Genomic DNA, 102714 nt, shown 5'->3' with positions numbered 1-102714 from the left:
GCCATGATCAAACTCTTCAATTAAAAGTTTTTTGAAGCTTTCGCTTCGGCTCAATGAATACTGACTTTAAATTACCTTAGTAATTCAAAGCTATTATCGTTCCAACAGAACGATAATGAATTGACTGTGCCAAGACTTTCGTCTCGTTTGGTCACTCAGTTCATTGATTAATCTTTTTGAGATTATCATCAACGAGTGCCCACACAGATTGATTGGTTTATATTGTTAAAGAGCGTTTTGCTTCGGCTTTCTTACCGAAGAGGCTGTGCATTCTAGCGAGATAATTGTCAGTGTCAAACACTTTTTTCATCTTTTTGCATCGAAGCGTTTTGCCTAGCTGACTGGCCCTGAGGCCTTGCGGCGTCTGCCGTGTCAGTGAGGGCGCATTATAGGGATGATTTTGTTTCTGGCAAGACCCTAAATGCACTTTTTTCTAAAAAATCATTCATTCGCCTACAAAACCAGCAAAACTATTATTTATTGAACTTTTCCTTTAGTTTTGTCGCTTTTCTGCTGCGCAAATCTTAATAAAACGACCGCTTCGTTATTCCGAACGATCAACCACGTCAGAAAGAAGAAGCAAGGTATTGCTCAAGCGGATCACGTGAATTACTGGCTAAAGGAACAAGCTGTTTGCATAAAGACCATCGCTGGAGAGTTTGACTATCAGAGGGAAAGATTTTACGTCGATGAAAAAGCAAAAAGCCGACTCAATTGAGTCGGCTTCTTTAAATTATGGTACCGATGGACGGACTTGAACCGTCACTCCCGAAGGAAACGGATTTTGAATCCGTCGTGTCTACCAATTTCACCACATCGGCATCTGGGCTGTTGCCCTTTGATGGAACGCATTATACGTAAGAAGCGCGGTCACGCAATAGTAAAATATTGAAAACCGTGTTGTTTGCTGATTATTTCACCATCGAACCATAAGCGGTGTGCTAGTGCTCTTTATTTAGCCTTCACCTCTGGATATTCTGTTACCTTTAATGGCCAGCACTGAGCAACATGAATTACACCACCCTCCCTAGCGCAGGTTTATTACGCCGTCTAGCAGCCTGGAGCTACGATACTCTGATCGTGATAGCGATGTTAATCATTGCCGGCGGGATCGTGGTCGCAGTACTTGAAGCTTTAGTTGCCGCGCAGCTGGTGAATTACGCCCCCTATCAAGATGCCAGTGATCTGCTCAGCACACATCCGCTATGGAGTGTGGTTTATCGTGCTTATCTGGCTCTCACTTGGATCGGTTTTTTTGTCTATTTCTGGACGCGCGCGGGGCAAACTTTAGGTATGCGTGCTTGGAAGCTGTATTTGTGTAGCGAACAAGGGCAAACCATTTCAGTCACTCAAGCTTTGATTCGTTTAGCTACGTCGGGCTTTGGGCTGGCCAACTTAACTGTGGTGTGTGATCCCAAACAGCGAGGGTTTCATGATATCTGGGCCAAAACGCGCGTCGTGGTATTACCTTAAAAACCACGCAACTTATCGATTTGTCCGCCGCATAATAAAAGAGCGCAAGGAAAACCTCGCGCTCTTTTATTACTCTTTATTACCCTGGTCGCTCATCACCGCTTGCTTGGGGTTAGAGTTTTCGACCTAATAAGCCTAAAGCAATCGCGAGGAAAACCAAGCCTGGAGCAAGTGCGCCTAATAAAGGTGGCAGCCCATACACCAAACTTAGCGGCCCAAAAAACTCACTGGAGATATAGAAGGTGAATCCTGCGATCACGCCAGATAAAATTCGCGCGCCCATTGTCACACTACGTAATGGGCCAAAAATAAACGAGAGTGCCATCAGCATCATCACCGCAATCGAGATCGGCTGCGTGACTTTGCGCCAAAAAGCCAGTTGATAGCGGGAAGCATCTTGCTCTGAAGCTTGCAAATACTGCACATAATCATTCAAGCCACTTAGTGATAACTCTTCTGGCTTGACGGTCACAACCGCGAGCTTATCGGGTGCTAATGACGTGCGCCAACGGTATTCAGGTAAGGATTGTTTACTGATCTCAATCTCATCGTTCAAACGGGTCAACTGAACATCTTTCATCAGCCACTCATTGCTGCCGACATACTCCGCCAACTCAGCAAAAATGACCTCACTGAGTTTTTTATTCTGATCGAAACGCCATAAATTGAGCCCATAAAGCTGCTCGTTATCCACTTTGGCAATGAAAATAAAATCGTTGGCATCTCGCGCCCAAACGCCGGTGCGCACCGACATGATCGCGCCACCCGAAGTAGCAAAGGCTCGCATATCACGCGCCAGTTTTTGTGCTTGCGGAGCGCCCCATTCGCCGAGCAAGGTGATAATAATCATCAGTGGAATGGCCGTTTTAAGCACCGACAATCCAATATCGAGCTTAGAAAACCCGGCTGCCTGCATCACCACCAATTCGGAACTGGAGGCTAATGCCCCTAAGCCAATCAAAGCCCCTAATAGAGCCGCCATCGGGAAAAACATTTCAATGTCGCGTGGCATACTGAGTACCACAAACCATAACGCCTGCAGTAAATCGTAGCTGCCATCACCGACTTTACGCAGTTGTTCAACATATTTGATGATGCCAGATAGACCAACAAAGGTCACCAGCACTAAAGCTGTCGTGGCAACAATCGTACGACCGATATACCAATCTAGGATTTTAAACACGATTTAAGCCCTCGCTCTCTGTTTCCATCGGTCTCTAAAGCGGCGCATCGGTATGCTATCCGTGGTATTGACAATCAAAGCCGCGATTAACAATGCCGCATTGATCGGCCACAAACCGATGATCACGGGCAATGAGCCATCTTCGATGGCAGACTTGGTCGCACTAAGCGCTAAGAAATAGGTCAAATAGATCAAGATCGCTGGCCCCATTTTGGCAAAGCGTCCTTGGCGAGGGTTAACCGCCGATAGCGGCACCACCAACATGGTCAGTAATGGAATACACACCACTAAGGAAATTCGCCACTGCAATTCTGCTTGAGCTTGACGATTAGAATCGTGCAACAAACTGAAAGTCGACAAAGCTTCCCAATCACGATCCGACGACTTCACTTCACGCTGACCAATCAAGCCATCATAAGCATCAAAATTGGTGATCATATAATCAACCCGGGTAGGAATACCTTCATAGCGCGTCCCATTATATAGCGTGATGATTTGGCGACCGTCGCTCAACTCTTTCACATCACCAGAATTGGAAAACATCACACTTGGCAGCACCGATTCACGGGGCATCAGTTGGGCGACAAACACGTTATGCAGCTTTTTATTTTCGATATTATCGATAAACACCACCGATGAACCATCGGGAGAGCGTTGGAAATGGCCTTTTTGCAACAGTTCAACGCTGTTTTCGGCGGCAAACTGCTCCATTAATTGTGCTTCTTTATCTTGGCTCCAAGGGGCAAGCCACAACGCATTGAAAGCCGCCACTGAAGCGGTGATCAAAGCGAGGTATAACGCTGCGCGAATTAAAAATTTATTGCCAATCCCAGTGGCATTCATCACGGTAATTTCACTTTCCGCATATAAACGGCCAAAAGTGAGCAAAATTCCGATGTATAGACTTAATGGCAGCATTAATAGGCCCATTGCCGGCATATTGAGTCCGACAATCGATAAAATCATGCTGGTAGGAATATCACCGTCAGAGGCCTCGGCTAACACGCGGATAAATTTCTGGCTGAGAAACACTAAAAACAGCACGAAAAAGATCGCAAACTGACTTTTTATTGTTTCTCGGATCAAATATCTAACAATAATCACGCTGAAATTACCTATGCAAAACTTGTTTTTTTGATTGAATCACTATAATTTCCGGATGAACCTTTTATTTTTTGAAAATTTCGCTAACGGCTAGGTTGTGCATACAAAAGGTCGATCTTTGATAGGATCCAGCAAGTAAGAGATGCATTATCTACCATTTAGTTCTATTTGTCTTCAGGATGTAGGAGTACGCATGGAGTTCAGTGTTAAGAGTGGCAGCCCTGAGAAACAGCGCAGCGCATGTATCGTTGTCGGGGTGTTTGAGCCGCGTCGCCTTTCTCCAGTCGCAGAACAGCTCGATAAAATCAGCGATGGCTATATTAGCTCACTGCTGCGTCGTGGTGATCTCGAGGGTAAACCAGGGCAGATGCTACTGCTGCATCAAGTCCCAAATGTGTTATCTGAACGAGTTCTGCTGGTCGGTTGTGGTAAAGAACGCGAGCTGGGTGAGCGGCAGTACAAAGAGATCATTCAGAAAACCATCAATACCTTAAACGAAACCGGCTCAATGGAAGCGGTGTGCTTTTTAACTGAGCTGCACGTCAAAGGTCGTGATACCTATTGGAAAGTGCGTCAAGCGGTAGAAGCGACCAAAGATAGCCTGTACACCTTTGATCAATTCAAAAGTGTTAAGCCAGAAACTCGCCGTCCACTGCGCAAATTAGTCTTCAACGTGCCGACTCGCCGTGAATTAAATCTTGGTGAACGCGCGATTGCCCACGGCCTTGCGATCTCATCTGGGGTTAAAGCGTGCAAAGACCTTGGCAATATGCCGCCCAATATCGCCAATCCAGCTTACCTTGCTTCACAAGCTCGTCGTCTGGCCGACGATTATGAGAGCATCACCACCAAAATCATTGGTGAAGAAGAGATGGAAAAACTGGGCATGGCCGCTTACCTTGCAGTCGGTCGTGGCTCACGCAATGAATCGATGATGTCGGTCATCGAATACAAAGGCAATCCAAACCCAGAAGCCAAACCGATTGTACTGGTCGGTAAAGGGCTCACCTTCGACTCAGGCGGTATCTCACTCAAGCCGGGTGAAGGTATGGATGAGATGAAGTACGACATGTGCGGCGCAGCATCGGTTTTCGGTGCCATGAAAGCGCTTGCCAAGCTAGGCCTACCGCTGAACGTCGTTGGCATCTTGGCCGGTTGTGAAAATATGCCCGGCAGTAACGCTTACCGCCCAGGGGATATTCTGACCACCATGTCAGGCCAAACCGTTGAAGTATTAAATACTGATGCTGAAGGTCGTTTGGTGCTGTGTGACGTGCTGACATATGTTGAACGGTTTGAACCGGATTGCGTGGTCGATGTCGCGACACTGACTGGCGCGTGTGTGATCGCTTTAGGTCATCACATCAGTGGCGTGATGGCCAATCACAATCCATTAGCCCATGAGCTGGTGAATGCCTCTGAACAATCCAGTGATCGTGCTTGGCGCTTACCACTGGCCGATGAATATCACGAACAGCTCAAGAGCCCATTTGCCGATATGGCCAACATTGGTGGTCGCCCGGGCGGCGCAATTACCGCGGGCTGCTTCTTGGCTAAATTTACCAAGAAATACAACTGGGCACACTTAGATATTGCTGGAACAGCGTGGCGCTCAGGCGCAGCCAAAGGCTCTACTGGTCGTCCGGTGTCACTCTTGGTCCAATTCCTGCTCAATCGCAGTGGCGGCCTAGACGCAGAAGAGTAATCATACTAGGGCCTACGGGCCCTTTTTAGTGAAAAGTAACCAAGATGCCAACCGCAACCTTTTATCTCATCTCCCCCAGCTCCGCGCAGGCAACTGTAACGGGTTTGATTGAATACGTGCTGTATTTGGCGCGTCACTTTACCGCACAAGGGGCGCGAATTTACCTGCAATGCCAAGATAAACAACATGCGGAACAGCTTGCTGAGCACTTTTGGCAGCTCGAAGCTGAGCAATTTTTGGCGCACAATTTAGTGGGTGAAGGTCCTAAATCGGGCAGCGCGATTGAAATTGGTTATGTTGGCGTCACCCCTTCTTGGAATCGTCAATTGGCAATAAATTTGGCGGATAATCAGACAACCTTTGCGCGTACCTTTGCCGAAGTGGTAGACTTCGTGCCCTGCGCAGAAAATGCCAAGCAGCTAGCTCGCGAGCGGTATAAACTCTATCGACAAGCGGGTTATCAGCTGCAAACCGTTGAGATCCAGTATCCATAACCGTCCATCCTTATAGTTAAGCTCTCTTATCCAAGAGAACTCACTTATAGCGATAGATTGAATTAACCATCACAGCATCCATTAAAGAGCACTATGGAAAAGACATATAACCCAGCATCAATCGAACAAGATCTGTATCAGACTTGGGAAGAGCAAGGCTACTTTAAGCCTCACGGTGACACCACTAAAGATGCCTACAGCATCATGATCCCGCCACCGAACGTTACTGGCAGCCTGCATATGGGCCACGCCTTCCAAGACACTATTATGGATACTCTGATCCGTTGTCAGCGGATGAAGGGCAAAAATACCTTGTGGCAAGTGGGAACCGACCACGCCGGTATCGCCACGCAAATGGTGGTTGAGCGCAAGATCGCCGCAGAAGAAAGCAAAACCAAACACGATTACGGTCGTGATGCCTTCATCGACAAAATTTGGGAATGGAAAGCCGAATCTGGCGGCACCATCACTCAACAGTTGCGTCGTCTAGGTGCCTCAGTCGATTGGGATCGTGAGCGCTTTACCATGGATGATGGTTTCTATAAAGCGGTGCAAGAAGTGTTCGTGCGCCTCTATAAAGATGACCTAATCTACCGCGGCAAACGCCTAGTCAACTGGGATCCGAAACTGCACACCGCGATCTCCGATCTGGAAGTAGAAAACAAAGAGACCAAAGGTCACATGTGGCACTTCCGTTACCCGCTAGCGGATGGTGTGAAAACGGCCGATGGTAAAGATTACATTGTGGTAGCGACCACTCGTCCAGAAACCATGCTGGGTGATACTGGCGTAGCGGTTAACCCTGAAGATCCGCGTTATAAAGATCTGATTGGAAAACAACTGATCCTGCCGATCGTCGGTCGTCGTATTCCGATCCTTGGTGACGAACATGCGGATATGGAAAAAGGCACTGGCTGTGTGAAAATCACCCCAGCGCATGATTTCAACGACTATGAAGTCGGTAAGCGCCACCAGTTGCCGATGATCAATATCCTGACCTTTGATGCCAACATTCGTGATGCCGCTGAAGTGTTTAACACCAATGGCGAAGCGAGTACCGCTTACGGCACCGAAATCCCAGCCCAATATCAAGGGATGGAGCGTTTTGCAGCGCGTAAAGCGATCGTCGCCGAATTTGAACAATTAGGTCTGTTGGAAGAGATCAAAGATCACGATCTCACCGTGCCTTATGGCGACCGTGGCGGTGTAGTGATTGAGCCAATGCTAACCGACCAATGGTACGTTCGCGCCGGTATTCTAGCCAAACCTGCGGTTGAAGCGGTAGAAAATGGCGACATCCAATTCGTACCAAAGCAGTATGAAAACATGTACTTCTCTTGGATGCGTGATATTCAAGACTGGTGTATCTCGCGCCAACTGTGGTGGGGCCACCGCATTCCAGCTTGGTATGACGAACAAGGCAATGTGTTTGTTGGTCGTGACGAAGCCGAAGTGCGCGCAGAAAATAACCTCGCAGCAGATGTGGTACTTCGTCAAGACAATGATGTACTGGATACTTGGTTCTCATCAGCATTGTGGACCTTCGGCACGCTAGGCTGGCCAGAGAAAACGCCTGAGCTGAAAGTGTTCCACCCTACCGATGTGCTGGTCACTGGCTTTGACATCATCTTCTTCTGGGTTGCGCGCATGATCATGATGACCATGCATTTTTGTAAAGATGAAGATGGCAAAGCACAAGTGCCATTCAAAACCGTGTACGTAACCGGCCTGATCCGTGACGAAAACGGCGACAAAATGTCGAAATCGAAAGGCAACGTGCTCGATCCAATCGACATGATTGACGGAATTGATCTTGAATCTCTGGTCGCCAAACGCACTGGCAACATGATGCAGCCACAACTGGCGGCGAAGATCGAGAAAAACACGCGTAAAACGTTTGAAAACGGCATCGAAGCTTACGGTACCGACTCACTGCGTTTCACGCTGGCCGCGATGGCGTCCACCGGTCGTGATATCAACTGGGATATGAAGCGTCTGGAAGGCTACCGCAATTTCTGTAATAAACTGTGGAACGCCAGCCGTTATGTGCTGATGAACGCCGAACAACAAGATTGTGGTTTTGCCGCAGGCGCAGAGCTTGAGTACTCACTGGCCGACAAATGGATCGAATCACAATTCGAACTGGCGGCGAAAGAGTTCAATGGCCACATTGATAACTTCCGCTTGGATATGGCGGCGAATACGCTGTACGAATTCATCTGGAACCAATTCTGTGACTGGTACTTAGAGCTGACTAAGCCAGTACTGTGGAAAGGTAGCGAAGCTCAGCAACGCGCCACCCGTCGCACGCTGATCACTGTACTAGAGAAAACGCTGCGTTTGGCGCATCCCGTGATCCCTTACATCACCGAAACCATCTGGCAAAGTGTTAAGCCATTGGTGGACGGCGTGCAAGGCGATACCATTATGCTGCAAGCGCTGCCTCAGTACGATGCAGCCAACTTCAACCAAGAAGCCTTGGATGACATTGAGTGGGTGAAAGCCTTTATCACTAGTATCCGTAACCTGCGTGCTGAGTACGACATCAACCCAGGTAAGCCTCTGGAAGTGATGCTCAAGGCGGCGAATGAGCAAGATGCGGCGCGTATCGAAGCGAACAAACCTGTGCTGGTTTCACTGGCCAAGCTGGAAAGCATTCGTGTCTTGGCGGATGGCGAAGCCACACCTGCCTGCGCTACTGCGCTGGTTGGCAAGTCTGAGCTGATGATCCCAATGGCCGGTTTGATTGATAAAGACGCGGAGCTGGATCGCCTGGCCAAAGAGATTGCGAAGACACAAGGTGAAATTGCGCGTATCGAAGGCAAGCTCGGTAACGAAGGTTTCGTGGCCAAAGCGCCAGAAGCGGTGATCAGCAAAGAGCGTGAAAAGCTCGCTGGTTATCAAGAAGCGCTGGTGAAACTTGAACAGCAAAAAGCGACCATTGCTGCGCTGTAATAACTTACTTAAAAATATCAAGGCAGCGATTTCGCTGCCTTTTTTATTGTCTATTCTTGTCGCTAAGCGTTGGGTGGTGGCAAACGAAAGCTCACGCTCACCTCAAAAACATCGGCATCCAGACCGCACAGTTAGTCTTGCTTGAGCTTTTTATAATCCGGCAGTTTTCGCTCAGGATCGAAATGCTGCAAAATTTGCTCCTCGGCTTCAGGATAAAACTCACAAGGCACAAATAGAGTACGTAGCCAATGAGTACGAGGATGATAGAAACACAGCTCGGCCGCATGCAGTTGCAAGCGATCGGCAAACTCAACCGCTTCTGGTGGCGCGTACAGATCATCACCGACGATCGGGTGACCAAGCGATTGCATATGCACGCGCAGTTGATGCGAACGTCCAGTAATTGGGATTAGGCGTACCACTGTTGTTTTCTCTTCGCGCTTGACCACTTGGTAACGGGTCAGCGAATCACGTCCCTCTTCAAAACAGACTTTCTGTTTCGGGCGATTAGGCCAATCGCAACACAATGGCAAATTGACTTCACCTTCATCTTGCTCCATCACACCCCACACGCGGGCATAGTAGATTTTATGAGTGAGGCGATACTGAAACTGCTTTTTCAACGCCGATTCCATATGTTTGCCTTTGGCAAATAGGATCAGACCAGAAGTCGACATATCCAACCGATGAACCACTTTCACCTCAGGGCAGTAATCGACCAGACGAGCCCACATACTGTCGTAGTGCTCAACGGGTCGCCCAGGAACCGATAACAAACCGGAAGGTTTGTTGGCTGCAATGATATGTTCATCCTCATAAATCACATCAATCCACGGATCCTTAGGAGGATTGTATTCGGTCATTGCCATCACTATTGTCTCGTATCACAAAAAAACAGCGCATTATATCAGCTCTTACTCACCCTGTGTGCCTTAAAGCTGTGCAATTGCTTAGCCAATTGCTGAGTTGAGTTGATGACCTAACAAAAAGATTACACATGGTGTAAATATAGATTGACGACATCGACAATCATGTTATTTACTCACTCTATTGACATAAGGCGAACATCAAAAACTAAACATCATCTCCCCCCATTTTAAAAGGAATCAAAATGGAAACTGTGGTTGCTTATCGCTCCAATAAACCAGGCGCACTGGCTCAATTCATTCGCTCACTTGGCCCTGGGATCATGATGGCCGCTGCAGCAGTCGGTGGCTCTCATTTAGTGGCTTCCACTCAAGCCGGTGCAATTTATGGCTGGCAATTGGCATCGCTAATTCTGCTGGTGAACGTGTTTAAATACCCGTTTTTTAAAGCTGGCGTACAATACACTATGGGTACTGGCGAGAGCTTAGTTGAGGGTTATGCCAAACTTGGTCGCCCCTATCTATGGGTATTTGTCACTCTCAGCCTATTTTCAGCCATCATCAACACCGCTGCGCTGTTGCTGTTTAGTGCTAGTCTGCTCAGCTACTTTGTGCCATTTGCGATCTCCAACCTCACCTTATGCGTGATCGTGCTCACCAGCTGTCTGGTGATTTTATTTGCTGGTCACTATCGGGCGTTAGATACCCTATCCAAAGTCATCATGGCCGTGCTCACTATCGCTACACTGATCGCGGTAGTGATCGCACTGGCTAATCCAGCACCACAGGTGGTGACTAGCCAAGCCACCTCACCTTGGACGCTGGCGGCGATCGGCTTTATCGTTGTCACCATGGGCTGGATGCCAGCTCCGATTGAAATCTCCAGCCTGACCTCGCTGTGGCTAAAAAGCCAATGCCGCCAGCAAACAGTTACACCTCAATCGGCCTTATTGGATTTTAATGTCGGCTATATCGGTACTGCGCTATTAGCCATAGTATTTTTGGCACTCGGGGCATTAGTGTTACACGGCTCAGGCGTGGAATTGGCCACTTCAGGGGTCGGTTTTTCTCATCAATTGGTTGGCTTGTATGCCACGACCATTGGTGAATGGTCGCGTTACTTAATTGCCGTGATCGCGTTCTTCTGCATTTTTGGCAGTACCATCACGGTACTGGATGGCTATTCACGGGTGGTTGCGGAATCGCAGCGCTTGCTACAACGTAAAGCGCAGCAAAAACCACAAGTTTTACAAGCTTGGATGCTGATGGTTTCGCTGTTGGCGATGGCGATTATTCTGTTTTTCGCCTCAGCACTAATGCCATTACTCGACTTTGCCATGGTGATGGCGTTTATGACCACGCCATTTTTTGCGTTACTCAACTACATTCTGGTCACCAGAACCAAACTCCCCGCCGCATTGCAGGTTGGCCCCAAGATGAAATGGTTATCGATAGCCGGACTAATTTATCTGTTTGGCTTTTTGGCACTGTTTATCGGCTGGAAATGGCTGCTGTAAACAATAGTGACTGTAAACAATGGTTGCTATAAACAACGGCGGCTGTAAACAGATCAAAAAGGCCTTCATTTAATGAAGGCCTTGGCATATAAAGTGCTTGGTGTCGGCAAATTAGTTGTGTGCTACCACAATCAAACGCAATGAATCCAATTGATACTGCGCATTGGCAATATAACCGGTCAGGGCTTGAATTTGCTGCTCTAACGCTTCAATCTCTTGATCACGAATGTTCGGATTGACCGCTTTAAGCGCCAGCAAACGCTCTAATTCACCATGCAAACTCTGCTGCATATCACGCAGTGCTTGTTCACGGATCGCATTGACTTGTACCTCAGCGAGCGTTTCACTAGCCGTGATCAAACGATGCACATCATGCTGCACTGAGCTAACAAATTTACTGGCTAAATGGCGATTAACTGGGCTTAATTGACGGTTAAAACCTTCAAACTCTACTTGTGTCGAAAGATCATTACCACGCGCATCGAGCAGAATACGGATCGGTGACACCGGCAAGAAGCGACTGATGCCACTGCGTTTCGGCGCTTGCACATCCACCACATACACCAATTCGAGTAAAATCGTGCCTACGGGTAGCGCTTTGTTTTTGAGCAGCGAAACCGCGCATACGCCAACCGCTTCACTCATCAGCAGATCGATACCACCTTGGATCATTGGGTGCTCCCAACTGATAAAGTGCATATCTTCACGGGACAGTGCCGTTGTTCGATCAAAGGTAATGGTCGCCCCTTCATAAGGCAGCCCCGGATAACTGGGCACCATCATGTGCTCAGCCGGTGTCACCACTAGGGCATTTTCACCACGATCTTCTTGATGTAAACCAATCGCATCAAACAAGCCGAGCGCGAAAGTGACCAAATTGGTATCACCATCGGTTTGGGCAATTTGTGCGGCGATTTGCCGTGCTTTATCCCCACCATTCGAGTGCATTTCCAGCAAGCGATCACGGCCAACTTCCATCTGAGCCTGCAAGGTTTTGTTGAGCTTGGCCGATTGCTCAATGATCTCTTCCAGCTCGTCACCACCACCGGCAGCAAGGATCGGGATCAGACGTTCGGCAAACGCATCGTATACCGCACGCCCGGTTGGGCAAGTTTCAGCAAAAGCATGTAACCCTTCTTGATACCAACGCGCCAAAATCGCTTGTGAGGTGTCGGTCAAATACGGTACGTAAATATCAATATCGCGTTGCTGACCAATCCGATCCAAACGCCCAATCCGCTGCTCAAGCAAATCTGGGTTAAACGGCAGATCAAACATCACGAGTTGGTTGGCAAATTGGAAGTTACGTCCTTCAGAGCCAATTTCACTACAAATCAGCACCTGCGCACCGCCCTCTTCTTGGGCAAAGTAGGCAGCAGCTTTATCGCGTTCGATGATCGACATGCCTTCATGGAATACGGTGGCACGAATACCTTCGCGCTCACGTAGCGCTTGCTCCAATTGCAGCGCAGTGCTGGCACGTGAAGCAATCACCAAAATCTTGTCACTGCGTTTAGCTTTAACTTTTTCCAGCAACCAGTTGACCCGCGAATCAAATTGCCACCAGCAAGACTCATCCCCTTCAAACTCTTGGAAAATCTCTTCGGGATAGAGCATTTTCATCGCGCGCGCTTCAGGGCTGAGCTTACCGCCGAGCATGCCCGCGACGCGCATCGATGTGGTGTATTGGCTCGGAATATCCAACGGTAACAGGTGTACATTACGTACAGGGAAGCCTTTGATCGCTGCCCGCGTATTACGGAATAAAACCCGCCCGGTCCCGTGACGATCCATCAGGTTATCGATCAGCTCTTGGCGAGCCAACGCTATCTCTTCGGCACAAGCATGGCCTTCTAGCGCTTTAAACAGTGGCTCGACATCTTGCTCGGACAGCAGTTCCGCGATTTTATTTTTCGCTTCATCACTCAGTTTATCGCCGCTAAACAGCGCGGTGACCGCATCCGCAACCGGAGCGTACTGCGCCTCTTCCTCAACAAAGGCCTGATAATCATAAAAACGATCCGCATCAAGCAGACGCAAACGAGCAAAGTGGCTTTCACGGCCAAGCTGCTCAGGCGTCGCCGTCAGCAGCAATACACCAGGCGTTTGCTCGGCCAATGCTTCAATCACTTGATATTCACGGCTCGGTTTCTCGGGATGCCATTCTAAGTGGTGCGCTTCATCCACCACCAATAAGTCCCACTCGGCGTCTAAGGCTTGCTCAAAGCGTTGGCGACTTTTACGCAGAAAATCTAATGAGCAGAGTACCAATTGTTGGGTTTCAAACGGGTTATCCGCCTCACTAGAGGCTTCCACGCAGCGCTCTTCATCAAAAATAGAAAAGTGTAGGTTAAAGCGGCGCATCATCTCTACCAACCATTGGTGTTGCAGTGTTTCAGGCACCACGATCAAGATCCGCTCAGCCCGGCCTGCCAGCACTTGTTGATGAATGATCATCCCCGCTTCGATGGTTTTGCCTAAACCGACTTCATCAGCCAGCAACACCCGTGGCGCATGGCGACGCCCCACTTCATGGGCAATGTACAACTGATGAGGGATAAGGCCAGCTCGCATACCGCACAAACCACGCATCGGGCTTTTGTGCTGCTGATATTGATTGGTCAGCGCACGATAGCGCAGCACAAAGTTATCCATGCGGTCAATTTGACCAGCAAACAACTTATCCTGCGGTTTATTAAAACGAATTTGGTTACTGAGGAAAATTTCACGCAGCGCAATCGCGGGCTCTTGAGTATCCACGCGAGTCCCTAAATAGCTGTAGACGCCTTGCTCTTCGAGCACCTGTTCCACTTGTAACGACCAGCCTTGCTGGCTATCCACCACATCGCCGACATTGAAGATCACTCGGGTGACTGGCGCATCGGAGCGTGCATAGACACGATTTTCTTCCGATGCCGCAAACATCAAAGTTACCGTACGCGCATCAAGCGCCACTACAGTACCTAATCCGAGCTCACTTTCCGTATCGCTTATCCAGCGTTGCCCTAAAGCAAATGACATGAATGGATTACCTCATCAAATAGCGTTGCAGAGAATTTTGCACTCCCATTCAACCAGCCGTCGCTTATCGATACAGGCCGATTGGGGGTGCAGAAAAAGGCCGCTAATCTTACTTGATGGCGTGATACAGGTCACGTTGATTCCCGATCACAAGCGGCTTTTTGTTACTTTTTTTTCTAAGTCAGTGGCTTGACATCAAATTGTCAACAGCCAATGGCATTGCTTAATAGTGTGATGACTATACTTAACTGGTACCACGCGCCAATACGTATTGGTTTACCCTAATAATGTAGTGTATGCCGTAAGGAGATGCTGATGAGCGATACCATTCGCAAACTGTTTGTCTTAGATACCAATATCCTACTGCACGAACCTCTCGCGATTTACTCTTTCCAAGAGCACGATGTGATCATCCCGATGACGGTACTGGAAGAGCTTGATCGAATTAAAGATAGCAAACGCGATGTAGCACGTGATGCGAGGGTGGCGATTCGCGCCTTAGAACACCTGTTTCATGAAGCCACACCAGAACAAATCAGCGCTGGGATTTCACTTTCTAAACAGCATGGTGCCAGCGGCACGCTGGCAATCTTGGCCGATTATGCCCTAGCGGAAACGGTCAAAGCGTTTACCGATAAAGAGGGGGATAACCGGATCCTCAATGCGGTGCTCTACTTACAAACTCAGCACGCCCCACGCCCAGTGGTATTGGTCACCAAAGACATTAATATGCGTTTGCGGGCCAAAGGCGCTGGGGTGTTACAGGTTGAAGACTATCGTACCGATCAACTGATTGATGACATTCAGTATCTGACTAAAGGCTTTCAAACTCGCGCTGGACGGTTTTGGGATAGTGTCGCCGAGGTTGAAAGCTACACTTTAGCTGGCCACACCTTTCATAAATTAGATCGCGCCCCTTTTGACCCGACCTTTCTCAATCAATATGTGATCGATGAAGATAGCGATTTCGCCGCGCGAGTCGAAAGTATTGATGGCGATAAATTAACCCTACGTGATCTAAGCCGCGATCGCATGTTGCATCGTCGCGCTTGGGGCATCACCCCGAAAAATATTTACCAAGCTATGGCGCTCGATGCGCTGCTCGACCCTGAAATGGATCTGGTGATCCTCACCGGAGCGGCTGGCAGTGGTAAAACCTTGCTCGCCATGGCCGCCGCCTTAGAGCAAACGCTTGAGCGTAAAATGTTTGATAAAATCATCGTCACTCGCAACACACCGGATATTGGTGAATCGATTGGATTTTTACCCGGTAGCGAAGAAGAAAAAATGCTGCCGTGGCTCGCTTCAATCACCGATACCTTAGAAGCGCTGCATAAAAATGATCACTGCACTGAAGGCTCACTCAAATACATCTGCGATAAAGCCAATATTCAGTTTAAATCGATCAACTTTATGCGTGGCCGCTCAATCCAAAATGCCTTTGTGCTGCTCGATGAGTGCCAGAATCTGACCGCTTCACAAATCAAAACCATCATTACTCGCTGTGGTGAAGGCACCAAGATTGTCTGCTCAGGTAACTTAGCGCAAATTGACTCGCACTATTTAACCCCTGTCACTTCCGGCCTCACCTACATGGTTGAGCGCTTCAAAAACTTTGCAGGCAGCGCCAACATCCATCTGAATGGCGTGGTACGCAGCCGCTTGGCTGAATTCGCTGAGCAAAATTTATAAACCAGCAAGGTGAGATGTTATCTGCATCTCACCTTATTACCTCGTTTTTATCGCGGTTTTTATTTACCAATGATAAATATTTATTCACTTTTGCGGCATTTTTATGATTTACTGAGCGCAACTGGAATCGCCAAATAAGGATCAGCCAATGGCTTTCAATTTACGCAACCGCAATTTTCTCAAGCTACTCGACTTCACCACCAAAGAGATCCACTTTCTGCTGGATTTAGCTGCTGAGCTAAAACGAGCCAAATACGCTGGTACTGAGCAGAAAAAGCTGCAAGGCAAAAATATTGCGCTGATCTTTGAAAAGTCGTCGACTCGGACACGCTGCGCCTTTGAAGTTGCAGCCTTCGATCAAGGGGCACAAGTCTCTTACATCGGCCCATCCGGTTCACAAATTGGCCATAAAGAGTCGATGAAAGATACCGCGCGCGTATTAGGTCGCATGTATGACGGCATTCAATATCGTGGTTTTGGCCAAGCAATTGTTGAAGAGCTCGGTCAATATGCTGGCGTACCAGTATGGAATGGTTTAACCGATGAGTTTCATCCAACCCAAATATTGGCCGACCTGCTCACCATGCAAGAGCATGGCGATGGTAAACCACTGCATCAAATCAAGTTCGCCTACCTGGGCGATGCACGTAACAACATGGGCAACTCCCTGATGGTCGGTGCCGCGAAAATGGGCATGGACATTCGCTTAATCGCGCCAAAAGCCTACTGGCCAAATGACGACTTGGTGGCAACCTGCCAACAGATTGCCAAGCAAACTGGGGCCAAAATTACCTTGAGCGAAGAGGTGCAACAAGGCGTTAAAGGCTGTGATTTCCTCTACACCGATGTGTGGGTTTCAATGGGAGAAGCGGCCGAGGCGTGGGACGAACGAGTGGCGTTAATGAAGCCTTATCAAGTCAACATGGAGGCCATCCAAGCGACCGGCAACCCACAGGTCAAATTTATGCACTGTTTACCGGCCTTTCATAATGATGAAACGCTGCTTGGCCAACAAATCGCCGCTCAATATGACATGCAAGGCTTAGAAGTCACCGAAGAGGTCTTTGAATCAGCCCACTCAATTGTGTTTGATCAAGCCGAAAACCGCTTACACACCATCAAAGCGGTGATGGTGGCAACCTTAGGCTAGCTGACATAGATTGGCGACGATAAGTGACCGAATATCCCCGCACAGTGTGATGTAATCGCTTGCGCTCACAAACTTTCGGCGTATAATTTCGACCGTTTGTCTGAGGGGTAGCCAATGAAATTTGCACAACGTGCAGCTCAAAATAGTGTCAATAGTAGTCAGTCGTTTGGCTTACTAGCGCCGCTGTTTTTCCCCTCATTGATTTGTTAAAGCCTCCCTTATGGGGGGCTTTTTTATAGCTATTAGAACATATAGGGAAGACGATCATGGCGAATTCGCTTTACCAAAAGCACATTATCTCGATTGCTGAACTCTCGCGCGCAGAGTTGGAGTTGATTGTGAAAACCGCAGGCCAACTGAAGGCCCAACCCAATCCTGAATTGATCAAGCACAAGGTGGTGGCGAGCTGTTTCTTTGAACCCTCTACCCGTACTCGCCTCTCGTTCGAAACTGCTATTCAACGTATCGGCGGCAGCGTGATTGGCTTTGATAACGGCGGTAATACCTCGCTGGCCAAAAAAGGCGAAACGCTGGCCGATTCAGTACGCGTGATTTCCTCTTATGTTGATGCGTTTGTGATGCGCCACCCACAAGAAGGGGCGGCGCGTTTAGCTTCTGAATTTTCTAATGGCGTGCCAGTGATTAACGCGGGTGACGGCTCTAACCAGCACCCATCACAAACCTTACTGGATCTGTACTCTATTTTTGAAACGCAAGGGCGACTCGATAATCTCAATGTAGCGTTTGTCGGCGATTTGAAATATGGCCGTACCGTACACTCGCTGGCGCAAGCTCTGGCTAAATTTGATAATAACCGCTTCTTCTTTGTCGCTCCTGAAGCACTGGCGATGCCGGATTACATCTGTGAAGAACTCGATGAAGCTGGTGTGCAGTATCAAATGTTCAACGATATGGAAAGCGTGATCCCTGAGCTCGATATTCTGTACATGACCCGTGTGCAAAAAGAGCGGTTCGATGAGTCTGAGTACGTGCATATTAAATCGGCGTACGTTTTGACTGCCGCCCACCTCAATCAAGCTCGCACTAATCTCAAAGTGTTGCATCCACTACCACGTGTGGATGAAATCACCACCGATGTTGATAAAACCCCACACGCTTACTATTTCCAACAGGTTGAAAACGGGGTTTATGCTCGTGAAGCCCTGCTGGCTTTGGTTTTAAACGAATCGTTGTAAGGAGAACCGATCATGACAAAAGAGACCAAACTACAAGTTGAAGCGATCAACAACGGCACGGTGATTGACCATATTCCAGCACAAGTAGGGATTAAAGTGCTGAAACTGTTTGATATGCACCATTCCGCGCAACGTGTCACCATCGGCCTTAATCTACCGTCTTCAGCGCTGGGTAGCAAAGATCTGCTCAAAATTGAAAATGTATTCATCAGTGAAGCACAAGCCAACAAACTTGCGCTGTATGCGCCACATGCCACCGTCAATCAGATTGAAGACTATCAAGTGGTGAAAAAATTGGCGCTCCAGCTACCGACGCGGATCAATAATGTGTTTGCCTGCCCAAATAGCAACTGTATTTCACATAATGAGCCGGTAGAAAGCAGCTTTAAAATTATTGAGAAAAATCAGGATATCCGGCTTAAGTGCAAATACTGTGAAAAAGTATTTGCCCGCGATGTCGTGACCGAAATCGAAGCCTAAGCAAGCAGAGCGCCAGTGACGTGGCGCTTTACCCATGCAGGGTTTACAGGCAAACTAAACGGCGATTTGGTAATAACTGACGGATAACCAACATGACAAAAGTTCTGCATACGCAAGCAGCCCCAGCGGCAATTGGCCCTTATATTCAAGGGATTGATCTGGGCAATATGGTGCTCACTTCTGGGCAAATCCCAGTCAATCCAACCACCGGTGACATTCCTAGCGATATCGCAGCGCAAGCTCGCCAATCACTGGATAACGTAAAAGCGGTAGTGGAAGCTTCAGGCCTTACCGTGGGTGACATTGTTAAAATGACGGTCTTTGTCAAAGATCTCAATGACTTTGCTAGCGTAAACCAAGTCTACGGTGCGTTCTTTGATGAACATAAAGTCGCCCATTACCCAGCGCGTTCTTGCGTCGAAGTGGCACGACTGCCAAAAGATGTCGGCATCGAAATTGAAGCCATCGCGGTGCGTAAGTAATCCGATTGATTGGATCTCAAATACAAAAAGGGTTGCCACAGGCAACCCTTTTTATTCGTATCAATCAACTCTGCGACTAGGCTTTACAGTTCAGCTCTGCCACTTCGGCATCCAACTCGGCGAGCTTAGCTTGCATCTGCTGATGGCAACGCTGGGACAGCTCGCGAATATTCTCTTTGCTGTAGCCTTCAGTGCTGATTGGTGGTAACACCTCGACAATCACATGCCCGTTGTTCCAGCGATTAAAGCTAAGCTTATCGGTCGAGCTACACACAATCGGAATGATCGGCACCCCAGCACCAATCGCCGCATGAAAGGCACCGGCTTTAAATGGCAATAAACCGCGTCCGCGTGAGCGAGTTCCTTCAGGAAACATCCACACCGAAACATCACTGTGGCGCATTGAATCAATCACTTGATCTATTGTGCCTTTGGCTTTGGCTTTATTGCTACGATCAATCAAAATATTACCGGTCAACCAATACAGCTGGCCAAACAGCGGCATCCAAGCCAAGCTTTTTTTACCCACCGTCACCACTTTTGGAGTGACCGCTTTAGATACGGTAAAGAGATCCCAGTTATTTTGATGGTTAGCAATGTACACATGCTGACCACGCTGATCGATATCAGCAGGAGCTCGGTATTCCAGTTGAATCCCGAACACTTTTGACATCGCGGCAAATTTTTTACCAAAGGTATACACATGTTTTGGGTTGCGCGGACTAAGCAAGCAGTAGCCACAACCAAATACAAACATCACAATGGCAAATACGGCCACGGCGAAGATACGCAATACAGCAATCATGCTATCTCTCCCAAAGGGCTAGAATAAAAAGGCCGAAATCATTGGATTTCGGCCCATTTATAAATGGAAAATTTAACGCGGGTCGCGGAAACGCTCGATCTTAGCGCCCAGCGCTGAGAGTTTATCCTCGATCCGCTCATAACCACGGTCAATATGGTAGATACGATCGACAATGGTTTCGCCTTTAGCGATACAACCAGCAATCACTAAACTCGCCGAAGCGCGTAAATCGGTCGCCATCACTTGCGCGCCACTTAAGCGTTCAACATCACCACAAATCACAGTGTTGCCTTCAATTTCCGCTTTCGCTCCCATGCGTTTTAACTCAGGCACATGCATAAAACGATTTTCAAAAATCGTTTCAGTGATCATGCCACTGCCTTTCGCCATCATGTTGAGCAAAGTAAATTGCGCTTGCATATCGGTGGGGAAACCAGGGTGTGGCGCAGTACGCACATTAACCGCTTTTAGCTCGCGCCCCGTCATATCAAGGCTGATCCAATCTGCACCGACCTCAATCGCCGCGCCCGCTTCTTCCAGCTTAGCCAATACCGCTTCGAGTAAATGCGCATGCGTGTTACGACAAATAATTTTGCCACGCGAGACGGCGGCGGCGACTAAAAAGGTACCGGTTTCAATCCGATCCGGCACCACAGTGTGCTTGCCACCACCAAGGCGTTCCACTCCTTCGATGGTAATCGTATCACTACCCATCCCAGAGATTTTGGCGCCCAGTTGGTTGAGGAACATCGCTGTATCAACAATTTCCGGCTCACGGGCTGCGTTATCCAACACTGTGGTACCTTCGGCTAAAGTCGCGGCGCACATAATAGTGATCGTGGCACCCACACTGACTTTATCCATCACAATGTGCGCGCCTTTTAAACGGCCATCGACATGCGCTTTGACATAACCATCTTCTAAAGTGATGGTCGCACCAAGTTGCTCTAAGCCGTGAATATGCAGATCAACCGGACGCGCACCAATCGCACAGCCTCCCGGTAAAGAGACTTGCCCTTGGCCAAAACGCGCCACCAATGGGCCTAACGCCCAAATTGAAGCGCGCATGGTTTTCACCAAATCGTAAGGCGCACAGTATTGATTGATCGGACCTGCGTCGACATGTACCGAACCATTACGCTCAACTTTTGCGCCCAAACGCTCAAGCAGCTCCATGGTGGTGTCGATATCACGCAGATGGGGAACATTGGCAACCTCAACTGGTTGCTCGGCCAAAATCGCGGCAAATAAAATTGGCAAGGCGGCGTTTTTAGCGCCAGAAATGGTCACTTCACCTTGAAGAGGTTGATTTGACCCAATAACTCGAAACTTTTCCATAAAAACCTTACAGGGACATCAACTTCTTATTGCGTGCCCATTCTTGTGGGGTAAACGTTTTCATTGTGACCGCATGAATCTCATTGCGCTGGATGTATCCCATCAACGGGGCATAAATCATCTGCTGTTTCTTCACGCGGCTCATATCGGCAAAGCAAGCATCAACCGCAATCACTTGATAATGACTGCCCTCACCTGTTACCTGAATTTCTTCAAGATTAAGGGCTTGCTGTAAAATTTGTTGGACTTGTGCGCTATCCACCATTCACCTCGGTTGGTCTGGCTATGTGTTGAGACATCAAATGTTCAATATTGCTCAACTGAAACAGTGTGCGCAGTTGTTCTGGCACGAAGCTGAGCATTATATGACAGTTTCTTCGTTTTGCATGCTCTATTAAGTGAATTAACAACACCATACCCGCCGAGTCGATTCTGCCAACTTGCTGCAAAGAAATCTCGATTTGCCTTGCTGGCGGCTGCCAATTTTTGAGCAAGATCCATAATTGCGGCACCGAATCACGATCCAACTCGCCGCTTAAGCCAAATTGATGGTCATTGATTGCTTGCCACTGCGGATGACTCATTGGCTTTGACTCTCAAAACGAATCGGCTGTTTAGCCAATTGTTCAAGTTCCTGCGCGGTGGCTAAAATACCTTGCTGACGAATTTTTCCGTTCCATTCGGACTGTTTACTAGAGAGCAGACTCACGCCTTCGGCGATCAGATCAAATGCTTTCCACTCGCCCGATTTCTCTTGGCGCAGCTTAAACTCAAGTTTAATGTTGGGACGTGGCGCATCGACAATATCGACTTTGACGCTGGCAATGCGGCGATCCTCTTCCAGTGGCATTGGAGGAGCAAACTCAATGGTTTGATTGCTGTATTGAGTCAAGACCTGCGCGTAACTCGTCACCAGATAAGCGCGAAATGCTTTGACAAACTCGGCCACATCTTCACGCTTAGCACCTCTGAGATTCGGGCCGAGTAATTTAAGCGCCGCGTACTGATCGTTGACATAAGGCATCAACTCTTGCTCGACAATCACTTTCAAATATTGCGGATCTTGACGCACTTGAGGCTGTTCGTTTTTTAGACGCTCAAACGACTGCTCAGCAACGGCTTTCATCATTTGGTAAGGGTTGCTGGTATCAATGGTTGCCGCTGTCACGAGCCAAGGCATTAACATTGCACTCGCTAGGAGTAACGCTTTTTTCCACATCACTTATTCCTTTTTCTCTTTGTCTGATCCACCGACGCTGTACAGCACTTGGCCAATCAAATCTTCCAATACTAATGCAGATTTAGTGTCTTCAATCCGATCGCCCTCTTTAAGCATCGCTTCATCTTCAAACACAAAACCGGGCACTAAACTTAAATACTGCTCACCGATCAAACCTGAAGTTAAGATCTGTAAGCTGGAGTTTTCTGGAAACTGGTCATATTGACTATCAATCGCCAGCGTTACTGTTGGCAACAAACGCGTTTTGTTGAGCGCGATCGATTCCACACGCCCCACTACCACGCCACCCACTTTGACTGGCGAGCGCACCTTGAGACTGCCAATGTTGTCAAATTCTGCGGTCAGACGATAAGTATTGGTTGCGCCCAATCCTTTGACGTCAGCGACCTGAAAAATCATCACCAATATCGCGCAAATTCCAGCCAGCACAAAGCTGCCAACCCAAAATTCAATTTTTCGTGTTTGTTGCATGATCAATTCCCAAACATCAATGCGGTTAGAATAAAATCTAGCCCAAGAACGGCTAGTGATGAGTGTACTACCGTGCGAGTCGTCGCTCGGCTGATCCCTTCCGAAGTCGGAACCGCGTCATAACCATTAAACAAAGCAATCCAAGTTACCGTAAACGCAAACACCACACACTTGAGTGCGCTGTTGCCAATATCTTGTCCCAATTCAACCGAGGATTGCATCGCCGACCAGAAACTGCCGTGATCAATCCCTTTCCAATCCACACCGACTAACTGCCCGCCCCAGATGCCAATCGCCATAAAAATCATCGCCAGCAGCGGCATCGAAATAACTCCGGCCCAAAAGCGTGGGGCAATCACCCGTTTGAGCGGATCAATCGCCATCATTTCTAAGCTAGAGAGCTGTTCCGTTGCTTTCATCAAACCAATTTCTGCGGTTAATGCCGAGCCAGCACGCCCAGCAAACAGCAGGGCTGTCACCACAGGTCCCAGCTCACGCAGCAATGATAACGCCACCATTTGACCTAAACTGGTTTCCGCACCGTAATCGACCAAGATCACATAGCCTTGCAAGCTCAGCACCATGCCAATAAACAGGCCAGAAACCATGATAATCGCCAACGATTGCACCCCAATACTGTATAGCTGGCGTAGTAAGAGCGGGAAATTACGCACCGGTTGCGGCCGTCCAACCAGGGCACCAAACAGCATTAAACTGGCACGGCCAAAGGTTTCGCAGATCGCCAGAGCTCGCTGGCCGATACGGCTTACCCACTGCATTACATCATTTAGCACTAAACAGCTCCTGTTCTAGTGGCTGGGCAGGGAAACGAAATGGCACTGGGCCATCAGCATCACCGCATAAAAATTGTTGGACACGCGGATCAGGATTATCGCGCAGCGCTTGCGGTGAGCCTTGTGCGATCACTTTGCCATCAGCTAGCAGATATACCCAGTCAGCAATACTCATCACTTCTGGCACATCGTGCGAAACCACTACCGAAGTCGCGCCCAAGGCTTGGTTAAGGTTGCGGATCAGCTCGACTAGAACGCCCATAGTGATCGGATCTTGTCCAACGAAAGGTTCATCATACATGATCAGTTCAGGATCCAGCGCGATCGCACGAGCCAAAGCCGCGCGGCGCGCCATGCCACCAGACAGCTCGCTAGGCATTAAATTGGCCGCACCACGTAAACCCACCGCTTCTAATTTCAGCAGCACTAAGCTTTTGATCAGCGCCTCATCCAATTCGGTATGCTCACGCAGCGGATAAGCCACATTGTCGAAGACGTTGAGATCGGTAAACAGCGCGCCGGATTGAAATAACATGCTCATTTTTTTACGCGCGCGATACAGTTTACGTCGGCTGAGAGTCGGAATATTTTCACCATCAAACCAAATTTCACCGTGCTCTGGCAGCAGCTGGCCACCAATTAAACGTAGCAAGGTGGTTTTACCGATCCCGGATGGCCCCATGATCGCGGTAACTTTACCGCGCGGAACATGCAGATCAATATCATCAAAAATGACCCGGCGCGAACGTGAGAAGCGTAAATTTTTGATGGTGACTAAGTCAGGTTGGGACATACGAGCACTTCTTAGTTAGATCAACACGTTAGTTAAATCGATGTATTAGCTAAATCGACTTGTTAGTGAAATCGATGCGTTAGTTAAATCGACATCCGGTAAGAATGCGCATGATAATGCACAATATGGTGCAATTAAAAGCATACCGCAGTGCGAGGCACGGTTCTTGACCAAGATTTGTCACAAGCACCGTCAGCGATCGCAATCCACCAATACTTCAATGACCACCTAGGTAGCTTCTTAATTAGGTAGCTTCTTAATTAAGCATAGACGATTGACTCACCCGACTTGGTTTCGCCAACCAGTGGCTAACATGTCGATTTAAGCACAATCCATCCAATATAGGTTAAGCGTGTGGCATGCCGCCGTTACTGGTCATCAATCACCTGTGGATGCCCAACAACGCTCGTGGATCAGCGCAATTAATTCGAACTTCAGCTTCCCTTTTAATGACCAACAAGTCAAAATTAGCGATCAATTCTCGGCCTAACTCGCTGCAGATGATTGAGGATGAATAAATTCATAATCAAATGGGTTAACTCACTGATTAGGATGGCATATATTGCATCTCTCACTTCAGCATCGATGGCGTTAGTATTCATTTATTATTTGGAAATCATCATGCTTGAAGCGGTGGTCTTGCTGTTTATCGGTCTCGCGATCTTAGTCTGGGGTGCAGACAAATTAGTGTTTGGTTCAGCGGCATTAGCCCGCAATATCGGGATCTCCCCTTTAGTGATCGGTATGACCATACTGGCCATGGGCTCCTCTGCGCCAGAAATGATGGTTTCAGCGACCGCCGCATTAGAAGGCAAAACCGATACGGCGGTCGGTAATGTGTTGGGCTCCAACATTGCGAATATTGCGCTGATTTTAGGTATCACCGCGATGGTTAAACCGCTCTCGATTGGCTCTGCGGTGATCCGCCGTGAACTGCCAATCATGCTTGGTGTCACGCTGATCGCTGGCATGATCTTATGGGACAACTACCTCGGCTTTTATGAAGGCATCTTACTGATCGGCCTGTTTAGTGTGTTCATTTTGATCATGCTACAAATTAGCCGCAAAGAGCAATCCCATGGCGATACCTTACTCGATGAACAAGCATCAGAAATTCCGGCTGGGGTGAATAATCGCCATGCACTGTTTTGGGTAATCGTGGGGCTGATCCTACTGCCGCTCGGCGCGAGTATGCTGGTGGATAACGCAGTGGTGATCGCCAAATATTTCGGAATGAGCGATCTGGTGATCGGTTTAACCATTATTGCGATTGGCACTAGCTTGCCAGAGCTGGCCGCTTCTTTAGCCGGTGCGCTCAAGGGCGAAGATGACATGGCAGTGGGTAATATTATCGGCTCCAACGTGTTTAACATTTTAGCGGTCATGGGGATCCCCGGTTTACTCAATCCATCACTCCTTAGTTCACAAGCGATGGGGCGTGATTTTTGGGTGATGCTGGGCGTTTCACTGCTGTTAGTCGCGCTGGTGTTGGGTAAGCGTCGCCAAATTAGCCGCTGGGAAGGCGCACTACTGCTAAGCTGCTTCATCGGTTACATTAGTTACCTATTGCTGAATATTTAACGGCGCGAAAGAGGAATATTGCGGATGTCCAACTCATTTGATTACCAAGCGGTGGCGAAACAAGTACTGCAAACCGAAATTGCGGCGTTGCAACAATTAGAACAATACATCAATACCGATTTTGTTAACGCATGTCGCATGATGTTAGCCAACCAAACTGGCAAAGTGGTGGTGATGGGCATGGGCAAATCGGGACACATCGGTAAAAAAATTGCCGCTACCTTGGCCAGCACCGGAACGTCTGCATTTTTTGTCCATCCTGGCGAAGCTTCACATGGCGATCTCGGCATGATTGAACGTGGTGACATCGTGCTAGCGATCTCAAACTCCGGAGAATCATCGGAGATTTTATTTCTGTTACCCGTGCTCAAACGCTTGAACATCCGCGTGATCAGCATGACCGGTAATCCCCATTCCAATATGGCGAAACTGGCGGATATCCATCTGCAAATCACCGTGCCACGTGAAGCGTGCCCATTAGAATTAGCGCCAACCTCAAGCACGACCGCAACCCTAGTCATGGGCGATGCCTTGGCGGTCGCGGTGATGCAAGCGCGCGGCTTTACCGCGGAAGATTTTGCTCTGTCTCATCCTGGCGGCGCACTTGGACGTAAACTATTACTTAAACTTAACGACATTATGCACAGCGGCGACGCACTGCCTAAAGTCGCCCCGCACGCACTGATCCGCGATGCACTGCTGGAGATCAGCCAAAAAGGGCTCGGTATGACCGCCATCGTTGATGAACAAGATCAATTGCTCGGAATTTTTACTGATGGCGATTTACGCCGTATCCTTGATAAGCGGATTGATATTCACAGTACCACGATTGCACAAGTAATGACTTGCCATCCGACCGTTGCTCAACCCAATTTGCTAGCGGTAGAAGGGCTTAATCTGATGCAAGCGAAACGGATTAACGGTTTGATGCTGGTGGAAAACCACAAATTAGTCGGCGCACTCAATATGCATGATCTCCTTAAAGCAGGAGTCATGTAATGAGCACTCGCGTTGCAACCCTGTATGGCACAGTGGAACCTTCACTGCTCGCGATTGCCAAACAGATCAAGCTGCTGATTTGTGATGTAGACGGCGTATTTTCCGATGGCTTGATCTACATGGGTAATCAAGGGGAAGAGCTGAAAACCTTCCATACCCGTGATGGTTATGGGGTTAAAGCCCTGATGAGCGCAGGGGTTGAGATCGCGATCATTACTGGTCGCCGTTCACAAATTGTTGAAAATCGAATGAAAGCGTTGGGTATTTCACTGATCTATCAGGGACAGGATGATAAGGTGCAAGCCTATAATGACATTTGTCGCCGACTGGCGATCCGTCCTGAACACACGGGTTATATTGGTGATGATTTGATTGATTGGCCAGTCATGGAAAAAGTGGCGCTGCGCGTGTGCGTCGCCGACGGCCATCCATTATTGGCTCAGCGCGCTAATTATGTTACCCATATTAAAGGCGGTTACGGCGCGGTGCGTGAGGTGTGTGATTTAATCTTACAAGCGCGCGATGAATTGGATGTGCATAAAGGCTTGAGCCTATGACTTTACCGCGTATTGTGTACGTATTATTGCTGTTTATTGCGACTTGGTCGCTGTATTACTTGCTTGAGCAAAACCAAGCCAGCAAGATTCAGGTCGCGCCGAATCTTGAGCTGCCAATGTTCAGCGGCAAAAATTTAGAGAATATCTCGTACAGTGAACAAGGCATTCGCAGCTATGTGATTACCTCAACCAATCTGGATCACTATGCGAAAAGTGGTAATACCCTGTTTAAAGCACCGATACTCAAAGTGTATCAGCAAGGCACGCTACAAGAATGGGAAATCACCGCCCGTCGCGGTATTCTGAGCAAAGATCAGGTACTGACTTTATATGATGATGTGGTGGCGAACAATTTACTGCCTGACTCAGGCTTTGATGCTCTGACCACCAGTGAAATGAGCATCCAACTGAAAAGTCGTGATTTTTGGGCCGACAAGCCAGTCAAACTGCACGGTCCACAATTTGAAACACATGGTCAAGCGATGAAAGGCAATTTTGCCGATCACTCGGCTGAACTGTATAACCAAGTACAAGGTAGATATGAAACGCTCACACCTTAGCCTTATTGCTTGTTTGCTCGCCTCGACTCAGGCTTATGCACTCTCTACCGACAGGGAACAGCCGGTTTACATCGACTCGGATAGTCAACAACTGGATATGAAGAGCAACCGCGTTACCTTCTTGGGCGATGTGAAACTCAAACAAGGCAGCATCACTATCAATGCCGATAAGCTGATCGTGATCCGCAACCTCGACAACGGCAAAATTGAAGAGATTGAAGGTTACGGTAATGTGGCCACGTTCTCGCAGCTAACTGATGAAGGTAAAACTCTGTACGGAGAAGCGAAAGAGCTGTACTACAAAGTGCGTGATGATGAATTAGTGATGGTCAATAAAGCCATGCTCGCACAAGATGACAGTGAAATTCGCGGCAGCAAAATTCGCTACAAAATCAGCACACAAAAGCTGGTTGCCGATAGCGATGGCAAAGGGCGCGTCTCGACCGTTCTTCAACCACAAGTCATTCAAGAGTAATCATGGCCATTTTAAAAGCACAGCACTTAGCCAAAAGCTATAAAAAACGCAAAGTGGTTTCGGATGTCAGCTTGCAAGTTGAATCTGGCCAAATTGTCGGGCTACTCGGCCCCAATGGTGCGGGTAAAACCACCTCGTTTTACATGATTGTCGGCCTAGTAGCGCGTGATGAAGGGGTGATCACCATTGATGACAACGACATCAGCATCCTACCGATGCACAGCCGCTCACGGATGGGAATTGGCTATTTACCACAAGAAGCCTCGATTTTCCGCAAACTCTCGGTCGAAGATAACATCATGGCGGTACTGCAAACCCGCGAAGAGCTGACCCATGAAGAGCGTCAAGACCGACTCGAAGATCTGCTGGAAGAGTTCCATATACAACACATTCGCAAAAGTGCTGGCATGGCCTTATCCGGAGGTGAACGTCGCCGAGTAGAGATTGCCCGCGCACTGGCGGCTAACCCACAATTTATCTTACTTGATGAGCCTTTTGCGGGGGTTGACCCCATTTCGGTCATCGATATTAAAAAGATCATTGAACATCTGCGTGATCGTGGCTTAGGAGTTCTCATCACCGATCACAACGTGCGTGAAACGCTCGATGTGTGTGAGAAAGCCTATATTGTCAGCCAAGGCCGCCTGATTGCTGAAGGCAGCCCACAAGAGGTGCTCAATAACGAGCAAGTTAAGCAGGTTTATCTCGGCGAACAATTCCGCCTATGATTAACCAACGCGTAGAGTCCACCCCATACTAACAATAACAAGGCATCCATTACTGCATGAAACCGTCATTACAGCTCAAGCTTGGTCAACAATTAGCCATGACTCCGCAACTGCAACAGGCGATTCGTCTACTGCAGCTTTCGACGCTGGATTTGCAGCAAGAAATTCAGGAAGCCTTAGAATCTAACCCATTGTTAGAAGTGGAAGAGCACCAAGACGACACGCCGGCACCGGACAATCAAGCGTCACCAGAAGAAACCGCCCATGATCAAGAGCACTATGAATCTGAACCACAAGACAGCTCAGAGCTGATTGAACGCTCAGAGATCAGCGCCGAATTAGAAATGGATACCACTTGGGATGAAGTTTACAGCGCTAATACCGGCAGTACTGGCCTCGCCCTTGATGATGATGCGCCGATTTACCAAGGTGAGACCACCCAAACTCTGCAAGATTACCTGCATTGGCAACTCGATTTAACCCCATTTAGTGACGTCGATCGCACCATTGCCGTTGCGTTAATCGATGCGATCGACGATTACGGTTATTTAACTGTCTCACTTGAAGAAATCCAAGAGAGCTTGCACAGTGAGGATATTGAACTCGATGAAATCGAAGCAGTACGTAAACGTATTCAGCAATTCGATCCATTCGGCGTCGCCTCACTCAATTTGCAAGACTGTTTATTGCTGCAGCTCACCACTTATCCAAGCGATACCCCTTGGTTAAACGAGGCACAGCAACTACTCGCACACTATATTGATGATTTAGGCAATCGCGATTACAAAACTATTCTGAAAGAGACTAAGCTCAAAGAAGAAGAGTTACGCGAAATTTTGCAACTGATCCAGCAACTCGACCCACGTCCAGGCAGTCGCATTGCCCAAGATCACGCAGAATATGTCATCCCAGATGTATCAGTGTATAAAGAACAAGGGCGATGGTTGGTCACCATCAACCCAGATAGCATCCCTAAACTTAAGGTCAATCAGCAGTACGCTAGCCTAATGCGCGGCAATAATGCCGACAGCAATTACATTCGTAGCAACTTGCAGGAAGCGAAATGGCTGATCAAAAGTTTAGAAAGTAGAAACGAGACGCTACTCAAAGTTGCCAAGTGCATCGTAGAACACCAGCACGATTTCTTCGAGTATGGTGAAGAAGCAATGAAGCCGATGGTGCTTAACGATGTAGCACTGGCGGTAGAGATGCATGAATCGACGATTTCGCGAGTCACCACGCAGAAATACATGCATACTCCACGCGGCATTTTTGAGTTGAAGTACTTCTTCTCCAGTCACGTCAGTACCGACAATGGCGGAGAGTGCTCGTCTACGGCGATCAGGGCGCTGATCAAAAAATTAGTGGCGGCGGAAACACCCGCTAAGCCACTAAGTGACAGCAAGATCGCCACCCTACTCGCAGACCAAGGCATCCAAGTGGCGCGGCGTACCATCGCTAAATACCGCGAATCACTCGGCATCGCCCCATCGAGTCAGCGTAAACGCCTACTATAGGCCTAAACTAGAGAAGGAAAGTCTATGCAAATCAATATTCAAGGCCATCACATTGATCTTACCGATTCAATGCAAGACTATGTTCACTCCAAATTTGACAAACTTGAGCGTTTTTTCGACCACATTAATCACATTCAAGTTATTTTACGTGTTGAAAAACTGCGTCAGATCGCCGAAGCTACGCTCCACGTAAACCAAGCCGAAATTCACGCCCACGCGGACGATGAAAACATGTATGCCGCCATCGATAGTGTGGTGGATAAATTGGTTCGACAATTGAACAAGCATAAAGAAAAACTAAGTAGTTATTAATCATGCAATTGAGCGAAGTACTTTCATTGGACTGCACCAAAAGTGCAGTCCAATGTTCTAGTAAAAAACGAGCACTAGAAATCATCAGCGAAGTCGCTGCCCTGCACACTGGTCAAAATTCTACCGAGCTGTTTGAGTGTATGCTCAGCCGTGAAAAAATGGGTAGTACCGGAATTGGCAACGGCATCGCTATCCCCCATGCACGCATGTCCAACAGTGAACATGCGATCGCGGTTTTACTGCAATGTGCAGAGCCGATTGAATTTGATGCGATTGATAACCGACCCGTTGACCTACTGTTTGCGCTACTGGTCCCTGAAGAACAATGTAAAGAACATTTGAAAACTTTGGCTTGCATGGCAGAACGCCTCAACGATAAGCAGATCCTCAAACAACTGCGCAACGCAGCAAGCGATCAGCAACTGTATGACATCATGGTTAATCAACCTGATGATTAATCAATAATAGGTCAACCTCATGCGTTTAATCGTAGTCAGCGGCCAGTCGGGTGCGGGTAAAAGTGTCGCATTACGAGTGTTAGAAGACTTAGGCTATTACTGTGTCGATAACCTACCGGTTAGCTTATTGCCCGCTTTCATTCAATCGGTACAAGGTAGCCAGCAAAACGTCGCGGTCAGTATTGATATTCGTAATCTGCCCAAAGAGCCGGGGCTAGTGCAGGATGTGCTCAATCAGCTCAAGCAGAATAACGATGTCAGCATGCTGTTTTTAGACGCCAATCCAGAAACCCTGCTCAAACGTTATAGCGAAACACGGCGCATTCACCCTCTCTCACTCAGCCACAGTAAACCCTCTCTTGCCCAAGCCATCGAGCTGGAAAAGCAGCTGCTGGCCCCGCTCAAAGAGCAAGCCGATCTGCTACTCGATAGCAGTAATCAATCGTTGCATGATCTGAGTGAAACGGTACGCATGCGTATTGAAGGACGTGAGCGCAAAGACTTAGTCATGGTGTTTCAATCCTTTGGCTTTAAATACGGTTTACCGACCGATGCTGACTACGTATTTGATGTGCGTTTTTTGCCCAATCCACATTGGCAGCCCGATCTGCGCCCACTGACTGGGCTGGATGCGCCCATCCAAGCCTTTTTAGCCAGCCATAGTGAAGTGCTGGAACTCAAACAGCAGATCCAAACCTTCTTCGAACACTGGCTACCCATGCTGGAAAAAAATAACCGCAGTTATCTGACCATTGCGATTGGCTGTACTGGCGGTAAGCATCGCTCAGTTTACCTAACCCAACAACTGGGTGAATATTTTGCCGCACAGGGACATCAGGTACAAATTCGCCATACTTCATTGGAAAAACAGCAATCCTAGAGGTGACTATGTCGCAGCTCTGCCAAACTGTACTGATCCAAAATCGCCTTGGCCTACATGCCCGCGCCGCCATTAAACTGGTGCAATTGGCCCAATCATTTGACGCAATACTCACTGTGCAAAGCCAAGATGGCCGCACGGCTACTGCCGATAGCGTGATGGGGCTGCTGATGCTCGAATCGGCGCAAGGGCAGCAGGTGGTAATCTCCGCTGAAGGCTCACAAGCCCAACCAGCGCTCAATGCGGTCTGTCAATTGATCGAACAGAAGTTTGATGAAGATGATTAAAGCGCAACCTGGGCTTAGCGGCTAACGCTGGCCCCTTTACGGCTTTACCACCCTGCCAGAGAGTCAATCATCAAGCCAAGCCTAAACCGAGCAAATAAATCCATCATCGGTAATAAGATCTTATTAAATAAGCGGGTAAATTAAGTTACCATGCTGACCATTATTCCAACGCCAACCTAGGGGGAAGCCATGGCCGAGCAAATCGAATTTGACCAAGCTCACCTCACCCTCCAAGAAATCACCGATGCCTTAGATAACGGCCGCTTTGTCCATGTTCGTCGCCAATTGCAAGACATGGAGCCAGAAGATATTGCTCATCTACTGGAAGCCTCACCACGTAAAGCGCGTGAGGTACTGTGGCAGCTGACGGATCCTGAAGATTACGGTGAGATTCTTGATGAGCTAAATGAAGACGTCAAGGACGCGCTGGTGTCCAAGATGGCACCGGAAAAGCTTGCCGAAGCGACCGAAGGCATGGACATCGACGATGTCGCCTATGTTTTACGTAGCTTGCCAGATGATGTGTCACGTGAAGTATTGGCACAAATGGATGCCGCCGATCGCCTGCGAGTGGAAACCGCACTCTCCTATCCAGAAGATACCGCCGGTGGTTTGATGAACACCGACGTGATCACCATTCGCGCCGATGTTGATGTCGATGTTGTGCTGCGTTATTTACGGATGAAAGGTGAGTTACCAGAAGCAACCGACGCACTGTATGTAATTGATGATGAAAGTAAACTGATTGGTCACCTTTCGCTCTCGACCCTGCTGACTACCCAACCTGATGTAGCGGTCAGTGAAGTGATGGACGATGCCGATGAAGCGATCAAAGTCGATATGAAAGACTCGGACATCGCCAATCTGTTCGAACGGCGTAACTGGGTTTCCGCACCAGTGGTCGATGAAAATCAGCATCTGGTGGGCCGGATCACCATCGATGATGTGGTTGATATCATTCGTGAAGACGCCGAGCACTCGATGATGAGTATGGCGGGTATGAACGATGATGAGGATACCTTTGCTCCAGTGGTCAAATCGGCACGAAAACGCAGTATTTGGTTAGGAGCCAACGTGCTGGCCGCCCTAGCCGCAGCGTCGGTTTCCAATATGTTTGAAGCCACCCTAGAGCAGATGGCTGCGGTCGCCGTATTAATGACCATAGTTCCGTCTATGGGTGGTGTCGCTGGCAACCAAACCGTGGCGCTGGTGATCCGTGGCTTGGCACTGGGTCATATCGGTGACAGTAACCAACGCGAATTACTGCTCAAAGAAGCGGCCATCGGCCTGCTCAACGGCATTATGTGGGCATTGATCATTGGTACGATTGTCATGGCATGGAAAGGCGACTGGATGCTCGGTGCGATCATCTCGGCGGCAATGATGACCAACCTAATTGTGGCTGGCATTGCTGGTGTTTCGATCCCGATTTTGCTCAAAAAAATGAATATCGATCCGGCTCTGGCTGGCGGAATGGCATTAACCACAGTGACCGATGTGATTGGTTTATCGGTATTTCTCGGTTTAGCCACTTTGTTGATAGTCCATTAAAGCCGCTCAACCAGCCACCAAAAAGCCGACTTAGCGTCGGCTTTTTGATGCTTAAATCCATCCAAACAACGAATTTACTCGCCAGCCACCTTCATTGCTTCTAACAAAATCGAACCGGTTTGGATCTGTGAGCGCGTTTCAATATCGCTGCCGACAGCCACGATCTGTTGCAACATCTGTTTGAGATTGCCAGCGATGGTAATTTCCGCCACCGGATATTGAATCACCCCATTTTCAACCCAAAAACCGGACGCTCCGCGTGAATAATCACCAGTGACCACATTCACGCCTTGCCCCATCACTTCGGTGACCAGCAAGCCAGTACCGAGCTCTTTGAGCATCTGTTGGTAATTTTGCCCAGTTGATTTCACATACCAGTTATGAATACCACCCGCATGGCCGGTCGGGGTCATCTGCATTTTGCGCGCCGCGTAACTGGTCAGCAAATAGGTCGCCAACACACCATCGGTGATGATCTCCAAATCTTGGGTACGTACCCCTTCACTATCAAATGGGCTCGAAGCTAGACCCCGTTTGACATGCGGTCGCTCGCTGATATTAAACCAAGCGGGCAGGATCGACTTGCCAAGATGATCGAGTAAAAAACTCGATTTACGATATAAATTGCCACCGCTGATCGCCATCACCAAATGACCGATTAAACCGGTTGCCACATCCGCGGCAAACATCACCGGATACTGGCCTGTTTTTAGCTTGTGTGGATCAAGCCGGCTAACCGTGCTTTGTGCTGCTTGTAAACCGACGGTTTCTGGTGTCCATAAATCATCACGATGACGCGCGACACTATAGCTATAATCACGCTCCATTTCGCCATTGCGCCCTTCGCCAATCACGCTACAGCTAATGCTGTGGCGGCTTGAGGCATAGCTGGCTAATAAACCGTGACTGTTACCATACACACGCAGACCATAATGGCTATCGTAGCTACCGCCATCACTCTGTTTAATCCGCTTGCTGTAACCTAACGCAGCCTGCTCGGCAGCAATCGCCATTTGCGCGGCCACATCCGGATCCGGCTCATCGGGATGAAATAAATCAAGATCTGGGATCTCCTGCACCATCAACTCTTGTGGTGCGGGTCCAGCGTAAGGGTCTGGTGAAGTGTACTGAGCAATATCCAACGCCGCTAACACGGTTTGTCGGATCGCTTTTTCACTCAAATCCGAAGTTGAAGCACTGCCTTTGCGCTGACCGCGATAGACGGTGATGCCCAATGCGCCATCACTATTGAATTCAACATTCTCAACTTCGCCCATCAGGGTCGAAACACTTAATCCGGTACTTTTGGTGATCGCCACTTCTGCCGCATCAGAACTCGCCGCCGCCAGCTCTAATGCTCTGGCTACTGCGGCTTCCAGCTCTTGGCGCTGCAGCGCAACTCGCTCTTTTACATCCATCTCTCATTCCACCATGGGTGATTAATGTGAATAGGATAACAAGAATTTCGCTTTCTCCCCACGATTCTTGCTAAAATAGCCGACATAAATAACTCATCATGATGAAAGAAGATGGCACGTAAAAATCAGAAGGCCCCTTGGGAAGAGGAAGAAGAGATCATTTGGGTCAGCAGAACCGAAATGAAAAACGACATGCTGGCATTACAAAAACTGGGTGAAGAGCTGGTTGAGCTCAAGCCATCAGCATTAGCTAAATTCCCTCTGACCGAAGAACTGGCAGAAGCGATTAAAGATGCCCAGCGCTTTAAAAATGAAGCCCGTCGCCGCCAGTTGCAATATATTGGCAAATTGATGCGCCATATTGACCCAGAACCGCTACAAACCGCATTGGATAAAGTGCGTAACAAACATTCGCAAACCACAGCTTTACTGCATAAGTTAGAGCTGTTGCGCGATCGTATTGTGGCGGAAGGCGATAGCGCGATTGAAGCAGCGCTGGCACTCTATCCCGATGCGGATCGTCAACGTCTACGTCTGTTAGCCCGTCAAGCCACCAAAGAAAAAGCGGCCAACAAGCCGCCAAAATCGTCACGCGAGATCTTCCAACTGCTAAAAGAAGCCATGTTGGCCAAGCAAGAGATCGAAGAACAGAGTGAAGACGATCTGGATTCCGCGCAATAACAGCCTCGGCAACAAGCCATCGCGTGTTAAGCAACAGGATCAAAAAAGGTTAGCGCAAGCTAACCTTTTTTATAGCCAATTGATCACCATTGAGTAAACGTTATTACGCCTCACTCACTGCTGCCGCGATAAACTGTGCCAATTGAGGATAAGGATGCTGCACACTGAGCGCCTGACAATCACTCACCACTTGCACCTTACCCTGACTTAAGAAAGCCACTTGGCTGGCAATCGCCCGCGCATCACTTAAATGATGGGTCACCATCACGACCGTGCGCTGGCGTTCAGCGGCCAACTGTTTAACCAGAGCTAACATCTCTTCACGCAGTAGCGGGTCAAGAGCTGAAAAAGGCTCATCAAGCAGCCAAATCGGATTGGGTTGAACGAAGCAGCGCGCTAACGCCACTCGCTGCTGCTGACCGCCGGAAAGCTGATTGGGTAAACGATCCAGATACTCGGCAATCCCCACTTGCTGCGCGGCTTGTTCTACTTGCCGTTGCTGCACAGCGCTCAATTTAAGCCCCGGGTGCAAACCTAAGCCAATATTGTCGCGCACTGTCAGATGTTCAAACAAGTTATGTTGTTGAAACAGCATCGAAAATGGCCGCTGGTAAGGCGCTAAACCAAGTAGCGACTGGTCATTAACTTTAATACTGCCGCTAACCGGCTCAATAAACCCCGCGACTAAACTGAGCAAGGTCGATTTACCAGCACCACTGGGGCCCATCAGCGCCATAATCGTGCCAGCGGCTACCTGCAGATCAAACTCAAACCATTCGTGCTCATACTCGTAGCACACTTTTTCTAACCTTAACATGACTCTCCTCGCTGACGCTGAGTCAACAATCGCTCCAGCAGATAAAACCAGCCGACACTGATGAGCAGCATGGCCAACGCCACCACCGCAGCGGTATCCATCTGATAACTGCCCAGCAGTTGATAGAGATAGAGCGGCAGAGTGCGAAAATCTTGGCTACCAAACAGGGCAATCGCACTTAAATCTCCCATCGAGAGTAGAAAACCGATCGCAAACGCATGGGAGATAGGTTTACGCAGCGCACGCCACTCCACCAAACGAAATCTACGCCAACCGGATAGGCCTAAACTGGCACATAACCATTGATACTGCTGTGCCAAATGCCACATTGGCTGGCTGAGCGTTTTCACCACATATGGCAACGCCATTAAGCCATTCACCGCCACCACAATCCAAAACGCCACACTAAACACATCGGTGATATTGCGCAGCAGTAAAAATAGCCCAGTGCTCACCACCAATCCCGGCGTCACCAAAATTAAACTGGCCACCCATTCAATACCGCCCGCGCGGCGATGCGCCGCTTTTAAACGCAGCGCACGACTGGTGAGCAACATCGCGATCCCGCTCGCCAGCGCTAGGCTACTGGCAAGACTCGCTACTTGCACCGAGTTCAGCAGTGCTGACCAAAACGCGCTACTGATCAACACGCTGGCCAATTTTGCATTGATCCCAGCCAGCAACACCATCAGCAGTGGCGGCAATACCAAAGCCGATATCGCAATAATCCAACCGGCATCCCACAGCTTAGCGCGCCATGAATCGCGTAACCAACGATGCGCGACTTGGCTTGATACGCGACTGAACGGGCGAGCGGGCGCTAACCGCTGCACACCCAGAGTGAATAATGTGCACAGCAACATTTGCCAAATCGCCAACAGTGCGCCGATGTGTAAATCGAAATCGAATTTGATCGCTTGATAAATCGCCAGTTCAATGGTGGTGGCTTGTGGTCCCCCACCCAGCGCCATCACGGTGGTAAAACTGGTAAAGCAGAGCATGAACACTAAGCCCGCCACATGTGGCAGTTGCTGGCGCATACGCAGCCACTCGATCAACTTAAACTTCTGCCAACGACTCATGCCCAGATGAGCACACAATTTATGCTGCTCACTGGGGATCGCCTCTAAACTTTGCAGTAGCAAACGGCTGGCATAAGGCAAGTTAAACAGTACATGGGCGAGCAAAATGCCGTTAAGGCCATAAATCGAAAACGGTAGTGATAGCCCAAAACGGTGCAGCGATTGGGCTAACCAACCGCTGTTACCGTAGATCGCCAGCAAGCCCAAAATCACCACCAGCACCGGCAACACTAAGGTCATCGCAAACAGTTTGAGTAGCAAATCTCGCCCCGGGAAACGGCGCTGGCTGAATGCATGGGCAACCGGGATCGCTAACCCGACACTGATCACGGTCGAGCACAAGGCTTGATAGAAACTGAATTTTGTGACATGCCAATAATAGGCATCTTGCCAGATCAGTTGCAAATTGAGTGATGGGGCTTGCCACAACAGAGCCGCTAATGCGGCACAGACAAAGGTCGCGATCCCCGCCGCGACCCACCAACCTAATTGAGGAATGTGATTCAAGCTGGCACCTTACAAGCTCAGCGCTTGCTGCCATTCACGGATCCAAGCTTTACGCTGTTGTGCGACTTGCTCAGCAGTGAATGACAGAGCTTGGTCTGGCTGGGCTAAGTGAGTAAATCCAGCCGGCAGCTCAACGGCTATGACCGGATACATCCAGTTACCGGTTGGGATCACGCGTTGAAACTCAGGGCTAAGCATAAATTGTAGGAATTGATCCGCCAATTCGCCATTGTGACTGGTTTTGACTTTGGCGGCGACTTCCACTTGCAAGTAGTGCCCTTCACTAAAATGAGCGCTGGCAAAACGCGGATCATTCTCCGCAATCAAATGGTAAGCAGGTGATGTGGTGTAAGAGAGTACCAAATCCGCTTCACCTTTCAGGAACATCGAATAGGCTTCCGACCAGCCTTTAGTCACGGTCACAGTTTTGCGCGCCAGTTGCTGCCAGGCTTGCGCGGCTTGATCGCCATACACCGATTTGATCCACAGCAGCAAACCCTGCCCCGGTGTTGAAGTGCGCGGATCTTGATAAATCACTTTCAGATCATCACGTTTTTCCACCAGCTCTTTTAAGCTGGTCGGTGGGTTAGTCAGCTTCTCTTGGTTATACACAAAAGCAAAATAGCCATAGTCATAAGGTACAAACGTATCGTCACGCCAACCGTTGGGCAAGGTTACCTTGCTGGTATCAACACTGTGGGTGGCGAATAGACCGGTTTGTTTGGCTTCGGCCATTAAATTGTTATCCAGCCCGAGCACCACATCCGCTTTGCTGTTACGGCCTTCTAAGCGCAGACGGTTGAGGATGGACACACCATCTTCTAACGCAACAAACTGCACATCGCAGCCACATTGTGCTTCAAAGGCTTTTTCAATCGCCGGAGCAGGCCCCCAATCGGCGGCAAAAGAGTCGTAAGTGTAAACAGTGAGGATTGGCGCAGCAGACGCTGCAGAGGTAACACATAGGGTTGCTAGTGCAACCGCAGTCAGTTGAAATTTCAAGGCTCGCTCTCCTTTGAGCGGCACAGGCTTGAGGGAGGCAGAGAATCGTCCATTATTGCATTCTGCACACCTAACTCAATTCCTACGCCAGCATTATCTGGTTCAGGTTAAACCGCGAACATCGCGGTCATTGCGGGTCCCAAGCAGTGCTTGATCTCAGCGCCATTCGAGTGAATGGGTTGCCCCCCGTGAGTGGACTGAATTGTAATGGCAAATAGGGTAATTAGCCAGTAGCGGACAATCACCACTGGCTATAAACGACTTGGAATGACAGCCAACACCGCTGCAGCTTAAAGTAGGAAGTGGAGAGTTAATTACTCACCGCGCGCGCGTTGATCATAGCCCCAACGCGGCACGAGCGCTTGCTCTACGCCAAGGTGATCGAGAATGCGCGCGACCATAAAATCAACCAGATCGTCAATTGATTGCGGCTGATGATAAAAGCCCGGCGCTGCTGGCATGATCGTCACGCCGATTTGCGACAGTTTGAGCATATTTTCCAGATGCAGGGTCGAAAACGGCGTTTCACGCACCACCAATAGCAGTTGACCACGCTCTTTTAACACTACATCGGCAGCGCGCTCAATCAGGTTATCCGACATACCATGAGCAATCGCCGCCACACTGCCTACCGAACACGGGCAGACGACCATCTGTCGCGGCGCGGCCGAGCCGGAGGCGACCGGTGAAAACCAATCTTCTTTGCCACACACCACCAACTTATCACTGGCGCAGCCGAGATGCTCGACCAACACGGCTTGTGCGGCTTGAGGATTCGCGGGTAGCTTCAAGCCATGCTCGGTCGCTAGCACTACGCGGGCCGCCGATGAAATCAGTAAGTAGACTTGATAATCGGCCGCCAACAGGCATTGCAATAAACGTAGCCCATAAGGGGCACCGGAAGCCCCTGTCCAAGCCAAGGTAATGGTTCGAAGATTGTTCATGCTCACCTTAAATTATTGCGTTTGTAGCGCGCTAAGCAGTTTGCCATGAATACCCGCAAAGCCACCGTTACTCATCACCAAAATCTGATCCCCCGCTTGGGCTTGTTGGGCAATCAACGCGACTAATTGATCGATATCGCGGCAAACTTGCGCAGGCTGCGAGCACTGCTGAGCAACCTCTTCCACCGACCAGCTCAGATCCGCCGGTTGATATAGATAGACCGAATCTGCACTGTGCAGCGCAGCCGCTAAGGTTTGTTTATGCACACCAAGTTTCATGGTCGCCGAGCGCGGTTCGAGCACGGCGATGATTTTGTTATCACCGACCTTGTTACGTAAGCCACCCAGTGTAAGTTCAATCGCGGTTGGGTGATGGGCAAAATCGTCATACACCGCCACACCATTGATTTCGCCTTTCAACTCCAAACGGCGCTTAGTATTGATAAATTGCCCTAAAGCTTCACAAGCGAGCTCGGCCGCAACCCCAACATGACGCGCAGCCGCTATCGCCATCAAGGCATTATTGACGTTGTGATCGCCAACTAAGTTCCAATTGACTTGGCCAACCCGCTCACCTTTGAGCAAGACATGGAATTGTGAACCATCAGCGGTGATTTTTTCCGCTTGCCACTCGCCTTGTTCACCACTGAACTCGGTTTCACTCCAGCAGCCGCGCGTTAACACATCGGCTAATGCCACATCCGCTTTGGGCGCCAAAATGCGACCATTGCCTGGCACCGTACGCACCAAATGGTGAAATTGCCGCTTGATCGCTTCTAAATCATCGAAGATGTCTGCATGATCGAACTCTAAATTGTTCATCACTAACGTGCGCGGATGGTAATGCACGAACTTCGAGCGTTTATCGAAAAAAGCACTGTCATATTCATCGGCTTCAACTACAAAAAACATGCTGTCGCCTAAGCGGGCAGAAATGCCGAAATTACCCAGCACCCCACCGACTAAAAATCCTGGCTGATAACCGCACTGCTCTAAGATCCAGGCGATCATGCTGGAGGTGGTGGTTTTACCGTGCGTGCCAGAGACCGCAATCACCCAGCGATCGTGCAACAAAAAATCTTGTAGCCACTGTGGGCCAGAGGTGTAGCGCAGATTGTGGTTAAGCACATATTCCACACAAGGATTACCTCGGCTCATCGCGTTACCGATCACCACCAGATCAGGTTTAGGCTCCAACTGAGCCGGATCAAAACCTTCAATAATCTCGATGCCCTGCGCTTCTAGCATGGTGCTCATTGGCGGATAAACATTGGCATCGCTGCCGGTGACTTTATGGCCGAGTTGCCGCGCCAGCATTGCGACGCCACCCATGAAAGTGCCACAGATCCCCAAGATATGAATATGCATAAAAAGCCAGCCTTGTTACGGTGCAATTGGAATCTCTCCATTATCCCGATCCGCCAGGTAAAAGCGAGCCTGACTATTCCGCCAGATGTAAATTAGAAATGATTGCCGAGCAAAGTGAGATCTCGGTCGGTTAGTTCAATACCCGTAAAAAGATCTGAGTTTTACAATCGATGCTCAGCAAGCGGCATAGCGTTATCGATCCCACTAGAGGATCCCTCGATCTTGCTGAGCAACTTAGCGGCGCACACTGGCGTGCGATGCACATCTCCCCCAATACAAAAATAAAGGTCTTGCCATGCAAAAAATGCGTACTCTCGGTGAGTTTATTCTCGCCAAACAACATGATTTTCCTCATGCCAGCGGTGAACTCTCCTCCCTGTTGGCCTCGATTCGTTTGGCCGCGAAAATCGTCAACCGAGAAATTAACAAAGCCGGATTAGCGGATATTATTGGCGCGTCGGGTCATGACAATATCCAAGGTGAGCAGCAACAAAAGCTCGACCTGTATGCCAATGAGACATTCAAAGCGGCCTTAGAAGCGCGCGATCAAGTCTGCGGGGTGGCCAGCGAAGAGGAAGATGAGGCGGTGGTGTTTAATAAAGCACTCAATAAAAATGCCAAATACGTGGTGCTGATGGATCCCCTCGATGGTTCATCAAATATTGATGTCAACGTTTCGGTGGGCACCATTTTTTCCATTTATCGCCGCGTGTCGCCGGTGGGCACTCCGCCAACCCAAGCTGATTTTCTGCAGCCCGGCCATCAGCAAGTAGCGGCAGGCTACGTGATTTATGGCTCATCAACCATGCTGGTGTACACCACTGGCAATGGGGTGAATGGTTTTACTTACGATCCCTCCCTTGGCACTTTTTATCTGTCACACGAAAATATGCGTATTCCGGCGGATGGTAAAATTTACTCAATCAATGAAGGCAACTACATCCGCTTCCCAACTGGGATAAAAAAATACCTCAAATACTGCCAAGAGAATGTACCGCAACAAGATCGCCCTTACACATCACGCTACATCGGTTCTTTGGTGGCCGATTTTCATCGCAACCTACTCAAAGGTGGCATCTATTTATACCCAAGTACGCAAAGTCACCCACATGGCAAACTGCGCTTACTGTATGAATGTAATCCGATGGCATTTTTAATCGAGCAAGCTGGTGGCCTCGCATCAGATGGCCAACAGCGGATTATGGAGATCACCCCGCTTGAGCTGCATCAGCGCGTGCCTTTTTTCGTTGGTTCAAAAAATATGCTGCGCCAGGTCGAAACATTTTTAAAAAATTATCCGGATTAGGCCAAGCGTTCACGCAAACTTGACTAAGCTTGCACAAGTTATCCACCAATTATTTCAACTCTGGCCCCAATCAAGGAAATACGACATGAGCTTAAACCATGTTCCTGCTGGTCAATCATTACCTAACGATATTTACGTGGTGATTGAAATCCCAGCCAATGCTGATCCGATCAAATATGAAGTTGATAAACAATCTGGCGCCGTGTTTGTCGATCGCTTTATGTCCGCACCGATGTTCTACCCCTGCAACTATGGTTACATTAACCACACCTTGTCACTGGATGGCGATCCGGTTGATGTATTGGTTCCGACGCCATACCCACTGATCCCAGGTTCAGTGATCCGCTGCCGTCCGGTTGGGGTATTACAGATGAGTGATGAATCGGGTCAAGATTCCAAAGTGGTGGCCGTGCCGCACACTAAGCTGTCTAAGGAGTACGATCACATTCAAGATGTGGATGATTTACCGCCACTCCTCAAAGCCCAGATCACTCATTTCTTTGAACATTATAAAGAATTGGAATCCGGCAAGTGGGTAAAAGTGGATGGCTGGGCTGATGCCACTGCAGCACGCACTGAGATCCTCACGGCTTATCAACGCGCGCAAGATGCGTAATCACCACTTGGCACCTGTAGGATAAGCCAACCCACGGTCGGCTTATCCTGCTAAGGTAAAATTTTAACTCAATGCGTTAAATCAGCTTGTTCAATTCATCCGATTAAACACGCTGGCACCAATCACCCGATCCAATCAGTGAATGGCAATGATGCGCCGGTTGATAAATGTAGATCCAAGCAGTACCAAACGGAGTTTCAATCGTATCACGCCGGTACTCTACTGGCACATCCTCCAACTGATCGAGCTGGGCTAAGGTGGGCTGATCCACCAAATAGACTTCACCATATACCGATTGATGTCCTTCGACTAAGCCCGGATAGGCGCCTAAATCATACAGCGCATACTCAGGTTTGGTTTCGAATTGGCCAAGCAACTGACTGTGCTGTAAATAAAAGTGGTTGCTCTCTCCTTGGCGCAAAGTGCCATACACAAAAACTAGGTGCTGCACATCTCCCTCCTTAGTTAAATTCAAACTGATAGAGCAGATCTACGGCACCATTGACCCCAGAAACCGCCTCTAAATACAAATCCTTCATCAAACGATAACGGATCGTAAACTCGCCCAGTGAATTAAAAATGCCCACCCCATATTTAACTTGCAAGCCGGGTAAAATATAGCCACTGACCGTCACTTGCGAATCATCGCCTGAGCCTGAGGTATCCAGTTGTAGATCTTGCACACCAAAGGCTTGGCCGATCTCGCCAACCAATTTGCCACTTTGTGCCAAACTTAGCCCAATCAAGGTAGTGGTCATCGCATTACCACCCGCTTCACCATCAATATTCTGTCCACGCAATAAATAAGACAGCGCGTTAGCTTGCGGCATCGCCGGTTCAGAAAAAATTACCAAGGAAGGATTATCTGAAGGACCACTGACCCGCACCCCAGCCACCACATCATCTTGAGTGTTATTCGGGTTGCGGATGGCAGTGATCGCCAAATAGGGCAGATCGGCCGGGCCATTCATCAAGATTTTACCCTCTTTGATTTGTAAATCTTGTCCAAACGAGCGGTACTGACCATCGCGAATATTCACTTCACCCAAAATAAATGGGCCTTTATCCTTCTGCGCCACATTAAGTCGTCCAACTAAATTGCCTTGTAAGCCGAACGCTTTAAGTTGGAAATCATCACCAATTTGCAGATTAATATCGGTTTCGAGACTAAATGGCAGTGAATTTGGCTCAGTCACTGGTTCAAAATTGGCATTCAGTACCACTTGATCTTTGGAAATACCGATCGCACTCGGTGGTAACTCCTCCACCACAATCCGTCCCCATGGCAAGGCAATATTGCCGGTCACTTTAGCCAATTGCGGTTGCATGGCGAGAGTGAGATCGGGCACCACTTTGACCCGCACCATAGGCGGTAACTCAACCCTCATCGATGAGGCATGTACGCGGGTGGTTAAGCGCCAGTTGTCTAATTGCTGCCAATCGGCATCACCATCAACTTCAAGCAGACCATCGCTGGTAGCAATATCCGCATTTAAGCTTGCCTGATAACCATTAAATTTGAGTGACACTTGACCAGAAGGAATATCCACCGGAGTGATCTCACCGATCACTCGAATATCATTAGCACTAATTTCACCGTGTAATTGTGGATGCAGCATAGGACCACTAAATTGTAGCTCGGCGTTCAGGTTGGATTTTGCCTCGCTGTACTCGCCAATCAAAGGTTGTAGAAAATCCAAATTAAACGTGCTGAGATTAAGCTCGCCCTGCATGATTTTCTGCTCGCTACGCACATCAGCAATCGAGATGGCACCAGAAAAATCCCCGTTATCGGTCGCTGCGACTAGCCAATTGGCCTGCAATTGATTACGCGCCAACTTGGCCGACAACCGTGCATGATCCCAGCCAAAAATCAGATTTTTTTCCAGTTTTTGGATAACTTGCCCTTTGCTTAAACTCAAGTCGGCTTGCAGTTGCGGTGCGGTATTCGGCGCCCATTTCGCCGTTACTTGACCATCAAGCTGACCACTGAGCTTGGTTAGTTTCGGCAATAAATCCGCCAATTGGCTAAAGTCAAATTGCTTAATCGCAATACGTGCGGCACCACGTTCACCTAACTGAGCTTCCTGTTCTAAACAGATCTGAGCCGCAGCTTGCCCCCAGCAGTGAGCAGCAAGCGTAACCCGCTCACTGGCTTGGTCAAAGGATAATGCGGTGGCTTGCTGTAATTGCCACCGCCCTTGCGATGAGCTAAGCCACATCCGCTCTAGCTCACCTTGCCAACGCAGGCTAGGCTCTAAACGTAAGCGGCCATTTACGGCTAGGCTGGTTGACGCCAGTGCTGACGTGAGATCCAGCGTCACGTTATGTCGTTGCTGGGAGCCGTGCGCTTTAACATCGAGTGTATCGATGCGTTGATCTTGATATTGCACATCGCGCACTTGCAGCGAGAGATCGCCTTGCGGCTCAGATAGCGCGGCTAAATTGCCTTGTAAAGTAAGATGCCCAATCGCCGCCCAATCTTGCCATCGCACCTGATCGGCATCCAACAGCAATTTAACCCGTGGCTGTTTGAGATCACCACGCAGCACAATATCACCAATGACTTTGCCTTGAGCTTCAGGTAGCGATTTACTTAAATCTGGCACATCCAATTCAACTGCCATGCGCCACTGCTTGTTCAATTGGCCTTTGGCGGTCAATGAGTTAGGGCCATGAACGATAGAAACACCTTCCGTGACTAAAGTAATATCGCCCAGCCCTTGCCGATCAGAGGCGCTGACTTGACCGCGCAGTTGTAGTGGGTAATCTCGTAGCACTCCGTTAATTGCCACACGAGGTAGCTCAACTTGCCAGCCGCCTTGCTGAGTTAATCCTCCGCGCGTCTCGAGTTCGCCACTTAAATGACCTTCCACCGCTGGCCACTGCAAGGCAGGCTGAAGATGATTGAGCTTTAATCGCGCCTCCCAGTCGAGCGCAGTTTTCCAGTTCAACCGAGCCGTTCCGCCCACGCTACCACCGAGTGCCGCCATCTCGAATGATGACAGCGCGATCTGATCCAAATTACCTTGGCCATTAAGAGTCAGACTGAGGTCGGGCAGATCTGCGCCCTGTAAAGCTGCATTTTGTAATGTAATTTGATAGCTGGCCAATGAGCCATTGGCACGTAAATTAGGCACTTGGAGCTGATAATCCGCCTCGCCGAGCATTGGCCACTGGGCACGAACTTGCGACAGTTGTAGATCAAACGGCAGATCGGTGGCTAACAGATTCAACTGCGCCCGTAATTGTGCTTGAGCTAGCTTATCCAAACGCGCTTGTAGTTGCAGATCAGCCAAGCTGCCCTGCGCGCTCAGGTTTAATGTTTGGCCGTTGAAATCAGCGAGCCGCAGTTGACTCTTTAGTTCCAACTGTAATGGATAATCATGATTCAGTGTCACTTGGCCTTGTAGCTCGGCAACCAGCTCCGGCATGTTTAACTCTAAGCTCGAAATCGACACTTGATGCTCAAATGCACGAGCCGCAAAACCGAAATGATTAACCACTATCGGGGTAGCTTGCTGCAGTTGGAAATCACGCAAATCAAAACGTTCAAGCTCAATCTGCAGCGGGATCAGCACTGATGGCAATACGATAGGTGGAACATGACTGGTCGCGGAAGCTTGCGTTTCACTGCTTGGCTCAGCTTGTGACTCGGCGAGAGCGAGGCGGATCCCTTGCCACTCAGTTTGACCAATCCGCAGCCGATTACCTTGCCACGTTGCGCGAGTGGTCAACTGCTGCCAAGCCAGTTGCTGGCCGAGGATATTAAGCTGAATATCTTGCAGCGCCAGTTTACCGACCCGGATCGGAATCGGGGTCGAGAGCGATGTCAACGGCTCAGACTCGACCGCCGGCTCAAGCTCGGTAGGTGACTCTGGCAGCGAGGGTAAATCGAGTCGCAAACCTTTTAGCGTCAACTCATTAATGCAGACACTCGGCTCCAATAAACAATTAGGATTGATCGCCAAGCTGAATGTTTGCGCCGCCAGCGTCAGATTAAGATCGCGGTCGGCATAACTCACCCCTTGCAGAGTAAAGCGGGGAAATAACGCACCTTGCGCTTGCGCAACCTGCAACTGAGGCAATGCCGACTGTGCCCCCCATAGCACCGCTTGTAGTCCAGCGTTGGTAAACAGCGCACCTGCCACCGCCAGCACTAACCCCATCACCAAAATCAGTAGCAACATAGACAACCATTTGGTCCACTTTAGTGCTCGTTTGATCATAATTCAGGCCCTAAGGTGAAGTGGATTTTGAACTCATCGCCAGGAGTAGCATCCAACCCCCACGCAAAATCTAACCGAATAGGCCCAACCGGAGAGATCCAGCGGATCCCAGTACCAACACCCTTTTTCCAGTCAGGGTTATTATTGAAAGCATCGCCGACATCGATAAACATCGCTGCCCACCAGTTACCGGTTAAGCGATATTGATATTCCAGTGAACCGGTCGCAATATACTTCGCCCCAGTCAATGCCCCGCTGGCATCTTTCGGTGAAATGGATTCATAACCGTAACCACGCAGATTGTTATCACCACCAGCAAAAAAACGTAATGAGGGTGAAAGCTGATCAAACTGTTCAACCAAGTTGGCGCCCCCATCAACCCGAATTAACGCCCGATGATTACGCGCATAAGTTCGCAACCAAGCAGAGCCAGTTTGCACCCGCAGTACCCGAGTTTCAGACAGCAGTTGTGGATCACCATACTCTAAGGTGATGGTTTGCTTATCACCCCAAGTCAGTAAACCGCTGTTGCTGCGCGCACGAGTGCGGGTATAAGTGACACCAGGCAACACAAATTGGCTGTTATCGTCTTGCAGACCTTGCTCATAGTTTTCCAGTAGATAACGCACAAATATCGAGCGATGCCAACCACTCTCCAGCAGCCAATGCCGCTCCAGTGAGAGGTTAGACTCCATACTCTGAGTATCACGTTTATCGACATGCTTCATGCCATATTGGATACGATAATATTCATGCAAAGCGTCATCTAAGGGGATTTTGTAGCCAGCGGTAATGGTTTGTTCCGGCGCCGAAAGCGAAAAACTACTATCAAAACTATGGCCTTGGCTATTCACCCACGGTTTTTTCCATTTTAGCGAGCCACGCACGCCAACGTCGGTGGAATAACCGATCCCGGTTTCCAACTGATTACGCGCTTGCGCTGCCAAGGTAACTTTGATCGGCAACTCTCGACCTTGCTCTAACTGTGAGAGATCCGGCTCAACCAGCACCGAGGAGAACCAATCAGTATTGGACAGATTTTGGTTAAACTCGCCCACCTGTGACACCAGATAAGGATCGCCTTGTTTAAACGGCCGTAGTGACAGCACTCGATTTTGCTCAATCTGACTGCCTTCGATACTGGTGAGACCAAACTGATAACGCATACCACTGGCAAAATGCAGCTTAACTCGGGCTTGATTCAGCTCGGGGATCACTTCCAATCGGCTGAGCTCAAAATCACCATTGAAGTAACCTTTTTGCAGAGCAAGATTGCGGATCCCAGATTTTAGATTGTCGTACAAGCTATGGTTAAGTCGGCGATCAACCACCACGCCACTGGTTCTGATCAGGCGTTGAAAATCATTGTCGTTGTGCGCCTCACCACTGATCACTATGTCAACCTCACTAAAGCGTGTCACTTCACCGCGTGTCACCGCCACACTTAAGCGCTGATTATCGGCTGCCACACTAAAGTCAATCTGCGGATGATAATAACCCACCGCGTTCAGTGCCTCGGTAATGCTCTTTTCAAGTTGAGATTGAAAACGTAGGCTAGTGGAATAGTCTGATGGGGCAATCGAGGAGAGATAAGCGTCTACGTTATCTTTGTCTGCACCACTCAATCCGGTGATCTCCAACTTCACATTGGCGTAACATAACGCAGGCAATAGGGCGGAGCAGAGCCAGAGCAGAATTAAGGCGCGAAGTGATGGTCGTCTCATGCTTGATTAAACTCGTTATACAACGGTGACATTTTTGCTACATCGGCATCATAGCGTCAATGCCGCGTGGCGTCTGTACGAAAATGGTTAAATCGCTGGCCATCACGAGCATAAGCGATCACGGCAAGCAGGCCCGCAGAATTTTTCGCTGGCGACCATTTATATGCTATATGTTGGCCGGTTTAACCGAAGGAAATAACTCAATGCACAATAAAACTTTGATTGCCTTACTCTTGGCATGCTCACCAACCCTTGCCTTGGCCCACAATCTAACCCTTGGCGCAGCCGTGCCAGCCGTAACTGTCGAGCAACATGGCGAAATCCAGCTCCAACAACAGCAATTCAGCTATCAAGCGTGGAACTCACAACACATGGTTGGCAAAGTGCGCGTGATCCAAGCCATCGCTGGACGCAGTAGCGCAAAACAGCTCAATGCACCATTAATGGCCGCAATCTCAGCGGCAAAATTTCCTAGCGAACGCTACCAAACCACCACCATCATCAATCAAGATGATGCGCTGTGGGGCACCGGTGCACTGGTGAAATCATCAGCGCAGGACAGCAAGCAACAATTCCCTTGGTCATCGATGGTGCTGGATAAATCCGGTGCAGTGGCTAAAGCATGGCAGCTACCCGCCGAATCTTCCACTATCATAGTGCTAGATGAGCAAGGTCAGGTGCTGTGGGTGAAAGAAGGCGCACTCAGCGAGGCCGAAATTGCCAGCGTGCTTGGATTGATTGAGCAACAGCTGTGATCAGCCAAGATCGGCAGCGTTAACCACTTAACGCGTGCAGCATCGGTGAGTAAGGGCTGACTTGCTCACCGAATCATCGATTGAACATCCGCGCAGTACACTGAATCACTGCTTGCCTGATTGATGAATTGTTATATTATAACAAACCTCATTCACTGCAGGTCTGCCATCATGCCCAAACCTATGTTGCACCGATCGCGCTTATCCATCGTCGCTCTGCTGACGATGGCACTCGTGCTATGGTTTAACGTAGCGGTAATTGATCACCAACTCGATGCACATCCTGAACACCATTGGCAGCACGATTGTCAGTTATTTGCTGGGGTTAACCATGGATTGCCAAGCACACAGTGGCGACTGCCTCAGTGGCCGCAAACGCCACCGCAAAGCCAAGTTGCCCAGCCGATTCAACGCACGCTGCTGCTGCACTCCTATTTTGCTCGCTCACCACCTGCGGCATAAAACAAATCAAACCGATTGTTTCTTTTTTTGTTTTATTAGGAGTTTTTCATGCATTACCCAACAATGATTGCGCTGATGGTTGGCGCGACACTCTCTGGCAACGTATTGGCCGAACATCATACTGACCATCAACATCGTCAGCACGAGGCACATGTACATGGCCAAGTGGAGCTAAATATCGCGCAAGATGGTCACGACTTACTGATTGAAATCACCGCACCAGGCGCCGATGTGCTTGGCTTTGAGCATGAGCCACAAAATGAGGCCCAGCAACACACCTTGCAGCAAGCACTCGCCACACTGCACCATGCCGATCAACTGTTTATCATCAATCAGCAAGCCCGCTGCGAAAAACGTGAAGTGTTTATCCAATACTCATTGGGTGGTAAGCAATACCAAGACCGTCATGCTTATCAACTCGGTGAAAAGCACCAACACAACCATACTACCCATGATCACCACACCGCGCACGATCACGCTGAACATGAACACCACGATCATGATGGCCATGCACATGACGATCATCAGCATGACAACCATCAGCACGGTTCGTTCAGCGCTCAATATCAGTTCCACTGTGAGGCGGTCGAAAATCTCAAACAGATCGATACACAATGGTTCCAATATTTCCCAAGCAGCGAGCAAATCCAAGCTAATGTGTTAACTGAAAAGCAGCAAAGTGCGCTACAACTGAACCCTAAGCAAACACTTATCAAACTGTAATTCCAGTGCTCGGGATGGGTGACTCTCACCCATCCCTCATTGGAGATGCTTTGATTTTCTCTGCAAACATGAGGAGCCATGATGCCTGCTCACCGTTCTGATCCTACTTCATCCGTGATTGAGTTGAATGATGTGGTGTTCTGTTGGCCGGGAGCCAGTTCCCCCACCTTGGATATTGCCCATTTACAGATAGCTCGGGGTGAACACCTGTTTATCAAAGGCCCAAGTGGCTGCGGCAAGTCCACCTTACTGAGCCTTTTAACCGGCATTAACACTGCAACCCAAGGTGTCGTCTCTTTACTTGGCAGTGACTTAAGCCGCTTGAGTGCCAGTCAGCGCGATCGCTTCCGCGCCGACCATATAGGCTATATTTTCCAACAATTTAATCTACTGCCTTATCTGTCGGTGTTCGATAACGTGACCTTACCATGCCACTTTTCCGCTCTGCGCAAACAACAAGTGGATGGTCCGTTGTCGCACAAAGCGCAATCACTGCTGGACAGATTGCATCTGCCAAGCGCTTTATTGAATAAACCGGTGACGGAGCTCAGTATCGGCCAGCAGCAACGCGTCGCCGCGGCGCGAGCACTGATGGGTGAGCCACAACTCATCATCGCCGACGAACCGACTTCTGCTCTCGATTACGATAACCGTGAAGCTTTTATTGCTCTGCTGCGTGAAGAAGCCGAACGCGTTGGTTCCACTTTAGTGTTTGTTAGCCATGACCCAACACTAGAAAAGCTTTTTGAGCGAAGTGTCCACTTACCGACCCTCAATCGTGCAGGAGGTTGGCAATGAAAGTTATCCTGAATTTGGCGTGGAAAAGCCTACTCAACCGCAAAGCCACCGCACTGTTAACTGTATTAACCGTCTCGATTGCCGTGGTATTGCTGCTCGGGGTGGAGCGGATCCGCACTCAAGCCAAGCAGAGCTTTGCCAATACCATTGCCGGTACGGATCTCATCGTTGGCGGACGCTCTGGTCAGGTTAATTTACTGCTCTATTCAGTATTTCGAATTGGCAACGCCACCAACAATATTGATTGGCAGAGTTATCAAGAATTTAGCCAGCATCCGGCGGTGAAATGGACCATCCCGATCTCTTTGGGAGATTCACATAAAGGATTTCGCGTCCTTGGCACTAACCATAGCTATTTTGAGCACTACCGCTATGGAAGTAAGCAACCACTTACTTTTTCACAAGGCACTGAATTCAATGGCCTCTTTGAAGCCGTCATTGGCTCCGATGTGGCAAAATCGCTCGGCTATCAGATTGGCAGCCCAATGATCATCGCCCACGGGATCAGCGATGTCGGCTTTAGCCGCCACGATAACCTGCCCTTTACTGTGGTCGGCATTTTGGCGCCTACGGGCACACCAGTCGATAAAACGGTGCATGTTTCCTTAGAAGCGATAGAGGCGATCCATGTCGGATGGGAATCAGGGGCCAACCTTGGTCAGCACAGCAGTGCCGAACAACTGGCGCAGCACAATTTTACCCCGAAACAGATCACCGCTATGTTGCTAGGGGTCAAATCGAAAATCCAAATTTTTGCCTTGCAACGCCAGATCAATAGCTATCCGTACGAGCCGCTCAGCGCTATTATGCCGGGCGTCGCACTGCATGAGTTGTGGGGTATGATGTCCGTCGCTGAGCAAGCACTGATGGCCGTCTCCGTTTTTGTGGTGATAGCAGGCTTGCTCGGCATGCTCAGTAGCTTGCTGACCAGCTTGCAGGAACGACGACGCGAGATGTCGATCTTGCGCGCAATGGGTGCACGGCCGCATCATGTGTTTGCCTTACTGGTCAGTGAAGCGAGCGTGCTGACCCTGTTGGGCATCGGGCTTGGCGTCAGCTTACTCTATTTACTGCTGCTGGTAGCCGCACCGATGATTGCCAGCCAATATGGCATTCAAATCGCGCTAGCAGGGCTCACCGCTTATGAATGGCAGTTGATCGGTTACGTGCAACTGGCTGGAATGATGATTGGAGTGATCCCAGCCCTACGCGCTTATCGCCAATCACTCAGTGATGGCATGACGATTCGCTTATAAAATACAATCACCAACCGGCTCACCATCAGCCGGTTGACAAGGATGCATTGGATGAAAAAATTTATGTTGCTGGTGAGCCTGATCTTGGCTCCATGTTATGCAAGCCCACTGCTGGCCGAGCAAAGCACTTATCAGGCAGAAGATCCGCAATTGCTACAACTCGACTGGCTGGATTTAATTCCAGAACATGAGCGCAATTTATTTGATCAGCAAGGCATGCCAATGGCCGATCACAATGGCGCAGAGCCGGCCAAACAGTCGATGATTGGCACGGTACGCCGTGAGCTCAGTGGTAGCCACGTTAAAATTCCTGGCTTTGTGATCCCGCTAGAGGGCGATGATAAAAAAGTCACCGAGTTTTTGTTGGTCCCTTATTTTGGGGCTTGCATTCATGTGCCACCACCGCCACCTAACCAGATTATTTACGTCAAGTTTCCTAAAGGCGCTCCAATCCAAGAGCTATGGGATGTGATTTATGTGATTGGCGAATTGAAAACCGAATCACTCAGTCATGATCTGGCCGAAACCGCCTATACCCTAATTGGCACGGACATCGCGGAATACGACGATATGTAAGTGTTAAGCCTCTCGGCTCAATATCGGGAGGCTGACATCCCCGCACTCGAACCTGCCGCAGCTTTCTCCGTCACCACTTTTGCGATCAGAGCGCAAAATTATGCGCTAAATCCGAGAGTTTAACTGGCTGGCAAGCGGTGAACAGAGTAAATTTTACACTCGACGTCCACCCCGTAGCAGAGATTTTCAGGTAGCACATGGCAGACAATCCTACGCCAGTTGTGATCGAGCATGACACGCCACACAACCAAGAGCAACGCACACAATCCCAGCATCTTAAAGACAGCGCCAGCCGGATCTTAGGCATTGCCCGTCAGCATGGTTTAGATAGCCTATTACTGAGCGAAACACCGAAAACTAGCCTGTTAGAGCGGGCGATACAGCGTGAACGTCACCATAAAGAACTGCGCCAAAAAAACTTAGAGCAGATCATTAAACTGGCTCACAGCTCTTGCCGCAATGAAAGCTCCGGCGACCCAGATCCTGACTGGCTATACCGTTTTTTTGACATGGCACAAGATATTCACAGCCGCGCAATGCAGCAGTTGTGGGCACAAGTGCTAAAACGTGAGGTCACCAACCCAGGTTTTACCTCAATGAAGGCGCTCAAAGTTCTAAAAAACATGACCCCGAAAGAGGCACAAATTCTGCAACGTGCCGCGAGCTTAGCTTGCAGCTTTGGAGCGAGTAGTAGCTTAAAATTGCTGATTGGCTACAAAGCCCAGCATAGCCTGCTCAGTTTCGCGAAACGCATCACCACTCAAACCATCAATATCGGTAGCCATCAGCTGCCCTACTCCAGTTTATTAGTGCTGATTGAACTTGGGCTACTGCACGCGACTGAATTAGAGTCTGGTGAAATTGAAACCGATCCGCCACTCCTACTCAACTATCAAGGTAAACACCTGCAGTTACAGCCCCATAGCAAAGCGGTACGTCTGATCTATTATCGCTTCAGTCCGACTGGTAATGAGTTGTGTCGCTTACTCGGCAATAAGTTTAATCAGACTTACTACGATCAGTTGATCACGTTACTGAATCAGAAATTCACGCTGCAAACAGAAGTCAGCAACTCAATGCATCATGCGGTATGACCACACATGACTGAAAAATGGGTTGCTCATCAACGAACACGCCATCCAGTTTGGCGCGCTCACTCAACCAGTAACACCATTGTGCGAAATAATGCCGCGCAAACTCAACTCAGTGAGGCATTGCTCAACTAACGCTTCGATGCTTTTTTCTGCTGCCAGTAGATCAATATCAGGATCGAGTGGCGCTTGGTACTCGGAATCAATCCCAGTGAAGTGGCGAATTTCCCCAGCACGGGCTTTTTGATACAAACCTTTCGCATCGCGCGCCTCACACACGGCCAGCGGCGTATTGACATATACCTCAATAAATTCACCGCTCGGCAACAAATCACGCACCATCTGCCGCTCGGCTCGATAGGGCGAAATAAACGCAGTCAGCACAATCAACCCCGCATCCGCCATCAATTTGGCCAATTCGCCAATTCGTCGGATATTCTCGCGTCGATCTTGCGCTGAAAAACCGAGATCACTGCATAAACCGTGACGAACATTATCACCATCCAACAAATAGGTGTGATAACCAAGCTCGGCTAAGCGATATTCCAGAGCCCCCGCCACGCTCGACTTCCCCGCGCCAGATAACCCCGTAAACCAAAGTACCGCCGGACGCTGCTGTTTGAGCGTGGCACGTTGCGTTTTATCCACACGATGAGAATACCACACGATATTGGGCTGACGCTCCCATCGCTGATCACGCATATTCTCTGCTTGATCTGTCATACGATCCTCACTCACTTTGCCCTAAACGACTAACATCGATAGCTTGCCAATGCGGAAAATGTTTACGCACTAATGCATTAAGTTCAACCTCAAAGCTGGAGAATGGCGTCGCTTGCGCTGGGCGATGCTGCACGCTCTCACGCACCAAGCCCGCACCGACCGTGACATTGGTTAGGCGATCGATGATGATGAAACCGCCGGTATCGGCACAAGCCAGATAGTGATCAATCGCGACGGGTTGGGTAAACGTCCACTCACATAAACCAATCCCGTTAAGCGGTAAACTTTCCGCCGGATAAGTGGATAGATTATTAATATCGTACTGATGGTGCAGCGCTTGTAGTTGGCCGACCGTTTTTTTACCGGCAATTTTAATGTCGTAATCACGGCCGATTTGCAACGCTTGCTCGGTCATCCACACCACATCGGCCAACAGATGATGGGTGCTCTCAAGCACTGAATTTTCCTGCACCAGTAAATCGCCACGGCTGATGTCAATTTCGTCGGCTAAGGTTAGCGTGACCGCCAATCCAGCTTGGGCTTGCAACAACTCACCATCAAAGGTGACAATCCGGGTCACCTGCGAGGTTTTTCCCGATGGCAATACTTTGATCTGATCGCCAACCTTGATCACTCCAGCGGCGATGGTGCCGGAAAAACCCCGAAAATCGAGATGGGGACGATTGACATACTGCACCGGAAAGCGAAATTCCGCCCCGCTCTTGTCGCGATCAATATTCACTTGTTCCAGCAATTCCAGCAGTGATGGACCTTGATACCAATCCATGACGCGGCTTGGTTCCACCACGTTATCGCCTTCCAAGGCTGAGATAGGGATGATCTGAATATCAATCTCTCCTTGTAGATGCTCAGCAAATTGTAGATATTCAGCGCGGATCTGCTCAAAACGCGATGCAGAGTAATCGACCAGATCCATCTTGTTCACCGCCACCACAAAATGCCGTAAACCCAGTAAATGAGCGATAAACGAATGGCGACGGGTTTGATCCAGTACCCCTTTACGCGCATCAATCAAGATCACCGCCAGATCGCAGTTGGATGCACCGGTCGCCATATTGCGCGTGTACTGCTCATGCCCCGGAGTATCGGCAATGATAAATTTGCGGCTCTCGGTTGAAAAATAGCGGTAGGCCACATCAATGGTGATGCCTTGTTCACGTTCGGCTTGTAAGCCATCCACCAGCAAGGCTAAATCTGGACGCTGACCTGTGGTGCCGACTCGTTGGCTATCGTGATGCACCGCAGCCAACTGATCTTGATAGATCTGTTTAGTGTCATGCAGCAGACGGCCGATCAAAGTGCTTTTGCCATCATCGACCGAACCACAAGTTAACAATCTCAGTAATGATTTGTGTTGGTGCTGCTTGAGGTAAGCTTCAATACCAAGCTCAGCGAGCTGCTGTTTGATTGCATTATTCATACGCTTTCCTGCGATGCTTAGAAATAACCTTGCCGTTTTTTCAGTTCCATTGATCCCGACTGATCGTGGTCGATCGCACGGCCTTGCCGTTCACTTGAGGTCGCCACCAGCATCTCTTCAATAATTTCGGTCAAGCTACTGGCGTGCGACTCAATGGCGCCGGTCAATGGATAGCAACCTAAGGTGCGAAAACGCACGCTTTTGTGCTCAATCTGCTCACCATCACGCAGGGGCATCCGCTGATCATCAACCATGATCAACATGCCATCTCGCTCGACCACAGGGCGCACTGCCGCCAGATACAGCGGCACAATGTCGATCTGTTCGAGATAGATGTATTGCCAAATATCCAGCTCGGTCCAGTTAGAGAGTGGAAACACCCGTATGCTTTCGCCTTTGTTGATCTGGCCGTTATAGGTTCGCCATAGCTCTGGACGCTGATTTTTCGGATCCCAAGTATGGTTTTTATCGCGAAATGAATAGACTCGCTCTTTAGCTCGCGATTTTTCTTCATCTCGCCGCGCACCACCAAAAGCGGCATCAAAACCATACTTGTTAAGCGCTTGCTTCAAGGCTTGGGTTTTCATAATGTCGGTATGCTTGGCCGAACCGTGCACAAACGGGTTAATCCCCGCGGCTAATCCTTGTGGATTTTTATGTACCAGCAGTTCAAAACCATATTTTTTAGCGGTCGCATCGCGAAATGTGATCATGTCGCGAAACTTCCAGTCGGTATCAACATGCAGCAAAGGAAAGGGAATTTTGCCTGGATAAAACGCTTTACGCGCCAAATGCAGCATTACCGAGGAGTCCTTACCAATCGAATACATCATCACCGGATTGGCAAACTCAGCCGCCACTTCACGGATAATATGAATGCTTTCAGCTTCCAACTGTTGTAAATGGGTTAAAGCTTGTTGAACCATATTGTCTCTTCCTTGTTTGCGACTGAAACCACTTCACGACTAAGCCGATTAACCATTAAGCGAATTGCGCAGCCTCACGCGAGATTGGCGTAGCGCAAGCACCAAACCAGTGCAGCTTAGCCGCCAGCGTCACCACCTCACCGACCACAATCAGCGCGGGAGCCGCCGCACTGGCCGCCAAACTCGGCAAGTTGTGTAACGTACCAATTTGCACTTGCTGGGTAGTTTGCGTACCACGTTCGATGATGGCGACGGGAGTGCTGGCTTGGCGACCATGCAGCTGTAATTGCTCACTAATCATGCTTGCGTTGCCAAGCCCCATATAGATGACTAAAGTTTGCTGGCCACGCGCTAAGGTTGACCAATCCAATGCTTCGGCTTGTGCCTGTAAATGCCCAGTCACAAAGAGCGCAGACTGCGCATAATCACGGTGCGTCAATGGAATACCGGCATACGCGGTGGCTCCAGCGGCGGCAGTAATGCCGGGCACAACTTGAAATTTGACCCCAGCCTCAAACAGCACTTCGAGCTCCTCACCACCACGGCCAAACATAAAAGGATCGCCCCCTTTAAGCCGCACTACGCGATAACCTTGCCGAGCAAAATCGACCAACAATTGATTGGTTTTCGCTTGTGGCACACTGTGATGACCGGCACGTTTGCCTACGCAGACCAAAATCGTCGTACTTGGGATAAGCGCCATGATGGGTTCGGAAACTAAGTGGTCATACAGCACCACATCCGCTTGCTGCAGATAGCTGAGTGCTTTCACGGTCAGCAGTTCAGGATCGCCCGGTCCTGCGCCAACTAACGCGACTTCGCCCGCTGACAGTTGGCTACGGGCCGCACGCAGATAACTGGAACCTTCGACTACCGAAAAACGAGGGGATTGACCAAAAGTGGCTAGCGCATCCTGCGACATAATCAAGCTCCTGCTTATTACCTGAAATCCTATGGGGTCTGTTGCAGGCATTATGCGCAGTTCTGATTATTACCTGAAATTCTATAATTTCATTCTTTATTCCAAAAGCTGATATAGGAGTATGTAAGGTTTAGCACCGTAAGTGCATAACTGGCAAAGGTCGGATTGGCTAAGTGGGTCACGCAGCGCTGCGATGTCACAGTGCTGCGGATTGGGATTCACATTATGGAGTCTCAGCCATAGCGCTGTATGGCTGAGCAAACATTATGGGATTATTTGAGTAAACGAGCGCGGAACTGGCGTCCTTTCATCTTACCGTTGGCGATTTTGTTGAGGGCTTTGTGCACCACTTTTTTATCCACCGCCACATAAGCACGCATCGGGAAGAGGTTAATCTTGCCGATCTGCGCCGCCGTCAGCTCACCATCACTGGTCAATGCCCCGAGAATATCACCGGGACGAACTTTGTCTTTTTTACCGCCATCAATCTGAATCGTGACCATGTTGGACAAATATGGACGCGCGCCAGCGGTCGGCTGTGGCAAGGTAGCCGGTTCAATCGCGATATCCATGTATTCATCAATTTGTGCCACACGGTAGCTTTCGTTATCGCTAAAAAAGCTAAATGCCAAACCTTTGCTGCCTGCTCGGCCTGTACGACCGATACGGTGTACATGCACCTCAGGATCGCGTGATAAATCGTAGTTAAATACCGCATCGAGGTTATCCACATCCAAACCACGCGCAGCCACATCAGTAGCCACCAAAATCGAGATGCTCTTATTGGCAAATTGGACTAACGCTTGGTCGCGCTCACGCTGCTCTAAGTCACCATGCAATTCAATCACACTAAAGCCGGCTTGATGCAAGGCATCGGCGACATTTTGCACTTCTCGCTTGGTATTACAAAAAACCACCGCTGAGCTAGGTTGATGATGTAACAGCAGCGTTTCAAGCGCTTGATCACGCGCCTCGCTGCCATCCACCTTATAAAAATATTGGCGAATGGTTGAGGTATCATGAGTGGCGGCGACTTGGATCATCGTTGCATTACGGGTAACATTTTGCGCAATTTTCTCAATGCTGGCTGGGAAAGTGGCGCTAAACAGCAAGGTTTGGCGATCAGTAGGTGCTGCAGCCACAATCGCTTCTAACGCTTCTTGGAAGCCCATTTCCAACATGCGATCCGCTTCATCCAGCACCAGCGTGTTGAGTTCGCTAAGATCGATACGATCTTTACTCAGGTGATCCAAAATACGCCCTGGTGTGCCAACCAAAATATGCGCGCCATGTTCCAACGAGCCAATCTGTGGCCCCATCGGCATCCCGCCACACAAGGTCAACACTTTAATGTTGTGGATGGTACGGCCTAAGGTTCGAATATCGGTCGCCACTTGATCGGCAAGTTCACGAGTTGGACACAACACTAAGGCTTGCACACGAAAGCGTTTCACATTGAGATTAGACAATACCCCAAGACCAAAAGCAGCCGTTTTGCCCGAGCCCGTTTTACCTTGACCAATCACATCCTGTTGATTGAGGATTGCGGGAAGAGATTGCGCCTGAATCGGAGTCATTGTGGCAAACCCCATCGTTTCAAGGTTCGCGAGTAATTCAGGCTTCAGGTTCAAAGCCGCAAAAGAGTTGGTGTTCAAGGGGGATCCTTAGTGTGATGAAAAAAGAAGCGCTATTATCGTTATTTTACGCCTCAGCTCCAGTGAATCTTGATTTAAATTTTTAGCCCTATGCTTAACGCTAGAGAAAACGGCGCTACGCAGTAATAATTACCCCCGTTCAGCGCAGTTCAAACCTAATCAAACCACGAGCATTAACTTTATTATCAAGGAGATAATCATGATCCACTGGCAATGTGTGCCTTTTTGCCAATTAACCACCGAACAGCTGTACCAACTGCTTAAACTCAGAGTGGACGTCTTCGTGGTAGAGCAGTGCTGTGCTTATCCCGAATTGGATGACAAGGATCGCCTCAGCGGCGTGCAACATTTGCTTGGCTATCAAGGATCACAATTAGTGGCTTGCGCACGTTTACTGCCGCCTGGGGTAAGTTACTCGAATGTCAGCTTTGGCCGAGTGGCGACCAAGGCCAGCGCGCGGGGCAATGGGCTTGGACATCAATTATTGCAGACCGTACTTGAGCAGTGCCAACGTTTATGGCCACAACAAACCATCGAAATTGGCGCGCAACAGTATCTTGGTGAGTTTTATGCTCGCTATGGCTTTAGCGCCACCTCCGAGCCCTATCTCGAGGATGGGATTTGGCACATCGATATGATTAGGGACGGATCTGAGCGCTGCGCAGACTAAACTGCGCAGTCATCTTATTTGCTGCGCCCAAAACCGCCATCAGAGAGGCGAAAGAACATCACTGATTGGCTATTGCGCTCCAGTTGCAAAATATCCAACTGACCATTTTCCGCCAATTTAAAACGGAGCAGTTGACCTGCTTGAATTTGGCTAAGCGGCTTGTCGGCACCTTCAACCTTGACCAAACCATTAATATCACTTAATGGCAGCTGATTAATCCGAAACACTTGCGATAAAGTATCACCTTGGCGAACCACGTACTCTTGCCACGCCGATGATTTGAGCTCACTCGGCGTTGGAGAACCTTGTTCACTCAAACTCTGAGTATTGATCCCGACTTCAATCCGCTGCGCAGCCGCAGGCGCTGCGTTGAGTGCGGTTGACTTCTCCGGCAATGGGATCACCATCAAGCCGAGCACAACGGGAATCAGCACCATCAAACTTCGCCGATGCCGCAGCGGCAGTGCGAGCCATAACTCTTGCAACCGCTGACGATAGCGCGGCCAATCCAGTCGTTGCCAAAAATTTTGTACCAAGGCCAGATAATCAGTTTGCGGCGGCTTCTTGTGGCGGCGATTCATGTTCAAATCCTTTAATTACTAGCCTACAGTATAAAAATTCATAAGGTTAGAGTATAGAGTCGAGTCGCATGAAAGCCAAAGCTTGACACAAACTTGAAATTTTTTGCTGAACTTTCTGCGCTAAGTCACAAGCCAATGCCGCGATGCAGGACCATAACCCACTTACTTGGCATAGCACCCCCACATGGGATAACCGTTTCATCACTCAGCCTAACCTGTTATTCTGTCGCCTTTATTGAACGACCAAGAGTGACTTTTATGTCTGAAGTAACATTTGAAACCGTAGAACAAAAAGCCAGTTATGGCATTGGCCTGCAAATGGGTCAACAACTGGCGGGTAGCGGCTTAGAAGGTCTGAATGTGGCAGCGATTGCCGCTGGTATCGCAACCGCACTGGTTGGCGAACAACCTGCAATTTCAGTAGATGAAATCAACCAAGCCCTACAAACCATGCATATGCGTGCAGAACAAGCACACCAAGAGGCTGCTAAAGTCGCGGCTGCAGAAGGCGAAGCGTTCCTGCAAGATAACGCGCTGCGTTCAGAAGTCACGGTTCTTGAGTCTGGCCTGCAATACGAAGTATTGGTCGAAGGCAACGGTGCTATCCCAACTGCCGACAAATCAGTTCGTGTTCACTACCATGGCCAACTGGTCGATGGTACTGTGTTCGACAGCTCTGTCTCTCGTGGTCAACCTGCTGAATTCCCAGTGACTGGCGTGATCCGTGGTTGGGTTGAAGCATTGCAACTGATGCCGGTCGGTTCAAAATGGAAACTCTACATTCCACAAGACCTGGCTTATGGTGAGCGTGGCGCAGGTGCCGCTATTCCACCATTTGCAGCACTGGTTTTCGAAGTAGAGCTGTTAGATATTCTGTAATATTGTCTTTGTGCTGACCAACAACGATAAAGAGCGATCCTAAGGGTCGCTCTTTTTTATAGACTCAATAATGGCGTTGATGACGATGACAGTGACACCAATAGGTCGCGCTTGAATCGGATTAGGCGAGTGGTCAGTGTCGCGGGACTGTGAGTCTAGATTTTGCCAGTAGTGGCGCTAATAAAACACCAGCCACAACCAAGAAGAGTCGCTAGGCGAACGGTAGCCACAATATCCAGCAAACCTATCGCGATAGAGTGCCTGTAACATAGTGTGCCAATCACATCGCACTCCGTTTACAAGCCAAATACAGCAAAAAAAACAGCCATAAAAAAAGCCGGGCTAGCCCGGCTCTTTTATTGCATGACGAATTGATTACTCAGCAGCAGCTTCAACAGCAGCTTCTGGGCGATCAACCAGCTCAATGTATGCCATTGGAGCTTTGTCACCTGCACGGAAACCACACTTCAGAATACGAGTGTAGCCGCCTTGACGTGCAGCGAAACGTGGACCTAATTCGTTAAACAGTTTTGCTACCACTTCGTTATCACGAGTGCGAGCAAATGCTAGACGACGGTTAGCAACGCTGTCAGTCTTAGCTAGTGTAATCAAAGGCTCAACGACGCGACGCAGCTCTTTCGCTTTTGGCAAAGTAGTCTTGATAACTTCATGACGTACTAGAGAGCTAGCCATGTTGCTGAACATCGCTTTGCGATGACTGCTGTTGCGGTTGAGTTGACGACCACTCTTACGATGGCGCATGACCTAATCCTTCTAACTATTATCGATTAATCTTCAGCGATTGACGCTGGCGGCCAGTTTTCTAGACGCATGCCCAGAGACAGACCACGTGATGCAAGCACGTCTTTAATCTCTGTAAGAGACTTCTTACCGAGGTTTGGCGTTTTAAGAAGCTCAACCTCAGTGCGCTGTACCAGATCACCGATGTAGTGAATCGCTTCTGCTTTCAAACAGTTAGCAGAGCGAACTGTTAGTTCAAGATCGTCTACAGGACGCAGTAGGATCGGATCGAATTCTGGCTTCTCTTCCTTCTCCTCAGGTACACGTACATCACGAAGATCTACGAACGCATCCAATTGCTCAGCAAGAATAGTTGCTGCACGACGGATTGCTTCCTCAGGCTCAAGAGTACCATTCGTTTCCATATCGATAACGAGTTTATCCAAGTCAGTACGCTGCTCAACACGAGCCGCTTCAACTGAGTAGGCAATTTTGTCTACTGGGCTGAAAGTGGCATCAACAAGCAGACGACCAATTGGACGCTCGTCTTCTTCGGTATGGATACGGGCAGAAGCTGGAACATAACCACGACCACGTTCTACTTTGATACGCATAGCGATCGCAGCATTGTCAGCAGTTAGATGACAAATAACGTGTTCAGGGTTTACGATCTCTACATCACCATCATGGGTGATGTCACCTGCAACCACAGGGCCCGAGCCTGATTTGTTCAGTGTAATGAACACTTCGTCTTTGCCTTCGGCAACGCGAACAGCCAGACCTTTCAGGTTCAAGAGAATCTCAAGGATATCTTCCTGAACACCTTCTTTGGTGCTGTACTCGTGAAGAACGCCTTCAATCTCTACTTCAGTAGCAGCACAACCTGGCATTGAAGATAAAAGAATACGGCGAAGTGCATTACCCAGAGTGTGACCGAAACCACGCTCTAACGGCTCAAGAGTTACTTTTGCGTGTGTCGTGTTAATTTGTTCGATATCAACAAGACGTGGCTTAAGAAATTCTGTTACAGAACCCTGCATTGTGTCCTCTCTTTAGTTTAAACCTTACTTAGAGTAAAGCTCGACGATCAATTGTTCGTTGATGTCAGCCGACAGATCGGAACGCTCAGGCAGACGCTTGAAAGTACCTTCCATCGTGTTTACATCGACTTCAATCCAAGTTGGTTTTTCGCGTTGTTCAGCAACTTCTAGAGCTGCTTTAATGCGAGATTGCTTTTTCGCTTTCTCACGAACTGCAACAACGTCGTTTGCCGCAACATTGAAAGAAGGAACGTTTACTACTTTACCGTTCACTAGGATAGCTTTGTGGCTAACCAGCTGACGTGATTCAGCGCGAGTCGCACCGAAACCCATACGGTAAACTACGTTATCCAGACGACCTTCCAGAAGCTGAAGCAGGTTTTCACCTGTGTTGCCTTTCAGGCGCGCAGCTTCTTTGTAGTAGTTACGGAATTGTTTTTCTAAAACGCCATAAATACGACGAACTTTTTGCTTCTCACGAAGCTGAACGCCATACTCAGACAGACGACCGCGACGAGCGCCGTGTACGCCTGGTGCGTTATCAATTTTACACTTGGTATCAATCGCACGAACGCCTGACTTAAGGAATAAGTCAGTACCTTCGCGGCGGCTAAGCTTCAGCTTAGGACCCAAATATCTTGCCATGATCTTTCTCCAATCTTCCTAGAAACGTTAAACGCGACGTTTCTTCGGTGGACGACAACCGTTATGAGGGATTGGTGTAGCATCAACGATGTTCGTGATACGGAAACCAGCTGCATTCAGAGCGCGAACAGTAGATTCACGACCTGGACCAGGACCCTTAACCATAACCTCTAGGTTCTTTAGGCCGTATTCTTTAGCCATTTCAGCACAACGCTCAGCAGCAACTTGTGCAGCGAACGGAGTAGACTTACGAGAACCGCGGAAACCAGAACCACCAGCAGTAGCCCAAGCAAGAGCATTGCCTTGACGGTCTGTAATGGTAACGATTGTGTTGTTGAAAGATGCGTGGATATGCGCTACGCCATCAGCAACTTGCTTGCGTACACGCTTACGTGCGCGAGTTGGTTGTTTAGCCATTGTACTCTACCCTTCCCGATTATTTCTTGATCGGCTTACGCGGACCCTTACGGGTGCGAGCGTTGGTTTTAGTACGCTGTCCACGTAGTGGTAGACTGCGACGATGACGAAGACCACGGTAACAACCAAGATCCATTAGGCGCTTGATGTTCATGGAAACTTCACGACGTAGATCACCCTCTACAGTGTACTTAGCTACACCATCACGCAGTTGATCGATCTGCTCTTCAGTTAGTTCACTGATCTTAACACTCTCAGCAATACCCAAATCAGCTAAAATAGCTTTTGAACGGGTTTTACCGATCCCGTAAATCGCAGTTAGTGCGATTACAGCATGTTTATGATCAGGAATGTTAATGCCTGCTATACGGGCCACTATGCACTCCTAGTACTTTCATCAAAGAATTACCCGCAACAAAGCCCGTCGAGGATACGTTGCGGTATACTACTTCTTTTGCACGCAAAAGGTAGGCCGAGGAATATACTCGACACTACCTTAATTTTCAAGTAAAAAATTTCTGCTAATTAGCCTTGGCGCTGCTTGTGCTTTGGCTCACTGCAAATCACGCGAACGACACCGTTACGCTTGATAATTTTACAGTTACGGCAGATTTTTTTAACGGAAGCACGAACTTTCATTGCTAAACTCCGTAAATCTATCTGAACTGCTGCCGTATTAACGGCCATAGCCTTTCAGATTTGCTTTTTTCAACACAGACTCATACTGATGAGACATCAAATGGGTCTGTACCTGTGCCATAAAGTCCATGATCACGACAACGACAATCAGTAGTGATGTGCCGCCAAAGTAGAAACGTACGTTCCACGCAACCATCATGAACTCAGGGATCAGACAGATAAAAGTAATATACAGTGCGCCCGCAAGGGTTAAACGTGTCATCACTTTATCGATATATTTCGCTGTCTGTTCACCTGGGCGGATACCGGGTACGAATGCACCAGACTTCTTCAAGTTGTCTGCTGTTTCACGTGGGTTAAACACCAACGCTGTATAGAAGAAACAGAAGAAGATAATCGCCGCTGCATAAAGCATTACATACAGAGGCTGGCCTGGGCTCAATGCTAAAGACACATCGGTTAACCAACCGAATGCGCTGCTTTCACCGTTCTGACCAAACCACTGCGCCAATGTTCCTGGGAACAAGATAATGCTTGACGCAAAGATCGCAGGGATTACACCAGCCATGTTGATTTTCAACGGCAGGTGAGTGCTTTGCGCTGCGAACACTTTACGACCTTGTTGACGCTTCGCGTAGTTAACAACGATTCGACGTTGACCACGCTCCATGAAAACAACCAAGTAAATCACAGCAAAAGCTAACACTGCAATTAACAGCAGAAGAAGTACATGCAGTTCACCTTGACGCGCTTGCTCGATTGTTTGACCGATTGCCGAAGGCAATCCAGCAACAATACCTGCAAAAATCAGTATCGAAATACCATTTCCAATTCCGCGCTCTGTAATCTGTTCACCTAACCACATTAAGAACATGGTACCGGTTACTAAGCTCACGGTCGCAATCAGGGTAAACATGGTTTGGTCGATAACAACCAGATTGTTGACCATGTTTGGTAAGCCTGTTGCAATACCAATCGCTTGGAATGTTGCAAGTACAAGCGTGCCGTAACGCGTATATTGGCTGATCTTACGACGGCCTGCTTCACCCTCTTTCTTGAGTTCGGCTAACGCGGGATGAACTACTGTTAGCAACTGGACAACAATTGACGCCGAAATATACGGCATGATGCCCAGTGCTAAAATAGATGCACGCTCAAGGGCACCACCGGAGAACATGTTAAACATTTCAACGATGGTACCTTTTTGCTGTTCGAACAATTCGGCAAGTACAGCAGCGTCAATACCAGGGATCGGCACAAAAGAGCCGGCTCGGAATACTAAAAGTGCACCAATTACAAAGAATAAGCGCGACTTTAGTTCATTTAAGCCGCTCTGAGCACTACGAAAATCTTGTCCTGGTTTTCTAGCCATCTGTACCTCAATCCTCGAGATTATTCCTCGATTTTACCGCCTGCAGCTTCGATTGCAGCTTTAGCGCCTTTAGTCACGCGCAGACCTTTTACAGTCACTGCTTTGTTAATCTCGCCAGAAAGAACAACTTTCACAAACTCAATGTTTTTAGTAACAAGGTTTGCTGCTTTCAGAGCGTTCAGATCAACTACGTCACCAGTTACTTTCGCCAGTTCAGACAGACGAACTTCAGCAGTCACAAAGCTCTTACGAGAAGTGAAACCGAATTTTGGTAGACGCTGTTTCAGAGGCATTTGACCGCCTTCAAAACCTGGACGAACTTTGCCGCCAGAGCGTGACTTTTGACCTTTGTGACCACGGCCACCTGTTTTACCAAGGCCTGAACCAACACCACGACCTAAACGCTTAGGAGCATGTTTAGAACCCGCTGCCGGCGATAGAGTATTCAATAGCATTATGATTACTCCTCAACTTTAACCATGTAGTAAACCTTGTTGATCATGCCACGAACACATGGCGTATCTTCAAGTTCTACTGTGTGGTTGATTTTACGAAGACCTAAACCGCGCAGTGTAGCTTTATGCTTTGGCAGGCGACCAATTGAGCTTTTAGTTTGAGTTACTTTAATAGTTGCCATGTGTTCTTACTCCGAAATTGATTCAACAGTTAGACCACGCTTAGCAGCAACCATTTCTGGTGACTTCACGTCCACTAGCGCATCAATCGTTGCACGAACGATGTTGATTGGGTTAGTAGAACCGTACGCTTTAGACAAAACGTTGTGTACACCAGCAACTTCAAGAACTGCACGCATCGCACCACCTGCGATTACACCAGTACCTTCTGCAGCAGGCTGCATGTAAACTTTAGAGCCCGAGTGGCGACCTTTCACTGGGTGGTGAAGAGTACCTTCGTTCAGCGCGATCGTAACCATGCTACGACGTGCTTTTTCCATTGCTTTTTGGATCGCTGCAGGTACTTCACGGGCTTTACCGTAACCGAAACCTACACGACCGTTACCGTCACCAACTACAGTCAGTGCAGTAAAGCTCATGATTCGACCACCTTTAACCGTTTTAGAAACACGGTTAACTGCGATTAATTTTTCTTGCAAATCATTCGCTTGAACTTGTTGTTCTTTAGCCATCTTCCAACCCTACCTTAGAATTTCAGACCAGCTTCGCGAGCAGAATCTGCTAGCGCTGCTACTCGACCGTGGTATTGGAAACCAGAACGATCGAACGCAACTACAGTTACGCCTTTTTCAAGAGCGCGCTCTGCAACAGCTTTACCCACTGCTTTCGCTGCATCGATGTTACCGGTATATTTCACTTGCTCACGGATCGCTTTTTCTACAGTAGAAGCGGCGGCGATAACCTCAGAGCCATTAGCTGCAATCACTTGTGCGTACACGTGACGAGGAGTACGGTGTACTACTAGGCGAGTTGCACCCAGTTCTGCAATCTTACGACGTGCACGTGTAGCACGACGGATGCGAGATGCTTTCTTATCCATAGTGTTACCTTACTTCTTCTTAGCTTCTTTACTACGCACATTTTCATCTGCGTAACGAATACCTTTGCCTTTGTATGGCTCAGGCGCGCGGTAAGAACGAATGTCAGCCGCAACTTGACCAACTACTTGCTTATCACAACCAGTCAGTACAATTTCAGTTTGGCTAGGACATTCAGCTTTAATACCCGCTGGCAGTTCATGCTCAACAGGGTGAGAGAAACCCAGAGTCAGGCCTACAGCGTTGCCTTTCATAGCAGCACGGTAACCAACACCTTTCAGTACGAGTTTCTTAGTAAAGCCTTCAGTAACACCAACAACCATGTTCTTAACTAGAGCACGTGCAGTACCTGCTTGTGCCCATGCATTGGCTACGCCTTCACGTGGACCAAAAGTCAGTTGGTTGTCTTCTTGTGCGATCACTACACCTTTGTGGAAAACGCGAGAAAGTTCGCCTTTAGCACCTTTGATAGTGATCTCTTGGCCGTTCAGTTTCACCTCTACGCCAGCTGGAATAGCGACAGGTGCTTTAGCAACACGAGACATGTTCTACTCCTTAATTATGCTACGTAGCAAATGATTTCACCGCCAAGACCTGCTTTACGAGCAGCGCGGTCTGACATCAGACCCTTGGAAGTGGAAACGACAGCAACGCCTAGACCACCCATTACAGATGGCAGCTCGTCTTTCTTCTTGTAAACACGAAGACCTGGACGAGAAACGCGTTTGATTTGCTCGATTACTGGTTTTGCTTGGAAATACTTAAGAGTGATTTCCAACTCAGCTTTTACTTCGCCTTCAACAGCGAAATCAGCGATATAACCTTCTGCTTTCAGAAGTGCAGCAATTGCAACTTTCAGCTTTGAAGAAGGCATTTTTACAGCAACTTTGTTTGCTGCCTGACCGTTACGAATGCGGGTCAGCATATCCGAAATCGGATCTTGCATGCTCATAAACTTTACTCCAAATGATTAAGTGGCAATTACCAGCTAGCCTTACGAAGTCCTGGAATCTCGCCTTTCATGCAAGCTTCACGAACTTTAATACGGCTTAGACCGAACTTACGCAGGAAACCGTGTGGGCGACCAGTTTGGTTGCAACGGTTACGCTGACGAGAACGACTTGAATCACGTGGAAGAGATTGCAGTTTAAGAACCGCGTTCCAACGATCTTCTTCAGATGCGTTTACATCGCTGATGATAGCTTTCAGAGCTGAACGCTTTTCAGCGAACTGAGCTACCAGCTTCGCACGCTTGTCTTCACGTGCTTTCATTGATTGTTTAGCCATAACAGTAACCCTTCACCTTACTTACGGAATGGGAAGTTAAAGGCAGCCAGCAGAGCACGGCCTTCCTCATCGGTACCAGCGGTAGTCGTGATAGTGATATCAAGACCGCGTACACGATCGACTTTATCGTAGTCGATTTCCGGAAAGATGATTTGCTCGCGAACGCCCATGCTGTAGTTACCACGACCGTCAAAAGACTTGCCGTTAACACCGCGGAAATCACGTACACGTGGAAGAGCGATAGAGATCAAACGCTCTAAGAAATCCCACATGCGTTCGCCACGCAAGGTTACTTTACAACCGATTGGGTAGCCTTCACGGATTTTGAAACCAGCTACAGATTTGCGCGCTTTAGTGATCAGTGGCTTTTGGCCAGAGATGATCGCCATATCAGACGCTGCATTTTCGAGTAGTTTCTTATCGTTGATTGCTTCACCAACGCCCATATTGAGGGTGATTTTCTCAATTCTAGGGACTTGCATGACGCTTGTGTAACTGAACTGTTTGGTCAGTTCAGCGACTACAGACGACTTGTAGTAATCATGCAGTTTCGCCATAGTAGAACTCCAAATTACTTCTAATTAGTTAGAAACGATTTCGTTATTAGACTTGAAGAAACGAACTTTCTTGCCATCTTCAAAACGGAAACCGATGCGGTCTGCTTTACCAGTTGCTGCGTTGAAAATCGCAATGTTAGAAACGTCGATTGCTGCTTCTTGCTCAACGATGCCGCCTTGGACACCCATTGCAGGAACAGGTTTCTGATGTTTCTTAACTAGATTGATACCTTCAACGATAACTTTACCAGTTGCCAGAACCTTCGTTACTTTACCTTTCTTGCCTTTGTCTTTACCAGCAAGAACGATTACTTCGTCATTTTGACGGATTTTAGCTGCCATTGTTGCCGCTCCTTACAGAACTTCTGGAGCCAGTGATACAATCTTCATGAATTTCGCATTACGAAGTTCACGAGTCACTGGACCAAAGATACGTGTACCGATTGGTTGCTCACTGTTGTTGTTCAACAGTACGCAAGCATTACGGTCGAAGCGAATGACAGAACCGTCTGGACGACGTACGCCTTTACGGGTGCGAACTACCACCGCCTTTAATACATCACCTTTTTTCACTTTACCGCGAGGAATTGCTTCCTTAACAGTAACTTTGATGATGTCGCCAACGTGGGCGTAACGACGATGAGAGCCACCCAGAACCTTAATACACATTACGCTGCGAGCGCCTGAGTTATCAGCTGCATCCAGGGTAGTTTGCATTTGGATCATGTTAGTGCTCCGCTAAATATTAAAAAAACTAGACCCATCTCGGGTCGGGCTGCCTCTTTAAAGGGACGCGAATTGTACCACCCTTTTTTTTGATTGGGTAGTCAAAAAACAAGCGGCCCCAAAAATAATTGGAGCCGCCTGAATTGCGAGAAAAGGAGAGATTAAATCTTCGCTTTTTCTACAATTTTCACCAAAGTCCAAGACTTAGTCTTAGACAGTGGACGACATTCACGAATTTCAACGGTGTCGCCAATGCCACACTCGTTGTTTTCGTCATGTGCGTGTACTTTAGTCGTGCGCTTAACGAATTTACCGTAGATCGGGTGCTTCACCATGCGCTCGATAGCAACAACGATAGACTTGTCCATCTTGTCGCTAACAACACGACCTAGTTGAGTACGAATTTTGTCGCTCATTATGCGCCTGCCTTCTCAGTCAAAACAGTTTTCACACGTGCGATATCACGGCGTACAGCTTTCAGAGTATGAGTTTGCTGCAGCTGACCAGTCGCAGCTTGCATACGCAAGTTGAACTGCTCTTTCAGCAAATTCAGTAGCTCAGCGTTCAGCTCTTCAACGCTCTTTTCGCGTAGATCTTGTGCTTTCATCACATCACCTGCTTAGTTACAAATGTAGTCTTGAATGGCAGTTTACGAGCCGCTAGGCGGAACGCTTCACGCGCCAATTCTTCAGGTACACCATCAACTTCGTACATAACCTTACCAGGTTGGATTTGGGCTACCCAGTACTCAACGTTACCTTTACCCTTACCTTGACGAACTTCTAGTGGTTTTTCTGTGATTGGTTTGTCTGGGAACACACGGATCCAGATTTTACCTTGACGCTTGATATGACGCGTCATAGCACGACGTGCCGCTTCGATTTGACGAGCAGTCAGACGACCACGGCCAATAGCTTTAAGACCAAAGCTACCGAAGCTGACTTCAGTGCCTTTCGCTAGACCACGGTTACGACCAGTCTGAACCTTACGGAACTTAGTACGTTTAGGTTGTAGCATCTGTCGACTCCTTACTTACGGCCTTTACGCTGCTTCTTAGGCTTGTCAGCCTTTGGCTCTGCAGCTTCAGTTGCTGCTGGCATTCCGCCTAGGATTTCACCTTTGAAGATCCAGACTTTCACGCCGATTACACCGTAGGTGGTGTGAGCCGAAGAAGTTGCGTAATCAATGTCAGCACGTAGAGTGTGTAGAGGTACGCGACCTTCACGATACCACTCTGAACGAGCAATTTCAGCGCCGCCTAAACGGCCACTTACTTCCACTTTGATACCTTTAGCGCCTAGACGCATTGCGTTTTGTACCGCGCGCTTCATCGCACGACGGAACATTACGCGACGCTCTAGTTGAGACGCGATGCTATCAGCCACAAGCTGACCATCCAGCTCTGGCTTACGTACTTCAGCGATATTGATTTGCGCTGGTACGCCAGCAATTTTTGCTACTGCTGCACGCAGTTTTTCAACGTCTTCGCCTTTTTTACCGATAACAACACCTGGACGAGCAGTGTGAATAGTCACACGGATGCTCTTCGCTGGACGTTCGATAACGATGCGTGACAGAGACGCGTTTGCCAATTCCTTAGACAGGTATTGACGTACCTTGAAGTCGCCGTCTAGGTTGTCAGCGAAATCTTTGGTGTTAGCAAACCATGTAGCATTCCAAGGCTTAACGATGCCTAGACGAATACCATTTGGATGTACTTTCTGACCCATTGCTTACTCTCCTAGTCTCTTAGCGATCTGCGACAACCACAGTAATGTGGCTTGAACGCTTCAAGATACGATCCGCACGGCCTTTAGCACGAGGCATAATACGCTTCATGACTGGGCCCTCATCTACGAAGATTTTAGCGACACGTAGATCGTCGATGTCTGCACCTTCGTTGTGCTCTGCGTTCGCGATTGCAGATACCAGAACTTTCTTAATCAGTTCAGCCGCTTTTTTGTTGCTGAAAGTCAGAAGTTCTAGTGCTTGATCCACAGATTTACCGCGGATTTGGTCTGCAACTAAGCGAGCTTTCTGAGGAGAAATACGAGCAAAGTTATGTTTAGCGATAGCTTCCATCATTTACCCCTTATTTCTTCTTAGCTTTCTTATCCGCAGCATGACCGCGGTAAGTACGAGTAGGTGCAAATTCGCCCAATTTGTGACCGATCATTTCGTCAGTTACGAAAACTGGAACGTGTTGACGACCATTATGGACAGCGATGGTCAAACCGATCATTGTTGGAATGATCATTGAACGACGGGACCAAGTCTTAATAGGCTTTTTGTCTCCGCTTTCCACCGCTTTCTCTACCTTCTTCAGCAAGTGTAGGTCAATAAATGGACCTTTCTTGAGAGAACGTGGCATGGCTTATCCTCTTAAATAGATTACTTATTACGACGACGTACGATGTACTTGTCAGTGCGTTTGTTACTACGTGTCTTGTAGCCTTTAGTTGGTACGCCCCAAGGAGATACAGGGTGACGACCACCAGAAGTACGACCTTCACCACCACCGTGTGGGTGGTCAACCGGGTTCATTACCACACCGCGAACGGTTGGACGAATACCACGCCAGCGCGCAGCACCAGCTTTACCCAGTTCACGCAGCATGTGCTCAGAGTTGCCTACTTCACCGATCGTTGCACGACCTTCAGACAACACTTTACGCATTTCGCCAGAACGTAGACGGATAGTTACATATGAACCGTCACGAGCTACCAGTTGCGCGTACGCACCTGCAGAACGAGCCAGCTGTGCACCTTTCCCAGGAGTTAATTCAACGTTATGGATAGTTGAACCAACAGGGATGTTGCGCATTGGCATTGCGTTACCCGCTTTAATCGGCGCATCAGGGCCAGATTGGATAACGTCGCCCGCTTTCAAACCTTTTGGTGCGATGATGTAACGACGCTCACCGTCTGCGTACAGAACTAGAGCGATGTTTGCGCTACGGTTTGGATCGTATTCTAGACGCTCAACTTTCGCTGGGATACCGTCTTTAGTACGTTTGAAGTCAACCAAACGATAGTGTTGCTTGTGACCACCACCGATGTGACGTACTGTGATACGACCGTTGTTGTTACGACCACCGTTCTTAGAGTTTTTCTCTAGAAGAGGTGCGTATGGCTTACCCTTGTGCAGGTCAGCGTTAACAACTTTAACAACGTGACGACGACCAGCCGAAGTCGGCTTACATTTAACAATAGCCATTTTTCAACTACTCCTGTTATTCCGCGCCGCCAACGAAGTCAAGATCTTGACCTTCATTCAAAGTCACGTACGCTTTTTTCACGTCAGAACGACGGCCTTGGCGTACACCTTGACGCTTGGTCTTACCCTTAAGGATCAGGGTATTTACAGACTTAACTTCAACTTCAAATAGCTTTTCTACAGCTGCTTTGATCTCTTTCTTAGTGGCATCTTTTGCTACTTTGAAAACGATAGTGTTCGCTTTCTCTGCAGACATGGTTGCTTTTTCAGAGATGTGCGGTGCACGTAGAACTTTTAGTAGACGCTCTTCACGGATCATGCCAGCATCTCCTCAACTTGCTTAACTGCAGCAGCAGTCATTAGAACCTTGTCAAATGCGATCAGGCTAACTGGGTCAATGCCCGTTACATCACGCACGTCAACTTTGTACAGGTTACGAGCAGCTAAGAACAGATTTTCGTCTACTTCGCCAGTAACGATGAGAACATCGTTCAGCTCAAGTTCTTTTAGCTTAGCTACTAGAGCTTTGGTCTTTGGAGCTTCAACTGAGAACTCTTCAACAACGATTAAACGCTCTTGACGAACTAGCTCAGACAGAATGCTCTTCATAGCACCACGGTACATTTTTTTGTTTACTTTTTGGCTGTGATCTTGTGGTTTCGCAGCAAAAGTAACACCACCTGTACGCCAGATTGGGCTACGGATTGTACCAGCACGTGCACGGCCAGTACCTTTTTGACGCCATGGCTTAGCGCCACCGCCAGAAACTTCTGAACGTGTCTTTTGAGCACGAGTACCTTGACGAGCACCTGCTGCATAAGCAACAACTACTTGGTGTACAAGAGCTTCATTGAACTCACGTCCGAAAGTAGTTTCGGAAACAGTTAGTGCGTTAGCACCTTTAACCATCAATTCCATTACTTACTCCTAGACGTTACGCTTTAACAGCTGGTTTGACGATCACGTTAGCGCCGGTTGCACCTGGGACTGCACCTTTAATCAGGAGCAGATTGCGCTCAGCGTCAACACGTACGATCTCTAGGTTTTGAGTCGTTACACGCTCAGCACCCATGTGACCTGCCATTTTCTTGCCTTTAAACACGCGACCTGGAGTCTGACATTGACCGATAGAACCAGGAGCACGGTGAGACAATGAGTTACCGTGAGTCATATCTTGGGTACGGAAATTCCAGCGCTTAACAGCACCTTGGAAACCTTTACCTTTTGATGTACCGGTAACGTCTACTTTTTTAATTTCGTTGAACAGTTCAACAGTCAGTTCAGAACCTACTGCAAACTCTTCGCCGTTTTCTAAACGGAATTCCCAAAGACCGCGACCAGCTTCTACACCCGCTTTCGCGAAGTGACCAGCTTCTGGCTTAGTAACACGGTTAGCTTTCTTAGCACCCGCAGTTACTTGGATAGCTGCGTAACCATCAGTTTCAAGTGTTTTCACTTGAGTGATACGGTTCGCTTCAACCTCAACAACTGTTACAGGGATAGAAACGCCTTCTTCAGTAAATACGCGGGTCATGCCCACTTTACGTCCGACTAGACCAATCATTCTTCTAATCTCCCTTAACCTAGGCTGATTTGAACATCAACACCAGCAGCAAGATCAAGACGCATCAGAGCATCTACAGTCTTGTCAGTTGGTTCTACGATGTCGATCAGACGCTTGTGAGTACGAATTTCGTACTGGTCACGTGCATCTTTGTTTACGTGTGGAGAGATCAGAACAGTGAAACGCTCTTTACGAGTAGGCAGTGGGATTGGACCACGAACCTGTGCGCCGGTACGTTTAGCTGTTTCTACGATTTCCGCAGTAGAAGCATCGATCAGTTTGTAATCGAAAGCTTTTAGGCGGATACGGATACGTTGGTTCTGCATGAGACAGAGCTCCAATTATAAAAAAATTACACAAACAATATCGCCACTCAAACTCGTCAGGACGAGAGAATGCCGATTGATTTATGTGAAACCGTAGTGCCACAATTGGGCACATTGTCAGCTAATGTGAATGGCTTAAATAAATAAGCTAATCGAATTAACTGCGAACATAAGCTGAGTATACATTACCGTACCTATCAATACGACAGGCTAGCTCCTCGCTGCTCATTGGTTCACAACTGGCTAAACCAGTGCGGGGAATTATACCGATCACAGTTTGAGTTGCAAGGGATGTTTGAAAAATAATCGGAATTAAATTGTGGCAGGTTGAAGACAAAGAAAAACGGCGGAGAAAAGGAAAATAGGCCAATCATTCACGGGCACTTGCATACCCGTGATATTGTATTGGTTTGGAAACTTATTGATTGGCCATGCGTTGACGCACAGCTTCAAACAGGCAGACACCACACGCCACCGAGACATTGAGGCTTGAAACACTACCCGCCATCGGGATTTTGATCAGATCATCGCACGTCTCACGAGTGAGACGGCGCATGCCATCCCCTTCGGCTCCCATCACGATGGCTAGTGGCCCACTCAATTTACTTTGGTAGATATCATGAGTGGCTTCCCCCGCCGTACCAACAAACCACACCCCTTTTTCCTGCAGAGCGCGCATGGTACGTGCCAAGTTAGTCACTCGAACCAATGGTACGGTTTCTGCGGCACCACAAGCGACCTTGCTGACCGTCGCGGTCAGTGGCGCGGATTTATCCTTGGGCACAATCACTGCGGCGACACCTGCCGCATCAGCATTCCGCAAGCAAGCCCCAAGGTTATGTGGATCGGTCACGCCATCAAGCACTAACAGTAATGGCTGTTGATGTTGGGCGAGGATATCATCCAGATCATTTTCATTGAGTTGCCGCATGGCTTTCACCCGGGCAATCAAGCCTTGGTGATTGGCACCTTCCGCTTTGTCATCCAGTGCCTTACGACTCATCTCTTGAATCGAGATCCCAAGACGCGTCAATTCATTGAGCACTGGTAGCAAGCGATCATCCTGACGGCCTTTTAGTACATACACTTCGACAAAGCGCATTGGATCGCGTTGTAATACTGCATTCACCGCATGGATGCCGTAAATCAATTCGTTACTCATGTTCTACCTATTTGGTTTTTTCTCGTGCCTTGCTGGTTTTCTTACCCGCTTGGTTTTTACGTTTTTTCGGCGCTTTGGTTTTTTTTGCTTTGGTAGCCGCGGGGCCATCTGGATGGCGTGTTGCTTCTATCTTAGGTTGTGCCGCTGATTTTACTGGCGCTTTAGCCCGACCGCCTTTGCTCGCGGCTTGCTTTTTACCCTGAGCTTTGGCCCTTGCCTCTTCGGCACGCTTTTTGGCGGTTTTACCTTGGCCGCGTAGCTTACGACTTGTTTCGACCAATTCAAAGTCTATTTGACGATCATCAAGGTTGACGGCCAATACTTTCACTTTCACGGCATCACCGAGCCGATAAATAGCACCAAAACTTTCCCCAACTAAACGTTGACCGATCGGATCATAGTGGTAGTAATCGTTAGCTAACGTCGAAATATGTACTAAGCCGTCAATATGCAGATCGCTCAAGCGTACAAAGAAACCAAAACTGGTCACGTTGGCAACGACACCATCGAGCTCTTCACCCACATGGTCTTGCATATATTCACATTTGAGCCAATCAGCGACTTCACGAGTCGCATCATCAGCACGCCGCTCAGTCATCGAACACTGCTCACCATAAAAATGCATATCATCAAATGAATAATGATAGCCGCCGGTTGGGGTCCAACGATCTTGATTACGTCCTTCTTGTTTGGCGATCAAATACTTGATTGCACGATGCAGCAGTAAGTCTGGGTAACGACGAATCGGTGAGGTAAAGTGTGCGTAACGTTTTAAAGCCAAACCAAAGTGACCAGCATTAGCACCGTTATATACCGCTTGCTTCATCGAACGCAGTAGCATGGTTTGGATCAGTTCTTTATCTGGTCGCTCGCCGATTTGCTTCATCAAATTCGCGTAATCGGTCGGCGCGGGCTCTAATCCCCCGGCTAGATCAAGGCCTAATTCACCTAAGAAACTTCTGAATCCAGTTAAACGCTCTTCACCTGGCGGCTCATGGATACGATACAGCGCTGCCTCTTTGGCTTTCTCCACCAACGAAGCTGATGCGATATTAGCTAAGATCATGCACTCTTCAATCAGCTTATGGGCATCGTTACGCACCACAGGTTCGATGCTGTCAATTTTACGCTGTGGATTAAAGATGAATTTGGTTTCCACCGTTTCAAACTCAATCGCACCGCGCTCATCACGTGCGCCTTTGAGTACTTGATACATTTTGTGCAACTCTTGCAGATGAGGCACTAGTTCTTGATAGCGCTCACGCAGCTCTTCATCGCCTTCGAGGATTTGGTGCACTTTAGTGTAAGTCAAACGCGCGTGCGAATTCATCACCGCTTCATAGTGCTTGTAACCAGACAGTTTACCTGTCTCGGAGATGGTCATTTCACACACCATACACAAGCGATCGACTTGTGGGTTGAGCGAACAAAGACCATTGGACAACACTTCCGGTAGCATAGGAACCACTTGTGATGGGAAGTAGACTGAGTTACCGCGATTAATCGCCTCTTTATCCAGTGCGCTATCTGGGCGCACGTAATAACTTACATCGGCAATCGCCACCCATAGGCGCCAGCCGCCACCTTTTTTCGCTTCACAATAGACCGCATCATCGAAGTCTCGCGCATCTTCACCATCAATGGTGACCAGCGGTAAAGCGCGCAGATCAACGCGGCCTTGTTTAGCTTGCTCCGGTACCTCTTCTGCCAGCCCTGCGACTTGCTGTTCAACTTCGGCTGGCCACTCATGGGGAATTTGGTGGGTACGGATCGCAATCTGAATTTCCATCCCCGGCGCCATATTTTCACCGAGCACTTCGACCACTTTACCCATCATGCCGCGATTGCGAGTACCGCGATCAGTGATCTCAATCACCACTACGTTACCCATCCGCGCACCGACACGTAATTCGTCAGGGATCAAAATATCATGATGGATCCGCGAGTCATCCGGCACCACATAGGAGTAACCGTGTTCAAAAAAGAAACGCCCAACAATTTGGTCATTACGCGGTTCCAAAATGCGCACCAAGCGCCCCTCTTTACGGCCTCGCTTATCGGTACCACTTGGCTGCACCAACACAAAATCACCATGGATCAGCGAACGCATCTGGTGATGTGGGAGTAAAATATCACCCTCTTTATTAAGGCTTCCTTCTGGGCGTACCCAGCCATGCCCATCTTTGTGGCCAATGACGTAACCTTTCACCATCTCTAATTTTTCAGGCAAGGCGTAACATTGACGACGAGTAAATACCAGTTGACCATCACGTTCCATGGCTCGCAAGCGACGGCGCAACCCTTCGTACTGTTCTTCGCCGGCCAGTTTTAGCGCTTCGAACAGATCGTTGCGATTCATCGGAACATTAGCTTGGGTTAAAAATTCCAGAATGAACTCACGACTTGGAATTGGATTGTCATAGTTGTCGGCTTCTCGATCCGCAAATGGATCAAGGTGTGTGGTGTCAGACATAGGCAGACCTGCTTATCGAGGGGTATAGGTTATATCCTAATGCTTTGTCACAATGAACAACTAACGACAACGCACAGAACTGACTCATCATGCTATTTAATGTGATCTATATCAAATTTAAATGATGAATCAGCAAGATTTATGATCTGGTTCGAGCCAATCAGCCAAGTGAGGCTGATGGATAGTAAAATAGGTGAATGCCGCTTGACGACAGCGAGAGCTTAATCGGCTAAATCAACGATATTGCTGACTGACCAATCCGTGATATGCATTACACCCAAACAGCTTGGAGTTGCAGGTAGGCGGCAAGTGAGTGAATCCCCATGAGCATAGGCAAGCTATGTGATTGAAGTGAGCCAACCTAGCCAACACCGCTGCCGCTTCAAGTAGCAAGGGGATATCACCAAAATGTTTCTCTGCGCTTAGCGCGCGCGATGATATTTTCCGGCATACGCCGCTCTAAACCTTGGCGTAGTAGCGCGATCCGGTGGTGAGTACGCTGATCCGCAGTTACCGAGTTATACAGCCAACGATACGCATCTTCGTAATCTCGCGGGCTGCCGTAATCACGCAATAACAGCTCGGCCAGTTGAATACGTGCATTTAGATTACCCATTGCCGCCGCTTCGCGTAGATAAGGAATTGCGCGCTGTTTATCTTGCTGGACTAACGTACCACGCGAGTAATAACGTCCGAGCTGCTCAAGTGCCGCGGGTAGCCCTTGATGGGCTGCATTTTCCATATAATACAGGCCAAGCTCGACATCCTGCTCGACACATACTCCCCACGCTAGCATATCGCCATACAGAAATTCATAAGCAGGCAGACTGATACGCGTCGCACGCGCAACAATATCTTCCACAATCTGGCAATGATCCGCTTTTACACGCTCAAGATGCTTATTTTGTTCAATCAGTTTGATTAGCTCAGCTTCCGAATAGATAGGCACTGGTTCTCCTAAATCCTCAGCATAAGCAGGATTGTAGCAGGAGTACCATGCAAGCAATAAGGAAGCGGCTAGCGTTCGTAGCTTCATATCCGCACTCTTACATAACACCGGTAATCGTTACGCGCAGCATTGCACGCGGACTCGGTTTGCTTTCTATATCGGCATTTTATGCGATCGCTTTAGCACCATTTACCGTTTTGCGGCAACTTTTTGCCACCGATGCACAGCATACCGCTGACAGTATGGCAAAAAAAAGCCGACTCAATGAGTCGGCTGCGATTTTTTTCTCTCAAGATCACACGCTAAATGGGTGAACTTTGATGATAGTTTCGTTGCGGTCTGGACCAGTAGAGATGATGTCAACAGGAACACCGGTCAGCTCTTCAATGCGCTTGATGTAATCCAGTGCAGTCTGTGGCAATTCAGCCAAAGTTTTTGCACCGAAGGTCGTTTCAGACCAACCAGGCATAGTTTCAAAAATTGGCGTTACACCTTCGAATGCATCTGCAGCCATTGGTGAAACTTGCGCAATTGAACCATCTGGCATTTGATAACCAGTACAGATCTTGATTTCTTTCAGACCATCAAGAACGTCAAGTTTAGTCAGACAGAAACCTGTTACTGAGTTAATTTGAATTGCACGGCGCATCGCCACGGCATCAAACCAACCACAACGACGCTTACGGCCCGTGGTTGCACCAAATTCATGGCCTTTAGTGCCTAGGTGGTCGCCCACTTCGTCAAACAATTCCGTTGGGAATGGACCCGCACCAACACGAGTACAGTATGCTTTGGCAATACCTAAAATATAACCCAAGTGACGAGGGCCAAAACCAGAACCAGCGGCTACACCACCAGCAGTGGTATTGGAAGAGGTGACATATGGGTAAGTACCGTGGTCGATATCCAGCAGGGTGCCTTGTGCGCCTTCGAACATGATCTTATCGCCACGCTTACGCGCTGCATCCAGTTCGTCAGTCACGTCAATCACCATCGACATCAACAATTCTGCATAACCTTGCACTTGCTCCAGTACCGCTTGGTAACTGACCGGTTCTACTTTGTAGAAATGCTCCAGTTGGAAGTTATGATATGCCATTACTTCTTGCAGTTTGTCAGCAAAAGAAGCCATATCGAATAGGTCACCAACACGCAGACCACGACGAGCCACTTTGTCTTCGTACGCCGGACCGATACCACGACCCGTAGTACCAATCGCTTTCTTACCACGAGCAACTTCGCGCGCTTGGTCAAGCGCAATGTGGTATGGCAGGATCAGGGGGCAAGCTTCAGAAATGAAAAGACGCTCACGAACAGGTACACCACGCGCTTCGAGACCAGACATCTCTTTGAGCAGCGCATCTGGTGACAGAACCACACCGTTACCGATAATGCATTTCACGTTGTTGCGAAGAATACCGGATGGAATCAAGTGAAGAACGGTTTTTTCACCGTCGATTACTAGTGTGTGACCTGCGTTATGTCCGCCTTGGTAGCGAACCACGTATTTTGCATCTTCAGTTAAAAGGTCTACGATTTTACCTTTACCTTCGTCACCCCATTGGGTGCCAAGAACGACTACGTTATTACCCATCTTTCCAAGTCTGATTGCTAGTTAAAAAAGGATTCTAGCACCGAATGTGAATCGTTGCAGTCATTTTTTAAGCATCAAAAATTCATATAAAACAGTCTTGAAAATCCATTCAGTTATTAGCGCGCAATTATTGGTCAGCGTAAATGTTGACACTCAATTGCCCATGTCGATCAATACTGGCGCAATACATTACAGCACCGCTCGTCGCAAAGTGAACGTCGCCACTGGCATTGATTGCAATTAAACCCACTTCGCTAGTAAGGCTTTTTAGCTCGCCTTGCAGCACACTTTGACATGCGGTCTGCACATCTTGTTGCAGATAACGCATGCGGGCAGCAATATCACTGGCCACCGAATAGCGCAGCAAATATTGATCCGTCCCGGTACATGAAATTGCCACATTACCATTTTCAGCAAGCGTACCCGCCCCCATCATCACTGCACTCCCTACTCGCCCAACCGGTTGATTAGCAACGCCGCCAGTACTGGATGCCGCAGCTAAATTCCCCCATTGATCGAGCGCAACCGCACCGACCGAGCCAAATTGTTGCGCCATGAGATGTTGACTTGGCGAGAATGGTTCAGTCGCATCGCAAAGCGCTAAATCCGTTTGTGGCTTGAGACTCTGGAGTTGCTCATAACATCGCTCAGTGAAGAAATAATCCTGCTCGGTATATTGGTGCCCTTGTTGAAAAGCAAACTGCTCAGCCCCTTCACCGCTCAAAAATGCCTGCGGGCTATCACGCAGCACATCACGCGCAAGCTGAATCGGATTTTTAATATGACGCACCCTAGCAATCATTCCCACCGCACGCTCGGCACCATGCATCACTGAGGCATCCATCTCAACCATCTCATTATCAGTCAATGCCGCCCCCTTGGCGGCATTAAACAGTGGTGAGTCTTCCAATACCGTCACGGCCGCCACCACTGCATCTAACGCATCAGCGCCTTGCACTAACAATTGATGTCCGCTACGCACAGCTTGCTCTAATGTAGTGAGAATTTCAGCACGTAACGGGGCATCGATTTGTGCAGATAACACGCTGCCAACACCACCATGAATGGCGATCGCAATAGGATGAATCATAACCAGTTTCTCCAACGGTATACCACGCATCATGGTGGTATGGGGCTTAAGGCGTAGTCTATCGATAAAAAGCAAAAAGTCAGCCACAAAAAAAGCGCTAACCGGATCGCGGTGAGCGCTTTGCCAATAGACCTGACTAGACTAATCTGTTATCAGCTAGTCGGCTGTTTAACACTTAGTGTGAACCGCAGCTACCGCCGCCACAGCAGCCTTCTTTTTTACCATGACCGTGATGGTCGTGATCGTGGCCTTCGCCACCACAGCAACCGCCTTCATGATCGTGGTCATGATCATGACCACCACAGCAGCCACCTTCTTGGTGAATATGACCGTGTGCCATCTCTTCTTCAGTAGCTGCGCGTACCGCGACAACTTCAACACTGAAAGTCAGTGATTGACCAGCCAGCATGTGGTTACCATCAACCACCACTTCATCACCATCAACTTCGGTGATTTCAACTGGAATCGGGCCTTGATCGGTATCGGCCAAGAAACGCATACCCACTTCCAACTCATCAACACCTTGGAACACATCCGCAGGAACACGTTGCACTAAGTCAGCATTGTGTTCGCCATACGCATCTTCCGGTGCAATCGTTACGGTAAACTTATCGCCCGCCACTTTGCCTTCTAGCTCACGCTCAAGACCTGAAATCAGGTTATTGTGACCGTGCAGGTAATCCAGTGGTGCTTCAACCGTAGACTGATCCACTACCACGCCATCTTCGATAGTCAATTGGTAAGCAAGACTTGCTACCGTGTTTTTTTCAATTTTCATAACTGCTCCAGGGAGGTTGTCTCTCGACGGCCAAATACCCGCCAAAAGAAGAAAGTTGTCGATATTATGAAGATCACACGCAGAAACTCAATTACTCCGGCTTAAAAATTCCCATCATCGACGGATCGGCATGCTGACTCGGCGCAATCATACCCGAATCGGTATAATGATCGACTTTTATCCTTATTCCACCTACTATTCCGAGCGCAAATTCAACCGGCGATAAACGATTTTTTATGATTACCTTTTCTGATATTCAGCTACTGCGCGGCGGTAAACCCCTCCTTGAGCACGCTTCAGCCACCATTCATCCCGGCGATAAAGTCGGTTTAGTCGGTAAAAACGGCTGTGGTAAATCAACCCTGTTTGCATTGCTGAAAGATGAACTCTCAATTGATGCGGGATCGTTCAGCCAGCCCGCCTACTGGGAATTAGCTTGGGTAGCGCAAGAAACCCCAGCCCTAGATCGCACCGCACTGGAGTATGTGATTGATGGCGATCGCGAATATCGCGAGCTAGAACGTCAATTAGCTGAGGCGGAAATGGCCGATAACGGCACGAGAGTGGCGGAGCTGCACGGCAAAATCGAGATGGTCGGTGGTTATAGTATTCGTGCTCGCGCCTCAGAGCTGCTGGACGGCTTGGGCTTTTCACAACCACAGATGAGCTGGAATCTGACCCAATTTTCCGGTGGTTGGCGAATGCGTTTAAACTTGGCACAAGCACTGATTTGCCGCTCAGATTTACTGCTGCTCGATGAGCCGACCAACCACTTAGATTTGGATGCAGTAATGTGGCTCGAGCGTTGGTTACAAAGCTATCCTGGTACGCTGATCCTGATTTCCCATGACCGAGACTTCCTCGACCCGATCATCAATCGGATTGTGCATATTGAGAATCAGACCTTAAACGAATACACCGGTAACTACTCATCCTTTGAGCACCAACGCGCGCAAAAAATGCTCCAGCAACAAGCGGCCTATCAAAAGCAGCAAAAACAGATGGCGCACATGCAAAGCTATATTGATCGCTTCCGCTATAAAGCGTCGAAAGCTCGCCAAGCACAAAGCCGACTCAAAGCGTTAGAGCGGATGGAAACCGTGCTGCCAGCCCAATTTGATAACCCGTTCAGTTTTGAATTTCGTGAGCCAGCCGCGCTACCCAACCCGATCCTGATGATGGATCAAGTGGCGGCGGGCTACGGCGATAACTTAATTCTGGAAAAAATCCGTTTAAATTTGGTGCCCGGCAGCCGCATCGGTTTGCTTGGCCGTAACGGAGCCGGTAAATCAACCTTGATCAAACTGCTCTCTGGGGATCTGAAACCACAATCCGGTGACTGCAGCTACTCGCAAGGGGTAAAAATTGGCTACTTTGCCCAGCATCAGTTAGAAACCCTGCATCCGGAAGAGACGCCACTGCAGCACATGATGCAAATCGCCCCTGATAAAAACGAGCTGGAATTGCGTAACTACTTAGGCAGCTTTGGGTTTCATGGTGAAAAAGCCCTCGAAAAAGTTGCGCCTTTCTCTGGCGGTGAAAAAGCCCGTTTAGTGCTGGCGCTGATTGTATGGCAAAAACCCAACCTACTGCTGCTCGACGAACCGACCAACCATCTGGATTTGGATATGCGTCAGGCGCTGACTTTAGCGTTGCAAAGCTATGAAGGCGCAATGGTGATCGTCAGCCACGATCGTTACTTACTGCGCGCCACCACCGATGATCTCTATTTAGTGCATGATCACCAAGTTGCGCCATTTGATGGTGACTTGAATGACTACTACAAATGGCTGACCGATCAGCAAAAAGCCGAACGCAAAGAAACCCAAACTAGCAGTAACACCAACAGCACCAACAGCGCAGCGGCCAAAAAAGAGCAAAAGCGCCGTGAAGCCGATTTTCGTAAGCTCACCGCGCCAATTCGCAAAAAACTGACCCAGTTGGAAAATAAACTCGACCAACTGAACCAACAAGTCGGCGAAATGGAAAACCAGTTAGCGGATAGCGCCCTGTACCAAGCCGAAAATAAAGCCACCCTGACTGAGGTGCTGGCCAAACAAGCGGCCGCCAAATCCGAGCTAGAGCAAGTCGAACTAGCCTGGATGAGCGAACAGGAAATCTTAGAAGAGATGGAACAGCAATTTAACGCTTAAAGCACGCTAGCGCACAAACCGCCTAACCCCGACGCTGGTTATCTCGCTGGACCACTTGATGGACAGCGAGATAGCACAGACACTCGGCAACCTATTCGGTAAAAGCTGATAAATCTGTTAGCAAATCAAGAGGTATTGATGATCATCCCCTGGCAACAAATTGCGCCAACGACACTCGACAATTTGATCCGAGAATTTGTGCTGCGTGAAGGCACGGATTATGGCGATATAGAAGTGTCACTGGAGGAAAAAATAGCGCAAGTACGCGTTCAATTACAAACTGGGCAAGCGGCAATCGTCTATTCCGAATTGCATGAAAGCGTCGATATTAAATGCCAACCATTTTAACTCAGCAGTGACGACAACCTTGACCGTGCTATAGTCATTGAGCAACGGGAGCCAAGTGGGCACCCAATTCAAGGACTTAAGGACAAGGTTTGTCATGTCAGCTAAACACCCCATCATTGCGGTGACCGGCTCTTCCGGTGCCGGCACTACCACCACCTCAGAAGCGTTTCGTAAAATGTTCAATATAATGAACATTAAACCAGCATGGGTTGAGGGAGACAGCTTTCATCGCTTCACCCGCCCGGAAATGGATAGTGAAATCCGCAAAGCCCGCGAACAAGGTCGTCATATCAGCTATTTTGGTCCGCAAGCCAACGACTTCTCAGCGCTAGAAGAGTTCTTTTGTCAATATGGCAAAAGCGGCACCGGCCAAGTGCGCCGCTACTTGCATTCGTTTGACGAAGCCGTGCCATATCATCAAATCCCAGGCACCTTTACCCCTTGGCAAGCGCTGCCAGAAAACTCAGATGTGCTGTTTTATGAAGGATTACACGGTGGCGTGGTTGATGGCGCAGTCGATGTTGCACAGCACGTTGATTTTCTGATTGGTATGGTGCCGATTGTTAACCTTGAGTGGATCCAGAAATACGTGCGTGATACCCGCGATCGTGGTCATTCGCGTGAAGCGGTGATGGATTCGATCGTCCGTTCAATGGATGACTACCTCAACTTCATCACCCCACAATTTTCACGCACCCATATTAACTTTCAACGGGTACCGACCGTCGATACCTCCAACCCGCTCAACGCAAAAGGCATTCCAACCTTGGATGAGAGCTTTGTAGTGATCCGCTTCCGTGGCATTAAAAACGTCGATTTTCCATACCTATTGGCGATGATTGATGGCTCATTTATGTCACGCCATAACACCATCGTTGTCCCCGGCGGCAAGATGAGTTTTGCGATGGATTTAATTGTACGCCCACTGCTCCAACAACTGATTGAAACCGGAAAAATTGGTTAGCTCCGACCCGTTATGAATGCTTACTTTTCATACCGTGATCATGTGCACATTTTTGCGTAGCAAATCAGGCCAGCGACACGATTAAAATCAAGAAATCATTTTGGAAAGACGCTACTATTCTCAATCGAAACATAAGAGAGCTTGCAGCACTAGGTAACACCTTTTATTCTAGTAAACCCAATTGAGGCTTCGCTAAAATATGGATAGCGGCAAGCGTACCCTGCAGAGGAAGTGAGATAATTATGGTTCTAGGTAAACCTCAAACCGATCCAACACTAGAGTGGTTTCTTTCACATTGTCACATTCATAAGTACCCATCAAAAAGCACACTGATCCACGCGGGTGAGAAAGCGGAAACGCTGTATTACATCGTTAAAGGTTCAGTCGCGGTACTGATTAAAGATGAAGAAGGTAAAGAGATGATCCTCTCTTACCTAAACCAAGGTGATTTCATCGGTGAACTGGGCCTCTTTGAAGAAGGCCAAGAGCGTACCGCTTGGGTTCGTGCTAAAACACCTTGTGAAGTGGCTGAAATCTCATTTAAGAAATTCCGTCAATTGATTCAGGTTAACCCTGATATTTTGATGCGCCTTTCAGGTCAAATGGCTCGCCGTCTGCAAGTCACTAGCCAAAAAGTGGGTGACTTGGCGTTCTTAGACGTCACCGGTCGGATTGCCCAAACTCTGCTCAACCTAGCACGTCAACCTGATGCTATGACCCACCCTGATGGCATGCAGATCAAAATCACCCGTCAAGAGATTGGTCAAATTGTTGGCTGTTCACGTGAAACCGTTGGCCGCATCCTCAAGATGCTGGAAGAGCAAAATCTGATCTCTGCTCACGGTAAAACTATCGTGGTGTACGGTACTCGCTAACTGTTGCGTGATCACCAGATCGATAAAAAGAGCCACCCGTTGCATTGGGTGGCTCTTTTTTAGTTTAGTGTATCAGCGAATGGCTAACCAACCAGCGTAGCGATAGCGCTATCTAAGCGCGCCATCCCCTCGGCAATCTCTTGCTGGCTAATGATCAATGACGGAGTAAAACGCACCACACTCGCTCCCGCCACCAAGACCAGCAACCCTTGCTGACCGGCAGCCTGCAAAATATCCCGTGCACGGCCCTGCCACTGTTCATTCAACACCGCCCCCAGCAATAAGCCTTTGCCGCGCACTTCTTGGAACAGGTGATATTTTTGATTAATTTTTGCCAACTCCGCACGCATCCACAGCTCACGCTGCCGAACCCCAGCCAAAATATCCGGCTGAGACACAAAATCGACCACCGCTTCCGCCACCGCGCACGCTAATGGATTGCCACCGTAAGTCGAACCATGCACGCCAACCTGCATATGTTGCGCAAGTTTCGCGGTGGTCAAAATCGCACCAATCGGGAAACCACCCCCGAGCGACTTGGCGGTACTAAGAATATCCGGCGTGATCCCTAACCCTTGGTAGGCATAAAAATCACCGGTACGACCATTGCCAGTTTGCACTTCATCAAAAATCAGTAGCGCATGGTGTTTGTCACACAATTCGCGTACCGCTTGCACAAATTCGCCGCTGGGCGCAATAATCCCGCCTTCGCCCTGCAGCGGTTCCATTATCACCGCGCAAGTGCGATCAGAAATTTGTGCTTGTAACGCCGCCAGATCATTATAAGGCAGATGCACAATATCGCCCGGTTTAGGCCCAAAACCATCCGAATAGGCCGCTTGACCACCGACCGAAACGGTAAACAAAGTGCGGCCATGAAACCCTTGATTAAAAGCAATGATTTCCGATTTTTCAGCGCCATACACATCCGCCGCATAACGACGTGCCAGTTTCAGAGCCGCTTCGTTAGCTTCCGCACCCGAGTTGGCAAAAAAGACCTTTTCAGCAAAACTGACTTGAGTGAGTTTTTTGGCTAAACGCAGCGCTGGCTCATTGGTCATGATATTACTCAAATGCCATAGCTGATTGGCTTGATGGGTTAAGGCTTCAACCATCACTGGGTGGCAATGCCCCAAGCAACTCACCGCAATCCCACCAGCGAAATCGATATACTCCGCTCCGCTTTGATCCCAAACTCGTGCGCCACGACCTTTGACTGGGATAAACTCCATCGGGTTATAGCAAGGTACCATTACCTCATCAAACCAACTCCGATCGACACTCGCTTCCATCATCATTAACCACTCCCTTGCAACACTGCGCCACTAATGATTACTTATGCAATAAAAACGTTTTTTTATGAAGCTTTTTTTTATGAAAAATTAAAAATAGCTCAGAAAACGAAGCACTATACCCAAACAACTTGGAGTTGCAGGTAGGCGGCAAGTGAGTGAGTCCCCATGAGCATAGGTAAACTATGTGATTGGGGTGAAGGAACGTAGCCAACACCACTGCAGCCTCAAGTAGGAAGGGTATCGCGCCGTAAGAAATTGGCCAACAACTGGTGACCCTGCTCGGTTTTAATCGACTCAGGATGAAACTGCACTGCTTCTAGTGCTAGGCTTTTATGTTGAAAGCCCATGATTTCATCAACACGACCATCACTGAGCTCTGTCCATGCGGTTAGCTCAAAGCACTCCGGTAGCGTCTCATTTTTCACCACCAATGAGTGATAGCGAGTCACGGTCAGTGGATTATTCAGTCCAGCAAATAAGCCTTGTCCGCTATGGCGGATCAGCGAGGTTTTACCGTGCATCACCTGACGTGCGCGCACCACTTGACCACCAAACGCTTGCGCCATCGCTTGGTGCCCCAAACAGACACCTAAGATCGGTAGCTGGCCAGCAAAATGCTCAATCGCCGCCAGCGAAATGCCCGCCTCATTTGGGGTACAAGGCCCGGGAGAGATCACCAAATGGCTCGGCGCTAAAGCCTCAATACCATCGAGATCAATCTGATCATTGCGCACCACCTTAACCTTGGCCCCTAACTCACAGAAGTATTGATACAGGTTGTAGGTAAACGAATCGTAGTTATCGATCATCAGCAGCATGCATACCTCCTTGAGCGATGAAAATCGTGCGCGCTATTGTGCAACACTGGCTTTGAAAGGCAAGGTTTAAGCCAAACATGCCGACTTAAGCCGCACTTGGTGGGTGCTTTTTTGCGCAATTTGGCACGCTCAGCTCTACCCAATTTCCTCGGCTCAGTTATAATTCGCCGACTTTTATACCCGTACCGATTGCCACCACACCTTGGTGATCTGAGCGGTGATCCGATAATTATCAGGTAGCACACAGAGCAATGACAGTTCAGACTTTTACGCCCAACCAAACGACAACCTTGGAAACGGCGAAAAAAACCCTCGCACAACAGAGCCAAAGCGGCCAAACCACAGGCAATAAAATTGGTTTTGTTTCGTTAGGTTGCCCGAAAAACTTGGTCGATTCAGAACGTATTTTGACCCAACTGCGTACCGAGGGGTATGACATCGTCAATAGTTATCACGATGCCGACGTAGTGATTGTCAACACCTGTGGCTTTATCGATAGTGCGGTACAAGAATCGCTGGATACGATTGGTGAAGCGCTCAAAGAAAATGGCAAAGTGATTGTCACCGGCTGCCTTGGCGCGCGCGAAGATGAAATTCGCCAAGTGCATCCCAATGTATTAGGCATCACCGGTCCACACGCTTATCAAAACGTATTGGAACATGTACACCAATTTGCACCCAAACCAGCCCATAATCCATTTACTAGCTTAGTGCCGGATCACGGGGTAAAACTGACCCCCAAGCATTACGCTTACCTAAAAATTTCCGAAGGATGTAATCACCGCTGTACTTTCTGCATTATTCCCTCGATGCGCGGTGACTTAGTCAGCCGTCCAGTGGGCGATATTCTTAGCGAAGCGGAACGCCTGAAAAACGCTGGGGTAAAAGAGCTACTGGTGATCAGCCAAGATACCAGCGCTTACGGGGTGGATACCAAGCACAGCCTCGGTTTTGCCAACGGTTCACCAGTGCGCCACAATATCAAAGCACTGAGTGAAGAGCTCGGCAAAATGGGCATTTGGGTACGTTTGCACTATGTCTACCCTTACCCGCATGTCGATGAGTTGATCCATTTGATGGCGCAAGGCAAGGTACTGCCTTACCTAGATATTCCGTTCCAACACGCCAGTCCACGAGTGCTGAAAATGATGAAGCGCCCAGGACAAGCGGAACGCACCTTAGAACAAATTAAAAGATGGCGTGAGATCTGCCCAGAGCTGGTGATCCGCTCGACCTTTATCGTCGGCTTCCCAGGCGAAACGGAAGAAGATTTCCAGATCCTGCTGGATTGGCTGCAACAAGCCCAACTCGATCGCGTTGGCTGCTTTAAGTATTCCCCCGTCGAAGGGGCTACGGCCAATGAGATTGCAGATCAGATCCCGGAAGAAGTGAAACAAGATCGATTCGAGCGCTTTATGCTGGTGCAACAAGCGATCAGCGCCGCCAAACTGCAAAAGCGGATTGGCAGCACCATGCAAGTGCTGATTGATGAAGTCGATGAAGAAGGCGCGATTGGCCGTACCTACGCCGATGCTCCTGAAATTGATGGCTTAGTCTATCTCAATGGGGAAACCAAGCTAAAACCGGGTGAGCAAGTCAATGTGCTGATCGAACACGCCGATGAATATGATCTGTGGGGCAGCGTACAGCGCGACGCACAGTAAATCGAGTACAGAACCCATAATACCCATAATAAATAAGGCTAGCGCAAGCTAGCCTTTATTTTTCCACCGATCCAAGCAATACCGCAGTGGATATAGCTCAATCACGCAAGCAAAATGATTTGACCATGGCGCACTCAGCCCATGATTAACGTTTATGGGCGTGCCACAAATCCGACTGCCGCATAGACTTGTTGTAGCGTTTGCTGCGCCTTGGCTGAGGCTTTCTCTGCACCATCACGCATCACGCTGTTAAGATAGGCACGATCACTGCGAATCCGCTGGTATTGCGCCTGAATCGGCTCCAGCATCGCCACCAGCGCTTCACCAACGTCTTTCTTAAATGGGCCATACATCTCCACCCCAGCGTATTGCGCTTCAATTTGCGCAAAAGTTTGCCCGGTAGCAGCAGAATATAGCCCCATCAAGTTAGCAATTCCGGCTTTATTCTCTACATCGTAGGCGATCCGCGGTGGAGTTTCGGCATCGGTTTGCGCTTTGTTGATCTTCTTGATGATCGATTTAGGATCTTCCAGCAAGGTGATGACATTTTTGCGATTATCATCCGATTTCGACATTTTCTTAGTCGCATCTTGCAGGCTCATCACGCGCGCATTCACGGTTGGGATATAAGGCTCTGGGATAGTAAAAATCGGCTGCTCAGGGGCATAAATATTATTGAAACGGGTCGCGATATCTCGCGCCAGTTCTAAATGCTGCTTCTGATCACTGCCGACTGGCACTTGGTGCGCGCCATACAGCAGAATGTCCGCCGCCATCAACACCGGATAACCAAACAAACCAACATTCACATCATTGGCATAACGTGCTGATTTATCTTTAAATTGAGTCATGCGGTTCAGTTCACCCATCTGGGTATAACAGTTTAACACCCAACTCAGTTGCGCATGCTCCGGCACATGAGATTGAACAAACAGCGTGCTCTTTTGTGGATCAACCCCGACTGCCAAGCAGATGGCCAGTGCATCAAGTGTTGCTTCATACAGCGCTTGTGGATCTTGGCGTACGGTAATCGCATGCAGATCAACCACACAATATTGGCAATCATAATCATCTTGCATCTGTTGCCATTGACGCAGAGCACCCAAATAGTTACCGATACTTAGTTCACCAGATGGTTGAACACCACTCAATACAATGGGTTTGCTCATGGGTTTGATTTCCTTGCAGCTGAAATTAAAATTACACAATACTTAAAATGACACCAACCAAAGTGACAAAACCGCACTGAGATGGAGTGCGGTTTTAGCAGTGTACTTATTAACGAGTATTTTTCTAGTGCGAATAATAGGTTTTATGCCGAAATCTGCACCACCTCAAGTAGCGTGCCAATATCATCGGCCACAAAATCAGGCTGCGCATTAGCAATCGGCTCGCCGTGGTTGTAGCCATAGGTTAAACCAAACGAGTAACAGCCGGCATTTTTGGCAGCCAGAATGTCATTTTTCGAGTCCCCAACCATCAACATCTGATCCGCACTCAGTTGATGCTTATCCAGCAACCAATTTAGCGCCATCGGATCCGGCTTCTTATCTGGGAATGTATCGCCACCAATCACATCACTAAAAAAGTGGTCAATCTTATGCTGCACAAGCACTTCCGGCACAAAGCGCGATGGTTTATTGGTCACCAACGCCAAAATAAACCCAGCATTATGCAATGCTGCCAAGGTCGCTGTGACGTTGGCATACAGATGACTTAATTGATGGCCAGTTTGCGCGTAAAATTCATCAAACTTTTCGCGTGCTTGCCCTAGCAGGGCTGGGCTTAAATCGGAATTGATGGTTAAACTTTGGCTAAGCGCCCGTGCAATCAATACATCGGCACCATTGCCGACATAATCACGCACTTGTGCTTCACTGACCGTGGGATAACCAAGTAGGCGTGCAGTTTGATCCACCGCAAGCGCTAAATCCGGCACGCTGTCGAGCAGCGTACCATCCAAATCAAAAGCAATTAATTTTATCGATTTCAAAACAGGGTCCTAACTCAAATTAAATCTTGGCTTGTGCCAATTCAGCACGCATTTGGGCAATCACCGCTTGGTAGTCAGGCCGGCCAAAAATCGCCGAGCCAGCCACAAACATATCGGCCCCCGCCTCCGCAATCTCACGGATGTTTTCCACTTTGACGCCACCGTCGATTTCCAAACGAATTTGACGACCACTTTGCGTGATCCGCTCACGCACCGCACGCAGTTTATCTAAGGTGTGTGGAATGAAAGATTGTCCGCCAAAACCTGGGTTAACCGACATCAATAAAATCAAATCCACTTTATCCATAATATAATCAAGATGATGTAGTGGAGTCGCCGGATTGAATACCACCCCCGCCTGACAGCCACACTCTTTGATCAATTGCAGGGTGCGATCCACGTGCTCAGAAGCTTCAATATGGAAAGTGATCATCGAGGCACCAGCTTGAGCAAAATCGGGAATAATGCGGTCGACCGGTTTAACCATTAGATGCACATCGATCGGCGCGGTGATCCCATAATCGCGGAGCGCTTTACAAATCGGTGCGCCAAATGTCAGGTTCGGTACGTAGTGATTATCCATCACATCGAAATGCACCACATCGGCCCCAGCCGCGAGCACTTTGGCAACATCTTCACCTAAACGGGCAAAATCGGCGGAGAGAATGGATGGTGCAATGAGAAAATCTTTCATACTGACCTCATGAGGAATGGAATGCGAGCTGGATATAATGTGCTCGCTATTCTACCTAAGCTCGCCAACAGATCCTAGCGCACCACTCAGCGGCCAAGATCATTTTGGCGAATATCCCCTTTCTAGTTGAAGCTGCAGCGGTGTTGGCTACGTTCCTTCACCCCAACCACACAAGTTTGCCTATGCTCATCGGGACTCATTCACTTGCCGACTACCCGTAACGCCAAGTTGTTTGGGGATAACATCAAACTTGAGGGGCTGAATGTGGGGTAAATAAAGCAAGTAATTCATCGACTTTATTACGCCCTGCGCCATTGCGACTGATGGTGCGATTGGCTTTGACGACATTAAGCTGTGCTCCGCGATATAAACGGCGGGTATGGGTGGTGTCATGATTGGAAATCAACACTGAAATGCCACGCTCTTTGGCGGTTTTCTCGGCAATATCCGCTAACGCGGCTTGATCGTCGAGAGTAAAACCATTACCGGCATAAGAGGTAAAATTGGCGGTCGTTGAGAGCGGCGCATAAGGTGGATCACAATAGATCACGCTATCACTTTGCGCCTGCACAAAACTTTGGTGGTAAGAGGCGCAGATAAACGTTGCACGCTGAGCTTTTTCAGCAAAAAACTCCAGCTCTTGCTCGGGGAAATACGGTTTTTTATAAGAACCAAACGGCACATTAAAGCCGCCTTTTTTGTTGTAACGGCACAGGCCATTGAAACCAAATCGGTTCATATACAAAAACGCCAGTGAGCGAAACAGCACATCATCACTTTGATTAAACTGCTGACGAATATCGAGATAGGCTTCTTTACGATTATTTTCCGGCACAAACCAGCGTTTGGCTTCGGTAATGTAAGCTTGCGAGTCGGTTTTGAGCAAATTATAGAAATTGATCAGATCGGGATTAATATCTGCCAGCAGATAGCGCTCAAAATCCGTATTCAAAAACACAGATCCAGCCCCAACAAAAGGCTCAACCAATTCTCGAGCTTCTGGCAGATGGCGTTGAATGTCTTCTACTAGGCTAAATTTACCGCCAGCCCATTTCAGAAAGGCACGCTGCTTTTTCATCTACTTCTCTAATCACTGGCCACAAAATAAGGCTGCGGAATGTAACATATTTTTGCTTGAAGCTCAGGTTTATTTGTTACGTTCGATTTCGCGCTGCACCTGACTGAGTGACTTCGCCCAAGGACCCAATGCTTGTAGCGCAGCAGGCAGTTGCTCGACCGCATCGCGCGCCATTTGAATGGTTGGATAATTACCCTGCGTGACAATAAACCACTCCACCTCATTACGTAAGGTCGGATAAACGTAAACTTTATTGTGCAACTGATAGCGCTCAATAAATGCCTGCACATCTGGCAGTGAATTCATCGCCGCCAATTGCAAGGTATAACTGCGCGCCGACATCGCTTTAAGTTCATCACGTGCAAAAGAAAAACTGACCGCTGGCGGCGCAGAAACCGAGGCAACGCTTGGCTGCAGAGTTTGGCTTTTCAGTTGCGTAGCAGCTTGAGTTGACTCAACAAGTTGCTCAATCGCGACGGTATCGGTGGGATTGGCGGTGCCTTGCAGTAGCGCATCAACCACATCCGAGTTAATCACAACTCGCTTACCATCATCAGCCATGCCGACACTGGCGGTGGTCTCTACCACATCCGGTGGCAAAGCGGCCGTATCATCATAAGCGCCGAACCTCGTACCATCAGCCTCTGAAGTCGCCTCATTATTAGCCTGGGCATCATCAGCCAGCGCTGAGTGATTCGCAGCATCGAGGGGAGCAAGCACCGTTTGTTCCGCTGTTGCCAATTGCCGTTCTTGCGGCACCGGTTTTGAGAGTAGCCACCAATAGCCACCACCGAGCAACAGTAGCAATAACAGTATCACTAAGGTGATGTTGAATGGTGAGCCAATAATTGAGCGGATCACCACTCGCTTTTCTAATTTAGTTTCCGCCAATGCCATAATTTCCCCCGGTAACGGATGCACTTTTTTATACGCATTGCGAACTTTACGCTCAAGTTGTGGATCAACATAGCGCATCACTCGATTTTCGAATAACCGATCCGCTTCATCTTCGGACAGCATCTCAATCTCTAAATCGACAGGCTTATGCTCCTGACCGTAACTTAAACGAGCCAGCAACGCGTCCAAACCATTATCCCGAGCAAACAGCAACACATTAAGCGTCCAACGTGGATTCAGTTGTGCTTCTTGCACCAACATCCACAATTCGGAAATCAGCGACTCAGACAGCAGATGGGCATCATCGACCACAATGGCGATATCGCAGGTCTGCTCTTCAAATAGGTGAGTAACACTCTCAGCGAGCGGATCTTTGGGGTTGAACGAGGACTCAGATGCCAACTGTGACAAGATAGTCACTCGGCGCTGCTCATCATTTTGATTAGGATGACACATCAGCAGAGCTTGGTTTTTATCCGGCACCCAGCTCTCTAAAAAGCGCTGTGCCAACCAAGATTTACCTGCACCTTGCCGACCACACACATTCACTAAATGAGAACCAAAGCGAGTCAGTAGCTGTAACCGCTGCAATAATTCCGTTTGCGACTCTAAATCCAGTTCATGTGCCAAACTCATTGGGCCATCCTAATCACAATTGTCTGCTATCAATAAGGTTACACGAGCGTCCATTTTACACAGTGCGACAATACTCAATCGCCTGTGCGATCACAGCTTGAGCAACATCTTTTACTACTGCGGCACTGCCTATGCTAGTTGGTAATACGAGACGTAGCTCGCCGCCCAACACTTTTTTATCACGCAGCATATGCTGCATAAAATCGGCAAAGGTCATACTATCTGGTGGACAAACCGGTAATTGGGCTTGTTTGAGTAGCGCGACGATACGCGCAAACTGAATAGGATCAATCAAACCTTGCAGTAAGGCAGTTTTGGCCGCCATCACCGTGCCAGCCGCAACAGCTTCACCGTGTAGCCAATTACCATAGCCCATCTGTGCTTCAATCGCATGGCCAAAGGTATGGCCGAGATTGAGTAACGCGCGAATACCCGTTTCGGTTTCATCTTGAGCGACGATTTCAGCTTTGATTTGGCAACAACGGGCAATCGCATAAGTTAATGCGCTTTGATCGAGGGTATATAATGCATCGATGTGCTGCTCTAACCAATCGAAAAACGCCGCATCGTAAATAATCCCGTATTTGATCACTTCGGCCATGCCTGCGGCAAATTCACGTGCTGGCAGAGTGGCTAAACAGTCAGTATCAATTAATACCGCTTGCGGCTGATAAAATGCGCCAATCATGTTTTTGCCAAGTGGATGATTGACCGCGGTTTTCCCCCCTACCGAGGAGTCTACTTGCGACAATAACGTGGTAGGAATTTGGATAAAATCCACTCCGCGCTGATAACAAGCTGCTGCGAAACCGACCAGATCGCCAATCACTCCGCCACCGAGGGCAATGATCACCACATCACGGTTGTAGTTGTGTTCGAGCAAAAAGCTCACCACGGTATTGAACGTCTCTAAAGTTTTGTACTGTTCACCGTCAGGCAGCTCAAGCAATGCATGCTGACAGCCAAGTCGATCCAGTAATGAGACAATTGCAGATGCATAAAGCGGAGCTACCGTGTGATTAGTCACGATCACCACTTTCTGCTGGGTGGAGAGAGAAAGAAAGGCCGGATCAGCAAATAATCCGGCACCGATTGAAATTGGGTAGCTACGTTCACCTAAGTTGACCGTAATCCGCTCCATGGTTTTGCACTCCAATTCTTCGAACAAATCTTACATGATGTGTTCTTCTAGCATTTTTACGATCTGATTGGCTACCACTTTTGCACTTTGATCGTCAGTACGCACGGTGATATCCGCTATTTCTTGGTACATCGGGTTACGATCTTCGGCTAATTGCTCTAACACATCACGTGGGCAATCGGTTTGTAATAACGGACGCTTTTTATCACGATTGGTGCGGGCCAATTGCTTTTCGATGGTCGTTTCGAGGTACACCACGATACCGCGAGCAGACAAGCGATTGCGATTATCTTTACTGATCACAGAGCCACCACCGGTCGCCAGTACGATACCTTGTTGCTCAGTTAGATCATTAATAACAGCCTCTTCGCGCTTGCGGAAGCCTTCCTCACCTTCAACATCAAACACCCATGCGATATCAGCTCCGGTACGTTCTTCGATAACCGTATCAGAGTCAACAAACTCCATGTGCAGTTGTTGCGCAAGGTGTCTACCAATTGTACTTTTGCCGGCGCCCATCGGGCCAACAAGGAAAATATTGCGTTTCTCAGCCATGTTTAGCAGTAATTTACAACGTTAATTCAATGACATCGCCACAAGAGTTGCTGGACATAAGCCAACAGTAGGTATGCTTGTGGCACCTATTCCTCACCGATATTTCGTGATAAGACCCGAAATTATCAAGGTATGGTGCCACTATTGCAACTTTAATTTTTGTTCACTGGTTTTACGCACGCTAAGTTATTGAATGACCACTTTCGGCGTGACAAAAATCAGTAGCTCACTTTTACCCATTTGCTCGTAAGTGCGGCGAAACAGAGCGCCTAATACGGGCAGATCGCCGAGCAATGGCACTTTATCCACCGAATTATTGATACTGTGTTGGAAAATGCCGCCCAGTACCACCGTTTCGCCATTATTGACCAACACCTGAGTGCCGATCCGCTGGGTATCAATTGAAACCGCTTCTCCGGTTCCGGTTTTGACCGTTTCACCACGTCGATCTTGAGTCACGCTCAAATCGAGCACCAAGCGATTGTCTGGGGTAATTTGCGGCGTCACTTTTAAACTCAATACCGCTTTTTTAAATGATACGGTTGAAGCGCCGCTGGAGGAAGATTCGAGGTACGGGATCTCAGTACCTTGTTCAATATAGGCGGGCTGTTTATTGGTGGTGATCAGTCGTGGGCTAGAGATGATCTCTGCTTTTGACTCATTTTGCAGTGCCGAAAGTTCTAAATCGAGCAACGTATCTGAACCTAATTTGGCCACCTGGAAAGCAATCGAAGGTGCGTTGGCTGAAGCGCCTAAGTTAACATTTAAGAAATTATCGAGCGGAAAGTCATCATCACCGAGCAGACCTTGTTGCCAGAGATTGCTTTCAATCGAACCACCAACGGAATGGCTACCATTGGTTGACATCACTCCCCAACGCACCCCAAGCTCATCAATATTGCCTTCCTTGACGGTCACGATCCGCGCTTCAATTTGTACTTGTTTAACTGGGATATCCAGTGATTCAATGATCTCACTGATCACCGCGATATTGTCCGGTAACTCACGGATCAGTAGCGAGTTAGTCCGCTCATCAATGCTGATTGAACCACGATCCGACAGCATATTAACATTGCCCTCACCGCCGATCATCGCGGCGATATCCGACGCTTTGGCAAAGTTAATCTTGATGATTTGTGATTTTAAATCGCCAAGCTCTTCGGTCAAACGCGCCTTTTCCAAAGCTTGTTTCTCACGTAGATCCAGCTCTTCTTTAGGAGCAATCAGAATCACGTTGCCATCGACCCGCTTATCCAAGCCTTTGACTTGCAAAATAATATCCAGCACTTGCTGCCAAGGTACCCCATCTAAGCGTAAAGTGAGGTTGCCAACCACTGAATCCGAGACCACTAAATTGAAGCTGTTATAGTCAGCAATCAGCTGCAAGACATTGCGCACCGGAATATCTTGGAAGTTAATCGAGATCAGCTTGCCCTCTTTTTCCAAGATACTTTTCGATTTTGGCTTTTCATCCACTTTGAGTTTACTGATCACCACTTCAAGGTATTTGCCTTTTAAAGAGTAATCATGCTTAAACTCACCCTCAATGCTCACAATCAACTCTGTGGTCGGCTGCTTTCTAAACACTTCAATGCTCTGCACCGGAGTGGCAAAATCTTTTACATCGAGCAGATAAAGCTTGTCATCGGCCACATCGGTTTTCAGCAGATCAATGCTTAACCCTTGTGGGATCTTTTG

General features: G+C 48.6%; 109 protein-coding genes, 1 tRNA gene and 2 pseudogenes (1 of these 112 running past the window's edge). 39 read left to right on the top strand and 73 right to left on the bottom strand.

What is annotated here, in order from left to right; genetic code table 11:
- Window positions 1–736 precede the first annotated feature (736 nt).
- A tRNA-Leu gene (locus tag PUN32_RS08785) sits at window positions 737–821 on the bottom strand.
- A gap of 187 nt (window positions 822–1008) precedes the next feature.
- On the opposite strand from PUN32_RS08785, the gene PUN32_RS08780 reads away from it, so the two are divergent.
- Complete coding sequence (locus PUN32_RS08780; RefSeq protein WP_274722748.1) at window positions 1009–1473, top strand: RDD family protein; 465 nt, start codon at window positions 1009–1011, stop codon at window positions 1471–1473.
- Window positions 1474–1585: 112 nt separating this feature from the next.
- Here the strand turns inward: PUN32_RS08780 and lptG are convergent, their stop codons facing one another.
- Both lptG and lptF read right to left on the bottom strand, forming a co-directional pair.
- Window positions 1586–2656 carry an LPS export ABC transporter permease LptG gene (lptG, locus tag PUN32_RS08775; RefSeq protein WP_274722747.1) on the bottom strand — a complete coding sequence of 357 codons (1071 nt, stop codon included), beginning with the start codon at window positions 2654–2656 and terminating at the stop codon, window positions 1586–1588.
- A gap of 3 nt (window positions 2657–2659) precedes the next feature.
- Window positions 2660–3760 (bottom strand): LPS export ABC transporter permease LptF, encoded by a 1101-nt coding sequence (gene lptF / locus PUN32_RS08770; protein ID WP_274722746.1) that lies wholly within the window; start codon window positions 3758–3760, stop codon window positions 2660–2662.
- Window positions 3761–3953: 193 nt separating this feature from the next.
- Here lptF and pepA point away from each other — a divergent pair, with 193 nt between their 5' ends.
- The 3 genes from pepA (at window position 3954) to PUN32_RS08755 (ending at window position 8914) form a co-directional block, all read left to right on the top strand.
- Complete coding sequence (pepA, locus tag PUN32_RS08765; RefSeq protein WP_274722745.1) at window positions 3954–5465, top strand: leucyl aminopeptidase; 1512 nt, start codon at window positions 3954–3956, stop codon at window positions 5463–5465.
- A 44-nt stretch (window positions 5466–5509) separates the two neighbouring features.
- Window positions 5510–5959 (top strand): DNA polymerase III subunit chi, encoded by a 450-nt coding sequence (locus tag PUN32_RS08760; RefSeq protein WP_274722744.1) that lies wholly within the window; start codon window positions 5510–5512, stop codon window positions 5957–5959.
- A 93-nt stretch (window positions 5960–6052) separates the two neighbouring features.
- Entirely contained in the window at window positions 6053–8914 is a 2862-nt protein-coding gene (locus tag PUN32_RS08755; protein WP_274722743.1) for a valine--tRNA ligase, read from the top strand.
- A gap of 131 nt (window positions 8915–9045) precedes the next feature.
- Here PUN32_RS08755 and PUN32_RS08750 read toward each other — a convergent pair whose 3' ends face one another.
- Entirely contained in the window at window positions 9046–9783 is a 738-nt protein-coding gene (locus PUN32_RS08750; protein ID WP_274722742.1) for a pseudouridine synthase, read from the bottom strand.
- A 242-nt stretch (window positions 9784–10025) separates the two neighbouring features.
- On the opposite strand from PUN32_RS08750, the gene PUN32_RS08745 reads away from it, so the two are divergent.
- Window positions 10026–11297: an Nramp family divalent metal transporter gene (locus PUN32_RS08745; protein ID WP_274722741.1), complete on the top strand. Its 1272-nt coding sequence runs from the start codon at window positions 10026–10028 to the stop codon at window positions 11295–11297.
- 111 nt (window positions 11298–11408) lie between these two features.
- Here the strand turns inward: PUN32_RS08745 and rapA are convergent, their stop codons facing one another.
- Complete coding sequence (rapA, locus tag PUN32_RS08740) at window positions 11409–14318, bottom strand: RNA polymerase-associated protein RapA (protein WP_274722740.1); 2910 nt, start codon at window positions 14316–14318, stop codon at window positions 11409–11411.
- A gap of 315 nt (window positions 14319–14633) precedes the next feature.
- Between rapA and PUN32_RS08735 the strand changes: the two genes are divergently transcribed.
- The 5 genes from PUN32_RS08735 to PUN32_RS08715 all read left to right on the top strand — a co-directional run bounded on the left by PUN32_RS08735 (window position 14634) and on the right by PUN32_RS08715 (window position 19318).
- Window positions 14634–16010 (top strand): PhoH family protein, encoded by a 1377-nt coding sequence (locus PUN32_RS08735; RefSeq protein WP_274722739.1) that lies wholly within the window; start codon window positions 14634–14636, stop codon window positions 16008–16010.
- Between the two features lie 148 nt (window positions 16011–16158).
- Window positions 16159–17160: an ornithine carbamoyltransferase gene (locus PUN32_RS08730; RefSeq protein WP_274722738.1), complete on the top strand. Its 1002-nt coding sequence runs from the start codon at window positions 16159–16161 to the stop codon at window positions 17158–17160.
- 266 nt (window positions 17161–17426) lie between these two features.
- Window positions 17427–18356, top strand: a complete 930-nt coding sequence (pyrB, locus tag PUN32_RS08725; protein WP_166014311.1) for an aspartate carbamoyltransferase — start codon at window positions 17427–17429, stop codon at window positions 18354–18356.
- A 12-nt stretch (window positions 18357–18368) separates the two neighbouring features.
- Window positions 18369–18836 carry an aspartate carbamoyltransferase regulatory subunit gene (gene pyrI / locus PUN32_RS08720; protein ID WP_274722737.1) on the top strand — a complete coding sequence of 156 codons (468 nt, stop codon included), beginning with the start codon at window positions 18369–18371 and terminating at the stop codon, window positions 18834–18836.
- A gap of 92 nt (window positions 18837–18928) precedes the next feature.
- Complete coding sequence (locus PUN32_RS08715) at window positions 18929–19318, top strand: Rid family detoxifying hydrolase (protein ID WP_166014309.1); 390 nt, start codon at window positions 18929–18931, stop codon at window positions 19316–19318.
- Between the two features lie 76 nt (window positions 19319–19394).
- Here the strand turns inward: PUN32_RS08715 and PUN32_RS08710 are convergent, their stop codons facing one another.
- The 8 genes from PUN32_RS08710 to mlaF all read right to left on the bottom strand — a co-directional run bounded on the left by PUN32_RS08710 (window position 19395) and on the right by mlaF (window position 24759).
- The gene (locus PUN32_RS08710; RefSeq protein WP_274722736.1) at window positions 19395–20123 is read right to left on the bottom strand and encodes a 1-acylglycerol-3-phosphate O-acyltransferase; all 729 of its coding nucleotides are present in this window, start codon (window positions 20121–20123) and stop codon (window positions 19395–19397) included.
- Between the two features lie 72 nt (window positions 20124–20195).
- Entirely contained in the window at window positions 20196–21461 is a 1266-nt protein-coding gene (gene murA / locus PUN32_RS08705) for a UDP-N-acetylglucosamine 1-carboxyvinyltransferase (protein ID WP_274722735.1), read from the bottom strand.
- Window positions 21462–21468: 7 nt separating this feature from the next.
- Window positions 21469–21723 carry a BolA family iron metabolism protein IbaG gene (gene ibaG / locus PUN32_RS08700; RefSeq protein WP_166015017.1) on the bottom strand — a complete coding sequence of 85 codons (255 nt, stop codon included), beginning with the start codon at window positions 21721–21723 and terminating at the stop codon, window positions 21469–21471.
- Complete coding sequence (locus PUN32_RS08695; protein ID WP_166014306.1) at window positions 21716–22045, bottom strand: STAS domain-containing protein; 330 nt, start codon at window positions 22043–22045, stop codon at window positions 21716–21718. The genes ibaG and PUN32_RS08695 overlap by 8 nt, the downstream gene beginning before the upstream one ends.
- Window positions 22042–22680 (bottom strand): phospholipid-binding protein MlaC, encoded by a 639-nt coding sequence (gene mlaC / locus PUN32_RS08690; RefSeq protein ID WP_274722734.1) that lies wholly within the window; start codon window positions 22678–22680, stop codon window positions 22042–22044. Before mlaC ends, PUN32_RS08695 begins: the two co-directional genes overlap by 4 nt.
- A gap of 3 nt (window positions 22681–22683) precedes the next feature.
- Window positions 22684–23172, bottom strand: a complete 489-nt coding sequence (mlaD, locus tag PUN32_RS08685; RefSeq protein ID WP_166014304.1) for an outer membrane lipid asymmetry maintenance protein MlaD — start codon at window positions 23170–23172, stop codon at window positions 22684–22686.
- A 2-nt stretch (window positions 23173–23174) separates the two neighbouring features.
- Entirely contained in the window at window positions 23175–23951 is a 777-nt protein-coding gene (mlaE, locus tag PUN32_RS08680) for a lipid asymmetry maintenance ABC transporter permease subunit MlaE (RefSeq protein ID WP_274722757.1), read from the bottom strand.
- Between the two features lie 4 nt (window positions 23952–23955).
- Entirely contained in the window at window positions 23956–24759 is an 804-nt protein-coding gene (gene mlaF / locus PUN32_RS08675; protein WP_274722732.1) for a phospholipid ABC transporter ATP-binding protein MlaF, read from the bottom strand.
- A 618-nt stretch (window positions 24760–25377) separates the two neighbouring features.
- On the opposite strand from mlaF, the gene PUN32_RS08670 reads away from it, so the two are divergent.
- The 12 genes from PUN32_RS08670 to mgtE all read left to right on the top strand — a co-directional run bounded on the left by PUN32_RS08670 (window position 25378) and on the right by mgtE (window position 34664).
- Window positions 25378–26340: a calcium/sodium antiporter gene (locus PUN32_RS08670; protein ID WP_274722756.1), complete on the top strand. Its 963-nt coding sequence runs from the start codon at window positions 25378–25380 to the stop codon at window positions 26338–26340.
- A 24-nt stretch (window positions 26341–26364) separates the two neighbouring features.
- Window positions 26365–27339, top strand: a complete 975-nt coding sequence (gene kdsD / locus PUN32_RS08665; RefSeq protein WP_274722731.1) for an arabinose-5-phosphate isomerase KdsD — start codon at window positions 26365–26367, stop codon at window positions 27337–27339.
- Complete coding sequence (gene kdsC, locus PUN32_RS08660) at window positions 27339–27896, top strand: 3-deoxy-manno-octulosonate-8-phosphatase KdsC (protein WP_274722730.1); 558 nt, start codon at window positions 27339–27341, stop codon at window positions 27894–27896. The genes kdsD and kdsC overlap by 1 nt, the downstream gene beginning before the upstream one ends.
- Window positions 27893–28456, top strand: a complete 564-nt coding sequence (lptC, locus tag PUN32_RS08655; protein ID WP_274722729.1) for an LPS export ABC transporter periplasmic protein LptC — start codon at window positions 27893–27895, stop codon at window positions 28454–28456. The genes kdsC and lptC overlap by 4 nt, the downstream gene beginning before the upstream one ends.
- Entirely contained in the window at window positions 28437–28931 is a 495-nt protein-coding gene (gene lptA, locus PUN32_RS08650; protein WP_166014299.1) for a lipopolysaccharide transport periplasmic protein LptA, read from the top strand. Before lptC ends, lptA begins: the two co-directional genes overlap by 20 nt.
- 2 nt (window positions 28932–28933) lie before the next feature.
- Complete coding sequence (gene lptB, locus PUN32_RS08645; RefSeq protein ID WP_166014298.1) at window positions 28934–29659, top strand: LPS export ABC transporter ATP-binding protein; 726 nt, start codon at window positions 28934–28936, stop codon at window positions 29657–29659.
- 56 nt (window positions 29660–29715) lie between these two features.
- The gene (locus PUN32_RS08640; RefSeq protein ID WP_274722727.1) at window positions 29716–31176 is read left to right on the top strand and encodes an RNA polymerase factor sigma-54; all 1461 of its coding nucleotides are present in this window, start codon (window positions 29716–29718) and stop codon (window positions 31174–31176) included.
- Window positions 31177–31200: 24 nt separating this feature from the next.
- Complete coding sequence (hpf, locus tag PUN32_RS08635) at window positions 31201–31488, top strand: ribosome hibernation promoting factor (protein ID WP_166014296.1); 288 nt, start codon at window positions 31201–31203, stop codon at window positions 31486–31488.
- 2 nt (window positions 31489–31490) lie between these two features.
- A complete protein-coding gene (ptsN, locus tag PUN32_RS08630) occupies window positions 31491–31946 on the top strand; it encodes a PTS IIA-like nitrogen regulatory protein PtsN (RefSeq protein ID WP_274722726.1) in 456 nt (151 codons plus the stop codon).
- Window positions 31947–31965: 19 nt separating this feature from the next.
- Window positions 31966–32826, top strand: a complete 861-nt coding sequence (gene rapZ / locus PUN32_RS08625; protein ID WP_274722725.1) for an RNase adapter RapZ — start codon at window positions 31966–31968, stop codon at window positions 32824–32826.
- A gap of 8 nt (window positions 32827–32834) precedes the next feature.
- Complete coding sequence (locus PUN32_RS08620; RefSeq protein WP_166014293.1) at window positions 32835–33113, top strand: HPr family phosphocarrier protein; 279 nt, start codon at window positions 32835–32837, stop codon at window positions 33111–33113.
- A gap of 189 nt (window positions 33114–33302) precedes the next feature.
- Window positions 33303–34664 carry a magnesium transporter gene (gene mgtE / locus PUN32_RS08615; RefSeq protein WP_166014292.1) on the top strand — a complete coding sequence of 454 codons (1362 nt, stop codon included), beginning with the start codon at window positions 33303–33305 and terminating at the stop codon, window positions 34662–34664.
- A 74-nt stretch (window positions 34665–34738) separates the two neighbouring features.
- Here mgtE and pmbA read toward each other — a convergent pair whose 3' ends face one another.
- A complete protein-coding gene (gene pmbA, locus PUN32_RS08610; RefSeq protein WP_274722724.1) occupies window positions 34739–36082 on the bottom strand; it encodes a metalloprotease PmbA in 1344 nt (447 codons plus the stop codon).
- Between the two features lie 111 nt (window positions 36083–36193).
- Here pmbA and yjgA point away from each other — a divergent pair, with 111 nt between their 5' ends.
- On the top strand, window positions 36194–36763 hold the full coding sequence (yjgA, locus tag PUN32_RS08605; protein ID WP_274722723.1) for a ribosome biogenesis factor YjgA: 570 nt from the start codon (window positions 36194–36196) through the stop codon (window positions 36761–36763).
- 103 nt (window positions 36764–36866) lie between these two features.
- Here the strand turns inward: yjgA and thiQ are convergent, their stop codons facing one another.
- The 5 genes from thiQ to mpl all read right to left on the bottom strand — a co-directional run bounded on the left by thiQ (window position 36867) and on the right by mpl (window position 42483).
- Window positions 36867–37580: a thiamine ABC transporter ATP-binding protein gene (gene thiQ, locus PUN32_RS08600; RefSeq protein WP_274722722.1), complete on the bottom strand. Its 714-nt coding sequence runs from the start codon at window positions 37578–37580 to the stop codon at window positions 36867–36869.
- Window positions 37574–39169, bottom strand: coding sequence for a thiamine/thiamine pyrophosphate ABC transporter permease ThiP (thiP, locus tag PUN32_RS08595; RefSeq protein ID WP_274722721.1), 1596 nt, complete (start codon window positions 39167–39169; stop codon window positions 37574–37576). The genes thiQ and thiP overlap by 7 nt, the downstream gene beginning before the upstream one ends.
- A 9-nt stretch (window positions 39170–39178) precedes the next feature.
- Window positions 39179–40171 (bottom strand): thiamine ABC transporter substrate binding subunit, encoded by a 993-nt coding sequence (gene thiB, locus PUN32_RS08590; protein WP_274722720.1) that lies wholly within the window; start codon window positions 40169–40171, stop codon window positions 39179–39181.
- Between the two features lie 314 nt (window positions 40172–40485).
- A complete protein-coding gene (locus tag PUN32_RS08585; RefSeq protein WP_274722718.1) occupies window positions 40486–41115 on the bottom strand; it encodes a flavin prenyltransferase UbiX in 630 nt (209 codons plus the stop codon).
- Between the two features lie 12 nt (window positions 41116–41127).
- Window positions 41128–42483: a UDP-N-acetylmuramate:L-alanyl-gamma-D-glutamyl-meso-diaminopimelate ligase gene (mpl, locus tag PUN32_RS08580; RefSeq protein ID WP_274722716.1), complete on the bottom strand. Its 1356-nt coding sequence runs from the start codon at window positions 42481–42483 to the stop codon at window positions 41128–41130.
- 295 nt (window positions 42484–42778) lie between these two features.
- Between mpl and fbp the strand changes: the two genes are divergently transcribed.
- Window positions 42779–43789, top strand: coding sequence for a class 1 fructose-bisphosphatase (gene fbp, locus PUN32_RS08575; RefSeq protein ID WP_274722714.1), 1011 nt, complete (start codon window positions 42779–42781; stop codon window positions 43787–43789).
- A gap of 85 nt (window positions 43790–43874) precedes the next feature.
- Entirely contained in the window at window positions 43875–44405 is a 531-nt protein-coding gene (gene ppa / locus PUN32_RS08570) for an inorganic diphosphatase (protein ID WP_274722712.1), read from the top strand.
- A 103-nt stretch (window positions 44406–44508) separates the two neighbouring features.
- Here ppa and PUN32_RS08565 read toward each other — a convergent pair whose 3' ends face one another.
- From PUN32_RS08565 to tamA, 3 genes are read right to left on the bottom strand one after another with little or no spacing between them, the layout of a single operon-like run.
- A complete protein-coding gene (locus tag PUN32_RS08565; protein ID WP_166014284.1) occupies window positions 44509–44856 on the bottom strand; it encodes a gamma-glutamylcyclotransferase family protein in 348 nt (115 codons plus the stop codon).
- Between the two features lie 10 nt (window positions 44857–44866).
- On the bottom strand, window positions 44867–48634 hold the full coding sequence (gene tamB, locus PUN32_RS08560) for an autotransporter assembly complex protein TamB (RefSeq protein ID WP_274722711.1): 3768 nt from the start codon (window positions 48632–48634) through the stop codon (window positions 44867–44869).
- Window positions 48631–50358, bottom strand: a complete 1728-nt coding sequence (gene tamA / locus PUN32_RS08555; RefSeq protein WP_274722710.1) for an autotransporter assembly complex protein TamA — start codon at window positions 50356–50358, stop codon at window positions 48631–48633. The genes tamB and tamA overlap by 4 nt, the downstream gene beginning before the upstream one ends.
- A gap of 203 nt (window positions 50359–50561) precedes the next feature.
- Between tamA and PUN32_RS08550 the strand changes: the two genes are divergently transcribed.
- From PUN32_RS08550 to PUN32_RS08520, 7 genes are all read left to right on the top strand, one after another.
- Window positions 50562–51113: a YtfJ family protein gene (locus PUN32_RS08550; protein ID WP_274722709.1), complete on the top strand. Its 552-nt coding sequence runs from the start codon at window positions 50562–50564 to the stop codon at window positions 51111–51113.
- A 171-nt stretch (window positions 51114–51284) separates the two neighbouring features.
- On the top strand, window positions 51285–51575 hold the full coding sequence (locus PUN32_RS08545; RefSeq protein ID WP_274722708.1) for a DUF2607 family protein: 291 nt from the start codon (window positions 51285–51287) through the stop codon (window positions 51573–51575).
- 48 nt (window positions 51576–51623) lie between these two features.
- Window positions 51624–52298, top strand: coding sequence for a zinc uptake protein ZrgA (gene zrgA, locus PUN32_RS08540; RefSeq protein ID WP_274722707.1), 675 nt, complete (start codon window positions 51624–51626; stop codon window positions 52296–52298).
- Between the two features lie 81 nt (window positions 52299–52379).
- Window positions 52380–53096, top strand: a complete 717-nt coding sequence (locus tag PUN32_RS08535) for an ABC transporter ATP-binding protein (RefSeq protein ID WP_274722755.1) — start codon at window positions 52380–52382, stop codon at window positions 53094–53096.
- Window positions 53093–54352, top strand: coding sequence for an ABC transporter permease (locus PUN32_RS08530; RefSeq protein ID WP_274722706.1), 1260 nt, complete (start codon window positions 53093–53095; stop codon window positions 54350–54352). Before PUN32_RS08535 ends, PUN32_RS08530 begins: the two co-directional genes overlap by 4 nt.
- Window positions 54353–54403: 51 nt before the next feature.
- Complete coding sequence (locus PUN32_RS08525; protein ID WP_274722705.1) at window positions 54404–54928, top strand: DUF3299 domain-containing protein; 525 nt, start codon at window positions 54404–54406, stop codon at window positions 54926–54928.
- A gap of 197 nt (window positions 54929–55125) precedes the next feature.
- A complete protein-coding gene (locus PUN32_RS08520; protein ID WP_274722704.1) occupies window positions 55126–56022 on the top strand; it encodes a TIGR03899 family protein in 897 nt (298 codons plus the stop codon).
- A gap of 63 nt (window positions 56023–56085) precedes the next feature.
- Here PUN32_RS08520 and cysC read toward each other — a convergent pair whose 3' ends face one another.
- From cysC to dbpA, 5 genes are all read right to left on the bottom strand, one after another.
- On the bottom strand, window positions 56086–56742 hold the full coding sequence (gene cysC / locus PUN32_RS08515; RefSeq protein WP_274722703.1) for an adenylyl-sulfate kinase: 657 nt from the start codon (window positions 56740–56742) through the stop codon (window positions 56086–56088).
- A gap of 7 nt (window positions 56743–56749) precedes the next feature.
- Window positions 56750–58183, bottom strand: coding sequence for a sulfate adenylyltransferase subunit CysN (gene cysN / locus PUN32_RS08510; RefSeq protein WP_274722702.1), 1434 nt, complete (start codon window positions 58181–58183; stop codon window positions 56750–56752).
- A 17-nt stretch (window positions 58184–58200) separates the two neighbouring features.
- Window positions 58201–59109, bottom strand: a complete 909-nt coding sequence (gene cysD, locus PUN32_RS08505) for a sulfate adenylyltransferase subunit CysD (protein ID WP_274722701.1) — start codon at window positions 59107–59109, stop codon at window positions 58201–58203.
- Window positions 59110–59164: 55 nt separating this feature from the next.
- Window positions 59165–60031, bottom strand: coding sequence for a uroporphyrinogen-III C-methyltransferase (gene cobA / locus PUN32_RS08500; protein WP_274722700.1), 867 nt, complete (start codon window positions 60029–60031; stop codon window positions 59165–59167).
- Window positions 60032–60303: 272 nt separating this feature from the next.
- Window positions 60304–61686, bottom strand: coding sequence for an ATP-dependent RNA helicase DbpA (dbpA, locus tag PUN32_RS08495; RefSeq protein WP_274722699.1), 1383 nt, complete (start codon window positions 61684–61686; stop codon window positions 60304–60306).
- Between the two features lie 199 nt (window positions 61687–61885).
- Between dbpA and PUN32_RS08490 the strand changes: the two genes are divergently transcribed.
- Entirely contained in the window at window positions 61886–62356 is a 471-nt protein-coding gene (locus PUN32_RS08490; protein WP_274722698.1) for a GNAT family N-acetyltransferase, read from the top strand.
- 14 nt (window positions 62357–62370) lie between these two features.
- Here the strand turns inward: PUN32_RS08490 and PUN32_RS08485 are convergent, their stop codons facing one another.
- Window positions 62371–62937, bottom strand: coding sequence for a LysM-like peptidoglycan-binding domain-containing protein (locus tag PUN32_RS08485; RefSeq protein WP_274722697.1), 567 nt, complete (start codon window positions 62935–62937; stop codon window positions 62371–62373).
- A 258-nt stretch (window positions 62938–63195) separates the two neighbouring features.
- Between PUN32_RS08485 and PUN32_RS08480 the strand changes: the two genes are divergently transcribed.
- Window positions 63196–63816, top strand: a complete 621-nt coding sequence (locus PUN32_RS08480) for an FKBP-type peptidyl-prolyl cis-trans isomerase (protein ID WP_274722696.1) — start codon at window positions 63196–63198, stop codon at window positions 63814–63816.
- A gap of 375 nt (window positions 63817–64191) precedes the next feature.
- Here the strand turns inward: PUN32_RS08480 and rplQ are convergent, their stop codons facing one another.
- The 34 genes from rplQ to slyD all read right to left on the bottom strand — a co-directional run bounded on the left by rplQ (window position 64192) and on the right by slyD (window position 85905).
- Window positions 64192–64578 (bottom strand): 50S ribosomal protein L17, encoded by a 387-nt coding sequence (gene rplQ / locus PUN32_RS08475; protein WP_001216360.1) that lies wholly within the window; start codon window positions 64576–64578, stop codon window positions 64192–64194.
- Window positions 64579–64604: 26 nt separating this feature from the next.
- Entirely contained in the window at window positions 64605–65597 is a 993-nt protein-coding gene (locus tag PUN32_RS08470; RefSeq protein ID WP_166014267.1) for a DNA-directed RNA polymerase subunit alpha, read from the bottom strand.
- Window positions 65598–65621: 24 nt separating this feature from the next.
- Window positions 65622–66242: a 30S ribosomal protein S4 gene (rpsD, locus tag PUN32_RS08465; RefSeq protein ID WP_166014266.1), complete on the bottom strand. Its 621-nt coding sequence runs from the start codon at window positions 66240–66242 to the stop codon at window positions 65622–65624.
- Window positions 66243–66269: 27 nt separating this feature from the next.
- Complete coding sequence (gene rpsK / locus PUN32_RS08460) at window positions 66270–66659, bottom strand: 30S ribosomal protein S11 (RefSeq protein ID WP_001118870.1); 390 nt, start codon at window positions 66657–66659, stop codon at window positions 66270–66272.
- 19 nt (window positions 66660–66678) lie between these two features.
- Window positions 66679–67035 (bottom strand): 30S ribosomal protein S13, encoded by a 357-nt coding sequence (rpsM, locus tag PUN32_RS08455; protein ID WP_000090771.1) that lies wholly within the window; start codon window positions 67033–67035, stop codon window positions 66679–66681.
- Window positions 67036–67184: 149 nt separating this feature from the next.
- Window positions 67185–67298: a 50S ribosomal protein L36 gene (gene rpmJ / locus PUN32_RS08450; protein ID WP_039969906.1), complete on the bottom strand. Its 114-nt coding sequence runs from the start codon at window positions 67296–67298 to the stop codon at window positions 67185–67187.
- A gap of 37 nt (window positions 67299–67335) precedes the next feature.
- Entirely contained in the window at window positions 67336–68670 is a 1335-nt protein-coding gene (secY, locus tag PUN32_RS08445) for a preprotein translocase subunit SecY (RefSeq protein WP_274722690.1), read from the bottom strand.
- Window positions 68671–68690: 20 nt separating this feature from the next.
- Window positions 68691–69125: a 50S ribosomal protein L15 gene (gene rplO, locus PUN32_RS08440; protein ID WP_166014264.1), complete on the bottom strand. Its 435-nt coding sequence runs from the start codon at window positions 69123–69125 to the stop codon at window positions 68691–68693.
- Between the two features lie 5 nt (window positions 69126–69130).
- Window positions 69131–69307 (bottom strand): 50S ribosomal protein L30, encoded by a 177-nt coding sequence (gene rpmD / locus PUN32_RS08435; RefSeq protein WP_000201159.1) that lies wholly within the window; start codon window positions 69305–69307, stop codon window positions 69131–69133.
- A 6-nt stretch (window positions 69308–69313) separates the two neighbouring features.
- A complete protein-coding gene (rpsE, locus tag PUN32_RS08430) occupies window positions 69314–69817 on the bottom strand; it encodes a 30S ribosomal protein S5 (protein ID WP_001040927.1) in 504 nt (167 codons plus the stop codon).
- 14 nt (window positions 69818–69831) lie between these two features.
- Entirely contained in the window at window positions 69832–70185 is a 354-nt protein-coding gene (rplR, locus tag PUN32_RS08425; protein ID WP_000358092.1) for a 50S ribosomal protein L18, read from the bottom strand.
- A gap of 9 nt (window positions 70186–70194) precedes the next feature.
- Entirely contained in the window at window positions 70195–70728 is a 534-nt protein-coding gene (rplF, locus tag PUN32_RS08420; protein ID WP_166014263.1) for a 50S ribosomal protein L6, read from the bottom strand.
- 14 nt (window positions 70729–70742) lie between these two features.
- Window positions 70743–71135, bottom strand: a complete 393-nt coding sequence (gene rpsH / locus PUN32_RS08415; protein WP_000062614.1) for a 30S ribosomal protein S8 — start codon at window positions 71133–71135, stop codon at window positions 70743–70745.
- Window positions 71136–71164: 29 nt separating this feature from the next.
- Window positions 71165–71470: a 30S ribosomal protein S14 gene (rpsN, locus tag PUN32_RS08410; protein ID WP_166014262.1), complete on the bottom strand. Its 306-nt coding sequence runs from the start codon at window positions 71468–71470 to the stop codon at window positions 71165–71167.
- Window positions 71471–71487: 17 nt separating this feature from the next.
- Window positions 71488–72027 carry a 50S ribosomal protein L5 gene (gene rplE / locus PUN32_RS08405; RefSeq protein ID WP_001096208.1) on the bottom strand — a complete coding sequence of 180 codons (540 nt, stop codon included), beginning with the start codon at window positions 72025–72027 and terminating at the stop codon, window positions 71488–71490.
- A gap of 24 nt (window positions 72028–72051) precedes the next feature.
- Window positions 72052–72369, bottom strand: a complete 318-nt coding sequence (rplX, locus tag PUN32_RS08400; protein ID WP_000729176.1) for a 50S ribosomal protein L24 — start codon at window positions 72367–72369, stop codon at window positions 72052–72054.
- Between the two features lie 12 nt (window positions 72370–72381).
- Window positions 72382–72753 carry a 50S ribosomal protein L14 gene (gene rplN, locus PUN32_RS08395; protein ID WP_166014261.1) on the bottom strand — a complete coding sequence of 124 codons (372 nt, stop codon included), beginning with the start codon at window positions 72751–72753 and terminating at the stop codon, window positions 72382–72384.
- Window positions 72754–72914: 161 nt separating this feature from the next.
- Window positions 72915–73169: a 30S ribosomal protein S17 gene (gene rpsQ / locus PUN32_RS08390; RefSeq protein ID WP_001280802.1), complete on the bottom strand. Its 255-nt coding sequence runs from the start codon at window positions 73167–73169 to the stop codon at window positions 72915–72917.
- On the bottom strand, window positions 73169–73360 hold the full coding sequence (gene rpmC, locus PUN32_RS08385) for a 50S ribosomal protein L29 (protein ID WP_020329480.1): 192 nt from the start codon (window positions 73358–73360) through the stop codon (window positions 73169–73171). Before rpmC ends, rpsQ begins: the two co-directional genes overlap by 1 nt.
- Window positions 73360–73770 (bottom strand): 50S ribosomal protein L16, encoded by a 411-nt coding sequence (gene rplP, locus PUN32_RS08380; RefSeq protein ID WP_000941216.1) that lies wholly within the window; start codon window positions 73768–73770, stop codon window positions 73360–73362. The genes rpmC and rplP overlap by 1 nt, the downstream gene beginning before the upstream one ends.
- Before the next feature lie 11 nt (window positions 73771–73781).
- Window positions 73782–74483 carry a 30S ribosomal protein S3 gene (rpsC, locus tag PUN32_RS08375; RefSeq protein ID WP_000529940.1) on the bottom strand — a complete coding sequence of 234 codons (702 nt, stop codon included), beginning with the start codon at window positions 74481–74483 and terminating at the stop codon, window positions 73782–73784.
- Between the two features lie 19 nt (window positions 74484–74502).
- Window positions 74503–74835 carry a 50S ribosomal protein L22 gene (rplV, locus tag PUN32_RS08370; RefSeq protein ID WP_166015013.1) on the bottom strand — a complete coding sequence of 111 codons (333 nt, stop codon included), beginning with the start codon at window positions 74833–74835 and terminating at the stop codon, window positions 74503–74505.
- A 10-nt stretch (window positions 74836–74845) separates the two neighbouring features.
- The gene (rpsS, locus tag PUN32_RS08365; protein WP_001138114.1) at window positions 74846–75124 is read right to left on the bottom strand and encodes a 30S ribosomal protein S19; all 279 of its coding nucleotides are present in this window, start codon (window positions 75122–75124) and stop codon (window positions 74846–74848) included.
- Window positions 75125–75144: 20 nt separating this feature from the next.
- Window positions 75145–75969 (bottom strand): 50S ribosomal protein L2, encoded by an 825-nt coding sequence (rplB, locus tag PUN32_RS08360; RefSeq protein WP_166014259.1) that lies wholly within the window; start codon window positions 75967–75969, stop codon window positions 75145–75147.
- Between the two features lie 16 nt (window positions 75970–75985).
- A complete protein-coding gene (gene rplW / locus PUN32_RS08355; protein WP_166014258.1) occupies window positions 75986–76288 on the bottom strand; it encodes a 50S ribosomal protein L23 in 303 nt (100 codons plus the stop codon).
- Window positions 76285–76887 carry a 50S ribosomal protein L4 gene (gene rplD, locus PUN32_RS08350; protein WP_166014257.1) on the bottom strand — a complete coding sequence of 201 codons (603 nt, stop codon included), beginning with the start codon at window positions 76885–76887 and terminating at the stop codon, window positions 76285–76287. Before rplD ends, rplW begins: the two co-directional genes overlap by 4 nt.
- 16 nt (window positions 76888–76903) lie before the next feature.
- Window positions 76904–77533 (bottom strand): 50S ribosomal protein L3, encoded by a 630-nt coding sequence (gene rplC, locus PUN32_RS08345; RefSeq protein ID WP_166014256.1) that lies wholly within the window; start codon window positions 77531–77533, stop codon window positions 76904–76906.
- 14 nt (window positions 77534–77547) lie between these two features.
- Window positions 77548–77859, bottom strand: a complete 312-nt coding sequence (rpsJ, locus tag PUN32_RS08340) for a 30S ribosomal protein S10 (RefSeq protein ID WP_001181007.1) — start codon at window positions 77857–77859, stop codon at window positions 77548–77550.
- Window positions 77860–78277: 418 nt separating this feature from the next.
- On the bottom strand, window positions 78278–79021 hold the full coding sequence (gene rlmB, locus PUN32_RS08335) for a 23S rRNA (guanosine(2251)-2'-O)-methyltransferase RlmB (RefSeq protein ID WP_274722658.1): 744 nt from the start codon (window positions 79019–79021) through the stop codon (window positions 78278–78280).
- A 7-nt stretch (window positions 79022–79028) separates the two neighbouring features.
- Window positions 79029–81494, bottom strand: coding sequence for a ribonuclease R (gene rnr / locus PUN32_RS08330; protein ID WP_274722657.1), 2466 nt, complete (start codon window positions 81492–81494; stop codon window positions 79029–79031).
- 400 nt (window positions 81495–81894) lie between these two features.
- The gene (gene motX / locus PUN32_RS08325) at window positions 81895–82530 is read right to left on the bottom strand and encodes a flagellar protein MotX (RefSeq protein WP_274722656.1); all 636 of its coding nucleotides are present in this window, start codon (window positions 82528–82530) and stop codon (window positions 81895–81897) included.
- Window positions 82531–82738: 208 nt separating this feature from the next.
- Window positions 82739–84037: an adenylosuccinate synthase gene (locus PUN32_RS08320; RefSeq protein ID WP_166014252.1), complete on the bottom strand. Its 1299-nt coding sequence runs from the start codon at window positions 84035–84037 to the stop codon at window positions 82739–82741.
- A 127-nt stretch (window positions 84038–84164) separates the two neighbouring features.
- Window positions 84165–85127 carry an isoaspartyl peptidase/L-asparaginase family protein gene (locus PUN32_RS08315; protein WP_274722655.1) on the bottom strand — a complete coding sequence of 321 codons (963 nt, stop codon included), beginning with the start codon at window positions 85125–85127 and terminating at the stop codon, window positions 84165–84167.
- Window positions 85128–85302: 175 nt separating this feature from the next.
- On the bottom strand, window positions 85303–85905 hold the full coding sequence (gene slyD / locus PUN32_RS08310; protein ID WP_166014250.1) for a peptidylprolyl isomerase: 603 nt from the start codon (window positions 85903–85905) through the stop codon (window positions 85303–85305).
- A 236-nt stretch (window positions 85906–86141) separates the two neighbouring features.
- On the opposite strand from slyD, the gene PUN32_RS08305 reads away from it, so the two are divergent.
- The 4 genes from PUN32_RS08305 to crp all read left to right on the top strand — a co-directional run bounded on the left by PUN32_RS08305 (window position 86142) and on the right by crp (window position 90245).
- Window positions 86142–88058, top strand: a complete 1917-nt coding sequence (locus PUN32_RS08305) for an ABC transporter ATP-binding protein (RefSeq protein ID WP_274722654.1) — start codon at window positions 86142–86144, stop codon at window positions 88056–88058.
- Window positions 88059–88196: 138 nt separating this feature from the next.
- Window positions 88197–88406, top strand: a complete 210-nt coding sequence (locus PUN32_RS08300; protein WP_274722653.1) for a YheU family protein — start codon at window positions 88197–88199, stop codon at window positions 88404–88406.
- Between the two features lie 94 nt (window positions 88407–88500).
- Window positions 88501–89370: a phosphoribulokinase gene (locus PUN32_RS08295; RefSeq protein WP_274722652.1), complete on the top strand. Its 870-nt coding sequence runs from the start codon at window positions 88501–88503 to the stop codon at window positions 89368–89370.
- Window positions 89371–89612: 242 nt separating this feature from the next.
- Entirely contained in the window at window positions 89613–90245 is a 633-nt protein-coding gene (gene crp / locus PUN32_RS08290; protein ID WP_000242749.1) for a cAMP-activated global transcriptional regulator CRP, read from the top strand.
- 83 nt (window positions 90246–90328) lie between these two features.
- On the opposite strand, the gene PUN32_RS08285 is transcribed toward crp, so the two are convergent.
- Window positions 90329–91543, bottom strand: a complete 1215-nt coding sequence (locus PUN32_RS08285; protein WP_274722635.1) for an aspartate aminotransferase family protein — start codon at window positions 91541–91543, stop codon at window positions 90329–90331.
- A 221-nt stretch (window positions 91544–91764) separates the two neighbouring features.
- Window positions 91765–92358: an aminodeoxychorismate/anthranilate synthase component II gene (locus PUN32_RS08280; RefSeq protein ID WP_274722634.1), complete on the bottom strand. Its 594-nt coding sequence runs from the start codon at window positions 92356–92358 to the stop codon at window positions 91765–91767.
- A gap of 251 nt (window positions 92359–92609) precedes the next feature.
- Here PUN32_RS08280 and rimO point away from each other — a divergent pair, with 251 nt between their 5' ends.
- Window positions 92610–94022: a 30S ribosomal protein S12 methylthiotransferase RimO gene (gene rimO / locus PUN32_RS08275; RefSeq protein WP_274722632.1), complete on the top strand. Its 1413-nt coding sequence runs from the start codon at window positions 92610–92612 to the stop codon at window positions 94020–94022.
- 152 nt (window positions 94023–94174) lie between these two features.
- On the opposite strand, the gene trpS is transcribed toward rimO, so the two are convergent.
- The 9 genes and pseudogenes from trpS to PUN32_RS08235 form a co-directional block, all read right to left on the bottom strand.
- Window positions 94175–95191 carry a tryptophan--tRNA ligase gene (gene trpS, locus PUN32_RS08270; RefSeq protein ID WP_274722631.1) on the bottom strand — a complete coding sequence of 339 codons (1017 nt, stop codon included), beginning with the start codon at window positions 95189–95191 and terminating at the stop codon, window positions 94175–94177.
- 143 nt (window positions 95192–95334) lie between these two features.
- On the bottom strand, window positions 95335–96015 hold the full coding sequence (locus PUN32_RS08265) for a phosphoglycolate phosphatase (protein ID WP_274722630.1): 681 nt from the start codon (window positions 96013–96015) through the stop codon (window positions 95335–95337).
- Between the two features lie 19 nt (window positions 96016–96034).
- On the bottom strand, window positions 96035–96709 hold the full coding sequence (gene rpe / locus PUN32_RS08260; protein ID WP_274722629.1) for a ribulose-phosphate 3-epimerase: 675 nt from the start codon (window positions 96707–96709) through the stop codon (window positions 96035–96037).
- A gap of 244 nt (window positions 96710–96953) precedes the next feature.
- A complete protein-coding gene (locus PUN32_RS08255) occupies window positions 96954–97787 on the bottom strand; it encodes a Dam family site-specific DNA-(adenine-N6)-methyltransferase (RefSeq protein ID WP_274722628.1) in 834 nt (277 codons plus the stop codon).
- 69 nt (window positions 97788–97856) lie between these two features.
- Window positions 97857–98435, bottom strand: a pseudogene (locus tag PUN32_RS14120) (SPOR domain-containing protein); the annotation flags it as partial.
- Window positions 98436–98945: 510 nt separating this feature from the next.
- Window positions 98946–99320, bottom strand: a pseudogene (locus tag PUN32_RS14115) (ATP-binding protein); the annotation flags it as partial.
- A gap of 55 nt (window positions 99321–99375) precedes the next feature.
- Window positions 99376–100461, bottom strand: coding sequence for a 3-dehydroquinate synthase (gene aroB / locus PUN32_RS08245; RefSeq protein ID WP_274722626.1), 1086 nt, complete (start codon window positions 100459–100461; stop codon window positions 99376–99378).
- 30 nt (window positions 100462–100491) lie between these two features.
- Window positions 100492–101016 carry a shikimate kinase AroK gene (gene aroK, locus PUN32_RS08240; protein WP_166014237.1) on the bottom strand — a complete coding sequence of 175 codons (525 nt, stop codon included), beginning with the start codon at window positions 101014–101016 and terminating at the stop codon, window positions 100492–100494.
- Between the two features lie 186 nt (window positions 101017–101202).
- Window positions 101203–102714, bottom strand: the 3' portion of a protein-coding gene (locus tag PUN32_RS08235) for a type IV pilus secretin PilQ (RefSeq protein WP_274722625.1). 201 nt of this gene lie beyond the right edge of the window; only the last 1512 of its 1713 coding nucleotides appear in the window; its start codon lies off the right edge, out of view; its stop codon occupies window positions 101203–101205.

Source organism: Vibrio chanodichtyis, from assembly GCF_028863985.1.
In the GTDB taxonomy this organism is placed as follows: Bacteria; Pseudomonadota; Gammaproteobacteria; order Enterobacterales; family Vibrionaceae; genus Vibrio; species Vibrio chanodichtyis.
Note: the sequence above shows the minus strand (reverse complement) of the source record. Positions and strands in the feature narration are given on the sequence as shown.

Excerpts from the sequence above, each read along its gene's own strand:
- PUN32_RS08780 (WP_274722748.1), top strand. The coding sequence starts at position 1,009 with ATGAATTACACCACCCTCCCTAGCGCAGGTTTATTACGCCGTCTAGCA.
- pepA (WP_274722745.1), top strand. The coding sequence starts at position 3,954 with ATGGAGTTCAGTGTTAAGAGTGGCAGCCCTGAGAAACAGCGCAGCGCA.
- PUN32_RS08760 (WP_274722744.1), top strand. The coding sequence starts at position 5,510 with ATGCCAACCGCAACCTTTTATCTCATCTCCCCCAGCTCCGCGCAGGCA.
- PUN32_RS08755 (WP_274722743.1), top strand. The coding sequence starts at position 6,053 with ATGGAAAAGACATATAACCCAGCATCAATCGAACAAGATCTGTATCAG.
- PUN32_RS08750 (WP_274722742.1), bottom strand. The coding sequence starts at position 9,783 with ATGGCAATGACCGAATACAATCCTCCTAAGGATCCGTGGATTGATGTG.
- PUN32_RS08745 (WP_274722741.1), top strand. The coding sequence starts at position 10,026 with ATGGAAACTGTGGTTGCTTATCGCTCCAATAAACCAGGCGCACTGGCT.
- rapA (WP_274722740.1), bottom strand. The coding sequence starts at position 14,318 with ATGTCATTTGCTTTAGGGCAACGCTGGATAAGCGATACGGAAAGTGAG.
- PUN32_RS08735 (WP_274722739.1), top strand. The coding sequence starts at position 14,634 with ATGAGCGATACCATTCGCAAACTGTTTGTCTTAGATACCAATATCCTA.
- PUN32_RS08730 (WP_274722738.1), top strand. The coding sequence starts at position 16,159 with ATGGCTTTCAATTTACGCAACCGCAATTTTCTCAAGCTACTCGACTTC.
- pyrB (WP_166014311.1), top strand. The coding sequence starts at position 17,427 with ATGGCGAATTCGCTTTACCAAAAGCACATTATCTCGATTGCTGAACTC.
- pyrI (WP_274722737.1), top strand. The coding sequence starts at position 18,369 with ATGACAAAAGAGACCAAACTACAAGTTGAAGCGATCAACAACGGCACG.
- PUN32_RS08715 (WP_166014309.1), top strand. The coding sequence starts at position 18,929 with ATGACAAAAGTTCTGCATACGCAAGCAGCCCCAGCGGCAATTGGCCCT.
- PUN32_RS08710 (WP_274722736.1), bottom strand. The coding sequence starts at position 20,123 with ATGATTGCTGTATTGCGTATCTTCGCCGTGGCCGTATTTGCCATTGTG.
- murA (WP_274722735.1), bottom strand. The coding sequence starts at position 21,461 with ATGGAAAAGTTTCGAGTTATTGGGTCAAATCAACCTCTTCAAGGTGAA.
- PUN32_RS08695 (WP_166014306.1), bottom strand. The coding sequence starts at position 22,045 with ATGAGTCATCCGCAGTGGCAAGCAATCAATGACCATCAATTTGGCTTA.
- mlaC (WP_274722734.1), bottom strand. The coding sequence starts at position 22,680 with ATGTGGAAAAAAGCGTTACTCCTAGCGAGTGCAATGTTAATGCCTTGG.
- mlaD (WP_166014304.1), bottom strand. The coding sequence starts at position 23,172 with ATGCAACAAACACGAAAAATTGAATTTTGGGTTGGCAGCTTTGTGCTG.
- mlaE (WP_274722757.1), bottom strand. The coding sequence starts at position 23,951 with ATGCAGTGGGTAAGCCGTATCGGCCAGCGAGCTCTGGCGATCTGCGAA.
- mlaF (WP_274722732.1), bottom strand. The coding sequence starts at position 24,759 with ATGTCCCAACCTGACTTAGTCACCATCAAAAATTTACGCTTCTCACGT.
- kdsD (WP_274722731.1), top strand. The coding sequence starts at position 26,365 with ATGTCCAACTCATTTGATTACCAAGCGGTGGCGAAACAAGTACTGCAA.
- kdsC (WP_274722730.1), top strand. The coding sequence starts at position 27,339 with ATGAGCACTCGCGTTGCAACCCTGTATGGCACAGTGGAACCTTCACTG.
- lptC (WP_274722729.1), top strand. The coding sequence starts at position 27,893 with ATGACTTTACCGCGTATTGTGTACGTATTATTGCTGTTTATTGCGACT.
- lptA (WP_166014299.1), top strand. The coding sequence starts at position 28,437 with ATGAAACGCTCACACCTTAGCCTTATTGCTTGTTTGCTCGCCTCGACT.
- lptB (WP_166014298.1), top strand. The coding sequence starts at position 28,934 with ATGGCCATTTTAAAAGCACAGCACTTAGCCAAAAGCTATAAAAAACGC.
- PUN32_RS08640 (WP_274722727.1), top strand. The coding sequence starts at position 29,716 with ATGAAACCGTCATTACAGCTCAAGCTTGGTCAACAATTAGCCATGACT.
- hpf (WP_166014296.1), top strand. The coding sequence starts at position 31,201 with ATGCAAATCAATATTCAAGGCCATCACATTGATCTTACCGATTCAATG.
- ptsN (WP_274722726.1), top strand. The coding sequence starts at position 31,491 with ATGCAATTGAGCGAAGTACTTTCATTGGACTGCACCAAAAGTGCAGTC.
- rapZ (WP_274722725.1), top strand. The coding sequence starts at position 31,966 with ATGCGTTTAATCGTAGTCAGCGGCCAGTCGGGTGCGGGTAAAAGTGTC.
- PUN32_RS08620 (WP_166014293.1), top strand. The coding sequence starts at position 32,835 with ATGTCGCAGCTCTGCCAAACTGTACTGATCCAAAATCGCCTTGGCCTA.
- mgtE (WP_166014292.1), top strand. The coding sequence starts at position 33,303 with ATGGCCGAGCAAATCGAATTTGACCAAGCTCACCTCACCCTCCAAGAA.
- pmbA (WP_274722724.1), bottom strand. The coding sequence starts at position 36,082 with ATGGATGTAAAAGAGCGAGTTGCGCTGCAGCGCCAAGAGCTGGAAGCC.
- yjgA (WP_274722723.1), top strand. The coding sequence starts at position 36,194 with ATGGCACGTAAAAATCAGAAGGCCCCTTGGGAAGAGGAAGAAGAGATC.
- thiQ (WP_274722722.1), bottom strand. The coding sequence starts at position 37,580 with ATGTTAAGGTTAGAAAAAGTGTGCTACGAGTATGAGCACGAATGGTTT.
- PUN32_RS08585 (WP_274722718.1), bottom strand. The coding sequence starts at position 41,115 with ATGAACAATCTTCGAACCATTACCTTGGCTTGGACAGGGGCTTCCGGT.
- mpl (WP_274722716.1), bottom strand. The coding sequence starts at position 42,483 with ATGCATATTCATATCTTGGGGATCTGTGGCACTTTCATGGGTGGCGTC.
- fbp (WP_274722714.1), top strand. The coding sequence starts at position 42,779 with ATGCAAAAAATGCGTACTCTCGGTGAGTTTATTCTCGCCAAACAACAT.
- ppa (WP_274722712.1), top strand. The coding sequence starts at position 43,875 with ATGAGCTTAAACCATGTTCCTGCTGGTCAATCATTACCTAACGATATT.
- tamB (WP_274722711.1), bottom strand. The coding sequence starts at position 48,634 with ATGATCAAACGAGCACTAAAGTGGACCAAATGGTTGTCTATGTTGCTA.
- tamA (WP_274722710.1), bottom strand. The coding sequence starts at position 50,358 with ATGAGACGACCATCACTTCGCGCCTTAATTCTGCTCTGGCTCTGCTCC.
- PUN32_RS08550 (WP_274722709.1), top strand. The coding sequence starts at position 50,562 with ATGCACAATAAAACTTTGATTGCCTTACTCTTGGCATGCTCACCAACC.
- PUN32_RS08545 (WP_274722708.1), top strand. The coding sequence starts at position 51,285 with ATGCCCAAACCTATGTTGCACCGATCGCGCTTATCCATCGTCGCTCTG.
- zrgA (WP_274722707.1), top strand. The coding sequence starts at position 51,624 with ATGCATTACCCAACAATGATTGCGCTGATGGTTGGCGCGACACTCTCT.
- PUN32_RS08535 (WP_274722755.1), top strand. The coding sequence starts at position 52,380 with ATGCCTGCTCACCGTTCTGATCCTACTTCATCCGTGATTGAGTTGAAT.
- PUN32_RS08530 (WP_274722706.1), top strand. The coding sequence starts at position 53,093 with ATGAAAGTTATCCTGAATTTGGCGTGGAAAAGCCTACTCAACCGCAAA.
- PUN32_RS08525 (WP_274722705.1), top strand. The coding sequence starts at position 54,404 with ATGAAAAAATTTATGTTGCTGGTGAGCCTGATCTTGGCTCCATGTTAT.
- PUN32_RS08520 (WP_274722704.1), top strand. The coding sequence starts at position 55,126 with ATGGCAGACAATCCTACGCCAGTTGTGATCGAGCATGACACGCCACAC.
- cysC (WP_274722703.1), bottom strand. The coding sequence starts at position 56,742 with ATGACAGATCAAGCAGAGAATATGCGTGATCAGCGATGGGAGCGTCAG.
- cysN (WP_274722702.1), bottom strand. The coding sequence starts at position 58,183 with ATGAATAATGCAATCAAACAGCAGCTCGCTGAGCTTGGTATTGAAGCT.
- cysD (WP_274722701.1), bottom strand. The coding sequence starts at position 59,109 with ATGGTTCAACAAGCTTTAACCCATTTACAACAGTTGGAAGCTGAAAGC.
- cobA (WP_274722700.1), bottom strand. The coding sequence starts at position 60,031 with ATGTCGCAGGATGCGCTAGCCACTTTTGGTCAATCCCCTCGTTTTTCG.
- PUN32_RS08490 (WP_274722698.1), top strand. The coding sequence starts at position 61,886 with ATGATCCACTGGCAATGTGTGCCTTTTTGCCAATTAACCACCGAACAG.
- PUN32_RS08485 (WP_274722697.1), bottom strand. The coding sequence starts at position 62,937 with ATGAATCGCCGCCACAAGAAGCCGCCGCAAACTGATTATCTGGCCTTG.
- PUN32_RS08480 (WP_274722696.1), top strand. The coding sequence starts at position 63,196 with ATGTCTGAAGTAACATTTGAAACCGTAGAACAAAAAGCCAGTTATGGC.
- rplQ (WP_001216360.1), bottom strand. The coding sequence starts at position 64,578 with ATGCGCCATCGTAAGAGTGGTCGTCAACTCAACCGCAACAGCAGTCAT.
- PUN32_RS08470 (WP_166014267.1), bottom strand. The coding sequence starts at position 65,597 with ATGCAGGGTTCTGTAACAGAATTTCTTAAGCCACGTCTTGTTGATATC.
- rpsD (WP_166014266.1), bottom strand. The coding sequence starts at position 66,242 with ATGGCAAGATATTTGGGTCCTAAGCTGAAGCTTAGCCGCCGCGAAGGT.
- rpsK (WP_001118870.1), bottom strand. The coding sequence starts at position 66,659 with ATGGCTAAACAACCAACTCGCGCACGTAAGCGTGTACGCAAGCAAGTT.
- rpmJ (WP_039969906.1), bottom strand. The coding sequence starts at position 67,298 with ATGAAAGTTCGTGCTTCCGTTAAAAAAATCTGCCGTAACTGTAAAATT.
- secY (WP_274722690.1), bottom strand. The coding sequence starts at position 68,670 with ATGGCTAGAAAACCAGGACAAGATTTTCGTAGTGCTCAGAGCGGCTTA.
- rplO (WP_166014264.1), bottom strand. The coding sequence starts at position 69,125 with ATGCTATTGAATACTCTATCGCCGGCAGCGGGTTCTAAACATGCTCCT.
- rpmD (WP_000201159.1), bottom strand. The coding sequence starts at position 69,307 with ATGGCAACTATTAAAGTAACTCAAACTAAAAGCTCAATTGGTCGCCTG.
- rpsE (WP_001040927.1), bottom strand. The coding sequence starts at position 69,817 with ATGGCTAAAGAACAACAAGTTCAAGCGAATGATTTGCAAGAAAAATTA.
- rplR (WP_000358092.1), bottom strand. The coding sequence starts at position 70,185 with ATGGATAAGAAAGCATCTCGCATCCGTCGTGCTACACGTGCACGTCGT.
- rplF (WP_166014263.1), bottom strand. The coding sequence starts at position 70,728 with ATGTCTCGTGTTGCTAAAGCACCTGTCGCTATTCCAGCTGGCGTAGAG.
- rpsH (WP_000062614.1), bottom strand. The coding sequence starts at position 71,135 with ATGAGCATGCAAGATCCGATTTCGGATATGCTGACCCGCATTCGTAAC.
- rpsN (WP_166014262.1), bottom strand. The coding sequence starts at position 71,470 with ATGGCTAAACAATCAATGAAAGCACGTGAAGACAAGCGTGCGAAGCTG.
- rplE (WP_001096208.1), bottom strand. The coding sequence starts at position 72,027 with ATGGCGAAACTGCATGATTACTACAAGTCGTCTGTAGTCGCTGAACTG.
- rplX (WP_000729176.1), bottom strand. The coding sequence starts at position 72,369 with ATGGCAGCTAAAATCCGTCAAAATGACGAAGTAATCGTTCTTGCTGGT.
- rplN (WP_166014261.1), bottom strand. The coding sequence starts at position 72,753 with ATGATCCAAATGCAAACTACCCTGGATGCAGCTGATAACTCAGGCGCT.
- rpsQ (WP_001280802.1), bottom strand. The coding sequence starts at position 73,169 with ATGAGCGACAAAATTCGTACTCAACTAGGTCGTGTTGTTAGCGACAAG.
- rpmC (WP_020329480.1), bottom strand. The coding sequence starts at position 73,360 with ATGAAAGCACAAGATCTACGCGAAAAGAGCGTTGAAGAGCTGAACGCT.
- rplP (WP_000941216.1), bottom strand. The coding sequence starts at position 73,770 with ATGCTACAACCTAAACGTACTAAGTTCCGTAAGGTTCAGACTGGTCGT.
- rpsC (WP_000529940.1), bottom strand. The coding sequence starts at position 74,483 with ATGGGTCAGAAAGTACATCCAAATGGTATTCGTCTAGGCATCGTTAAG.
- rplV (WP_166015013.1), bottom strand. The coding sequence starts at position 74,835 with ATGGAAGCTATCGCTAAACATAACTTTGCTCGTATTTCTCCTCAGAAA.
- rpsS (WP_001138114.1), bottom strand. The coding sequence starts at position 75,124 with ATGCCACGTTCTCTCAAGAAAGGTCCATTTATTGACCTACACTTGCTG.
- rplB (WP_166014259.1), bottom strand. The coding sequence starts at position 75,969 with ATGGCTATTGTTAAATGTAAGCCGACTTCGGCTGGTCGTCGTCACGTT.
- rplW (WP_166014258.1), bottom strand. The coding sequence starts at position 76,288 with ATGATCCGTGAAGAGCGTCTACTAAAAGTTCTACGTGCACCGCACATC.
- rplD (WP_166014257.1), bottom strand. The coding sequence starts at position 76,887 with ATGGAATTGATGGTTAAAGGTGCTAACGCACTAACTGTTTCCGAAACT.
- rplC (WP_166014256.1), bottom strand. The coding sequence starts at position 77,533 with ATGATTGGTCTAGTCGGACGTAAAGTGGGCATGACCCGCGTATTTACT.
- rpsJ (WP_001181007.1), bottom strand. The coding sequence starts at position 77,859 with ATGCAGAACCAACGTATCCGTATCCGCCTAAAAGCTTTCGATTACAAA.
- rlmB (WP_274722658.1), bottom strand. The coding sequence starts at position 79,021 with ATGAGTAACGAATTGATTTACGGCATCCATGCGGTGAATGCAGTATTA.
- rnr (WP_274722657.1), bottom strand. The coding sequence starts at position 81,494 with ATGTCTGACACCACACACCTTGATCCATTTGCGGATCGAGAAGCCGAC.
- motX (WP_274722656.1), bottom strand. The coding sequence starts at position 82,530 with ATGAAGCTACGAACGCTAGCCGCTTCCTTATTGCTTGCATGGTACTCC.
- PUN32_RS08320 (WP_166014252.1), bottom strand. The coding sequence starts at position 84,037 with ATGGGTAATAACGTAGTCGTTCTTGGCACCCAATGGGGTGACGAAGGT.
- PUN32_RS08315 (WP_274722655.1), bottom strand. The coding sequence starts at position 85,127 with ATGATTCATCCTATTGCGATCGCCATTCATGGTGGTGTTGGCAGCGTG.
- slyD (WP_166014250.1), bottom strand. The coding sequence starts at position 85,905 with ATGAAAATTGAAAAAAACACGGTAGCAAGTCTTGCTTACCAATTGACT.
- PUN32_RS08305 (WP_274722654.1), top strand. The coding sequence starts at position 86,142 with ATGATTACCTTTTCTGATATTCAGCTACTGCGCGGCGGTAAACCCCTC.
- PUN32_RS08300 (WP_274722653.1), top strand. The coding sequence starts at position 88,197 with ATGATCATCCCCTGGCAACAAATTGCGCCAACGACACTCGACAATTTG.
- PUN32_RS08295 (WP_274722652.1), top strand. The coding sequence starts at position 88,501 with ATGTCAGCTAAACACCCCATCATTGCGGTGACCGGCTCTTCCGGTGCC.
- crp (WP_000242749.1), top strand. The coding sequence starts at position 89,613 with ATGGTTCTAGGTAAACCTCAAACCGATCCAACACTAGAGTGGTTTCTT.
- PUN32_RS08285 (WP_274722635.1), bottom strand. The coding sequence starts at position 91,543 with ATGATGATGGAAGCGAGTGTCGATCGGAGTTGGTTTGATGAGGTAATG.
- PUN32_RS08280 (WP_274722634.1), bottom strand. The coding sequence starts at position 92,358 with ATGCTGCTGATGATCGATAACTACGATTCGTTTACCTACAACCTGTAT.
- rimO (WP_274722632.1), top strand. The coding sequence starts at position 92,610 with ATGACAGTTCAGACTTTTACGCCCAACCAAACGACAACCTTGGAAACG.
- trpS (WP_274722631.1), bottom strand. The coding sequence starts at position 95,191 with ATGAGCAAACCCATTGTATTGAGTGGTGTTCAACCATCTGGTGAACTA.
- rpe (WP_274722629.1), bottom strand. The coding sequence starts at position 96,709 with ATGAAAGATTTTCTCATTGCACCATCCATTCTCTCCGCCGATTTTGCC.
- PUN32_RS08255 (WP_274722628.1), bottom strand. The coding sequence starts at position 97,787 with ATGAAAAAGCAGCGTGCCTTTCTGAAATGGGCTGGCGGTAAATTTAGC.
- aroB (WP_274722626.1), bottom strand. The coding sequence starts at position 100,461 with ATGGAGCGGATTACGGTCAACTTAGGTGAACGTAGCTACCCAATTTCA.
- aroK (WP_166014237.1), bottom strand. The coding sequence starts at position 101,016 with ATGGCTGAGAAACGCAATATTTTCCTTGTTGGCCCGATGGGCGCCGGC.